The sequence below is a fragment of the Sphingopyxis sp. MC1 genome (assembly GCF_000371385.1).
GTDB classification, from domain to species: Bacteria; Pseudomonadota; Alphaproteobacteria; order Sphingomonadales; family Sphingomonadaceae; genus Sphingopyxis; species Sphingopyxis terrae.
Genome location: NZ_AOUN01000003.1, coordinates 219345 through 330284 on the forward strand (window position 1 = coordinate 219345; position 110940 = coordinate 330284).

Consider the following 110940-nt stretch of genomic DNA (forward strand, 5'->3'; position numbering starts at 1 on the left):
CGACGCGACATCGTCGACCGATTGCAGAAACTGCGCCCGCAACGTGGGGTTCGACGGATCGGCGGTGAGCAGATCGGCAGTGTTGAACAGCTTGCCCAGCCCGGTCGCGATCCCGTTCGAATCGTCGCTCATTGCGGCCTCGACCTTGTTCATCCAGTCGAGTTTGGTCGCCGAGCGCTCGGCGTCGCCCGACGAAATGCGCGAATCCTGAATGAGCCACTGGTCGACCGAACGCGTCACGCCCTGGATCGCCACGCCGCCCGGTTTGATCGAGCTGCGATAGAGCGGCATGTTGCTCGCCGCCTGATTCTCGACCAGTTCGAGCGTACGCCGCGCATAGCCGGGCGTCTGCGCGTTGGCGATATTGTCGCCGATCGTCGACAGCGCGCGCGAATAGGCGCGCAGGCCGCTGGCGCCGATGTTGAGAAGGTCGCTCACTGCGCGCCTCCGACCCGGGCGCGGAACTGCGCCTCGACCATGTCGGCGATACCGAACTGGCGCATCGAGGCGATGCTGTCCGCGGTCTTGGCGTCGGCCATTTCGCGGAAATTGTCGGTCGCGCTCGATCCGAAGATGTCGTCGCCCAGCTTGGCCTGCCGCATCGACGAGAGGAGCTGACGCAGGATGACCGCCTCGAAGGATTCGGCCGCTTTGCGCAATCCGCCGTCGCCGCTGCCGGCCCCGGCGGGGGCGGCACTGGCGGCGGGGGCGCCGATCGAAGAAAGAGGTGTCGTCATATGATCACCAGTTCCGCAGTGAGCGCGCCGGCTTGGCTCAGCGCCTCGAGGATGGCGACAAGGTCGCCGGGAGGAACGCCCATGCGATTGATCGCATCGACGAGCTCGGAAAGCGATGCGGTGGGCTTCACCATCATCACCGGACGATATTCCTGGTCGACGCCGATCTCGCTCGACTGTTCGACCGTCGTTTCCCCGCGGCTGAACGGTGCGGGCTGCACCACCGTGGGCGATTCCTTGACCGAGACGGAGAGCTTGCCCTGCGTCACCGCCGCGGTGCCGACCCGGACCGCGCCGTTGATAACGACCGTTCCGGTGCGCGCATTAACAATGACTTTGGCGGGCGGTTCGGCGCGGATAACCTCGAGATTCTCGATTCGGGACATCAGGCGCATGCGATCGTCGCCGCTGCCGCCGGCGCGAATCGAGATGCTCGCACCGTCGAGCATCGTCGCCGCACCCGGCCCGACCGCACGGTTGATCGCATCGGTGACGCGCTGGGCGTTAGTCGCATCGAACTGGTGGAGGTTGAAGGTCAGCTGGTCGCCATAGGCAAATCCCGTATCGACCGCGCGCTCGACTGTCGCGCCGCCGGCGATCCGTCCGCTCGACGGCACATTGACCGTCAGCTTGGAACCGTCGGCGGCGTCGACCCCCAGACCGCCGATGACGAGGTTACCCTGCGCCATCGCGTAAATCTGTCCGTCCGCGCCATAGAGCGGCGCGAGCACCAGCGTGCCGCCGCGCAGACTCTTGGCCTTGCCGATCGCCGACACGGTGATGTCGAGCCGCTGGCCAGGCTTGGAAAAGGGCGGAAGTTCGGCGGTGACCATCACCGCAGCCGCATTTTTGAGCGCCGGGTTAACCCCGGCAGGAAGCGTCATGCCAAAGCGCGACATCGCGCCCTTCATTCCCAGCGTCGAATAATCGAGGCTGTCGTCGCCCGTTCCGGCGAGGCCCACGACGATGCCATAGCCGGTAAGCTGGTTGGCGCGCAGGCCCTGGAACTGGCCCATGTCCTTGATCCGCTCGGCCGACGCCGGCGCCGCGAAGCCGAAGCCCGCGATCAGCAGGAGGAAGAGGGCGAGAAGGGTGGGACGCTTGGTCACGGCACTATCCTTTAAAAAGGCGTTCAGAAGGGGCTGATGATCGAGAAGAAACGCTGCAGCCAACCCTGCTTGCTGGCGCGGGCGATCTCGCCCTTGCCGACGTAGCGGATCGTCGCGTTGGCGACGCGGGTCGACAGGACTCGGTTGTCGGGGCCGATGTCGATCGGCCGCACGAGGCCCGAGATCTGGACGCGCTCGTCGCCGCGATTGAGCGTCAGCAGCTTTTCGCCGCGCACCAGCATCATCCCGTTGGGATAGACTTCGGCGACGGTGACGCTGATCTCGCCCGACAGCGCGTTGGACTGGGCGGCATCGCCCTTGCCCTTGAACTGCTGGTCGCCGCCCGCGCCAATGTCGCTGGGCGAAAAGAGCGACAGCGGACCGGTCGATGGCGGGGTCAGGCCGATGCTGCCGCCGCGCTGCGTCGTCGCGCTGTTGCTCTTGGTCGCCGCAGTGCGTTCGACGAGCTGGATCGTGACGATGTCGCCGACCCGGCCGGCGCGGCCGCCCGAGGTGAGCGGGGTATAGCCGCCCTGGAAGATGGCACCGTTGGGCGTCGGCGGCGGCGCGGGATCGACCGGCATCGCGACGGCAAAGGCGTCGGGTGCAACCTTGTCCTTCGCCAGCGCGGCGACCGGTGCCAGCATGCCGAAGGGCAGCAGCAGCGCCGATGCGAGGAGCAGGGCCTTAGAGCGTTTGCGTGGCATTTTTCATCATCTCGTCGGTGGCCTGGATCATCTTCGAATTGACTTCGTAGGCGCGCTGCGTCTCGATCATGTCGACCAGTTCCTCGACGACATTGACGTTCGATCCTTCGAGCATGCCCGACCGCAGGATGCCGCGGCCTTCCTCGCCTGCGGCGCCGACCTGCGGTGCGCCCGAAGCGGCGGTTTCGACGAGCATATTGTCGCCGATCGCCTGCAGGCCCGACGGATTGACGAAGCGTGCGATTTCGATGCGGCCGAGCTCGGTCGCCTCGGCCTGGCCGGGAACGGTCGCCGAAACGGTGCCGTCGGCGCCTACCGACACGCCGGTCGCGCCTTCGGGAACCTGGATATTCGGCTGCAGCGGCTTGCCGTCGGGCGTGACGATCGTGCCGTCGGCCGACATGGTGAAATTGCCGGCGCGGGTATATCCGGTGCGGCCGTCGGGCAGCAGCACCTGAAAGAAGCCGGCGCCTTCGATCGCCATGTCGAGCGCATTGCCCGTGGCGTTGAGCGAACCCTGCGTATCGATGCGCGCGGTGCCACCCAGTTCGACGCCGGTGCCGAGGTTGAGGCCGGTCGCGTAGCGGTTTTCCGACGACGAGGGCGCACCCGGCTGGGTCATCATCTGATAGCCCAGCGTTTCGAAATTGGCGCGGTCGCGCTTGAAGCCCGTGGTGTTCACATTGGCGAGGTTGTTCGCGATCACCTGCATCCGGAAGCCTTGGGCATCCAGACCGGTCCGCGCGACGTGCAAGGCACCGAAGCTCATTGTCTATTCTCCTTAACGGGGGAGCTGCATCAGGTTCGCGGTCGCGCTGTCCATGTCGCGCGCGTCGCTGATGAGCTTGAGTTGCGAATCCCAGCTGCGGCTCGCCTCGATCATCTCGACGAGAGCGCTGGTAGCGGCGACGTTCGATCCCTCGAGCGACCGCGTGACGACGCGCGCTTCGGGATCGTCGGGCAGGATGCCGCCGCCCTTGACGCGGAAAAGATTGTCGAGCCCCTTGACGATGTCCGATCCCGTGGGGGTCGTCAGGCGCAGCCGGTCGACTTCCTGCGGGTTCTGCGGATCGCCGCCGGTGGGCACGACCCAGATGCGCCCTTCGCTGTCGATGCTGACCTTGTCGGCGGGCGGAATGGTAACCGGGCCCTGCGCCCCCTGGACGGGATGACCGTCGCCGGTGGTGAGCAACCCGCTCGCCGAAACCTGCAGATCGCCACGGCGCGTATAGGCTTCTTCACCATTTTCGGCCTGCACAACGAGCAGCGCGTCGCCGGTCATCGCGACGTCAAGGTCGCGGCCGGTGGCGAACACCGCACCGGCGCGCATGTCGGCGCCGATCACTTCCTCCGACGACATGGCACGGGCATTGACGCCGCTGCCCTGCAGCCAGAGCGACTGCGCCTCTGCCATGTCGCCGCGAAAGCCGGGCGTCTGGGCATTGGCAAGATTGTTGGCGATCGCCGTCTGCCGGGCCTGGCTGCCCCGCATCGCGGTGAGGCTGGTGTAGATGAGACGGTCCATCTTCTGGCTCCCGGCAGACGGCTAATCGACGATTACGAACGCATGTTGATCAGGGTCTGCGTCAGCGTCGACGCGCCCTCGATCGCCTTCGCGTTCGCCTGGAAGTTGCGCTGGGCGGCGATCAGCAGCACCAGCTCTTCAGTGATGTCGACGTTCGAGCGTTCGAGCGCGCCCGAGCGGATCGTACCCATGGGGCCGTTGGTCGCGGCGTCGATCGTCGGCTGGCCGCTTTCGCCCGTCGACTGGTAATGCGCGTCGCCGACGGGGCGCAGCCCTTCCATCGAGGGGAAGCTCGCCATCGCGACCTTGCCGAGCACCTGGCCCTCGCCATTGGCGAAGGTCGCGGTAACGAGCCCGTCGAGGCCGACCGACACATTGACCAGCGCCGAGGTCGGATCCGACGGCGCGCCCGCGGGGAGCACGAAGTCGGTCATGCCGGCAAGCGTGCGGTCAGTGACATTGCCCGACGCATCGACCGGGAGCAGCTGCAGCTTCTGGCCGGTGGTGTCGACGATATGGCCGTCATCGGTCGGGGTGAAGGCGCCGTTGCGGGTGTAGGTCACCTGCTCGCGCGGCGGCTCGCCCTTGACGACGAACATGCCTTCGCCCGCGATCGCGAGGTCGAGCGTCTTTTCGCTCGCCTCGAGCGTACCCTGCGTGAACTGCTGGATGATGCCGTTAAGGCGCTGGCCCTGACCCGCGACCATGCGCGTCGACTGGGTCGGCGACGAAGCGAACAGATCGCCGAACTGGGCGCGGCTGCGCTTGAAGCCCGTCGAGCTGGCGTTGGCGATATTGTTCGAGATGACCGACATGTCGGTCTGGGCACCCTTGAGGCCCGAAAGCGAAGTATAGAATGACATGGACTTATCCTTCCTGCGTGGTCGATTGGGTGGCTGCGGCGGCCGCCGCGGCGGCGTCCTGGGCGGTCTTGATGTCCTGAAGCAGCGCGGTCTGCGCCGTGAGCTGGTCCGATATCGTCTTCAGCGTCGTGTTGGTTTCGGTGACGCCGGCCAGGCTGGAGAATTGCGCCATCTGCGCAACCATCTGCTGGTTGTCGACGGGGTTGAACGGATCCTGCTGCGACAGCTGGGCGGTCATCAGTCGCAGGAAATCCTGCTGGCCGAGCTGGGTGCCGCTGTTCTTCGGCACCACCGTGATATTGCTTCCGTTAACGGCAGAGGTGGTCGTCATGGCTTATTGTCCCAACCGCAGCGTTTCGTTGATCAGGCCCTTTGCGGTTTCGAGGACCTGGACATTGTTCTGATACTGGCGGGCGGTCTCGACCATCTCGACCAGTTCGGCGGCGCTATCGACCGCGGCTTCCCAGACGTTGCCGTCCTTGTCGGCGAGCGGGTTCGACGGGTCGTGCCGTTTCGACGGGGCCATCTTGCTGACCGTCACCTGGTCGACCGCGACGGTCGCGCGCCCCGCGCCGTCCATGACGGTGCGGAACACGGGCTTCAGCGAACGGAAGGCTTCCTTTTCGCTGCCCGCGACGGTGCCGGCGTTGGCCAGGTTCGATGCCGTTGTGTTGAGGCGGACGAGCTGCGCCGACATGGCGCGGCCGCTGATGTCGAAGATCGAGAGCGCGCTCATCGTCATTCGCCCTTCAGCGCGCGCGTCAGCGTGCCGATCCGGCCCTGCAGAAAGGACAGGCTCGAGCGGTAGGCGAGCGCGTTTTCGGCAAAGGCGGTCTGTTCGGTCGCCATTTCGACGGTGTTGCCGTCGAGCGAAGCCTGCACGGGCACGCGGTAAGCGATGGCGCCTTCGATCGCGCCGTCGGTCGATGCGCCCTGCTGGGCCAAGTCGAGCGCCTTGGTAAAATCAAGGTCGCGCGCCTTGTAATTGGGGGTCGCGGCGTTGGCGATGTTCGACGCGAGCATCATCATGCGCTGGCTGCGCAGCTGGAGCGCTGTCGCATGCAGGCCAAAGAGCTTCTCGGATGCCATCATCACTTTCCTTCGCAAGCCACCTTTCGGTAGCGGGCCTTCGCTTGCCGCCAGCAAGTGGCGGCTTTCGATCCGTCGCCCCGCCTCGCTGCCGGCGGTCCGGCGCAGGGGCGCGATGAATCACCAAGGCATGATGCAATCGCCGTGCCAAATTGCATTATCGCTTGTTTTTCAGTGCCCTGGGGCAATGCCGCGACGGGAGCCGACCCGGCCCGCGAAGCGCTCGTCAAAAGATTGACGGCGACGGGCGCGCAGGCCGCAAATTCGGCGGTTGCCCGCGATTGGCACGCATCCTGCACCGTAACCGGCGACAAAGGACCAGCAAAGGAGATTGGGTCATGTATCGCAGGATGATAGCCGCCCTCGCCGCCGGCATCGCGATGGCGCCCGCCGCAACCGCGCAGCAGGCGACCGAGGATTGGCAGACCATCGACACGCTGACCGCGATGGTCGCAAATGCGATGGGACGCACCGCGACGCCGATCGACCGGCGCATCAAGCTGGCGCGCTGCCCCGAACAGGCATCGATCACCGCGATCGACAGCCAGACGCTCGCGGTGCGCTGCGAATCGCTTGGCTGGCGCTTGCGCGTGCCGATGGCGGCGCAGGCGGGCGCGGCGACCTCCGCCGTTTTCGCCCGCTCCGCCCCGGCTGCCGCGCCGGTCATCCGCCGCGGCGACAATGTCCGCGTCTCGATCGACACCGACAGCTTTTCGGTAAGCTACAACGCCATCGCGACCGAAGACGGTCGCGTCGGCGAAACGATTGCGCTGCGCGGCAATGACGCGAAAAACATGATCAGCGCCACCGTCACCGGACCGGGCCGCGCGAGCCTTCAGGACTAGTTTTCAGGTAGTTAAGCCCCACTGGCCCGGTGGCTGTCGATTTTTCGACGCCGCCGGGCCTCTTTTTTTTTAATTTTTTGGCAACCCGCCCCTTAAAGCGCCGCCCCACCCGCCGTTAATGGCTCTGAAGCAGTGCCGTCGAGTTTCCGACGGTGCATGATGGAGGCTAAGATGGCAGGTGACGACAAACTCGTCCTGCAGGTCGGCGGTGTCACGCGAGCGACACCCGTGCGCAGGACGGCAAGCGGTTCGACCGCTTCGGCGAACCAGCGCGCGACGGCCCAGCCCGCTCCGACGGCGATGCCCGTCGCGCGGCTGATCAGCCTTGCCAACGAAATGGCCGCGCAGGAGCCGCCGGTGGATTATGCCCGTATCGCATCGCTGCGCGCCGCGATTGCCAGCGGCGAATATAGCGTCGATCCCGTGGCAATCGCCAAATCGATGGCACTTTTCCACAGCACGGGCGGCAATTCGTGATGATCGAACAGATGCATGAGGTGCAGGCCAAGCTCGACCTGCTTGTCGGCGCGCTCGACGGCCATGATGCCGGGGCGATCGTGTCGGCGACCGAGGATCTGGCAACGGCGGTCATCCTGTTTCGCGGCGCCGGCGTTCCGGCGGGCAGCGAAATGCAGGCCCGGGCGCTGATCGGCAAGACGCTGGGCAAGCTCGAAGCGGCTGCAATCCGTATCAATGTCCTGAAGAACTGGACGCGTCAGAGGATTGACATGAACCATGCAATCCGCGGCACGCAACCCCGAGGCCCCGCTTTAACCTATTGATAAGCAAGATTTTCGGGGGCTTTCCCGGAAATGGCACGATGATTGCTTCTCTTCTGCTGAAACAGCGGAACAGAGGCAATGAACGCAATCAACAACCCCCAGGCAGCGAACCGGATCGCCGCACCCGTCATGGATGCCGTGCAGACGGCGTCGGCGCGCACGGGGGTCGATTTCGACTATCTGGTCGATGTCGCCCGCGTCGAAAGCCGCTTCAATCCCGGCGCCAAGGCCGCAACATCGTCGGCGCGCGGCCTCTATCAGTTCACCAATCAGACCTGGCTCGCGACGCTCGAGCGCCACGGCGCCAATCACGGGCTTGCCTGGGCCGCCGACGCGATCCGCCGCGATGGCGCGGGCCGCCTGTCGGTCAGCGATCCGGCACTGCGCGACCAGATCATGGCGCTGCGCGACGATCCCTTTGCCGCATCGAACATGGCGGCGGCGCTGACCGCCGATAATCGCGAATTCCTCGAAAGCCGGATGGGCCGCACCGCCGAACCGGTCGATCTCTACCTCGCGCATTTCCTCGGCAGCGCCGGGGCCGCGCGCTTTCTGACCGCGCTCGACGCGAACCCCGACCAGCCGGGCGCCACGCTGCTGCCCGAAGCCGCGGCGGCGAACCGTCCGATCTTTTACACCCCCGACGGCAGCATGCGCAGCGTCGGCGAGATCCGCGATCTGTTCCGCGCCAAACTCGACGCCGGCGGCGGCGCACCGTTGCCCGCCGCGGCAGCGCCCGTTTCGACATGGCGCAGCGCCGCAACCAGTTTTTCGGGCGAAGCCGCCGGACGGCCGCCGCTACCGATGATGGATATTCAACCCATGCCCAGGAAATTGTCGATGGATTTTGCCGCCAGTGCCTATCAGCGGCTCGCTTCGCTGTCGGGAGGCACCGCATGACCGGGCTCGACGTCCGCAATGCGGCGCGCTTCGCGACTGCCGCGGCACTGCCCGCGGCGATGCTGATTCTCGTCGCGTTGATGGTGATCCCGGTCACGCCGATCATCCTCGACATCAGCTTCATCGGCAATATCATGATCAGCCTCGCGATCCTGATGGTCGCGCTGTCAGCGTCGAAGCCACTCGACTTCTCGGCTTTCCCGACCGTCTTGCTGCTCGCGACGCTGTTCCGTCTCGCCCTCAACGTCGCCTCGACGCGCGTCGTGCTGGTCCACGGCCACGAAGGCACGTCGGCGGCGGGCCATGTGATCGAAGCGTTCGGCCAGGTGCTGATCGGGGGCGATTATGTCGTCGGCCTGTTCGTCTTCGGCGTGCTGATGATCATCAACCTTGTCGTCATCACCAAGGGCGCGGGACGCGTGTCCGAAGTGTCGGCGCGCTTCACCCTCGACGCCCTGCCCGGCAAGCAGATGGCGATCGACGCCGATCTCAACGCCGGCCTGCTGACCCCCGACGAAGCCAAGGCGCGGCGTCAGGAAGTCGCGACCGAGGCCGATTTCTACGGCTCGATGGACGGTGCGTCGAAATTCGTGAAGGGCGACGCGGTCGCCGGCCTGCTCATCCTGTTCGTCAATATCGTCGGCGGCCTGATCCTGGGCATGTTCAGCCACGGCCTGTCCTTCTCGCAGGCGGGCAGCACCTATGTCACGCTGGCGATCGGCGACGCGCTCGTCGCCCAGATTCCGGCGTTGCTGCTCTCGATCGCGGCCGCCGCCATCGTCACGCGCGTGTCGTCGCCCCACAACCTGTCGGGCCAGATCGGCAGCCAGTTCGCTTCCCCCCATGTATGGATGGCGGTCGGCGGTATCCTGTTCATCCTCGGCCTTGTCCCCGCAATGCCGCAGATGCTGATCCTGCCTGCTGCGGCGCTGGCCTTCACCATCGGCTGGCAACTCCGGCGCGCAGCGGCCGAAGTCGCTGCCCAGCCCGAACCCGCGGCCCCGGCGCCCGACCCGCATCATATCGAGTGGGCGGATGTCAGCGACATCGGCCCGTGCCAGCTCGAAATCGGCTATGCACTCGTCAGCCTGGTCGACGAACGCAAGGGCGCGCCGCTGATGACGCGGATCACCGGTATCCGGCGCCAGTTGTCGAAGGAACTCGGCTTCGTCGTGCCGCCGGTTAAGGTCGCCGACGACCTGTCGCTGCCCGGCAACGTCTATCGCATCTCGATCGCCGGGGTGATCGTCGGCGAGGACGAGGTCTTCCCGAACGAAATGCTCGCGCTCGATTCGGGCGAACTGGTGACCAAGGTGACGGGCCGCCCCTGCAAGGATCCGACCTTCGGCCTCGACGCGCTGTGGATTTCCAAAAGCGCGCAGAATGACGCGATCGCGGCGGGCTATACCGTCGTCGATCCCGCCACGGTCGTCGCGACGCACCTCAACAACAGCATCATCGCTTCGGCCGCCGAACTGTTCGGCATCGACGATGCCCAGTCGCTGATCGACAATCTCAAGACCCATTATCCGCAGCTTGCGGCGAACCTCAGCCCGCAGGGCTATGCGCTGCCGCGCGTCGCCGCGCTGTGCAAGGCGCTGCTCATCGAGCGCGTGCCGCTGCGCGACTTCCGCAAGATTGCGGAGGCTATGGTCGCGCTCGTCGGCCAGCAGCTCGGCGATGGCGACCTGATCGAAGCGGTGCGCCAGCGCATCGGCGCGCTGATCGTCCAGACGATCGTGCCGAGCCGCATGCCGCTGCCTGTCGTGACCTTCACCCCCGATATCGAAGTGCTGCTCAATCAGGCGGTGCGCGCAAATCCGGGCGCCGAATGGCCGTTCGAACATGGCATGGCGATGAAGATCGTCGAACAGATCGGCCAGGCGGTCGAGCCGCTGCTGCTCCAGACGCGTAGCTTCGCGCTCGTCGCCTCCCCCATCTGTCGCCCGGCGCTGTCGCGGCTGGTGCGCGCGACATTCCCCGATGTTGCGGTGATCTCCTACCTCGAAATCCCGGCGACCAAGGCAACCGAAATCGTCGCGACGATCGGTGCCGATCAACCGCGGCTGACCAGCGGCGAAGAAGCCTATCAGAAGGACGAGCCCCATGAAAATTGAGCCCGCCGAGCAATTTGCGGGAAAGACCGCGCACGCCCTGCGGCCGCAAGGCTATGGCGAGAATGTCGAGGCGCTGATCGCCGAACATGCGCCGCTCGTGCGCAAGATCGCCTGGCAGGTTCATTCGCGCGTGTCGCGGACGAGCGATCTTGAGGATCTGATCCAAGTCGGGCTGATCGCGCTGATCGAAGCGAGCCGTACCTATGAAGAGCGCGGCTTCGCCTTTACCACCTATGCATCCACGCGGATTCGCGGCGCAATGATCGACCAGCAGCGGCGCGAGGCCGATGTCGGGCGCGCCGCGATGGCGGCCGCCAAGCGGCTCGCGGCGACGCGCGACGCGCTCGAACAACAACTGATGCGGGCGCCGGGCGCCGCCGAAATGGCCAAAGCGATGGGGATGGGTGCCGAGGAATATTTCGAGTTCGAACGCAGCGCGACGCACGGCCGCTCGACCTCGCTCGACGAAATGATGAACGAAGGCGATTTCCTGTTCGCCGACGACCGGCTCGGCGCCGGCGAGCTGCTCGAACAGGAAGGAATGCTAGACGCGCTGCGCGCCTGCATCGGGCGCCTGTCGGACCGCGAACAGATGGTCCTGCAGCTCTATTTCTTCGAAGAGCTCAATCTGCAGGAAATCGGGCTGACGCTCGACGTCAGCGCGGCGCGGGTCTGCCAGATCAAGCGCGACGCGATGGCCAGGATCGACCGCATGATGCGCGAAATGACCGAATGACGCGAACGGCCGGATGCGGCGGCGACCAGCAGAAGCCGCATCCGGCCGCGCCGGTCAACCTGCGCGATTGCTCCGCAACGCCAGGCCGACTTTCTCGAAATAGCTGGCCATCCGCTCGGTCCCCGCATCGGTCAGGCGGACGATGGTCCGGCGGCGGTCGCGTTCGTCGATCGACCGTTTGACGAGCCCCATCGCCTCGAGCGAGGCGATCATCCGCAGCCCCGACGACAACGGCACGCCGGCCCCCGTCGCGAGGTCACTCGCGCTCAGGATACGGCCATTGGCATTGGCCAGCATCAGGTCGAGCATCATGTCCCACGTCGGGCCCGACATCTGCGCGCTGCCGAAATGATGGCGCCGCATACGGCGGGCCTGGATACTGAACGACAATTGGTCGACCAGCCGCGGCGCCGCCACGTCGCTGCGCGGTTCGAGCTCGACGCGGACCGGCGCCGCCGACTCGTCGCCGCCGCGCGCGGCGAGCAGCTCGTGAATTTCGTCGATACGCGATTTCAGATCGGCAATTTCTTGGTTGGAAAATTGCTGCATGTGATGGGACCCCTGGTGCGCCTTCAGGCGCTACACTCCGACACCACCCCTCCGCCTGGTCGAACCCGATGCGTACAGAATGACGAACAAGATCGGGTAAGAGATATACATTGAAAGCAGCGCGTACGGACGCGCCAATATCTCCGAAAACATCAGCTTCTGGACATGGCCGAAAATGGCGATCAACTGCCATCCGGTGATCCAATAGGGCCAGAAACGCTGCGTTTTCAATGCGATGAACCAAAAGCTCGCGAGCGCGACCAAGTCTATCGCAAAGATATTATATTCAATATGCGACCAATCCGGATTGGGTGCGAGGAGGGTGGTGCACACCGACGCGAGCAGGGCCGTATAGGCGGCCCAGCGCTCGAGGGGACCGCCGCGCCACATCGCGACGGCCACCGTGGTCAGCAGAACCGCATAATAGCCCGCTACGGTCCACATGTGGTTCGTCCACCCCCGCTCTTGAACTTACGACGCTTTGGCGAGCGGCAGATGCGCCACCGCGGCATCGCCGTGATCGTTGCTGCCGTCCTCGACCAGCGTTGCCGCCGGCGGCTTGACGCCTGCACCGAACATGCGCGTGCCGAGACCGACCTGCTTTTGCGTGACGCTGAGCGCGAGATGCGCGTCGGTCAGCAGCTGACGGACTTCGCCGGCCGCGGCAAGCGCCTGCGCAACCTTGGCCATCGCTTCCTGACCGACGATCGCCGACATATTGGTATCGCGCCGTGCGGTGGGCAGCGTCGCGGCGAGACGCGCGATGCTGATCATCGTATCGTCGATCGCATCTTCGGCCTGATGGAGGTCCGAGGCGATCTTCTTGGCGGCAGACATGCGTTCATTCAGCATAATCCTGGTCCTTGTATACGAATGCCGACGGAATCCCCCCCGCAGCATTCAGGTCAACACACGACCAAGACCGACAAGGATCGAATAGAGGGCGGAAAAAGCCAAAATGGTCGCAAATGCGATCAGGATTGGCCAGATAATCCTTTCCATCAACCCGTGCCGGTTGGCCGGCTGGGACGCGGTAGGAAATGGCGAACCGATATCGAAAAGCCGCCGGATCGAACTGCGCCCCACACCGGCTTCATCGGCGGGCGCCTCGTCGCCTAGGCTGATCAATTGATATCTCAATGGCTGATAGGGAGTAACTTGGTCGAATACACCGTTACGTGCCAAAATCGTCGCAGCCTCTATCCTGTTGGATGCATTGAGTTTTTTCAAAGCGCGCCGCACACGCTCATCAACCGTGTGCGGGGATACATCCATAATGCGAGCAATCTCTTTGGAATTTTTGTGCTCAAAAACCAGCCGCAGCGTTTCGATTTGCGCGGCCGAAAGGAGACTGATGTAATTGTCTGGGTCACCCTGCACACAAAAGGGCATAGAGGATCATGATTCGAAATCAAGTTACGAGGGGCGCGATAGGCGTATCATCCTGCGTCACCGGCACGCCCGAGGCTCGAATTTCCGGGATTCCGCGGCGCCGCTTCATCCAGCCAGACCGGAAGCTCTCGCTATTTCCAAATGCCGCGCATTCGGCTAGGCGAACGGCGTGACCGACTGTGCATCCTGCGTCGTGCGAAACCGCGCGATCTGTGCGAGCCTCAATCCCGAGGAGCTGTTGCTGCTCGGCAAGATGGGGCGCAAGCAGCGCGTCAAGGCGGGCCAGACGCTGCTCTGGGAAGGCGACGACGCACCGGTGGTCGCCAATGTCCTCGAAGGCGTACTTAAACTGGTCGTCGCGACCGCCGACGGGCGCGAGCAGATCGTCGGCATCGTTTTTCCGTCGGATTTCATCGGCCGCCCGTTCGGCAAGGAAAGCCCGTACAGCGTCACCGCGATGACCGATGCCGAAGTCTGCATTTTCAACCGCAACGCCTTCGACGAATTTGCAGGCAACCATCCCGACCTGCAACAGAAGCTCTTGCGCCGCACGCTCGACGAACTCGACCGGGCGCGGCACTGGATGATGCTGCTCGGTCGCAAATCGGCGTCGGAAAAGGTCGCCTCCTTCCTCCTCGAAATGTCCGAACGGCTTTCGGGGCAGGGATGCCAGGTCGGCGGCACGCGTAACGGTTTCGAGTTACCCTTCGGACGCCAGCAAATCGCCGACATATTGGGGCTGACGATCGAAACGACGAGCCGTCAGCTCACCCGGATGCGCTCCGACGGTCTTCTGGACCTCCCCTCGCGCCGCGAGATCGTGATTACCGATCGCGACGCGATGGAAGCGATGGCGGGATAGCCGGCGGCGTCGGCGACACACCCCCACCACCCGGCGGGGACATGTCGCCGATCAGCGCCGCGCGCCGCTTCAGAAGCGGAACGCCACCCCCGCGCTGATCACCCACGGGTCGAGCTTGTGCTTGGTTTGCAGCACTTCGGTCGTACCCGCATACCAGGTCGCGGTCGGACGCAGGAAATAGCGCTTCGCATCGAACGAGACCGCCAGCCCCTTGTCATTCACGGGAATATCGATCCCGGCCTGCACCGCGGCGCCGAACTTGTCGTTGATCTTCTGCCGCGTCGCGCCCAGTCCGCGCGTCGTCACGCCCGGCTTTTCGTCGATGAAGAAGAAATAGCTCGGGCCGGCGCCGACATAGGGCTGAATCCCGCCGTCGCGGCCGAAATGATATTTCAGCGTCAGCGTCGCCGGGATGATCTTGACGTCGGACACCAGCTCGGCACCCGCCAGCGCCCCGGCGCCATCGACGTCGTGCTGGGTCACGCCGGCAATGGTTTCGAGCGAGACATTGTCGGTGACGAAATATTCGACCGCGATCGTCGGCGTGACATTGTCGTTCGCCTTGCTCTGCGTCCCGGCGGGCAGGCTGAGGCCGTCATATTTCACGTCGGTGATCTTGCCGTCGGGCGCGACGAGGGTCGCGAGCAGCTTCACCTGAACGTCCCCGGCCTTGGCCTGGGCCTGGCCCGGAACCACCATCGCAGCGGCCAGAGCGGCGAGGGAGAGATAATGCGTCTTCATGTCGTGACTCCTTGCGTTGACGAGCGCCTCCCTGCGCTTGCCCGCCGCACCGCGCATTGATGGAACGCAAAAAATTGCTTGATCCTGGTCAATGTTTTGGCCACCGTCCCCGTCCATGAGCGGTTCCCAGCCGTGCGGTCGAAGGGACCGCGCCAAGCAGGGACAAGCATTATGGACGGTGTGGTATTGAAAGCGGGCGGCTGGCTGGGCCTCGCCCTTCTCGCGCTCGTGATGGCGGCGCTCGCGGTCGATGCGCCCTTTGCGGTGCATATGGGGATCGTCGCGGTCGCCTGCCTCGCCGTCCTGTGGGCCACCGTCTCGCGCGCCGATTTCGACGGCATCGCGCGCGGCATATTGAAAATGCCCGCGGACGAAGGCGTCTATGACGACGACCCGATCCGCTGGGGGGTGATCGCGACGATCTTCTGGGGCGCCGCGGGTCTTATCGCGGGCCTTTATATCGCGCTCCAGCTTGCCTATCCCGCGCTTAACCTGGGGTTTGAATATACGACCTTCGGACGGCTGCGCCCGCTGCACACCTCGGGCGTGGTTTTTGCTTTCGGCGGCAATGCGCTGATCGCGACCAGCTTCTATGTCGTCCAGCGCACCTGCCGCGCGCGGCTCGCCTTTCCGGGCGCCGCCCGCTTCGTCTTCTGGGGCTATCAGCTTTTTCTGGTGCTCGCAGCCACCGGCTATCTGATGGGCGTCACCGAAGCGCGCGAATATGCCGAACCCGAATGGTATGTCGATCTGTGGCTGACCATCGTATGGGTCGTCTATTTTGTCGTGTTCGTCGGCACGATCGTCAAACGCCGCGAGCCGCATATCTATGTCGCCAACTGGTTTTACCTCAGCTTCATCATCACCATCGCGATGCTCCACATCGTCAACAATCTGTCGGTGCCGGCAACGATCTTCGGGTCAAAAAGCTATTCGGCTTTCGCGGGGGTGCAGGATGCGCTGACGCAATGGTGGTACGGGCACAATGCGGTCGCCTTCTTCCTGACCGTACCCTTCCTTGCGATGATGTATTATTTCGTCCCCAAGCAGGCCGAACGGCCGATCTACAGCTATCGCCTGTCGATCATCCACTTCTGGTCGCTGATCTTCCTCTATATCTGGGCGGGTCCGCACCATCTGCACTATACCGCGCTGCCCGATTGGGCGCAGACGCTGGGCATGGTCTTTTCGGTTGTGCTGTGGATGCCGAGTTGGGGCGGCATGATCAACGGGCTGATGACGCTGAACGGCGCATGGGACAAGATCCGCACCGATCCGATCATCCGCATGATGGTGATCGCCCTCGCCTTCTATGGCATGGCGACCTTCGAGGGGCCGATGCTCTCGATCAAGGCGGTCAACTCGCTCAGCCATTATACAGAATGGACGATCGCGCACGTCCATGCCGGCGCGCTGGGCTGGAACGGCATGATCACCTTTGCCGCAGTCTATTATCTGGTGCCGCGCCTGTGGGGACGGCCGCGCCTCTATTCGCTGCGCATGGTCAACTGGCACTTCTGGCTCGCGACACTGGGGATCGTCTTCTACGCCGCCTCGATGTGGGTCGCCGGGATCATGCAGGGTCTGATGTGGCGCGAATATGGCGCCGACGGCTACCTCGTCTACAGCTTTGCCGAAACCGTCGCGGCGATGCACCCGATGTATCTGATCCGCGCTGCCGGCGGGGCGATGTATCTCGCCGGCTTTGTCCTGCTGATCGTCAACGTCTGGGCGACGATTGCTGGCAAGGTCCGCGAAGAGAAGCCGATGACCGAGACCCCCTATAACGCCGCCGCGGACCGCCCGCTGGCGCCCGTTCCCGCCGAATAAGGAGCCTCCAGGCCATGGCCACCCAATCCACCGAAAAGCGCTTCAGCCACAAGAAGCTCGAACGCAATATCACCCTGCTTGGCTTTTTTTCGCTCGTCGCCGTGGCGATCGGCGGCATCGTCGAGATCGCGCCGCTGTTCTGGATCGACAATACCGTCGAAAAGGTCGACGGCATGCGGCCCTATACTCCGCTCGAACTCGCCGGCCGCAACATCTATATCCGCGAGGGCTGCTACCTTTGTCACAGCCAGATGATCCGACCCTTCCGCGACGAGGTCGAACGCTATGGCCACTACAGCCTGGCGGCGGAAAGCATGTACGACCATCCCTTCCAATGGGGGTCGAAACGCACCGGCCCCGACCTGGCGCGCGTCGGCGGCCGCTATTCGGACGAATGGCATCGCGCGCACTTGATCGATCCGCGCAGCGTCGTGCCCGAATCGATCATGCCGCCCTATGCCTTCCTTGCCGAAAACGACCTTCGGACCGACGATCTGCGCAACGACCTGACCGCGCTCTATCGCGTCGGCGTTCCCTATACCAAGGAGGATATCGCCAAGGCCAACGAGGATTTGAAGGCACAGGTCGATCCCGCGTCGGCCGCCGATCTCCAGAAACGCTATCCCAAGGCACAGGTCCGCGATTTCGACGGCGATCCCGCGCGTCTTACCGAAATGGACGCGCTGATCGCCTACCTCCAGATGCTCGGAACGCTCGTCGACGTCGACAAGGCGGCGCCGCAGGAACAGGCGCACGCCGCCGACATCGCGCAGGAGAAAGCGCGATGACCTATGACGAGATACGGCATTTCGCCGATAGCTGGGGCTTGATCGTCATGGTGGCGATGTTCCTCCTCTTCATCGCCTGGCCGTTCCGCAAGGGAGCCGCCCGCCACCATGACGAAGCAGCGAACATGATCTTCAAGGAAGACGACAATGGCCGAAGATAAGCGCATCGACGAAGTGACGGGCACAGCCACCTCCGGTCACGAATGGGATGGCATCGAGGAACTCGATACGCCGATGCCGCGGTGGTGGCTGTGGTCACTCTATGCGACGATCATCTGGGGGATCGTCTATGTGATCCTCTATCCCGCCTGGCCGATGATCCGCAGCGCGACCGAGGGCACACTCGGCTGGAGCAGCCGCGGCCAGCTCGAAAAGGAACTCGCCGCCGAGGCGCAGCGGCGGGCGCCGATCGTCAATGCGATCGCCGCCACCCCGATCGCCGAACTACCCGCCCGACCGCAACTGATGCAGGCGGCGATCCAGGGCGGGGGCGCGGCGTTCCGCGTCCATTGCGTCCAATGCCATGGCGCCGGCGGTGCCGGTGTAAAGAAGCTCTATCCCAATCTGACCGACGACGACTGGCTGTGGGGCGGCGACCTCGCCGCGATCCACTATACGATCACCAACGGCATCCGGAATCCCGACGTGAAGACGACGCGGATCAGCCAGATGCCCGCTTTCGGCCGCGACGGCATCCTCGACGCCAGGCAGATCGACGATCTGGTCAGCCATGTGCGCGTCATCAGCCGTCAGGAAAAGCCCAGCGCCTCGTCGGCGCGCGGCGCGGCGCTCTTCTCGGCCAATTGCGCGGTCTGTCACGGCGCGGGCGGGGAAGGCGGCCGCAGCGTCGGCGCGCCCAAGCTGACCGACGCCATCTGGCTCTATGGCGGCGATCGCGCCAGCCTGACCGCGACGATCAACCAGCCGCGCAACGGCGTGATGCCGCACTGGGGCGAACGGCTCGACCCGGTGACGATCAAGATGCTCGCCGCCTATGTCTATTCGCTGGGCGGCGGCGAAAAGGCACCGGCGCCCGCGGCGGTCGCCGCAGCCGCCCCGGAAGGACAGGGAGCCGATGGCCAGCCCTGACGATCTGACCGGCGGCAAGACGTCGCTCTACGCCGCCCGGAAGGCCGTCTATCCCAAGCGGGTGGACGGCCGCTTCCGCCGGCTGAAATGGGCGATCATGGCGGTGACGCTGGCGATCTATTACGGGACGCCGTGGATCCGCTGGGACCGCGGCCCCTATGCACCCGACCAGGCGGTGCTCGTCGATCTTGCGCACCGGCGCTTCTACATGTTCCAGATCGAAATCTGGCCGCACGAATTCTATTATGTCGCCGGGCTGCTCATCATGGCGGGGATCGGCCTGTTTCTGGTGACGAGCGCGGTCGGCCGCGCCTGGTGCGGCTATGCCTGTCCGCAGACCGTATGGACCGACCTGTTCCAGCATGTCGACCGGCTGGTCGATGGCGATCGCAACGCGCAGATCCGTCTCGCGCAGGGGCCGTGGACCGCCGAGAAGATCGGCAAGCGCGCACTCAAATATGCGATTTACCTGACCATCGCCTTCTGGACCGGCGGCGCATGGATCATGTATTTCGCCGATGCGCCGACGCTGACGCATGACTTCTGGACCGGCCAGGCAGCGCCAGTCGCCTATGGCACCGTTGCGGTGCTGACCGCGACGACCTTCGTCCTCGGCGGCTTCATGCGCGAACAGGTGTGCATCTACATGTGCCCCTGGCCGCGTATCCAGACCGCGATGATGGACGAAAAGTCGCTGCTCGTGACCTATCGCGAGTGGCGCGGCGAACCGCGCGGCAGCACCAAGAAGGCGATGGCGCACCCCGGCGCCTTCGGCGACTGCATCGATTGCAACCAATGCGTTGCGGTCTGCCCCACCGGCATCGACATCCGCGAAGGGCCGCAGATCGGCTGCATCACCTGCGCGCTGTGCATCGACGCCTGCGACGGGGTGATGGCGCAGGTCGGCCGTCCGCGCGGCCTGATCGACTATTGCACGCTCGAGGATGTCGCGGCGGAAAAGGCCGGCGGCACGGCGCGCCCCGTGCGCAAGACGCTGTTTCGCCCGCGTACGATCATCTATTTTTCGATCTGGTGCGCGATCGGCGCCGCCATGCTGTTCACGCTGGGCCAGCGCACGCGGCTCGACCTCGCCGTCCAGCATGAACGCAGCCCGCTCTACGTCCAGCTTTCGGACGGCCATATCCGCAACAATTACACGCTCAAGCTGCGCAACATGGAAACGCGCCCGCGCGCGGTCGAAGTGACGGTCAGCGGACTCGAGGATGCCGCGCTGTGGACCGAGGAGGGCTCGCGCGTCACGGCGGCGCAGCGGATTACGCTGACTCTCGCGCCCGACAGCGTCACCCGCGTCAAGCTGTTCGTCGCCGCCCCCGCCGCGGGCGCGGCGCGGCAGGATTTCACGATCGCGACGCGCGGCCTCGACGGCGATCCGCGCGGCGACAGCGAAACCATCCAGTTCGACCGGCCGCCGGCCGACAATCAGGAGCCCGGACAATGAGCAAGGCGCGCCGCTTTACCGGTTGGCACATGACGACGATCCTCGTCGCCTTCTTCGCGGTCGTCATCACCGTGAACATCGTCATGGCGCGCTTTGCCCTCTCGACCTTCGGCGGCACGGTGGTCGAAAACAGCTATGTCGCGAGCCAGCATTACAATGAATGGCTCGCCCGCGCCGCCGCGCAGGACCGGCTGGGCTGGGACAAGAGCGCCACGCTCGATGCCGACCGCCACATCGAACTCGCCGTCCGCAGTCAGGGCAAGCCGCTCGACGGGCTGGCGACGACCGCGACGCTCAGCCACCCGCTCGGCCAGTTGCCGGCGCGCGCGGTGCATTTCGCGCCGGCAGCGGACGGCCGCCTGATCTCGCGCGAAACGGTGCCGGCAGGCCGCTGGCGGCTCGACCTTTCGGTCCGGCACGGCGCAGACGAGGCCCGCTACCAGATCGATCTGCAATGAGCGTTGCCACCGCCTCGCCACTGGTCGAGCGCGACTTCGCGGTTCCCGATATCCGCTGCGCGGGCTGCATCTCGAAGCTTGAACAAGGGCTGGTCCGCGACCGGCGCATCGCTTCGGCGCGCGTGAACTTCACCGAAAAGCGCGTCCATATCGCCTGCACCCCCGACGCCGAGACGCCCGATCTGGTTGGCGCCTTCGCGCTGCTTGGGTTCGAGGCGCATCCGATCGGCGACGCCCCCGGCGAAGGCGATCCCGAAGCGGCGAGCAGCCGCGAATTGCTGCGTGCGGTGGCCGTCGCGGGCTTCGCGATGATGAACGTCATGCTGCTGTCGGTATCGGTCTGGTCGGGCGCCGAGGGCGCGACACGCGACCTGTTCCACTGGCTGTCGGCGGCGATCGCGCTGCCGACCGTCGTCTATTCGGGGCGCCCCTTCTTCCGCTCGGCATGGCGCGCGCTGCGCCACGGCGGGACCAATATGGACGTCCCGATCAGCATCGGCGTCATCATCACCAGCGCGCTCAGCGTCTACGAAACCGCGACGCACGGCCAGCACGCCTATTTCGACGGCGTCGTCATGCTCCTCTTCTTCCTGCTCTGCGGACGTTGGCTCGACAGCGTGATGCGCGACCGCGCCCGCGGCGGCGTTACCGCGCTGCTCCGCAACATGGGCACCGGCGCGACAGTGCTGCGCGGCGAAGGCAGCGGCCACTGGGTCGATGCGACCGCGCTTCAGCCCGGCATGGTGATGCTGGTCGCCGCCGGCGAGCGGCTTGCCGCCGACGGGGTGATCGTCGCGGGGTCGACCCAGATCGACCTGTCGCTGCTCACCGGCGAAAGCGCGCCGCAGGCGGTGCATGTCGACGACCATGTCCACGCGGGCACGCTCAATCTCGGCGCGCCGATCCGCGTCCGCATCACCGCCGCGGGCGCCGACACCGCCATCGCGGATATCGCACGACTGATGGGCGAGGCGGCGCAGGGCAAGTCGCGCTATGTCCGCATCGCCGATCGCGCCGCACGCTTCTATGCGCCCGCGGTCCACACGCTCGCGCTGCTCGCATTCACGGGCTGGATGATCGCGGGCGCAGGCTGGCATCATAGCCTCCTGATCGCGGTCGCGGTGCTCATCATCACCTGCCCCTGCGCACTCGGCCTTGCGGTTCCCGCGGCGCAGATCGTCGCAGCGGGGGCGCTGATGCGCGTCGGTGTGCTGATCAAGGACGGCTCGGCGCTCGAACGCATGGCCGAGGTCGACCGGGCGCTGATCGACAAGACGGGGACGCTGACGCTCGGCCGGCCGGTCGCCACCGATCTCGACGCCGTCGATCCCGCCCATCGCCCGCTGCTCCTCGCGCTGGCGCAGGCCAGTCGCCACCCGCTCAGCGAAGCGCTGACGCGCGGCTTGTCGGCGCTCGGCGTGGTGCCCGAAACCGTCCAGAATATCCGCGAAACGCCGGGCTTCGGTATCGAGGCGGACTGGCATGGGCACAAGGTCACGCTCGGCCGCCCGCAAAGCCCCGCGGCGGGCACCGCGCTGGCCACCGAACTCGCCATCGACGGCGATCCGCTCGCGACGATCCGCTTCGCCGACCAGCTTCGCCCCGACGCACGCGCCGCAATCGACGCGCTGGCGGCCGAGGGAATCGATGCGACGATCCTGTCGGGCGACCGGGCCGAGGCGGTGGCACCCGTCGCCCGCGAACTCGGCATCACCGCCCAGACCGGCATGACGCCGCAGGACAAGCTCGCCGCGATCGCCCGCCATGCGGGCGCCGGACACCGGGTGCTGATGATCGGCGACGGCCTCAACGACGGCCCGGCGCTGGCCGCCGGTCATGCCTCTATGGCGCCGGGATCGGCAAGCGACGCGGGCAAGAATGCCGCCGACTGCATCTTCCTCGGCGACCGGCTGACGCCGGTGGTGCAGACGGTGCGCATGGCGCGCCGGACGCAGCGGATCGTGAAGCAGAATTTCGCCCTCGCCATCGGCTATAATATCATCGCGGTGCCGCTCGCCATCTTCGGCCACGTAACCCCGTTGATCGCGGCCATCGCGATGTCGGGTTCGTCGCTGATCGTGGTGGGCAACGCGCTGCGCCTGAAGGCGGCGATCCGGTGAACGGCCTGCTTTTCCTGATCCCGATCGCGCTCGGGCTGGGACTGCTCGGTCTTTCGGCTTTCTTCTGGTCGCTGCGCCACGGCCAGTTCGACGATCTCGACGGCGCCGCATTGCGCATCTTCGTCGAGGATGAAGAGGATGCCGCGCCATGATCCTGCGCCCGCTCGCCTCGCTCGCCGCCGCCACCGGACTCGCCTTCGCGCCGCTTGCCAGCGATGCGCAGATCTTGCTGCTTCCCGCATGCGGCGGCGGGACGCATCTGCTCGTCATTCCCGGCGCCCCGGACAAGCCCGGCGACCACCCCTGTTCGAAGCCCTGCCATGCCGTGACCGAGCGGCGCAGCAAGCCGACCGACGACAAAAAGGGTTGTTGCTGACATGGCCGCCGCCGCTTTGACCTTGGTCAATGCGGCAAAGACCGCCCGCCCGTAGGACCATGGCCATGTGGACCTATTATCCCGAGCTGCTCGCAAAGCCCGTGCCGCGCTACACCAGCTATCCCACCGCGGTGGAATTCGGCGACGCGGTGGGCGAAGCCGATTATGCGCGGGCGCTCGATGCGATCGAGCCGGCCACGCCGCTTTCGCTCTATGCCCATATCCCCTTTTGCGAACAGATTTGCTGGTATTGCGGATGCAATACCGGGGCCGCAGGCCGCAAGCAGCGGCTCGCCGACTATCTCGTCGCGCTACGCGCCGAAATCGCGATGGTGGCGAAACGGATCGGCGGCCGCGCGCGCGTCCAGCATATCGCTTTTGGCGGCGGCAGCCCCAATGCGGTCGCGCCCGTTGAATTCGTCCGCATCCTCGACCGCCTGCTGACCGTCTTCGACGTCAGCCGGCCCGAAATATCGATCGAGATCGATCCGCGCGGCTTCACGACCGAATGGGCGCTTGTCCTCGCCGCGTCGAACGTCACGCGTGTCAGCCTGGGCGTTCAGACCTTCGCGCCGCACATCCAGCAGGCGATCGGCCGCGTCCAACCGCTCCGCGATATCGAGGCGACGGTCGCGGCGCTGCGCCTGCGCGGGATCGACGCGATCAATTTCGATCTGATGTACGGGCTGCCGGGGCAGAGCATCGCCGATCTCGACGCGACGCTCGACGAAACGATCCGCCTCGCTCCCAGCCGGATCGCGCTGTTCGGCTATGCCCATCTGCCCGCGATGTTGCCGCGGCAACGGCGCATCGACGCGACCGACCTGCCCGACGACCGGTTGCGCTTCGAACAAGCGGCGCACGGTTTCGAACGGCTGACCGCGGCGGGCTATATTCCCGTCGGCTTCGATCATTTCGTGCTGCCGGGCGATCCGCTTGCCGCGGCGGCCAAGGCGGGGCGCGTCAACCGCAATTTCCAGGGCTTTACCGAAGACGACGCGCCGGTCCTCCTCGGCTTCGGGGCAAGCGCGATCAGTCGGTTTCCGGGGTTGATCGTCCAGAATGAAAAGCGCGCCGGTCCCTATCGCGACCTGATTGGCGAAGGACGACTGGCCGCGGTGCGCGGCGTTGCGGTGGGCGAAGACGACCGCCTGCGCGGCGCGATCATCAAGGCCATCCTCTGTCAGGGGCGCGCCGCGATGCCCGCTGCATGGGCCGATGCCGCGCGCCCGGCGCTCACCGACGTCGCGCAGCGCGGACTGATCCGCTGGGTTGGCGACGAACTGGTGCTGGATGAGGGGTCGCAGCCTTATGCCCGCACCATTGCGGCGCGCTTCGACCGCTTCCGCGGCACCATCGCCCCTGCCGATACCGCCGCCATCGCGCGCTGATCGCGCGCCGCGCTTCGCCGGAACAAGAAAGGCCAGCTCTCGGGGCGCGAGAGCTGGCCAGCAGCAGGTTGTTCGGGGCTTCGGGTGCCGGGGTCAGCCCTTGCAAGCCTGCTTGTTCTTGTTGCCGGGAAGGCTGCAATTATAGGTCACGGTCTTGCCGTTCGCCTGCTTCGCCTTGACCATATGGCCGGTGGGGCGGGCTGCGGCGACGCGCTGCGATGCGGCCTTCGGCTTGGCGGCAGCCTGCTTGACGGGCTTTGCGGCGGGCTTGACCGCGGTCGTCGCGGGCTTCGCCGGGGTGGTTGCCGCAAAGCTCGGGGCGGCGATCATCATCGTCGCGGCCAGGCCGACGCCGATCAGGGAACCAAAACGTGCCATCTCTATCACTCCGAATGGTCCCGCCGCACGGTCCCGGTCAACGCGACGGGGCCGGCGGGGAAACAGGACGTCCAGGGCGGGGTCTGGGTGGACAGGGGGTGATCCCGCCTTGGACGAACCCCTATTAGGCGGCCGCGACCGACGGGGTGATGGCCGCGACATGACAATATGGTAATTTGCGCGCCAGCATCCGGACGGCCGGTCGGGTGCATAACGCGATCCTGCTCAATGGAAGTACCCCCGTGACCGCGCACGCCGACCTGGCATCGATCGCCGAACCCGCTTCGCCCGCCGCTCGCCGCGGCGGCGTGGGGCGCGGCGTCAGGCTGGCCCTTGCCGGCCTGCTGCTGGCGCTGCTCGCGCTCGGCGATTTTTATGTCTGGGCGGGCTATTATCACGGACCCCTCTACCGCGATCTCGCGTCGGACGCCGCCGGACCCGACCGGCCTGCGATCGTGATGCTGTCGGGCGACATGGGGAACAAGGTCGGCATGACCCCGCCGGTGTCGCGGCGGATCAATCGCCGCGGCTACGCGGTAGTGACAGTCAATTCGCTCGCCTATTTCTCGCCGCGCCGGACGCCGCAGGAAGCGGCAACGCTGATCGAGAATGCGATGGCGCTGGCGATGCGGCTCGGCCGCACGCGCCGCGTCGTCCTGATCGGGCAATCCTTTGGCGCCGACATGTTGCACGCCGGCCTCGCCGCGATGCCCGCGGCCGACCGGACGCCGATCAGCGCCGTCATCCTGATCGTCCCCGGCCACGATATCATCTTCCGCGCCTCGCCGATCGAACTCGCCGGTCTCGAAATCCCCGACCAACTCGCCCTGCCGACCGCATCGCAGCTCGACTGGGCGCCGCTCACCTGCATCTGGGGCATCAAGGAAAGTGACAGCCTGTGCCCCGAACTGACCTTGCCCGGCCTACGCAAAATCGCTTTGCCGGGCGGCCACAAGCTGCAATCCGACGACGCGGCGCTCGAGGCCGCGATTTTCCCTGCCATTGCGCATGCGACCGACCGGATGCACGCACCGCCCCAACGGAGAAACTGATATGAAGGCTCTGGCGATCGCCCTGCTGCTCGGCGCCGCGACCGGCATTCCTGCCGCGCAGCCCGTGGCCAGCCCCGTCGGCGTCTGGCAAAATCCCAAAGGCACCATCCTGGTGCGCACACGCAATTGCGGCGCGATGCTGTGCGGCAATATCGTCTGGGCCAGCCCCACCGCCCTCTCCGATGCGCGCGACGCCGGGGTCAATGCCTTGATCGGCACCGAATTGCTCAGCGACTATCGCGCGACGGGTGCGGGGCGCTGGACCGGGCAGGTCTATGTGCCCGACCAGGGTCGTCGCTTTTATTCGACGATCGAGGTAAGGAACCCGAACAGCTTGCGAATTTCGGGTTGCATCCTGGGCGGGCTGATCTGCAAACATCAGGAGTGGACGCGTCGATGACGGTTTTCGGGGGCGTGCGATCCTGGGCCTCGCGGCATCGCCGGACGTTGTCGATCGCAGCCGCGCTGGTCGTCGCGGCGCTCGGCTTCACCGCGCTCTATCATTTGCTGCATTCGGTGCGCCCGCACGCGATTCGAGAGGCTTTTCGCGCGGTTTCGAACGTGCAGATCGGATTCGCGCTGCTGCTCACCGCGGCCAGCTATCTGCTGCTCACCCTCTACGACACGGGGGCATTGCGCGTCATCGGCCGCAAACTGCCTTGGCGCACCGCGGCCCTTGCCTCCTTCACAAGCTACACGCTCAGCCACAATCTGGGCCTGGCCCTGCTGACCGGCGGCTCGGCGCGCTACCGCGTCTATCGCGCCGCCGGGCTCAGCGGCGGAGAGGTCGGCAGCGTGATCGCGCTCGCCAGCCTGAGCTTCTGGAACGGCGTCGTTCTGCTCGCGGGTCTGGCGGCCATGGCGAGTACGCAGTTGCTGCCGATTTTCGACATCGGCCTGTCGCTGCACTGGTTGCATCTCGGCGGGATGGTCGTCGCGACCCTGTGCCTCATCCCGCTGCTGCTCCGCCATTTCGGGCTGACCGCGCTCGACATCGGCGGGTGGCGCACTCCGATCCCGGACCTGAAGACAAGTGCGTCGATGACGCTCGTCGCCGCGCTCGATCTGGCTGCGGCCAGCGCGGCGCTGTTCGTGCTGCTGCCGGCGCCCGACCCAGCCGCCTACCCCGCCTTTTTCCTTGGCTATGCCTTTGCAATCATTGCCGCGCTGATCAGCCATGTGCCCGGCGGGCTCGGCGTGTTCGAGGCGGTGGTGATCGCGATGGTCCCCGGCGACAAGGCGCAGCTCCTCGCCGCGCTGCTCGCCTATCGCGTCATTTATTATCTGCTGCCGCTGCTGCTCGCGGCGCTGCTGCTTGCCTGGCACGAAAGCAAGGCGTGGCACGCCCCGGCGCGCCAGTTCGCCGCGGCGAGCGAATCGCTGCTCCGCGAACTGGCACCGCCGCTGCTCGCCGCACTCGTCTTCGCCGGCGGCCTGATCCTGCTCCTGTCGGGATCGACCCCCGCCGAAGCGGGACGGATGCACGATTTGCGGCATATCCTGCCGCTGCCCTTCGTCGAAGCATCGCATATCGCCGCCAGCCTGTCGGGCACGCTGCTGCTCTTCCTGGCGCCCGGCCTGCTGCGCCGCCTCAACGGCGCCTTCGTCGCGACGCGCGCACTGCTGCTCGCCGCAGCGATCTTTTCGCTGACCAAGGGGTTCGACTATGAGGAGGCGGCCATCCTCCTCGCCATCTGCGCCGCGCTGCAATGGAGCCGCCCCGCCTTTTACCGCAAGACTTCGCTGATTGACGCACCGCTGTCGACCGGCTGGATCGTCGCCGCGCTGATCGCCATCCTCGGCTCAGCCTTCGTCGGCCTCTTTGCCTATAAGCATATCGATTATACCAGCAGCCTGTGGTGGCAATTCAGCTTGCGCGGCGACGCGCCGCGTTTTCTGCGCGCGAGTTTCGGGATCGCGGTGCTGATCACCGGCCTCGCGCTGTGGCGGCTATTCGCGCCGTCGGCCCGCACGGTGCGCGATACGCCGGTGGGGTTCGATGCCCTCGAACCGGCGCTGGCGCTCAGCGACAGCACCGATGCCTTTCTGGCCTACACCGGCGACAAGCGCTTCCTGCTCGCCGACGAGGGCGACGCCTTCCTGATGTACCGGGTGCAGGGCGGCAACTGGATCGTGATGGGCGATCCGGTCGGCAACGAGGATCGCTGGGCCGATCTCTTGTGGAAGCTGCGAGAAATGGCCGACGCGGCGCAGGGGCGTATCCTGCTCTATCAGATCAGCGCGGCCTGCCTGCCGCAAGCGATCGACCTTGGGCTGTCGATCGTCAAATATGGCGAAGAGGCGCGCGTCGAGCTTGCCCGCTTCACCCTTGCCGGGCCGCAGGCAAAGACGCTGCGCCACGCCGAGCGCCGCGCGGTGCAGAATGGCGCCGAATTCGCCGTAATCGCCGCCGCCGAGGTTCCCGCGCATCTTGCCGAACTCAAGGCCGTGTCGGACGACTGGCTGCACGCGAAAAAGCAGCGCGAAAAAGCGTTCAGCCTCGGCCGCTTCGATCCCGCCTATATGGCGCGCTTTCCCTGCGCGGTGGTACGGATAGACGGGCGGATCATCGCTTTCGCCAATATATTGGCGACCCCCAATGGCGCCGAAATGTCGGTAGACTTGATGCGCCATGTGAACGACGTCCCCTATGGCGTCATGGACTTCCTGTTCATTCGCCTGATGCAGCATGCGCAGCAAGCGGGCTATCGCTGGTTCACGCTCGGCATCGCGCCCTTGTCGGGCATCGAGGGGCGCAAGCTTGCACCCGCATGGGCGAAGGGCGCCGCCTTCGTCTTTCGCCATGGCGAGATGCTCTATGGTTTCGAAGGCTTGCGCAGCTACAAGGCGAAATTCGCGACCGATTGGCAGCCGCGCTACATCGCCGGACCCCGCGGCATGGCCTTTGCACAGGCGATGGCGGCGGTGCACCAGATCGTCTCGCGTGCGCCGGTGCGCAATGACACGCGCGCACCCATCGCCGCCACGGCCTGATCGCCGGCAAGATTACCGCAGTTTCATCTTCGCGCCATCGGGCGGTGGGACGCGACCTGCTACGCCGGTCCAATGGACCCGCCGCGCATCCGATCCATGCCGCCGACGGCCGCGCTGATCCTGCTGCTGGCGGGGGTCGTTTTCCTGTCTGCGCGGCTCTATGCCTCGCCGCATTCGCGTGGCGGGGGACAGGTGGGGGGATTGACCTTCGAAGCGGAGCCTGTCCGGCGCCACCAACCGATCGCGCTGGTCGTCACCAGCGTCGAGGACGGCGGCCCGGCGGCAAAAGCCGACATTGCGGCGGGCGACCGGATCGACCGGATCGATGGCCGCCCCATTGCGTCGGCGGCCGATGCCGCGGCGCGGCTACGCCGCGACGCGCGCAAGGGGGTGACGCTGCGAATTCGCCGTGGCATCCGGACAAGCTATAAGCATCTTCCCGCGACGCGCGGGCCACAGCCGGGGACAGTGCATGTCGCAGAAAATATTGCTCGTCGAAGATGACCGGACGACCGCCGACTTCATCGGCAAGAGCCTGACCGGCGAAGGCTTCGTCGTCGATCATGCCGCCGACGGCCGCGACGGCCTGTTTCATGCGACCGACGGCAGTTACGACGCGATCATCCTCGACCGCATGCTGCCCGGCATGGACGGCATGGCGCTGCTCGCGGCGATGCGCGCCGCGCAGATCGCGACGCCGGTTATCATCCTGTCATCGCTGGGCGCGGTCGATGCGCGGGTCGAAGGGCTGACGTCGGGCGCCAATGATTATCTGGTCAAGCCCTTCGCCTTCTCCGAGCTGCTGGCCCGGCTCAAGCTGCTCCTTGCCAAGCCCGGCAACGGCCCTCAGGTCGAAACGGCGCTGCACTGCGAGGATCTGGAAATGAACCTGCTCAATCGCCGCGTGACGCGCGCCGGCAAGCGGATCGAACTGCAGCCGCGCGAGTTTCGCCTGCTCGAATATCTGCTCCGCCACAAGGAACAGGTGGTGACGCGCACGATGATGCTGGAGGGGGTCTGGGAATATCATTTCGACCCCGGCACCAACGTCGTCGATGTCCATGTCAGCCGCCTGCGCCGCAAGATCGACGACGGGTTCGCGACGCCGCTGGTCCATACGATCCGCGGCGCGGGCTATATGCTCGGCGCCGCGAGCTGACCGGCGCATGCGCGCGCGCTTCTTTCAATCGACGATCGTCCGCCTGACGCTGGCGCTGGTGATCGCGCAGGTCGCGGCGCTGGCGCTCGGCCTGACGATCATCCATCGCTTCACCCAGGCGACGATCATCGACGACGCGCGCATCGCCGCCGAAGTCGCGCGCGACGATTTTGCCGAAACCCAGCGCCAACAAGGGCCCGAAGCGCTGGTGCAGGCGATCCGCGACCGGCTGACCCGGCGCGACGACCGCAATTTCGTAGTGCTGTTGAAGGCGCCCGATGGCACGCGCGTCGTCGGCAATCTCAGCCAATGGCCGGCGACGGTGTCCGACCATGAGGCGTGGCGCGAAATCCGCCTGTTCCGCCAGGATGCGGCCGAGGCCGAACCGATCGGGTTGATTACCACGCCGCTTCCCGGCGGCTATGCCCTGCTGACGGGCGAAGTGCTCGAGGCGCAGGTTCAGCTCGCGCGCGCCAGTCAGGCCGCCTTTCTGTTCGCGCTCGCGGTCGGCATCACGATCGCCGGAATCGTCGCCGCGTTCGTCGCCTGGCTGCTCGGGCGGCGCATCGACGTCTTTTCGCGCGCCGCCTCCGCAATTGTCAGCGGCCGGCTCGACGCGCGGGTGGAGCGCGACCGGACCGGTGACGCCTTCGACCGGCTCGGCGTATCGATCAACGCGATGCTCGACCGGATCGAAACGCTGGTCGGCGAGCTGCGCATGCTCACCGATTCGATGGCGCACGATCTGCGTTCGCCGGTCGCGCGGATGAAGGCGAAGCTGGAACAGGCGCTGAGCCGCGCGCGCGACCCCGAAACAACAGCGGCGCTTGCCGGTGCGATCGACGAGGCCGACAGCCTGCATCGCCTGCTCGACACCGCGCTGGAGATCAGCCGCGCCGAGGCAGGCATCGGCCGCGACCAGTTCACGCGGTTCGCACTCGCGCCGCTGCTCGAAGACATGGCCGAAGTCTATGGTCCGCTCGCCGAGGATGAGGGCTTTGCCATTGCGGTCGCGGCACCCGCGGACCTTGAGGTCGTCGCACACCGCGAGATGCTGGTGCGCGCGCTGTCGAACCTGATCGACAATGCCCTGAAATATGCGGCCGGCGGCACGCAGATCCGGTTGACCGCGGCCCGGGAAGCCGGCGATGCGATCAACCTCGCGGTAATCGACGACGGTCCCGGCATCCCCGCCGACCGCATCGCCGAAGCGGCGCGGCGCTTCGTCCGGCTCGATCCCGCGCGCGGCGGATCGGGTGCGGGGCTGGGATTGTCGCTGGTCGAGACGATCGCGCATATGCACGGCGGCCGGATGACGATTACCCCGGCCGAGCCCCACGGCACCGTCGTCACGCTTCGTCTGCCGGTCGTCGCGCCGGCCGCCTGATCGCCACGGCTCCGAAGACTTCGAATTGACGCCGAAGCCGAGGCGACCCTGCTCGGCGGCGGCGGGCACCGCTGGCACCATGGCGTCATGCAAATGTCCGGTGCGCATATCCATCTGGTGCTTCCCGACGCCACCGAGCGCGCCGCCTGCTTCCGCGCGCTTGCCGATGGTCGTCATATCGTCCGCAGCTTTGCGAGCGGCGCCGACTGGCTCGATGCGGGGGCGGCGGACGATTGCGCCGTCCTGCTTTTCCACTGGGACCAGCCCGGCGCGGTCGATGGCGGCGCGATGCTCGCGGCGATCGCACAGTCGCCCGATATCGCCTGCTTCGTCGCCGCGAGTCGGCTGAGCGTCGACGAAAGCCGCGCCATCCTGCGCGGCGGCGCGACCGATCTGCTGCCTGCCCCGCTCGATCCGTGGCTCGTCCGGTCGGTGATCGGCGATGCGTTGACGGCTTGGGAGCGGCAGCGTGCAATACACGCGGACCGGCGCGCCGCCGAGGCGCGCCTCGCCGCGCTGACCCCGCGCGAACGCGATATATTGGATGCCATAGCGGCGGGGCTCGGCAACAAGGCAATCGCGCGGCGGCTCGACGTCAGCCCGCGCACCGTCGAGGTGCACCGCGCCAATATCATGCGCCGGTCGGGCGCGGCGAGCGTCGCCGAGCTGCTGCGGCTGCGCTTCACCGTCGAATTCGCGCGGGGCCCGAGCGCCAATCCCGTCCATTTCGGAGCTTGATGTCTGCCCGCCTCCGGCCAGCGCGATAGATTGGCCCCTATAAGAGAATCGAACGGTCCGTCGCCCCTGTGTTGGTCCCCAAGGGCGATCCGTTCGACCGCGCGTGCCATCCCCACCTGGCCGCGCATCCCAGCCGGGCCGGCGGAGGATGTTCCACTTCCGTCGGCCCCTTTGGCGCTGGCCCCTTCGCGGGACCTCGACAGACAGACGGGCTAGCCCGTGACGAGCGCGCGCTGTTCCGGGCGGCCCATCGACAGCAGGATCGGGTCCGCCGCCTGACGCGCCATGAAGTCGGCCTTGCCCGCGATTCCCTGCCATTCGATGCCGATCAGCGCCTGCGCGATCGCGCCGCCCAGCGTATCACCGGGGCCGGGCAGGATGATCACGTCGGGCGCATATTCCTTGACCGCAACCTGCACCGACAGCGCGAAATCATAGGGCGCAAGGATCTGATGCCCGAAGGTATAGTCCCAGATGCCCCAGGGATTGCTGGAAAAGCGCCGCCAGATATGACCGCGACCGTCGACCATCGGCAGGTTGGGCATGCCGAACAGCGCCGGGGGCAATTCGATCTTCGCCTTGTCCGAACTGCCGACCATCAGCGGCGTATGAAAGGGGCCATGTCCCGCCAGCCGCAGCGGATCGCGGCCCGGCGTCGGCGCCGCCTCGGCAAGCAAGGCGGCCAGCCCCTCTTCATTGCCCGCGAGGACAAGCATGCCGGCAAGGTCGATCGAAAGCGCGAGCGCATGACCCGGGCGCGCGGCGATGTCGGCGACGAGCCCCAGCAGGCTGGCGCGCAGCCCCGGCACCGGGCGCCAGTCTTCATCGACGATCTGCACCAATATCTGCCCGCCCGGCCCGTGCGTCTGGCTGTTGAGACCCATCGCATTGGCGATACGAAAGCCGTCCTCGACCGACACCGCGCCGCCAAGCGCGAGCGCGCTGTACCAGCCCATCGAATTGCCCGCGACGGCGACGATGTCATATCGGGCGCGGTCGATGCTGAGCCAGTCGAGCAGGGTCGCGGTGTAGATCAGCGGGGCCGCGACATCGCCGCGCATGTGCGTCGCGACGCTGAAGCGATCGGCGCCGTCGAGTTCGCTGACCGTCGGCTGGTCCCGCTCGCGGCGCTGGGCGTCGAACCCGGCGATGATATCGCCGAAGCGCGCGCCGTGCAGCCGCGCGATGCTGCCAAGCTCGCCCTTGCCATAGGTGCCGCGGCCGGGGGCGACGACAAGCGCGGTCTTCTTCGCCGCCGTCATGCCAGCAGCTCCTTCGCGGCGGCATAGATCGAATCGCGGCTCGGCAGCGTCACCGTCGCCGCCTTGCCCAGCGGGATGAAGCTGTCCTCGGCGGCGATGCGCGCCAGCTTCTTCTCCGGCGTGCGTTCAGTAAACAGCGCCATCAGCGCCTCGCTTTGCGAACCGGTGATGCGGCATTCGTCGACGATCAGGACGCGTTTCGCCTCGCCGACCGCGGCAACGAGCTTGTCGGCATCGACGGGACCGAGCCAGCGCAGGTCGATTACGCGCGCCTTGACGCCGTCGGCGGCGAGCAGCTTTTCGGCCTGCCGCGAGAGATAAGTGCCGTTACCATAGGTCACGATCGCCAGATCGGTTCCGTCGCCATGCACGCCGACATCGCCCAGCCGGATCGGCGTCCCTTCGCCGGGCGCTTCATAGGCGCTCGTCCACAGGCCATCGCCCTCTTCGTGCAGGTCGCGCGTCATATAGAGCGCGATCGGTTCGACGAAGACCACGACGCGCTGCTCCTCGCGCGCCAGCCGCACGCATTCGCGCAGCATCTGCACGGCGTCGCGCCCGTTCGACGGCACCGCCAAGATTACCCCGGGAATGTCGCGGAACACCGCCAGGCTGTTGTCGTTGTGGAAGTGTCCGCCGAACCCCTTCTGATAGCCGAGCCCGGCGATCCGGATCACCATCGGGTTGGTATACTGGCCGTTCGAAAAGAAGCTCAGGGTAGCCGCCTCGCCGCGGATCTGATCCTCGGCATTGTGGACATAGGCGAGGAACTGGATTTCGGGCATCGGCACGAAGCCGTTGTGCGCCATGCCGATCGCGAGGCCGAGGATCGCCTGTTCGTCGAGCAGCGTGTTGATAACGCGCGCCGAACCGAAGCGCTGATGCAGCTTGGCGGTTACATTGTAGACGCCGCCCTTCGGCCCGACATCCTCACCCGCGACGACGATTTCGGGATAGGCGAGCATCAGGTCGGCGAGCGCCCAGGAGAGCAGCCGCGCCATATGCATCGGCTTGTCCATCTGGTTCGCGTCGCCGGCGAACAGCGCCGCGCGCTCGTCGGTCGAGGGGCGATTGGCCGGCGGGCGGTCGATCTTCGGCGGAACCAGGCTCTCCATTACCGCCGCGGCGGTGGTCAGCTTGGGGCGGCGTATCGCAGCTTCGGCCTGCCGCGCCAGCGTTGCGCCGATCTCTTCATAGGCATCGGCGACTTCGGCGGCCGACATCCATCCCTGTTCCACCATCAGCGCCGCACCGGCGAGCAGCGGATCGCGCGCCTCGTCGGCTTCGATCAGCGCCTTGGGCAGATAGGCGCCCTGCACGTCCGACCCGGCATGTCCGTAGAGCCGCACCGTTCCCATATGGAGAAACACCGGCTTGCGCGTGCGGCGCGCGAAGTCGGCGGCCTCTTTTGCGCCCGCGTAGGCCGCGACAAGGTCGGTGCCGTCGCACTGGATATAATGCAGCCCGGCGCGGTGGCGGAACTGCGCCTCGATCCACCCCGTCGGAGTGCGCGTCGAGATGCCGATGCCGTTGTCTTCGCACAGGAAGATCAGCGGCAACGGCGTGCCCTGAAAGGCCGACCAGCCCGCGGTGTTGAACGCGCCCTGCGCGGTCGAATGATTGGCCGACGCATCGCCGAAACTCGCCAGAACCACCGCGTCTTCGGGCAGCGGGAGGCCGCACATGCCCAGTCGCCGCGCGATACCGATCGAAAAGGCGGCACCCACGGCCTTGGGCAGATGCGACGCGATCGTCGATGTCTGCGGCGGGATCGCGAGCGGCTTCGACCCGATGACCTTGTGCCGCCCGCCCGAAATCGGATCCTCGGCCGAAGCGGCGAAGCTCAGCAGCATGTCCCAGTCGGGGGTCTGCCCGGGGAGCTGGCGCGCGCGGTGAAGCTGAAAGGCGTTCGAGCGATAGTGGAGGAACGCCATGTCGGTGACGCGCAACGCCGCCGCGACCGCGGCATTGCCCTCGTGCCCCGACGATCCGATGGTATAAAAGCCCTCGCCGCGTGCCTGCAGCGTCCGCGACAACCGGTCCATCTGGCGACTGGTGAGCTGCGACAGGAAAATGTCGGTGGCATCCGACCGCGTCAGCCCGGCACGTGCGGGATCGGGCGCATCGGCGCGGCGCGCGAGCGTTCCGCTAGCCAGCGCGCCGAGAAATTTTTCATGTACCGCCTGTGCCGCGTCCACGCTGTCCTCCTGCTGGTCTTCCGGTTGCCGGTGCAACCATTTGCCGCCGTCTCGCGCAGCTAGAACGGGGGCTGCGGGCGTGCAAGCATCCTCTTGCGTCGGTGCTGCGCCTCGCGCTACCACCGCAGGGCGATGGTGCAGCGGGGCGAGGCCATAATTTCAATATGATGTCGATCTGGATCGCCCAGGCGTCGGCCGCCGCCGCCGCACCCGATCAGGGCTGGCTGCTCGATCCCGAACTCGTCGATCCGGCTTATGGTCAGACGGTTGCCCGCGGCGATATCCAGACGGCCTTTCCCGCGCCGCCGCCGCCGCCCGACGTTCCCGACTGGCTGAAATCGCTGTTCGAAGCGATCGGCCGCTTCTTCGAATGGAGCGCGCCGGCGCTGAAGCCGATGCTGTGGGGCGGCGCAATCTTGCTCGTCCTGCTGATCCTCTATTTCACCGTCCCCGCCTTTGCGCGCTGGGTCAACGCGTTGCCCTTCCTGCGCAAGACCGGAGCGGGCGCCGAGACGGAGGAGGCGGGCGCGGTCGAAGCGGGTGCGGCGCGCGCGCTGCTGGCCGAAGCCGACGCGCTCGCCGCCGAGGGGCGCTTTGCCGAGGCGGTTCATCTGCTGCTCTATCGCAGCGTCGAGGATATCAGCGCGCGGCGGCCGGGGCTGGTGCGGCCGGCGATGACCTCGCGCGAGCTGGCGGAGGCGCAGGATTTGCCGGGGGTCGCGCGCAACGCATTCAGCCGCATCGCGCGCTCGGTCGAAATCAGCCTGTTCGGCGGCCGCTCCATCGACGCGGCGGCGTGGGACGCGTGCCGCGGCGCCTATTCGGAGCTGACGGTGCCGAAGAATTGGGCGCGGGCATGACGGGGCGCAGCGATCGCGACAATCCCTTCGACCCGCGACTGATCGCGGCGGTGGTCGCCGTGGGTGTCGTCGCCTTCATCGCGCTGTGGGCGCTGGTTGCGCTTGGCCCGCAGCTGTCGAGCGGCAATGACGGCGGCGGTCACGCGCTGTCGAAGGCGGCGCCGGGCTTTGCGGGGATCGTCGACCTCGCCGAACGCGCCCGCGCCGATGTCGAGCTGCGCCGCAGCGTCGAGACGGCGACCTATGAGGACGACAAGCCGTTGCTCGTCCTGACCCCCGCAGCCGACACCAATGCCGAAGATGTCGCCGATATGCTGGCGAGACAGGGCAATGGTCCGGTTCTGCTCGTTCTGCCCAAGTGGCGGACGATGCCCGGCACCGGCGAGGGCCATAAGCCCGGCTGGGTCGGCTTCGGCGTGCCGCTGCCCGCCCCCACCCGCCTGTTACCGCAAAACTATTTCGGGACGGTCGAGATCGCGATGCCGCAGGCGAAGGCGCAGACCGTCACTGCCGATGTCGCGCGGCGCCGCTTTGCCGTGCCGCTGCCGGCCGGTGCCCAGACGATCAGCGGCGCCGGTCTGGAGACGCTGATCCCCGGCGCGAACGGCGGCGCGGTGCTGGCGCGGACGACAAATCGCGAATTCTATGTTCTCGCCGAGCCCGACCTCCTCAACAATCTGGCCTTTGCGTCGCGCGACAAGGCGCATGCAGCGGCCATGCTGATCGACGCGGTCGGCGAGGATGCGGAAGCGGCGGGGCTCGCCTTCGACCTGACGCTCAACGGTTTCGGCGGCGGTCGGTCGCTGCTGCGCTTCGCCTTCGTGCCGCCCTTCATCGGGATCACATTGTGCTTGATCGCCGCGGGCCTGCTGGCGTTGTGGCAGACATGGGCGCGCTTCGGCCCCGCGCTGCGTCCGGCGCGCGCGATTCCGATTTCCAAACAGGCGCTGATCGCCAACAGCGCCGACCTGATCCGGCAGGCGCGCCGCGAACTCGACGGTGCCGATGCCTATGTGCGCAGCCAACGCGGCGCGATCGCACGCCGGTTGCACGCCCCCGGCGGTCTGAGCGCCGAGGAAACCGACGCATGGATCGACCGCCATCTGAAGGCGGATAGCGCCTCCTTCGCCACTCTCGCGCGCCGCCTCCCGCTGGCGCGCAACACCCATGAATTTCTGGCAGACGCGCAGGCGCTGCACGACATCAGGAAGGAATTATTGCGTGACGGCTGACACTATCGAGGGCGTTCAGGCGCTCGGCGCCGCGATCGAGGGCGAAGTCGCCAAGGTCGTGTTCGGGCAGCAGGATCTGACCCGCATGGTCACGATCGCGTTGCTCGCAGGTGGTCATGTGCTGCTCGAAGGCCCGCCGGGAACCGCCAAGACGCTGCTCGCGCAGGCTTTCGCCCGCGCCGTCGGGCTCGATTTCGGGCGCATCCAGTTCACCCCCGACCTGATGCCCGGCGACATATTGGGATCGAACCTGTTCAACTTCCAGACGTCGAGCTTCACCCTGACCAAGGGGCCGATCTTCACCGAGCTGCTGCTTGCCGACGAAATCAACCGCACCCCGCCCAAGACGCAGGCGGCACTGCTCGAGGCGATGCAGGAACGGCGCGTGACGATCAACGGCGAGCCGCACCCGATGAGCCCGCGCTTCACCGTACTGGCGACGCAAAATCCGATCGAGCAGCAGGGCGTATATCCGCTGCCCGAAGCGCAGCTCGACCGCTTCCTGTTCAAGCTGGTCGTCGATTATCCCGACGCCGACGAGGAGCGGCGCATCGTGGCCGAACATGGCGGGCGCTTCAAAAGCCCCGTGGTCGCCGATTTCGGCGTCGGGCAGGTTGCCGACGCCGCGACGATCGGCACCGCGATCGACACGATCGCGACCGTCCGCCTGGCCGACGAGATCGTCGACTATATCGTCCGGCTGGTGCGCGCGACCCGCGAAAGTGCCGACCTCGAATGCGGCGCGAGTCCGCGCGCGGCGAGCCTGCTCGCCCGCGCCGCCTGCGCCGCCGCCGCGCTCGACGGCCGCGACTATGTGATCCCCGACGACGTGCAGCGGCTCGCCGGCGGCGTATTGCGCCACCGCGTGATCCTGTCGGCCGCGGCGGAGATCGAGGGGCGCGGCGTCGAACAGGTTGTCGCCGCGCTGCTCGACCGGGTGGACGTGCCGCGGTGATCTACCCGACGCGGCGCGCGATCTATTTGCTGCTGCTCGGCGCCCCCGTGGCGCTGGCGCTCGGCCTGCTGCGCCCCGACCTGTGGCTCGTCGCGCTCGGCTGGATTGCGCTCGTCGCCGTGGGGCTGCTCCTCGATACGCTGACCGGCGCGGCGCCGCGCAAGCTCGCGCTCGACGCCCAGTTCCCGCTGCAGATCGGGGTCGGCGAACCGTTCGAAATGATGCTTGCGGCGCGCGCGCCGGCCCTTCCGCGCCGCGCCGAGTTCGCGCTGTCGCTCGACGAGCGGCTGGCGCCGGGCGGCCGCATCGCGGCGGCTTTCGAAACGGTGGGCGACGGCGAAGACGCCCAGCTCACCCATCGGCTTCCGCTGACCGCGTCGCGACGCGGGCAGGCAGCCGTGGATGCGCTGTGGGTGCGCTGGGCGGGGCCGCTCGGCCTGGTCTGGAAACAGCGCCGCTTCGCGATCGACCGCGCGATCAGCGTCGTGCCCAATATGCGCCTCGTCACCGATGAAGGCCGCCGCCTGTTCCAGCGCAACAGCTGGTTCGGGCTCCGCCAGCAGAAGCTGCGCGGCGAAGGCCATGAATATGAGGCGCTGGCAGAGTATCAGCCGGGCATGGATCGGCGCGCGATCGACTGGAATGCATCGGCGCGGCACGTCAAGCTGCTTGCCAAGGAATATCGGGTCGAGCGCGACAACCGCGTCGTGCTGGCAATCGACGCCGGTCGCACGATGGCCGAGCCCGTCGGCGCGATGCCGCGCGTCGACCGCGCGGTATCGGCGGCGCTGCTGCTGACCTATGCAGGGCTGAAGCTCGGCGACCGGATCAGCCTGTTTTCCTTTGCCGCCAAGCCGATCGGCATGACCCCCGCCTATATGCACACGCAGGATTTTCCCGCGCTGCAACGCGCAGCGAGCCGCATCGATTATGCGCCGGTCGAGAGCAATTTTACCCTCGCGCTGTCGACGCTCGGCGCCGAGCTCAACCGCCGGTCGCTGATTATCCTCTTCACCGAATTCACCGATGCGACGAGCGCCGACCTGATGATCCGTGCGGCGGGCCGGCTGGTCAAGAAGCACCGGCTGCTGCTCGTCGTCATCAAGGATGAAGAGCTGGAGGACGAGGAACGCCGCCGTCCCGAAAGCGGATCGGACGTGACGCGCGCCAATGTCGCCGCGGCGATGCTGCGCGATCGTCAGCTGGTCATCGCGCGGCTCCAGCGGCTGGGCGCCGACGTCATCGAAGTCCCCGCCGATGCGATGGGCGCGCATGTCGTCGAAGCCTATCTGGGCATCAAACGGCAGGGGAGCCTGTGATGGAAACCGCGCGCCCGGCCGACGCCCCCGGCTTTTCGACCAGCCGTTTTCGCGCCGAGCGCGAGGCCGACTGGATCGCCTTCGACACGCTGCTCGGCCGTCTCGAGACGCGCGGCGCCAAGGCGCTGTCGAGCGACGAATTGCTGCAGCTCCCGATCCTCTATCGCGCGACGCTCTCGTCGTTATCGATCGCGCGCGCGACGATGCTCGACAAGGCCCTGCTCGACCACCTCGAAGGGTTGGCGATGCGCGGCTATTTCCTGATTTACGGCGTCCGCGAAACGCGGCTCAGCCGCCTGCGCCGCTTCTTCCTTTACGACTGGCCGGCGGCGGTGCGCGCAGTGTGGAAGGAAACGCTGATCATCGCGCTGATCATTACGCTCGGCGCGCTGACAAGCTGGTCGCTCGTCGCGCATAATCCCGAATGGTATTATAATTTCGTCCCCGAAGAGATGGCCGGCGGGCGCGACCCGCGCGCGACAGTGGAGTTTCTGCGCTCGACGCTGGGTCACGGCAAGGCGGGGGGCGAGGATCAGGGCGCGCTGCACGTCTTTGCGACCTTCCTGTTTACCCACAACAGCCGCGTTTCGATCATGTCCTTCGCGCTCGGCTTTGCCTTCGGCGTTCCGACGATGATGCTGGAATATTATCAGGGGATCGGGCTGGGCGCGATGCTCGCGGTCTTTTCCGCCAAGGGGCTGGGCGTCGATTTCGGCGGCTGGCTGTTCATCCACGGCACGACCGAATTGTTCGCCGCCGCCCTGTCCGGAGCGGCGGGGCTGCGGATCGGCAGTGCGGTCGTCTTTCCCGGCGCCCGCTCGCGTCTGCAGGCTGCCGCCGAGGCAGGCCGCACCGCGGGCAAGGTGATGGTCGGCGTCATCCTGATGCTGCTCGCCGCCGGCCTGCTCGAAGGGTTCGGGCGCCAGCTCATCACCGATACCGTGATGCGCTATGCGATCGGATCGCTGATGCTCGCCTTCTGGCTTGCCTATTTCTACATTCCGCGCCGCGAGAATGTCGCTTGAGCGCGGCGGGCAACCTGCGGATGCGCGCGGCGCAGGAAAAGAAGCTGCGCGAATTCGTGACGCCCGAAGGGGTCGACCTGCAATTGCGCATTGCAAGCGCGGCGCTCCGGCTCGGCGCGCTGCTGATCGACCTGATCCTCATCGTCCTGACGCTCGTCCTGTTCACCCTGCTGATCCTCTGGGCCGGGCTTGCGTCCAATTCGTCGATCGCGGTGACGGTCTGGCTGCTCGGCGCCTTTGTTCTGCGCACCTTCTGGTTCATCGGCTTCGAACTTGGCGCGCGTGCGGCGACCCCCGGCAAGCGGCTGATGGGCATCCGCGTCGTCGCGCGCGACGGCGGCCGGCTCACCGCCGATGCGGTGGTCGCGCGCAACCTGATCCGCGAGCTTGAGCTCTTCCTTCCCCTCACCATGATGGGCGTCGGCGCGGCCGAGGATATGGTATCGGGCTGGACTGCGCTCGCGGGGGTCGCCTGGTCGCTGACGCTCAGCCTGTTCCTGCTCTTCAACCGCGACCGGATGCGGATGGGCGACCTGATCGCCGGCACCTGGGTCGTGATGGCGAAGCGCGCGAAGCTTGACCGCGACATCACCGCCGATGGCGGCGGGGTCGACGCGATCCGCTTCACCGACGCCGAACTCGCCGTCTATGGCATCTATGAATTGCAGGAACTGGAGCGCGTGCTGCGCGGCGCCGATCCGCGCGCGATGCGCGATGTCGCTGACACGATCCGCGGCAAAATCGGCCGCCCCGTCGCCGAAGAGGATGACGTGTTCCTGACGAGCTATTATCGGCAGCTCAAGGCCCGGCTCGAACGCGGCTTGCTGTTCGGAAAACGCCGAGAGGATAAATATGCCAGCGAATGACGCCCTGTCCGTTGCCGAAGAGTTGCACCGCCGCCGTTCGGTGCGCGCCTTTTCGGACCGCCCGATCGACCGGGCGGTACTGGCGCAGATTTTTGCCGACGCGCAGCGCGCGCCATCGGGCGGCAATCTGCAGCCGTGGCAGGTGACGGTCGTTACTGGCGCGCGCTGGGAGCGGGTGAAGGCGGCGGTGGCGGCGCGGATCGCGATGGGACGCGACGGCCAGCAACCCGAATATGACATCTACCCGCGTGGACTGACCGACCCGTGGGAAAGCCGGCGTTTCGGTGTCGGCGAGGCGCTCTACGCCTCGCTCGGCATCCCGCGCGAGGACAAGCCTGGCCGGCTCGCTCGGTTCATGGAGAATTACCGGGGTTTCGGCGCACCGGTGATGCTTTTCCTTCATTGTTCACGCATCATGGGACCGCCGCAATGGGCCGACATGGGCATGTGGCTCCAGTCGGTGATGCTGTTGCTCGTCGAACATGGCCTTGCAAGCTGTCCGCAGGAATGCTGGGCGATGTATGGCGCGACGATCCGGCACGAGCTGGAACTGGGCGACGACCAGATCTTGTTCACCGGGCTGGCGATCGGCCATGCCGATGCGGCGGCGCCGGTGAATCAATGGCCGGTTCCGCGCGCCGAACTGGATGAGGTGATCGATTGGCAGGGGTTTTGAGGATGGTTTGGCGCGGCAAGACGGCGGGACTGACGGCCATGGCGGCTACGGCGCTGCTGCTCGCCGGCTGCGCCGCGATTCCGAAAGCGGCGGCACCACCGCCCGCCCCCGCGCCGCAACCGCCCGCCGCGACACCGCCGCCGCCGGCCCCGGCGCCGACGCAAGGGTGGGACGACCGTGCGCTCGATCGCGGCGCCTGGCGCTATGATGCCGGCAGCCGCAGTGCGATCTTCGCACCGTCCGCTGGCGCGGCGCCGCTGTTGACCATGGCGTGCAGCGGCGGCGCTATCCGGCTTACTGCCGCGCTCGACGGCACCGTCGCACTGCGCACCAGCGCGGCCACCGACCAGGTACGCTTCGACGGCGGTACGGCGATCGTACCGAGCCGCGATATCCGGCTGGACCGCATCGCCTTCAGTCGCGGCCGCTTCGCACTCGAAGCCGCGAACGGCCGGGCGCTGACGCTGCCCGTCCAGTCCGAAATCGGCCGCGTGATCGAGGATTGCCGTTAGGCAGGCGCGCTAGGCGCCAAGCCGGACCGTTCCGCCGCGGATCCAGCCCCAGCGGCACGGTCCCTGATATTCGCGCGCGCTGCTGACCGAGCGGCCGACGCCGCACATATCCTCGTCGGTGCCGGGGGCCGCGAAGACGATGCCGAACCAGGCGTCGTCATCGGTTGCCTCGCACACCGACACCTTCATCGCGCCGGGCAGTTTGGCCTTCACGGCGCGCGTTTCGCCCGGCGCCCAATAGACATCGGTGCCGCCGTCCTTGACGCGGCTGATGCTGGAGCAGGCGGGAAGCGTCGGGCCTTCGGTGCCGGTCATGACCGCGCGCGTCGCGAGCGGCGGGCCGGCAACCGCAGGGGCATTGTCGGCAGGCGGTGCAGGCTGCGAGCAGCCGGCGAGCGGCAGCGCGGCAAGCGCGAGGGCGGCAAGTATCGAACGGGGGGTCACAGGGCTTTTCATCCTTCGAAACTAGCCGCCGCCGCCGCCGTGCGCAACGCCCGTCGGCAGCGCGCCGAGGGGCGCATTTTTGCTTGGGTTTTGCGGCCGCCGACCCTATATAATCGGTATGACAGACACCCCCGTGAGCGGCGCGAGCGAAAGCGCCCCCAAACAGCCCAATCAGAACAGCTACGGCGCCGATTCGATCAAGGTGCTGAAAGGCCTCGACGCGGTGCGCAAGCGGCCTGGCATGTATATTGGCGACACCGACGACGGGTCGGGTCTGCATCACATGGTGTTCGAAGTCAGCGACAATGCGATCGACGAGGCGCTCGCCGGCCATTGTGATCTGGTACTCATCACGCTCAACAGCGACGGATCGGTCAGCGTCGAGGACAATGGGCGCGGCATCCCGACCGGCATCCATGCCGAGGAAGGCATTTCGGCGGCCGAGGTGATCATGACCCAGCTTCACGCGGGCGGCAAGTTCGAGAACACGAGCGACGACAATGCCTATAAGGTGTCGGGCGGTCTGCACGGCGTCGGCGTATCGGTCGTCAACGCGCTCAGCGAATGGCTCGAACTGACGATCTGGCGCGATGGCGAAGAGCATTGGATGCGCTTCGAGCATGGCGATTCGGTTGCGCCGCTCAAGGTCAACGGGCCGGCGCCTGCGGGCAAGAAGGGCACCCGTGTCACCTTCATGGCATCGACCGATACCTTCAAAAATGTCACCGAGTTCGATTTCGAAAAGCTGGAACATCGCTATCGCGAGCTCGCCTTTCTCAATTCCGGCGTGAGGATCAAGCTGGTCGACGCCCGCCACGCCGAACATGTCGTCCACGACCTGTTCTACGAGGGTGGGATTGCGGCCTTCGTCAAATATCTCGACCGCAACAAGAATCCGCTGCTGCCCGATCCGATCGCGATCAGCAGCGAGCGCGACGGCATCGGCATCGACGTCGCGCTCGAGTGGAACGACAGCTATTATGAAAATGTCCTCTGCTTCACCAACAATATCCCGCAGCGCGACGGCGGCACCCACCTCGCCGCTTTCCGCGCGGCGCTGACGCGCACGCTCAACGGCTATGGTGAAAAATCGGGCCTGCTGAAGAAGGAGAAGGTCAGCCTGACCGGCGAGGATATGCGCGAAGGCTTGACCGCGATCGTCTCGGTCAAGCTGCCCGATCCGAAATTCTCCTCGCAGACCAAGGACAAGCTTGTCTCGTCGGAAGTGCGCCAGCCGCTCGAAAGCCTGATGGCCGACCGGATGACTGAATGGCTCGAGGAAAATCCCGCCTATGCCAAGGCGGTGATCCAGAAGGTGATCGACGCCGCCGCGGCGCGCGAGGCCGCGAAGAAGGCGCGCGAATTGACCCGTCGCAAGGGCGCGATGGATATCGCGAGCCTGCCCGGCAAGCTTGCCGATTGCCAGGAACGCGACCCCAGCAAATGCGAACTCTTTCTGGTCGAAGGGGATTCGGCAGGCGGCAGCGCAAAGCAGGGCCGCGACCGGCATGTGCAGGCGATCCTGCCGCTGAAGGGCAAGATTTTGAACGTCGAGCGGGCGCGCTTCGACCGCATCATTTCGTCGAAGGAAGTCGGCACACTGATTCAGGCGCTCGGCACCGGGATCCGCGACGAATTCAACATCGAAAAGCTGCGCTATCACAAGATCGTGATCATGACCGACGCCGACGTCGACGGCGCGCATATCCGCACGCTGCTGCTCACCTTCTTCTACCGCCAGATGCCCGAGATCATCGAGAACGGCCATCTCTACATCGCCCAGCCGCCGCTCTACAAAGTCGCAAAGGGGCGCAGCGAGGTGTATCTGAAGGATGACACCGCGCTCGAAAATTACCTCGTCGATGCCGGGATCGACGCGCTGATGCTCGAAACGCCGGGAGGCGCACGGTCGGGTAACGATCTGCGCGGCCTGATCGAGCATGGCCGACGACTCCGCGCGCTGATGCGTTACGTCCCCCGCACGCTCGATCATGGGCTGGTCGAGGCACTGGCGCTGGTCGGCGCCCTCGATCCGGCGCTCGATACGGCCGGACGCCACAGCGCTGCGGCAACTGCCGCGAACTGGCTCAATGCCGCCGAGCGCGCGCTGACCGGCGGCGCCGAAGCGGTGTGGACCGTCGAGGCGGTCGAAGGCGGCGGCTATACGCTCGAGCGCCGCTGGCGCGGAGTGAGCGACCATCACGCGATCGATTCCGGTTTCCTCGCGAGCCAGGAGGCGCGCCGCCTTCACAAACTCGCCGCCGAACAGGCCGAAACCTATGGTGGCCCCGGACGGCTGGTGAAAGCCAGCGCTGCTACGGTCGTCGAGGCCGACAGCGATGCCGAGGGCGAGGATGGCGAGGCACCGACCGCCGCGAGCGCCGCAAAGGCCGCGCCGGTGACGCGCCCGTCCGAATTGCTCGATGCCATCTTCACGCACAGCCGCCGCGGCCTGTCGATCAGCCGATACAAGGGACTGGGCGAGATGAATGCCGAGCAATTGTGGGAAACCACCCTCGATCCCGCCAACCGCTCGCTGCTGCGCGTCGAGGCCGAACAGGCCGATGTCGCGCATGAAATCTTCGAGCGGCTGATGGGCGACGAGGTCGAGCCGCGGCGCGATTTCATCCAGACCAACGCGCTGTCGGTTGCCAATCTGGACGTCTGAGGCACCAAACCACTAGGCGCAGAATCAAACCGGCACGGCGCGGGCGGCTTGCAAGCCGCTCGCGCCGCTGCTTTGAGCGCTCCACCTGAAACGGGGGAGGCTGCGCATGCGGCGCGTGATGGCGATGAGTTTGGCGTTGATGCTGGCGATGCCGGCGGTGGCGCAGGATCAGATCGGCGGCGGCGAGACCGAAATCGGCAACGGCACGGCAAGCTATTACGGCCGCGAACTCGCGGGCAATCGCACCGCGAGCGGCGAGCGCTTCGACCCCGATCAGATGACCGCCGCGCACCCCACGCTCGCCTTCGGCAGTAAGGTTCGCGTTACCAACCTGTCCAACGGCCAGAGCGTGATCGTCCGCGTCAACGACCGCGGCCCCTTCGGCGGCCGCCGCGTCATCGATATTTCGCAGGCCGCGGCAAAGGAAATCGGCATGCACCGCAGCGGTACCGCCAAGGTCAGCCTGACGCTCGTCGCCGACTAGAATTAATCGAACACCGACCAACCCGCCGCATAGGCGAAATGTTCGAGCGCGAGCGCGCCGACGAGCGATGTTCCGGCTTCGTTGAGGCCCGGCGACCAGACCGCGATCGACCCCTGCCCCGGTGCGATGCACAGGATGCCCCCGCCCACCCCGCTCTTGCCGGGCAGGCCGACGCGAAAGGCGAATTCGCCTGAATTGTCGTAATGGCCGCACAGCATCATGATCGCGTTGATGCGCCGCGCGCGGTGCGGGTCGAGAAGCTGTTCGCCGGTGCGCGGGTCGCGGCCCTCGAAGGCCAGGAACAGGCCGGCCTGCGCCAGCTGGCGACAGCTCATCGACAGCGCGCATTGGCGGAAATAGACCGACAGCACCGTCTCCACCGGGTGGCGCAGCGTCCCGAAGGCGTCCATGAAATAGGACAGGCTGCGGTTGCGCGCGCCGGTGTCATTTTCCGATCCCGCAACCCCGGTGTCGATCGCCACGCTAGCGTCGCCCGCTCGCGCTCGCATGAAGGCGACGATCTCATCGACCGCCTCGTCAGCCGAGCGACCGTCGATCAGCCGGTCGGTGGTCGCGATCGCCCCGGCGTTGATGAACGGATTGCGCGGCACCCCCTGCTCGCTTTCGAGCTGGACGATCGAGTTGAAGGCGCTGCCCGACGGTTCGCGGCCGACGCTGTCCCATAGCGAGCTGCCGACCCGGCGCAGCGCGAGGGCGAGCGTGAACACCTTTGACACCGACTGGATCGAAAAGGCTTCGTCGGCGTCGCCCGCGGTGTGGACTGTTCCGTCTGGGAGCGCGAGGGCAAAGCCGAAGCGATCGGGATCGACCCCGGCAAGGGCGGGAATATAATCGGCGACCTTGCCCTGGCCGCGGTGCGGCAGCGCGGTCTGATAGGCTTCGGCGACGCAGCGGGCGAGATCGGGCATGCCATTTTCCTAGCAACTTCACACGGAATTGCATTTAGTTTCGTTTTTTGATAAATATTCTCCATCGATGAAATAATGAGTCGGGAAGGAAAGAGGCATGGCCGAAACGCACCGCCCCAAGGGGCTGTCGAGCGCGATCAGCTATCGCGACAGCAAGGCGGCATTCCGCTGGCTGGAAGAGGCGTTCGGATTCGAACCGCTGTTCGTGCTGCTCGATGCCGACGGCAATCTCGCGCACAGCGAAATGGGCTATGGCGCCTCGGTGGTGATGATCGGCAACGAATGGTCCGACGATCACAAGAGCCCGCAGTCGATCGGCGGCAAGAACACCCAGAGCGTCCATGTCCAGCTCGCCCCCGGCGACGATATCGATGCGCATTGCGCGGCGGCGCGCGCGGCGGGCGCCGCGATCATCGCCGAACCCGAGACGCAATTTTATGGCGACCGCACCTATCGCGCCAAGGATCCCGAGGGGCATATCTGGACCTTCGGCGTCACGGTCGCGGCCAAGACCGCCGCCGAATGGGACACCGAGGGCGGCTTCACCACCCAGACGCGGCTCGACGATTGAGCGCGGCTGCGGTCGATGCCGTGTTTGCGGCGCTTGCCGACCCGCGGCGGCGGCGCGCGGTCGAACTGCTCGGGCGGCGCCCCTATAGCGCCGGCGAGCTGGCCGACACGCTGGGCCTCGCGCCGCCCACGATGAGCCGGCACCTCAAGGCGCTGAAAGATGGCGGGCTGGTCGAGGATCATTATCTGCCCTTCGATGCCCGCGTCCGCATCTATCGCCTGAAGGACGGCGCGACCGACGCGCTCAAGGGCTGGCTTGCCGAAACCGAAAGCCTGTGGAGCGAGCAGCTCGCCGCCTTCAAGGCGCATGTCGAGCTCGGCGCGCCATGAGCCGCGCGCCATGAGCGGCGCCGCGGTGATCGTCGCCCTGCGCGTCGCGGCCACCCCGGCGCGCGCCTTCGAGGTGTTCACCCGCGACATCGGCAGCTGGTGGCAAAGCCATCCGCTGTTCGAGCTGGCGCGCGGCGACGACGGCGTGCCGCGCTTCGACCCCGCGGGGCCGGGCGGACGGCTGGTGACGCGCTTCACCGACGGCCGCGAATGGGAGATCGGCCGTGTCCACGCGTGGGAGCCCGGCAAGCGGCTTGCCTTCGGCTGGCGCGTTCCAAGCTTTGCCGCCGACCAGACCACCGAAGTCGAGGTGCGCTTCGACGCCGTCGGCGCCGAAACGCGCGTCACCGTCGAGCATCGCGGCTGGGATCAAATCCCGCAAAGCCATGCCGCGCGCCACGGATTCGACCTGATACTGTTCCAGCGCCGCCTCGGCGAACATTGGCGCGGGCTATTAGCAGCGATGGGCCGCCGTTTGTAAGGCGATCCGCAGGCTCCTGGGGATTTGGGCCCTAGTCGCGCGCGCCGAACAGGGCGGTGCCGACGCGGACGTGGGTCGCGCCGAGCATGACCGCTTTTTCATAATCGCCGCTCATTCCCATCGAGCGCAGCGGCAGGCCGTGGCGCTCGGCCAGTTCGTCGAGCAGTGCGAAATAGGGCGCCGGTTCGACATCGGCGGGCGGGATCGCCATCAGGCCGTCGATCGCCAGCCCCGCCGCCTTCGCCTCGGCGAGCAGCGCCGCGAGATCGGCGACGGCGCAGCCGCCCTTCTGCTCCTCGTCGCCGATATTGACCTGAACGAAAAGCTGCGGCCGCTTGCCGAGCTTGTCGCACGCCCTGGCGAGCGCCTGGACGAGCGAGCTGCGGTCGACCGAGTGAATGGCGTCGAACAGCGCGACCGCCTCTTCGGCCTTGTTCGACTGGAGCTGACCGATCAGGTGCAGCGTCACATCGGGGGCTTCACCGCGCAGGGCGGGCCATTTGGCCGCCGCCTCCTGCACGCGGTTCTCGCCGAAATGACGCTGGCCGGCGGCGATCAGCGGGCGGATCGCATCGGCATCGTGCGTTTTCGACACCGCGATCAGGCAGACGTCGCCCGCCTTGCGTCCGGCGCGGCGCGCCGCCTGTGCAATGTTCGTCCCCACCTCGGCCAGCCGGCTTGCCGCATCGCTCATATCGTCATCCTCGAAGGGCGCGTTGCGTGCGCCCGCGACGCGCCTATAGGAAGGGCGATGGTCCGACGCCACCCCCTGCCCGCATGCTGGCTGATGAGCGACACACGCAGCGCGGCCGGGACGGTGGCGCTCGCCGCGCTGTTGCCGCCGGGAAGCGGCATCGTCCTGCGGCACGACGCGCTGCCGCAGGGCGCGCGCTGGCGCCTCGCGCGCCGCCTTGCGCGCCTCGCAAAAGCGCGCGGGCTGATGCTGCTGATCGCGGGATTGCCCGCCGAGGCGCGGCGCTGGGGGGCCGATGGCGTCCATCTGCGGCAGCATGCCGCGCGCCGGGCGGCGCAGGCACGCGCGATCAGCCTGATCGTCACCATGCCGGTCCATGACCATCGCGAGGCGCACCGCGCCCGGCGGGCGGGCGCCGACGCGGCGCTCGTCTCGCCGCTTCACCCGACGCGGTCGCATCCCGGCGCAGCACCGCTCGGCCGTGCCCAGTGGCTGCGGCTCGCGCGTGCGGCCGGAGGCCGAGCCATCGCGCTGGGCGGTATGACCCCGGCGCGCGCGCGCGCTCTCACCCGCGCCAGCGCCGCAAGCCGCCTCGCGCCCGGCTGGGCCGCCATCGACGCATGGGAAGAAAAGGCGGCGACGCGAAAGGCGCGGCGCGCGTTGGCGCGTTAGCACCTGAAGCCTTGGGCATTATCGTCCGCAGGCCGAACTGGCCCGACGATCGATACAGCTTTTAGAAGCGGAAAGCGGTTCCGACATAGACCGCCTGACTGTCGCGGCGCGCGTCGGTCAGCGGCTGGAAGCGGTCGTCGGCCTTGTAGCGGACGCCCGCGGTCACATCGAGGTTCTTGGTCAGGCGATAACTGCTGACGACATCGACGGTCTGCTCTTCGCCCGGCGCGGTGATGCGGTCGGTTGCGCCGGCCGGATCGGTCGGACGGCTGACCATCTTGGTCGCGAAGCGCGATTTCTTGTTGTCGGCCTGTTCGGGCGCGCGCGCGACCGGCAGGTTGCGCAGGTCGGTGCCGCTGGGCAGCGCCGGGGTCACGAATTTTTCGAACCCGACCGACGCGCCCAGATTATAGGTCACAGGGGCGATCGAGATCGGCGATTTGGTACGACCTGCGGCAAGCGCGGCGGTGCGTGCGCTCGACGAATCGTCGCGGGCGCGAATCACGACGGTGATCGCGCGATTCTTGTGCCCGTCATCGGGCAGCGCGGGCGTGAAGCTGAAGCCGCGGCGCGCCTCTTCCGAGATTTTGATATAGCGGGCGATCAGGCGCGGGTCGCCCGACGCCGGGGTGAATTGGCCAAGCACCGAATTCGAAAGCTGGGTGTCGCGAATCCGGTCGGCGCGTGTCATCGACGCGAGCGCAGGCGGAAGCGCAACGGTAACCGCTGCTACCGCGAACAGTCCTGCTTTCCAAAAATGTCGCGAATTCCGCGCCATTGCTCTGCGACTCCAACCCCAATCGACTCCTGAGATAGGACGACGGGGGCGACAATTCCAGTGATTCCCGACCGATTGATCGCGCGCCGCCGGCTTTTCGCCGAACATGTTGCGCGAACAGCACAGTGGCGGGCGGAGATGAGCCGGGGATGAACGGTCGAAACACCGGAAATGGCGCGCTTGCCGGACGGCGGCAAGGGCGATAGAGACGCTTGCAAATTTCCGCATGCGCGCCCGCAATTCGCTGCCCGCGCGCCCAGAATAAGGTGTTACGGCATGTCCAAGCTTACCCTTCTTGCCTCGCTCGGTCGTCGTCCGGCCGCGCTCGCCCTGATCGGGGTCGCGGCGCTCGGCCTGTCGGCCTGCGGCGGGAAGGACCGGCCGCGCGCCGACCTGGCGGCGAGCCAAGTGACGACGATCGGCGTCAATTCCTATCTGTGGCGCGCGTCGCTCGACGCCTTGTCGTTCATGCCGCTGCTGCAGGCCGACAGCTCGGGCGGGGTGATCATCACCGACTGGTATGCGAACCCCGGCAATCCGAATGAGCGCATGAAGGTGACCGTGTCGATCCTCGACCGCGACCTGCGCGCCGATGCGCTGCGCGTCGCCGCGCTGCGCCAGGTCGCCCAGAACGGCACCTGGGTCGACGCGCCGGTTCAGGCTGCAACGGTGCAGAAGCTGGAAGAAATCATCCTCACCCGCGCCCGCGACCTGCGCCGCAGCGCGATCAAGGGCTGAGCTTCGGATTTCGGTGTTTCCCCGCGAAGGCGGGGATCCATCTCCGGTTGTTCCGGATTTGAACGGCAGGTGATGGGCCCCCGCCTCCAGCCTTTGGCTGAAGTTTATCCTGAGCGCCCGTCCTGCGGGCAGTCGAAGGACGGGGGCACATTATTTTGATCGATGGTATTTTGACAAACGGGGTAACCGACAAATGACCCGCGAAACGCGCTTTGGCGCCCTCGCCGCCGACGCCCGCTGGCAGGCGGCATGGGACGCCGCGAACAGCTTTGCGACGACCGACAGTTCGGATAAGCCAAAGGCCTATATCCTCGAGATGTTCCCCTATCCGTCGGGACGCATCCACATGGGGCATGTCCGCAACTATGCGATGGGCGACGTGCTCGCGCGCTTCAAGCGGATGACCGGGCATGACGTGCTGCATCCGATGGGCTGGGACGCCTTTGGCATGCCGGCCGAAAATGCCGCGATGGAAAAGGGCGTCCACCCCGGCGGCTGGACGCGCGACAATATCGCGGCGATGCGCGCGCAATTGAAGCGCCTCGGCCTCGCGATCGACTGGAGCCGCGAACTCGCGACGTGCGAGCCCGATTATTACGGGCAGGAACAGGCGCTGTTCCTCGACCTGTTCGCGCACGGACTGGTCACGCGCAAGGAAAGCTACGTCAACTGGGACCCCGTCGACATGACCGTGCTCGCCAACGAGCAGGTGATCGACGGGCGCGGCTGGCGTTCGGGCGCGCTGGTCGAGAAGAAGAAGCTCTCGCAGTGGTTCCTGAAGATCACCGACTTCGCCGACGAACTGCTCGACGGCCTCAAGAGCCTCGACCATTGGCCCGACAAGGTGCGGCTGATGCAGGAAAACTGGATCGGCAAGTCGCAGGGCCTGGAATTCAGTTTCAAGCTGGCGGGCGGCGCGCCGGGCTTCGACGTCTTCACGACGCGCCCCGACACGCTGTACGGCGCCAGCTTTGCGGCGATTTCGCCCGACCATCCGCTGGCCGAGTCGCTCGCCAAGGATGCGCCGCGCCTTGCCGCGTTCATCGAGGAGTGCCGCCGTCAAGGAACGTCGGCCGAACAGCTCGAAACCGCGGAGAAGATGGGCTTCGACACCGGCCTGTCGGTGCAGCATCCGCTCGACCCCGACTGGCATCTGCCGGTCTGGGTCGTGAATTATGTGCTGATGGATTATGGCACGGGCGCGATCTTCGGCTGTCCCGCGCACGATCAGCGCGACCTCGACTTTGCGCGCAAATATGATCTGCCCGTCCACCGCGTGATTGCCGACGGCGAGCATGTCGGCCAGCATTTCACGGGCGACGAAGCCTATACCGGCCCCGGCCGCCTCGTGAACAGCCACTTCCTCGACGGCATGAGCATCGACGAGGCGAAGGCCGCGATCATCGCGCGCGCCGAACATGAAGGCTGGGGCAAGGGCACGACCGTCTGGCGCCTGCGCGACTGGGGCGTCTCGCGCCAGCGTTACTGGGGGACGCCGATCCCCTTCATCCATTGCCCGGCCTGCGGCCTCGTGCCGGTGCCGAAGGATCAGTTGCCGGTCGTACTGCCCGAGGATGCCGATTTCTCGGTGCCCGGCAATCCGCTCGACCGCCATCCGACGTGGAAGCATGTCGCTTGCCCGACATGCGGCGGCGCGGCGGTGCGCGAGACCGACACGCTCGACACCTTCGTCGATTCGTCGTGGTATTTCCTGCGCTTCGCCTCGGCACCGGCGGACAAGCCGTTCGATCCCGATGTCATCCGCCGCTGGCTGCCCGTCGATCAATATATCGGCGGCATCGAGCATGCGATCCTCCATCTGCTCTACGCGCGCTTCTGGACGCGCGCGCTCAACAAGCTTGGTATGATCGACATCAAGGAGCCCTTCGCCAGCCTGTTCACGCAGGGGATGGTGACGCACGAAACCTACAGCCGTGCGCAGGGCGAGGGTCTGCCCCCCCTCTTCTTCACCCCCGACGAGGTGGTGCGCACCGCCGACGGCGCGACGCTGGAGGCCGATGGCGCGCCGGTCAAGGTCGGCCGGGTCATCAAGATGTCGAAGTCGAAGAAGAATGTCGTCGATCCCGACGCCATCCTCGACCAATATGGCGCCGACGCCGCGCGCTGGTTCATGCTGTCCGACAGCCCGCCCGAGCGCGATCTGCCGTGGAGCGAGGCCGGGATCGAGGGTGCGTGGCGTTTCGTCCAGCGCTTGTGGCGCCTGTTCGGCGACACCGACAATGTCGGCGACGGCGGCGAGGACAAGGTGCTGGCGCGCAAGCTGCACCAGGCGATCGCGGGGGTTGCCGCCGACATCGAATCGCTCGGCTTCAACAAGGCGGTGGCCAAGATCCACGCGCTCGCCAACGATATCGAAAAGGCAAAGCCCTCGGCAACCCGCGCCGAAGCGTGCCGGACGCTGATCCTGCTCGTCGCACCGATGATGCCGCATCTGGCCGAAGAGGCCTGGGCGGCGCTGCCCGCGGCGCAGCGGACGACCACGATGATCGCCGACGCCGCCTGGCCCGCCGCCGACCCGGCGCTGCTCGTCGATGACGAGGTGACGATCGCGATCCAGATCGCCGGCAAGCTGCGCGACACGATGCCCGCCGCGAAGGGCGCCGACAAGGCCGCGCTCGAGGCCGCGGCGCTCGCCCGCCCGCGCATCGCCGAGCTGCTCGGCGGCGCCGCACCCAAAAAGGTGATTGTCGTTCCCGACCGTCTGGTGAATATCGTTCCCTGACATGAAACGCCTGCTCACCTCCTCGCTCGTCGCCGCTTCGCTGCTTCTTGGCGGCTGCGGGCTCCGGCCGCTCTATGCGAACGGCAGCAAGGGCGCGGTGGCGCAGGTGCTGGCCGACGTCGATGTCGCGCCGATCGAGGGGCATAATGGCTGGCTCGTCCGCAACGCGCTGCGCGACCGGTTGCAGGCGACGCAGGGCGGACATGGTGCGGGCCAGCGGCTGCGCCTCGACGTGCGGCTCGAGGATTCGATCACAGGCCTCGGCGTCCGCTCCGACGATGCCGTGACGCGCGAGCGGCGGACGCTGCGCGCCCGCTATCAGCTCGTCGATGCGGCCAGCGGCGAAGTGCTGCTCGACGCGACCGCGGCGCAGGACGGCGGGATCGACGTCGTCGGCAGCGAATATTCGACGATCGCCGCCGAATCGACGACGCTCGAGCGGCTCGCGTCGGGAATCGCCGACCAGATCGTCGCACGGCTTGCGGTCTTCGCCGACCGCGGCGGCGGCCAGCCGGCGCCGTCCGCCCCGGCGCCCTGACCGGCATGAAGTCGGTCAAGCCCGGCGAACTCGAACGCCTCAGCCGCCTCGATCCCGCGGTCCGTTTCATCCTGCTGACCGGCCCCGATGACGCGACGATGGAAAGCGTCGCGGCGCATCTGATCGCGCTGGCCGGCAAGGAGGCCGAGCGGGTCGATCTGACATCGGGTCAGATGGCGCAGGACGGCGCGCTGCTCGCCGCCGAAGCGGCGTCGATGTCGCTCTTTTCGCCGGCGCGCGTGATCCGGCTCGAGATTTCGGGCGGCGGCGACGATTGCCTCGCCGCCGTCGAGGCGCTGCTCGGCGCCGACAGCGTGCTCAACCCGGTGATCGCGACCGGCGCCTCGGTCACCGCGCGATCGAAGCTCGTCAAGCTGGTCGAGGGCGCCGATCATGCCGTCGCCGCCATCTGCTACCAGCCCGACCGCCGCGCGCTCGTCGGCATCGCGATGGAAGCCGCGGCGGCGCAAGGATTGCGGGTTGCCAATGCCGAGGCGCAATTGCTCGTCGATCTCGTCTCGGGCGATCAGGCGCTGATGCGCCGCGAGATCGAGAAGATCGCGCTCTACCTCGACGCCGGCGCCGATCGGCAGCGGCAGGTCACGCCCGCCGACATCGCCGCGCTGGGCGCCGCGACGCATGAAGAGGATGTCAGCGCGTGCATCAACGTCGCGCTCGGCGGCAAGCTGCGCGACCTGCCCGACATGCTGGCACAGGCGGCGGCGGTCGGCGTTGCCGAGATCCGCATCATCCGCGCACTGGCGATCCGCGCGATGCAGCTCGCCAAGCTGCGCGCCGAGGTCGACGCGGGCGCGCACCCGGCGACCGTCGTCGCGGCGAAAAGCAGCGGCGTATTCTGGAAAGAACGCGATGCGGTGACGGCGCAGCTGCACATCTGGGATTCGGTGCGCGTCGCGCGGCTGATGACGCGGCTGCTGGAATGCGAGCGCGCACTGAAGGCATCGGGCACCGCGGGCGCGGTGCTGTTCCGCAAGCTGATGACCGACATCGCGCATCAGGCCGCGCGCGCGCGCTGACGCAAAAGCCTCAGACCGCGGCGGACGCTTCCTTCGCCTCGCGGCGCGCCTTCGGGTCGTCGGGCGGAACGAAGGTCCACACCGTATCGCCGGCCTCTACCGTCGGGCGGTGGCGGGTCGAGAAAATTGCGAGGTCGCCCGACGCCTTGACCACCATCAGGCTGTCGCCCCCCGACGCCTTCATCCGCGCGACAAAGTCGGCATAGGGGAATTTTTCGGTGATCCGGGTGCGGCCGAAGGTCCATCCGGCGTGGAGCCGGTCGAGCTGCGTGTCGATCGTGGTGCCGCCGATGGTGAACACGCGACCGAGCCGCTGGCTCGCGCCGGTCGCCTCGCCCGCGACGCGGCTGACGCGGTCATGGCCGATCTCGGGCGCCAGCTCGCCGCAGATCAGCGCGTTGTAGCTGTCATTGTCGGTCGCAGCGATGAGCTGCTGATACTGGCCCATGTCGATCGCATCCTCGTGCACCTCGTCCAATATGTCGCCGTGATAGACGCGAATGTCGGCGCGTCGCGCGCGGCGTAGTGCGAACTTGCTGGCGTCGGCGATCATCACGCCGCGATCCTGTTCCTTGACGAACTGCGCGAAGGCGATCGTCCAGCTGTTCGCCCCGACGAGCAGGACGCCGTCGCCCTTGCCCTGATCGAGGCCGAGCCAGCGCGCGAAGGTTCCGGCGGTAAAGCCGTGCGCAAAGATCGTCGCGATAACGACGCCGAAGCCCAAGGGCACCAGCGCCTCCGCCCCCGGCACGCCATAGTCGGTGAGGCGCAGCGCGAAGAGGCCCGTTACCGCAACCGCGACGATCCCGCGCGGGGCGATCCAGGCGACGAACAGCCGCTCCTTGAGCGGGATGCGCGTGAAGAGCAGCGCGGTCATGATCGTCAGCGGGCGCACGACGAAGAGCAGCAGAAGGAGGAAGATCAGGAAGCGGAACTGGAAATTCTTCACCACGTCCCAGTTGAGCGTCGCCGACAGGATGATGAAGACGCCCGACACCAGAACGACGGTCAGATCCTCCTTGAAGCGTTGCAGCGAGCGGGTCGAATAGGTTTCGCGGTTCGCCATCACGACGCCCATCACGGTGACAGTGATCAGCCCGGTTTCGTGCATGATGAGGTCCGAAAGCACGAAGACCGCGATCACGGTCGTCAGCAGCACCGGCGCCTTCAGATATTCGGGCACCCAGCCGCGCGGAAAGGCCCAGGTCAGCAGGAATCCCGCCGCGCCGCCGATCAGGATCGCCAGCACGCTCGCCGCGACGACGTCGGTGACGATGCTCACGCTATTCGCATCGGCACCGCCGTGGGTGATGTAGCTGTAGATACCGACCGCGAGCAGCGCGCCGATCGGATCGTTCACAATCCCTTCCCACTTGAGCATATTCTTGACGCGCGGCGCGATGTTGAGCGAGCGGAGCATCGGCGCGATCACGGTCGGTCCCGTCACCACCATCACCCCGCCGAACAGCGCCGCGAGCTCGAACGGCAGGCCCGCGCCATAATAGGCCGCGGCAGTGCCGAGCGCCCAGCCGACCGGCACGCCGATGAAGACGAGCATGAAGACCGCGGTGCCCGCCTGGCGCAGCTCGCGAAACTTGAGGCTCAAGCCGCCTTCGAACAGGATCACCGCGACGGCGAGCTTGATCATCGGTTCGCGCAGCGCGCCGAAATCGCGCACCGGATCGATCAGCCCGAGCACCGGCCCCGCCAATATGCCGGCGACGAGCATCAGCGCGATCGCGGGTTTGTTGGTCCGCCACGCCACCCATTGGGCGCCGATGCCGATCACGCCGATCAGCGCGATTTTTACGAGCAGGGAGTCGATTGCGAACATGCCCCCAGCCTATGCAGGGTCGGCGCAAAGGTTCCACAAAAAAGAACCGCCCGCCTGCCATTCGGCAAGCGGGCGGTCCCTTATCCGGCCGGACAAGCCGACCGCATGTTACGCGATCAGAACTTGCCGCGAAGCGTCACGCCATAGGTGCGCGGTTCGGCAAGGAACTGCGAGAACAGCTGACGGCCGCCCGGATATTGCGGATCGGCGAACGCGGTTCCGGTCGACGTGCCACCTTCCTGGAAGGGCGAGTTGAACGCGACCTGCGCATATTGCTTGTTGAACAGGTTCTGCGCCCAGAATTCGATGCCCCACTTTTCGTCGGGACCGCGAACGCCAACGCGCGCGTTGAAGATCGCATAGCCGTCCTGCGCCTTCTGCGGGAAGAGGTCCGAACCCGTGTTATAATCGCTGGTCATGCGACCATCGATATAGACGAGGCCGGTCAGGCCGCTGCTGCCGATTTCAGGCGTCCAGGTCACGCTGCCGGTCGCGACCAGTTCAGGCGCGTTCGACAGATTGCTGCCCGGCAGCAGACGCAGCGCCTGATCGAGCGGAGCGCCCGACGCAGTGCCCACCAAGTTCGCACGATATTTGGTCTTCGCGTAGGTGAGGCCCGCGGTCATGCGGAAGTTGCGCGCCGGAACCAGCGAGGCTTCGAGTTCGAAGCCTTCTGCCCGCACGCCCCAGCTTACATCGTCGGTCGGGCAGACGCCCGTCGCCGCGGCACCCGCATTATAGTTGGGCGCACCGGTGAACTTGCTCTGGTCGCGGTCGCCGCCAGCAAGGTCGCTCGAGCAGCCATTGATATTCTGCACGAGGAAGACGGTGCCGTTGAACGTATTGAGCTGGAAGTTCTTGAAGTCCGACCGGAAGAAGGTCAGCCCCGCGCTGAACGGGCCCGTCGAATATTTGGCACCCAATTCGTAGCTGGTGACCAGTTCGGGATCGAACTGGAGGTTGCCGGCAAGCGCTTGCGCCCCCGCCTGCCCGCCGAACGGCAGGATCGGCGACTTGAGCGCCGAGCGGTCGAGGTTGAACCCGCCCGCCTTGTAACCGCGCGCATAGCTTGCATAGAGCAGCAGATCATCGACCGGCTTGTACGACAGAATCGCGGTCCCGGTGAACTTGTCCTCGCCGCGCTTGCTATTGATCGAGACGCCATTCAACTCGGCGGTCGAATTGCCCTGACACGACAGTCCGATCAGCGCGCCCGCAAGCGCCTTTGCGGTCGAGTTCGATGTGGTGCTGGTCAGATCGTCCAGAACCAGACCCTGCACCGTGGTGCAGACCGTGTTGTCGTTGGTGAAGCTGGCGTTGAAGCGCTTCTTGTCATTGGTGTAGCGCAGACCCAGCGTCAGATCGAGCTTGTCGGTGATGTGGAAGATATTGTGGGTGAACAGCGCCCAGTTGCGATCGTTCTGATAGTAGCGATCGTTGATCGTCCCGAGGTCGTTGAGACCGTCGAGCGCGGTGAACGCCGAAACGATATCCGCACCCGAAGCGCCCGATGCCGCGAGGATCGTATTGCGGCCAACCCCGGCAAGATTGCCGATGCCGCCCGCCACGCATCCTGCCTGAGTCGGCGAATAGAGGCCGGCAAGACCGCCGCCCGAGATGATACGGCAATTGGCAAAACGGCCATAATCGTCCCCGAAGCGCAGATTGTCGCGAACCGTCAGCTTTTCATTGGCGTAGAAACCGCCGACGAGCCAGTCGAGCTTGCCGTCGAATGCTTCACCCTGCAGACGCACTTCCTGCGTGAAGGTGTGGAACTGGCGATAGGCGTCGTCGGTCGGCGCGAGATAGAGGATATCGACCGCGCCATAATCGAGGTCGCCGGCCTGGCCCGAACGATATTCGCGATAGGCGGTGATCGAGGTCAGCGTCGCGCCGCCGAGATCCCAGTCGATCTGGCCCGAAAAGCCATAATCCTTGGTCTTGCCGGCGAAGCTGCGGCCCGCGCTGACCGAAAGGTCACGACCATAGCCCTGGTTGAACGCGCTGAGCGGCTGGCCCAGATCATTCAGCACCTTGACGATATTGTTGGTCGTCGCGGTCGCGGGAACGCCTGGATTGTTGAGATTGCCGATGTACGGGTTGACGCTGTTGTCGACATAGATCGCGCCGCAGCATTTTTCGTTGCGATAGGTGTAGTCGGCGATCAACCGGATCGACAGCGCGTCGGTCGGTTCGAACAACAGCTGGCCGCGCAGGAAATAGCGGTCGCGGTTGTTGACGTCGGTATTGTTCGTCGTGTCGCGCAGGAAGCCGTCGCGCTTGACCCAGACGCCGTCGAGGCGCGCGGCGACCTTGTCGGTGATCGGACCGGTGACGCTGCCGGTCAGGCGCCAATAGTCATAATTGCCATAGGTGATTTCGCCGCTGGCGCCGAAGTTGAAGTCGGGCTTTTTCGAATAGATGCTGATCAGGCCCGCCGACGAATTGCGGCCGCCGAGCGTGCCCTGCGGGCCGCGCTGGACTTCGACACGGTCGATCTCACCCAGTTCGTTGAGGCCGATGCCCGAACGCGAGCGATAGACGCCGTCGATGAAGACCGGAACCGAGCTTTCGAGACCCGGGTTGTCGCCGACGGTGCCGATGCCGCGGATACGCGCCGAACCATTGGCTTCCGAGCCCGTCGACGAGACGAGCAGCGACGGCGCCACCTGGTTGAGCTGGCGAATGTCGTTGGCACCGCTGTTCTGCAGCGTTTCGGCGCTGACCGCCGAAATGGCGACCGGCACGTCCGACAGCAGCTGCGAACGGCCCTGCGCGGTCACGACGATCGCATTGGCGGTGTCTTCGGCATTATCGGTGGTGGCATCCTGCGCAAAGGCAGGCGCCGAGACGGCCGCGACGGCAATCGACACGCCGAGCGCGGTCGTGCGAAGCAGACGGGCATTCAGTAGGGAAGATGATGTCACTTTGGGCACTCCTCTCAGATAATTTCTTTTTTCGTTGCCCTTATGTCATACCGCAAATGGCGGCCCGATCCAGCGAGACCCCTGCTTTTTCGACGTTTTTGGACGGGTGATGCTTTTTGGCCACAGCCCGGCCAAGGCGCTACACGCCGCCGCGGGCCGCTATCGCGCCGCCGCCCTTTTGCTTGCCGTAGCGTCATCGCGGGTCGCCGCGGTCGAGGGAAAGGCGAGCAGCCGCCCCTGCGCATTCAGCGCCGCATGATAGCAACCGGCGAAATTGGCAGCGATCGCCGGGTCGAATACGTCGAGGCCACCGGTCAGGCTACCAAAGGCGGGCAGGATCAAGCGCTTGGCGTCATGCGCGAAGCAGGGGCGCGAGACGGGGCGGCCGCGAAGCTGCAGCCGCAGCTTGGGGTGGAAGTGCCCCGATATCTCGGGCCGCACCTCGTCCGGACAGCATTGGTGGCGCAGAACGATGCCGTCGACGCAAAGCGCGTCGGCGATCGTCCCGCCCCATGCCCCGCCGGTCAGCCCGTCGTGATTGCCGGCGACCCAGACGAGTTCGGTCATCGCCGCCAGCGCGCGTAGCCGGTCCGCCGCCGCCGGCGCGATGCGCTCGTCCGCGGTTCGATCATGAAAACTGTCGCCGAGACACCATATCGCGCGGGCGCCCGTCCGCCGCGCAAGATCGGTCAGCCGGTCGAGCGTATCCTGACTGTCGTAGGGCGGCAGCGGCTGGCCGCGCGCGGCATACCAGCTCGCCTTTTCGAGATGCAGGTCGGCGACGATCAGCGCCCCGTGCCGCGGCCAGAACAGCGCCCGTTCGGCAAGCAGGTGAAAGGTCTGGCCGGCAAAGTCGAAGGCGGGCGCGGGCGGCATCGCGCCGCTATGGCGCGCTATCCCGCCGCGGGCAAGCGCCGCGGACCGATCGCTTTGTTAGCTCCCGCGCGCCGCATTGTTGAGCGCGAAACGCTGACCGGTCTCGCGGTTCGCCCCGCTCGGCAAATCGAAGACGACGCGGCGGTTGGGGAAATCGATCTCGATCCGGTCAAACAGTGACATGCTGTCCATCCCCAGCAGCAACGCCGGCCGATCATCAAGACCCAGCGCCCGAAAGGCTTGGCTGTCAGCGAAGCTAACGGGCAAGTCGTTGATGTCCAGACCCTTGACCGTAATGCGCTTGATCGCCGTCCGCGTCGCAGGGACCGCCTCGCCAGTCACGGCGCTCAGCGTAGTCTCGACAAAGGGCACGCGGTTGGCACGCCTCGCCGCAACCAGCCGCTGCAACGCCAGATTTCCGACGCTCGTCTGCGCGCCCGTATCGACGATGAGGTCAATGCGCTTTCCATCGAGCCGGGCGTCGGACAGGATAAGGCGGCCCGCGGCATTGCGCGCGGTAACGACAATGGCGTCGTCGTCGCGGATAATCGGTGCAGCACGCTTGCGCGTTGCCAGTATCTCCATGTGCTGCTTGCGAAAGTCGATCAGGACGCGCCGGTCTTCGAGCATGTCGACGCCGATCAGGCCGGCGGCGCCGATATGGCGACCGTAGAAGGCGGGCGCGACCAAGCCGGTCATCTCAAGGTCGGTCATTTGCAGGGCGGCGACCCGAAAGCTGGGGACGGTCGCAGAGCCGCCGATGGTAGCCAGCCGGAGCTGTTCGCCCGGCGCCAGCTTGAGTCGGGCGGCCAGTTCGCGGGCGATCACGGTCCGTTCGGCGCCGGTATCGACTAAGAACGAAAAAGGCCCCTGCCCGCCGATCGTGACCTCGACTGCCATGCGCCGCGTCGCATCAAGATCGAAAGGCTGAATGAAGGGAATGAGCGTGCCGGTTGCGGGGTCGACGACCATATCGGGAGTTGGATCCGCGGCGGCCGGTGGAACAGCAGGAGCTTCGGGCGCCGCTGGCGCGCCGGCAGGCTGGGCCGATCCCATCAACAGCGGTGCGGCGAGCAACAACGCCATCAGCGCGGGGCGATGCACATTATGCTTCATGGCGGCATCCTCTCTTTATTGTTATACGCTCATAATACGCCTCTTCGCGATTTTCAGCAATCGTGCGACCAACCCCGTCATTCGCGCCCCATCGCGGTTGCCGCGAGCGTATCGGCGAGCTCGCCGAGCAGCGCGTCGTCGAGGTCCGAGGCCGCTACATTTTCGCGCCCGATCAGCACCAGCACCGGGATCGCGAGCGGGCTGATCCGATCGAGCCTTTGGTGCACCATCGTCCCCGCAGCGCGGTCGAGCAGGTCGCCGAGCCGGGCGACATCGGTGAGCCGCTCGCGCGCGTCGGCCCAGGCGGCTTCGATCAGCAGATGATCGGGTTCATATTTGCGCAGGACGTCGAAAATGAGGTCGGTCGAAAAAGTCACCTGCTTGCCCGTCTTGCGCTTGCCCGGATGCTGACGTTCGATCAGCCCCCCGATCACCGCAACCTCGCGGAAGGCGCGCTTCAGGAGGTGCGAATTTTCGACCCATTCGACGAATTCGCCTTCCAATATGGTCGCGTCGAACAGCGCCTCGGGATGCGCGACCGGCTTCAGCGACCAGAGCGCGAGCGCATAGTCGGAAGCGACGAAGCCGAGCGGCTGGAGCCCCGCGCGCTCCATCCGTTTCGACAGCAGCATGCCGAGCGACTGATGCGCGTTCCACCCCTCGAACGGATAGCAGACAAGATAATGCGCGCCCTCGTGCGGGAAGGTTTCGACGAGCAGCTCGCCGGGGCGCGGCAGCACCGAGCGCAGCGCCTGCATCTCGAGCCAGAAGCGCACATCCTCTGGAAAGCGCCGCCAGCTCGCCGGATCGGCCAGGAAGGCGCGCACCCGGTCGGCGAGCCGCGTCGACAGCGCCATCCGCGCCCCGACATAGGAGGGAATGCGCGCCGGACGCGTCGTTGCGCGCACGATGAGGTCGGTATCGCGGATCGTCTCGACCTCGAGGCTGAGGCCGGCGAAGGCGAAGGTGTCGCCCGCGGTCAGCGTGCTCGCGAAATATTCCTCGACGCTGCCGAGGCGCCGCCCGTTCTTGAAGCGCACGTCGAGCGTCGGGGCATCGACGATGATCCCGGCGTTGAGCCGGTGCTGCGCCGCGAGCCGGGGGTGCGCGATGCGCCAGCCGCCCTGCCCGTCGGGTGCCAGGCGGCGGAAGCGGTCATAGCTTTTGAGCGCATATCCGCCGTCGCGAACGAAGCCGAGCAGGCGCGCAAAGAGCGCCGCGTCGATCCAGCGATACGGCTGCGCACCGCGGATTTCGACAAGCAGATCCTCTTCGCGGAAGGGTGCGGCGCACGCGAGCGCCATGACATGCTGGGCCAGCACGTCGAGCGCGCCGGGACGGAAGCGATCGGCATCGCGCTCGCCCGCCTCGACCGCGTCGAGTGCGGCGCGCGCCTCGAGATATTCGAAGCGATTGCCCGGCACGATCAGCGCCCGGCTCGGTTCGTCGAGCCGGTGGTTGGCGCGACCGATACGCTGGAGCAGCCGCGACGAACCCTTGGGCGCCCCCATCTGGATCACGCAGTCGACGTCGCCCCAGTCGAGCCCGAGATCGAGGCTGGAGGTCGCGACGAGCGCCCGCAATCGCCCCTCGGCCATGGCGTTTTCGGCGCGCTGGCGCGCCTCGCGGTCGAGGCTGCCGTGATGGATCGCGATCGGCAACGACAGATCGTTGACCTTCCACAATTCCTGGAAAATCAGCTCGGCCAGCCCGCGCGTGTTGCAGAAGATGATCGTCGTGCGGTTCTTCGCGATTTCGGCCATCACCTGATGCACCGCATAGCGTCCCGAATGCCCCGCCCACGGCACCGCGCCTTCGGGCAACAGGATCGAAATGTCGGGATCGGCGCCGCGCTCGCCCTCGACCAGCGTCACGCGCGTCGCATCGCCCTCGGGCGCGAGCCAGGCGCGATAGGCGTCCGCATCGGCAATCGTCGCCGACAGGCCGACGCGCCGCAGCCCCGGCGCGATGCGTTCGAGGCGCGCGAGCGCGAGGCTGAGCAGATCGCCGCGCTTGCCGGTCGCGAAGGCGTGGATTTCGTCGATGACCACCGTCTTCAGATCGGCGAACATCGCGAAGCTGTCGGGATAGGACAGCAGCAGCGACAGCGATTCGGGGGTGGTCAGCAGGATATTGGGCGGCCGACTGCGCTGGCGCGCCTTTTTGTCCGAACTGGTATCGCCGCTCCGGCTTTCGACGCTGATGTCGAGGTCCATGTCGGCGATCGGGCCGAGCAGGTTGCGCTCGACATCGGCGGCCAGCGCCTTGAGCGGCGAGACATAGAGGGTGTGCAACCGGTCGGACGAGTTGGCCGCAAGGTCGATCAGACTGGGGAGAAAGCCGGCCAATGTCTTGCCGGCGCCGGTCGCCGCCACGAGCAGCGCGCTTTCGCCGCGCTGCGCCGCCGCGAGCATGTCGGCCTGGTGCCGCCGCAGCCGCCACCCGCGGTGCGCGAACCAGCCGGCGAAGGGAGCGGGAAGCGACATGCGCGAGATGTGGCGCCGACGCTGCGCCGCGGCAACCCCTTCGCGCCCGCCGATGAGGCGGGGCGGGCGCGAACCCGCCCCGCTCGCGTCTGGCTTAGAGGCCGTCGAGCCCCTTGCTGACGAGGATATTCACGGCCACGCGGCGATTCTGCGCCTTGCCTTCGACCGTGTCGTTGCTCGCTGCCGGATCGGCTTCGGCCATTCCGGTCGGCGTGAGCATGCGATAGGGCTTCCAGCCGCACGCCTGCTGCAGATAATTCACCACGCGCCCGGCGCGCTTTTCGCTGAGCTGCTGATTGAGTTCCTCGCTGCCGGTCGAATCGGTGTAGCCGACGACGAGCAGCAGGGCATTGTCCATGCTTTCCGCCTGCTGCGCGACGGCGCACAGGTCGGATTTCGCCTGCGGCGACAGGACCGACTGGCCGGTGTCGAAATTCACCGTCGTCGTGGCTTTGACATTATACTGGTCGATGTCGCCCATCCGGCCGCGCAGCGCTTCGGTGGCCGCGGTCTGTTCGGCGAACCGCTGATCGGTCCCGTTGCGAATCATCGAGGCGGTGCGCAGATCCTTGCTCTTGAGATCGATCTGGCTGGCGACCAGCCCGCCGTCCCACTGGCGCGTCTCGACCGACACGGGAAGGCCGTTGAGCAGCGCTTCGGCACCAAGCTTGTCGCGGTTCAGGCCCAGAAAGCCGCCGCTCGACTTGATCGTCGTGGCATCGGCGATGGTGATCACGGTGTTGCTGCCGTCGGCGGTCGTCACCTGCATCCGGTCGCCGCTGCGCGCCGAGATGATGCCTTCGACCTTCGGGCCTTCGGCCATCTGCGCCATATCGGGCGGCGCGGCACCGGTTACGAGCAAGGATCCGTCGCTTTCGGGCGCATCCTGCGCCTGCACCGCCACCGCGGTGCTGACCGAGCCGGCAAGCATCGCCAGCAACAACAATCGCTTCGATTTCATGGAAACTGCACGCATTACGCTACTCCTTCATTCCGAGCCGCCCCCGCGAGTTCCCGCCGCCCTTTTCTGCACCTGAAATCGTCCGGCAAGGCCGTTGAGCGATCGCGCCGTCCATATGAGCAGATTGTGCGGCGAACCGTTGGCGAGGGCGCACTTTCGGCGCAATTCGGGCGGTCAGCGGCCTGCGGTAAGCGCAAACCATATCGCCACCCCGACGATCGCGAGCGCGAGGATACGGCGAACGGTGCGGGTGCGCGCCGGGTCGGAAATCCAACCGCCGACCCGGCTCCCCGCCACGACAATGGTCAGATGCACTGCGGTCGCGATCGCGATGCTGACGAGCGCGAGCGCGAAGGCGAGGCCGAAGCCCGGCACCTGCCCGCCATTGAAGCGCGGGATGACGACGACGTAAAAGAGCATCGCCTTGGGATTGAGCAGATTGACCACCAGCCCGGAGAGGAAATGATGCCGCGACCGGCCCGGCGCGGCGATCAGCGCCGGTGAATTTTCGCCCGCGTCGCGCCAGCTTTCCCAGGCAAGCCAAAGCAGAAAGGCAGCGCCGCCCCAGCGCAAGACCTGCCACAGCAGCGGACTGGCCGACACGATGAAGGCGATACCGAGCGCCGCGGCGAGCGCGTTGACGAACAGGCCGATCGCCACCCCGGCGGTCGCGGCGAGCCCGGCGCGGCGCCCCTCGCCCATCGCGAGCGCGGCGAGCCACGCCATGTTCGGGCCCGGCGTCAGTTCGATCAGCAGCACCGCCAGGCCAAAGCCGATCCAGTCGGCGTCGGTCACGGCAGGCGTTTCGTCGGATAGGGCGTGCCGTCCTTGTGGAAATAGCCGTCGGGCGTGAACAGCATGTCGATGTCCGAATAGCCGCCGCCAGTATCGTGCAGCTTGCCGCCGCCCAAGGCGACGAAGACACAGTCGGCGCCCGATTCATTGATCAGATGATGACCGTTGGTGCTGCCCTTCGGCCATACCGCAATGTCGCCCGCGCGCATCGGCCAGCGCCCCGCATCCTCGACGAGCGTGGCTTCGCCCGAAATCATCACCAGCATCTCGTCCTCCCCGTCGTGCCAGTGGCGCTGCGACGACCAGGCGCCGGGTTTCAGCACGACATGGCTCGCGGCGAAATCGGCAAGCCCCGTCGCGGGCGCGAGACGGCGGTACCAGCGCCCCTGCACCGGCGCGTCATAGGGGGCGGGATAGCCGGTGGCGTTCGTCTGGGGGATGGTGTCGAGATCGAGCTTGGGCATGGCGGTCCTCCGATCTCCCTTTTGCCGTTCGCATCGAGCGAAGTCGAGATGCCCCTCGGCGCAGCGCACGGACGAATGGTGTCTCGACTTCGCTCGACACGAACGGATAAAGGACGCTCATGACCATGACCATCGACCCCGTCGACCTTGCCCGGGCGCTGATCGCCGCGCCGAGCGTCACGCCCGCGACCGGCGCCGTTTTCGACGTGCTGGAGGCGGCGCTCGCCCCGCTCGGTTTCACGGTCGAGCGCTTCATCGACGGGATCGAACCCGACGGGCCGGTCGAAAATCTGCTCGCGGTACGGGCGGGCAGCGGCCCGGTGCATTTCGGCTTTGCCGGGCATCTCGACGTCGTACCCCCGGGCGTCGGCTGGACCGGCGATGCTTTCGCACCGGAAATTCGCGGCGATCTGCTCTACGGCCGCGGCGCGGTCGACATGAAGGGCTCGATCGCCGCCTTCGTCGCCGCGGCGGCGGCAACCCCCGCCGACGCGGGGACCGTCAGCCTGATCATCACCGGCGACGAGGAAGGCCCGGCGATCTTCGGCACCCGCGCGCTGATGGAGCATATGGATGCGCGCGGCGTGAAGCCCGACATGATCGTCGTCGGCGAACCGACATCGGTGCACCGGCTCGGCGACATGGTGAAGATCGGCCGGCGCGGATCTGTCAATATCTGGATCGACGTGCCGGGGACGCAGGGCCATGTCGCCTATCCGCACCTGGCCGACAATCCGATTCCCAAGCTGGTGCGCATCCTGGCGGCGATCGACACGGTGACGCTCGACGAGGGGACCGCCTGGTTCCAGCCGTCGAACATCGAGTTCACCGACCTCGAGGTCGGCAATGGCGCGACCAACGTGATTCCGGCATCGGCGCGCGCGCGGCTGTCGATCCGCTTCAACGACCAGCAGAAGGGCGCCGATCTGGTCGCGATGGTCGAGCGCATCGCGCAGGATGTCGAGCCCGCGGCCAAGGTGATCGGCAAGATTTCGGGCGAGGCCTTTCTGACCCCGCCGGGCGCGTTGTCGTCGCTCGTCGCCGAAGCGATCCGGGCCGAGACGGGCATCGAGGCCGACATGTCGACGACCGGCGGCACCTCTGACGCGCGCTTCCTCCACGCGCTGTGCCCGGTGGTCGAATTCGGGCTGACCAATGCGACGATGCACAAGCTCGACGAGGCGGTCGCGGTCGAAGACCTGCACAATCTGACGGCCATCTATCGCGGCATATTGGACCGCGCCTTTCGCTGACGCCTAATCCTCGCGGCTGCGCCGCAGGATGACATAGACCGCGCCCGCACCGCCATGGCTGATGTGCGCGGGGCGCAGCGCGACGATGCGGTCGGCATGGGGCGACACCGCCAGCCAGTCGGCAAGCGAGGCGCGGATTGCGCCGCGCGGGCGCGGTTCGTGCGGCTGCGGCAAGCGGTCGGCGCCCGGCCGCAGGCGCCCCGCGACGACGAGCAGCACGCGCGCGCCGCGCAGCAGCGCCCGCCCGATCGCGTCGTCGAGCAGCGCCTGCGCCGAGGCAAGGCTGTGGCCGTGGAGATCGATGCTGAGGTCGGGGCGGACGTGCCCCTTGCGCAGCCGCCGGTCCCAATGGCTGTCGAGCGTCGCCTGCCCATGGGTACGGCGCGGCGGGGGGAGCGCGGCGGGCCGGGCCCGCGCCGCGGCGGCGATGCCGAGCGGCTCCGGCTTGGGTGGCCGCACCGTCGGCGGCGCCGCCGGTTCGAGCGGCGACGGTGCGCGGTGGAGCGGCTTCACCGTGGCCGCGACCCGTTTCCACAGCGCATTTTCTTCAGGAGCGAGGCGCCGCGCCATCGCCGGTCAGCGCGCGGCGGCGGTGAGCCGCGCGACCGCGGCGCGCGGCAGCAGGATCAGCGCCGAACCGCGCGCCGCCATGCCACCCGCGATCGCACGCGCCTTGTCGCCGGCGCCCCAAAAGCTGTCGAACCGGTTCGCGCCCTTGATCGCGCCGCCGGTGTCCTGCGCCACCCACAGCCCATTGGGCTCGGCGCGGTCGAGCGAGAGGAAGACCGGGGCGCCGAGCGGCACATATTTGGGATCGGCGGCGACGCTCGCGCGGCCCGTGACCGGCACGCCGAGCGCGCCGAGCGGCCCTGGCCCGGTCAGCTCGCGGAAGAAGACCCAACTCGGATTTTCGTTCATAACGGCGGCGCCGCGAACCGGGTCGGCGCGCAAATAATCGAGGATGCCCTGCATCGAGGCCTGCCCCGGCTGGAGCGCGCCGCGGTCGAGCAGCAGCTTGCCGATGCCGACATAATCGCGGCCGTTCTGGCTGTCGTAACCGATCCGCATGACGCCGCCGTCAGGCAGGCGCAGCCGCCCCGACCCCTGCACCTGCAGGAAAAAGAATTCGGCCGCATCGGCCGCCCAGGCGATTTCGAGGCCGCGCCCGGCGAGCGCGCCGCGTTCGATCGCGAGGCGATCATAATAGGGGACAAAATTGCTGCCGTCGACGCGGCCCCGGATCTTCTTGCCCTGCAAATCTTTCGAAAACAGGCCGAGGTCGACGTCAACCAGATCAGCGGGGCGGCGGTAGATCGGCACGTCATAGCCCGGCCGCCGCGTCCGCGAGGCGGCGATTTCGGGTTCGTAATAGCCGGTGACGAAGGCGGTGCCTGCACCGACCTGCACCGTGCCGAAATAGCGGCTGAAGAAATTGCCGGCATCGCGGTCGGCCCAGCCGCTTGCGGCGCTGCACGCCTCGGCCCATTCGCCGGGCTGCGTGAGCCCGCTCGCATCGGTACGGCGCTGCACCGAAGGGCAGCTCAGCCGGAAGGCGATCAGCGCGGCGGTCGCCTGTTCGGGTGCAACGCCCAGCGCATTATATTCGGGACCGGCAACGACGCCGCTTTCGACCGCGCTGGTCGCGGTCGCAGGAACCGGCGGCGCGGCGAGCGGCGGATTGGGGGTTGCGGGAATCGGCTTCGCGGCGGCGCCCGGCGGCACCGAGGGGCGCGGCTGATAAGGGCGCGGGGTGGCGGTCGTGGGGGCCGGAGTCGGTGTCGGTGCCGGGTTTGTCGCCGGGGCGGGGCGCGGTCCGGGGGCCGCCGGGATCACGGAGGCACAGCCCGACAGCAGCGGAACGGTCAAGAGAAGCGCGAGGCCGACGCAGCGAAGGCGCGGCCTGCGATCCGGCACGGCGTCCCCCCGGAACATCCTGCTGCCGCTCAGGCGACGTCGGCTTCGTCGAGCAGCCAGTTGGGATCGCTGCTGCCGACCTTGCGGCGGAAGGTCCACAGATCGTCGGTCTGCACCCCGTCGGTCATCGATCCGGCGATCAGCTTGCCGTCGGCATCGCGCGTCACCGCGCTGATATCCGCCTGATAGCGCACGGTGATGCGCGCTTCATTGCGGCCGAGTTCCACCGCCGTAATCTTGGCCGAATCGATCCCGATCAGGCGGTTTTCCAGCTTTTCGCCGCGCTCTTCGCGATCCTCGATCGCCGCGATGAAGCCTTCGTAGCTGTCGTCATCGCACAGGTCGCGCAGCGTGTCGCGGTCGCCTTTCCAGAAGGCCTCGAGGATCATGCGATAGGCCGCCTGCGCACCGTCCATGAAGCGGCCGGCATCGAAGTGGCGGTCGCTCGCGAGCAACTGGCGCAGACCGGCTTCGGCAGAGGGTTCATAGACCAGTCCGCTGTTCACCGGCGCCTGATCGCGCGACGAGCCCGCGGCGTCGGCTTCGTCGAGCCGCACCGGCGCCGGCGCGGCGCGGTCGTCGCGGCGCGGCATCACGGGTTCCTGCTCATGCCCCGTCCGCTTGCCGAGCACCGAATAGAGCCGCATGCCGAGGAAGGCGGCAATCATGGCGAGCAGGATGATCGAGAAAGCGGTCACAAGCAAATCCGATACGGACAAAGGGTAAAGACGTCGCCTTTACATAGGCGATGCCGGCACATGTTTCAAATCTCCATGACCGCACCATCGCGGCGGGTCAACGATTCGTCCCTTCGCCAGGCGCCGGGCCGCGGCTCTTGCAGCCATTGTGCTGGCGCGCCGCCGCTGCTAAGCGCCGCCGCAACCATTTGACGCGGGCCTTGCACGGCCTGCGGACGGTGACCCACATTTCATCCATCGTTTCAACGAAAGCGCATCTGACATGGCCGACGAGACCAGCATCGACATCAATCCCGCACCGCAGGCGAATGGCGAAGACACCAGCCCCGCGATCGGCCTGATCTCGCAATATGTGAAGGATCTGTCGTTCGAAAACCCCAATGCTCCGGCGGTTTTCCAGTGGCAGTCGGCGCCGCAGATGGATGTCCAGTTCAACATCGCCGCCGATGGCGTCGGCGACAATCTGTTCGAAGTGACGCTGAAGATCGACGTCACCGCCAAGCATGACGAAGGCACGGCCTTCGTCATCGAGCTCAAATATGCGGGCCTGTTCGGCGTGCGCAACGTCCCCGACGATCAGCTTCAGCCCTTCTTCCTCGCCGAAGCGCCGCGCATCCTGTTCCCCTTCGCACGCCGCGTCGTTGCCGACGTCGTGCGCGACGGCGGTTTCCAGCCGCTGCTGCTCGACCCGATCGATTTCCACGGCCTGTTCATGCAGCAGGTGCAGGCGCAGGCCGAACAGGCGGGCGACGCCGCGCCGGTCGGCCAGGCCTGATCCGACTTGCAAACCCCGGTGGTTGACGGCGGGGCGGCATGAGCAGCCTGGTCAAGAGCGTCGGGACGATCGGCGGGCTGACCCTGCTCAGCCGGATCTTCGGCTTCGCGCGCGACATGCTGCTCGCGCGCGTGCTCGGAGCCGGGCTGGCGGCCGACGCCTTTCAGCTCGCCTTCACCCTGCCCAACACCTTTCGGCGCCTGTTTGCCGAGGGCGCCTTCTCGGTCGCCTTCGTGCCGATGTACAGCCGCGCGCTGCACGGCAGCGAAGGCGACGGCGAAGCGGCGGCGGCGCGCTTCGCCGACGATGTTCTGTCGGTCTTCCTGTGGACGCTGCTCGTCTTTTCGGGCGTCATGATGGCAGCGATGCCGGGAATCGTTTGGGTCCTCGCGCGCGATTTCGGCAGCGTTCCGGGCAAATTCGAGCTGGCGGTCTTCCTCAGCCGCGTCACCTTTCCCTATCTGGCGCTGATCAGCCTCGTCGCGATGCTGTCGGGCCTGCTGAACGCGCGGTCGCGCTTTGCGCCCGGCGCCTTTGCGCCGGTCCTCCTCAACATCGTGCTGATCGGCGGGATCATCACCGGCTGGTGGCTGCGCGGCGACAGCCACGACGACCGGATCGTCGCGATCGCACTCGCGGTTTCGGTCAGCCTCGCCGGGGTCGCCCAGCTTGCCTATCTTTGGTGGGCGGTGCGCCGCGCCGGACTGCGCCTGCATCTGCGGCTACCGCGGCTGACGCCCGAGGTCCGGCGGCTGGGCATGCTGATCCTGCCCGCGACGTTCGGCGCGGGCATCTATCAGATCAGCCAGTTCGTCGACACCTTCTTCGCCACTTCGCTGCCGCAGGGGTCGCTGACATTGCTCAAGCTCGCCGACCGGCTCAACCAGTTGCCGCTCGGCATCGTCGGCATCGCGCTCGGCACCGCGATCCTGCCGATGCTGTCGCGCCATATTCACAGCGGCGACGCCGCTGAGGCGCAGCGGTTGCAGAGCAATGCCTTTGAAATGGCGACGCTGCTCACCCTGCCCGCCGCCGCAGCGCTTGCCATTTGCGCGCCCGCCTTCGTCACCGCCTTTTTCGTCGGCGGCAAATTCACCGCGGCCGACGGCGCAATCATGGCCCATATCGTCGTGGCACTGGTCGCGGGGCTGCCGGCCTATGTGATCGTCAAGATATTGAACCCCGGCTTCTTCGCGCGCGAAGACACGCGGACGCCGGTGTGGACCGCGCTCGCCGCGCTCACCCTCAATATTGCGATCAACCTCTATGTCGTCGAACGCTATGGCATCGTCGGGCTCGCCGGGGCGACCGCAGCGTCGGCAAGCTTCAACTGCCTGCTGCTCTATGCCGTGCTCCACCGCCGCGGCTGGTTCCATTTTACCGCCCGGCTGGCGAGCCGGATCGCGCGGCAGATCGTCGCGGTCGCAGCGATGTCGGCGCTGCTCGTCTGGCTGATGCCCGTCGTCGCCCCCTATTATGGCGGCAATGTCGCTGAACGGGTCGGCGCGCTCGCCGTGCTCGTGCTGGCGGGCGGCGCGACCTTTTTCGCCGTGGCTTTCCTTGTCGGTGCGCTTGACAAGGATCTGGTCGCCATGCTGACGCGGCGCCGCGGCAAGCCCGCGCCAACACAGGAGTAAGACATGCGGATCGTTTCGGGCATTCAGCCCACCGGAAATTTGCACCTCGGCAATTATCTGGGCGCGATCCGCAATTGGGTGCGGATGCAGGATCAGGTGGCGAGCGAAGGCGGCGACTGTCTGTTCTTTCTGGCCGACCTGCACGCAATCTCGATGCCGCACATCCCGGCCGATCTGACCGCAAACACCCGTGCGATGACTGCGGCGCTCGTCGCCTGCGGCATCGACCCCGACCGTTCGACCCTGTTCAACCAGGCGCGCGTCCCCGCGCATGCCGAGCTGCAATGGCTGCTCAACGGCACCGCGCGGATCGGCTGGCTGAACCGGATGACGCAGTTCAAGGACAAGTCGGGCAAGAATCGCGAGGGCGCCTCGGCGGCACTCTACACCTATCCGGTGCTGCAGGCGGCCGACGTGCTGCTCTATCAGGCGACGCACGTTCCCGTCGGCGAGGACCAGAAGCAGCATCTGGAGCTGGCGCGCGACATCGCGCAGAAGTTCAACAATGACTATGCGAGCGTGGAAGACCCGGTCTTCACCCTGCCCGAACCGATCATCCCGCCCGACGCAGCACGGATCATGAGCCTGCGCGACGGGTCGGCCAAGATGTCCAAATCCGATCCGTCGGACATGAGCCGCATCAACCTGACCGACGACGCCGACACGATGATGCAGAAGGTGAAGAAGGCGAAGACCGATCCCGAACCGCTGCCGTCGGAGGCCGCAGGGCTGGAGGGGCGGCCCGAGGCGCGCAATCTGGTCGGGATTTACGCCACGCTTGCCGACTCGAGCACCGACGCGGTGCTGCAACAGTTCGGCGGGCAGGGCTTCGGCGCGTTCAAGCCGGCGCTCGGCGAGCTGCTGGTCGAGCGGCTGGCGCCGATCAACGCGCGCTTCGTCGCGCTCAAGGACGACCAGGCGGCGCTCGACGCGATCCTCGACAAGGGCGCCGACAAGGCGCGCGCGCTTGCAAAGCCGACGCTCGACACCACATATAAGGTCTTAGGGCTTTGCCGCTAAGTCATTGTCTGCGTGGAACGGAGCTGCGACGAAGCGGGTTAAACCAAGGTTCAGCCGCACCGGCGTAGTCATGCTATAAACGGTGTGTGCTGTGCGCGCACCGAATCACGGAGCATGATGATGAGCAAGACAATCTTTCGGCGTCTGGGACTCGCCGCCATGACCGGCGCGGCGCTGGTGATGGCCGGCTGTGCCGCCACGCCCTTCCGCGCCGATGTCGCGCGCTTCCAGACCCAGCTTCCCGCACCGCAAGGGCAGAGCTTCGCGATCGAGGCGAATGACCCGGGGCTGCAGGGCGGGATCGAGTTCGGTCAATATGCGACGCTCGTCGCGGGTGAACTGACGCGCTATGGCTATCGTCCCGCTGCCCCCGGCGAAAAGGCCGACATGGTCGTGCGCATGGATTATGGCATCGACAAGGGACGCGAACGCGTCGTTTCCTCGCCCGGTTTCGGCAATCCCTGGTACGGCGGCTATTACGGCCGCGGCTTCTATTCGCCGCCCGTGATCGTGCGCGGCCCGCGGGGACGCCGCTATATCTACGGCTGGCGCGACCCCTTCATGTGGGGCGGCTTCGGCCCGAGCTGGGGCTATAACGACGTCGAAAGCTTCACCGTCTACACCAGCGACCTCAACCTGCAGATCAGCCGCGCCGCCGACGGCTATCGGCTGTTCGAAGGCCATGCGCAGGCGCAGTCGCGCGACAATGACCTGACGCAGATCGTTCCCAACCTGGTCGAGGCGATGTTCACCAACTTCCCCGGCAATTCGGGCGAACGGGTGCGCATCACCGTGGCGCCGCCCGAAAAGAAGTAAGCGCCAAAGGCGTTTCTGCAAAAGCCCGCCTTCGCACCGAAGGCGGGCTTTTTCGTGCGCGGGCTATCGATCGAGCCCCGCCGCCGCGATCGCGGCGAGCGCGCTTTCGAGGCGAGCGTCGCCGTCGCCTTCGACCCAGGCCCAAGGCAGACGGCGGCGGTCGAGTTCGGCGATCGCAACGTCCATGAACTGCCGCCGCGCAAGGTCGCTGCCGAACAGCCGCGTGCCGTCCTCTCGCCACGGCAGGTCGAGCGCGGGGACGAGGTAGAAGTCGGCGACATCACTCCAGGTGTCGATTTCGGGCAAACGCCGACCGAGCAACATGATCGCCCACGCCTGGGTCATCAGCGGATCGGTGTCCGAAATCATCCACGCCGGAGCTTGCGCGAGGGCAAGCTTCGTCGCGGCGATGTGGCCGTGGAAGATGGCGAGCAGGTCGCCGGCTTCGAGATCGGTACCGTTCGCTTCGCAATAGGTGCGGCCATATTCGGGGACGACCACGCCGCCGAGACGCGCGGCAAGGCGCGGCGCCAGCTTCGACTTGCCGGTCGATTCGGCGCCGTGGAGGCAGATATGGCGCGTCATGCCGGCATCGCCGCGGGCGCGGCGGCGGCGCGGCGCCACTGGATCAGCCCGTCGATCGACAGTCCCAGCAGGACGATATAGACCGCGCTGGTCGCATAAAGACCGCGCCAGGCGAACAGCGGCACCGCGATCAGATCGACCAGAATCCACAGCCACCAGCTTTCGACGCGGCGCCGCGCGAGCAGCCATTGCGCCGCGATGCTGAGCATCGCGATGCCGCCGTCGATCCACGGCGCCGCGGCGTCGGTATAGCGGTGCATCGCCGAGCTCCACAGGACCCAGGCCGCCGCAACGGCGGCGCCCCACCGCCAGCGATCGCGGCTGGGCATCCACCCCACGGGCACGCCGCTGTCGTCGCGCGCGCGGACCCAGCTGAGCCAGCCGTAAAGATTGAGGACGAAGAAAAATCCCTGGAGCAGCATGTCGCTGTACAGCTTCGCTTCGTAGAAGACGAAGGCGTAAAGGGTGACGGCAGCGAGCGCGAAAGGATAGTTCCACACCTTGCGCATTGCGACCAGCGCGACGTTGATCAGGACGAGCGCGGCGGCCAGCCATTCGAGCTGGCTCATTGCGCCGCCTCCGCATCACCGGCGAACCGCGGGCGGGTCCACAGCCCGTCTCGGGCGATCCGCCGCAGCGGCGGGCGGCGCAGCACCGACCAGCCGGCGCGCGCCACCCAGCCGAATTTCGCGGCGCGCGTCGTCGCGGTGCGATGGTCCCACGCATGATCGCCGCGGCGCCGCACCGCGCGCGCGATGTCGCCATAGATGCCCGCGGCCGCAAGCACCGCCCAGCGGCTGCGCGGCGGCAGCTTGCGCGCGCCCCAGCGCGCTGACGCTTCATATTCCCCGGCCATTTCGGCGAGCCATTTCGCCATCACGGCAAGGCGCGGGCGAAAGGCCGGATGCATATGCTGACCCGGCGGAATATCCAGTTCGACCAGCCAGTCGACCGGAAGATAGCAGCGGTCGGCCGCCGCATCTTCGGCAATGTCGCGCGCGATATTGGCGAGCTGGAACGCTATGCCGAGGTCGGACGCGCGGTCGAGCGTCGTTTCGTCCGCCGGATCGACCCCCATGACGAGCGCCATCGCGACGCCCACTGCGCCCGCGACATGATAGCAATAGCGCAACAGATCGGCCTCGCTGCGCGGGCGCCAGTCGGCGGCGTCGAGTTCGAAGCCCGCGACGATGTCGTCGATCACCGCGCGCGGGATCGCGACCTCGGTCAGCAACAGGCCGAGCGCGTCGAAGGCGGGATCGCCGGTAGGATCCCCGGCAAAGGCGCGATCGGTCAGGTCGCGGATGCGCGCGACCGCCGCCACCGCGTCGTGCCCCGCGCGCATGGTGCCGCCATGATCCTGCCCGTCGGTCAGATCGTCGGCGGCGCGACACCAGGCATAGAGCAGCAGCACCCGTTCGCGTGTCCGCCGGTCGAACAGCCGGCTGGCGAGCGCAAAGCTTTTCGACCCGCGCGCGATGCTGTCGTGCGCAAAGCGGTGCAGGGCCGCCGCATCATAGCCCCCCGCCGCGGTCATTACAGATCGTCGGCCTTCATCGCGAAGATCGGCTCGTGCGGCTGGTAAGCCGCCATCTTGTCGAGCAGTTCGTCGATTCCCGCATCGACGATCATGATCCCGGCGTGCGCGGGGCGGATGAAGCCGACGTCGATCATCCGGCGATTGAAGGCGATCAGATCGTTATAGAAGCCCGCGGCGTTGAGCAGCCCGACGGGCTTGGCATGATAGCCGAGCTGCGCCCAGCTGATCGCTTCCCACAATTCATCCATCGTCCCGACGCCGCCGGGGATGGTCAGAAAGCCGTCTGACAGGTCGGTGAACATCTTCTTGCGTTCGTGCATCCCCGAAACGACGTGCAGTTCGGTGCAGCCGCGATGCGCGACCTCGGTCCCGACGAGCGCATCGGGGATCACCCCGATCACCTCGCCGCCCGCTTCCAGGGCGCTGTCGGCGACCGCACCCATCAGCCCGAGCCGGCCGCCGCCATAGACGACCCCGATGCCGCGGCTCGCCAGCGTCCGGCCGACGTGGCGCGCGGTTTCCATATAGATCGGATCTTCGGGGGTTGCGGACCCGCAATAGACGGCAATGCGTTTCATCATTCTTCCAACATCAATTGGGCGGTCGCCTTCGCGCTGCCGACGACACCCGGAATACCGGCGCCCGGATGCGTCCCGGCGCCGACGAAGTAAAGGTTCGAAATCATATCGTCGCGATTATGGGCGCGAAACCACGCGCTCTGCCATAGCACGGGTTCGAGGCTGAAGGCGCTGCCAAGATGCGCCGACAGATCGCGGCCGAAATCGGTGGGCGTATAGTGAAAACGCGTGACGAGATTGGCGCGGAGGCCGGGCGCGACGCGGCGTTCGACCTCGTCCAGGATCGCGTCGGCAAAACGCGCGCCGAAATCGCCGTCCCAGTCGGCCTTCGCCTTGCCGAGATGCGCGACGGGGGCAAGCGCGTAGAAAGTCGAATGGCCGGGGGGCGCCATGCCGGGATCGGTGATGCTGGGATGATGGAGGTAGAGCGAGAAATCGTCGGGGACCCTCCCGCCATAGATGTCATCGAGCAGCCCCTTGTAGCGCGGGCCGAAGAGGATGCTGTGGTGCGCGACGTCCGGATAGTCGCCCTTCGCCCCGAAATGGACGACGAAGAGCGATGGCGACCAGCGCTTGCGCGCCAGGCTTTTGGCGACCTTCGCCCCGCGCGAATGGTCGAGAAGATCCCTGTAGCTGTGCATCAGGTCGCCGTTGCACGCGACCATATCGGCCGCGCCCTGCCAGCCGCTGGCGGTCACCACCCCGGTCGCGCGATCGCTCTGCGTCTCGATCCGCGCCACCGGATCGCCCAGCCGCAGCACCCCGCCCAGCCGCTCGAACAATCGCACCATCGCCGCGACCAGCGCGTTGGTGCCGCCGCGCGCGAACCACACGCCGCCGTCCTTTTCGATCGTGTGGATCAGCGCATAGATGCTGCTGGTCGTCATCGGATTGCCGCCGACGAGCAGCGTGTGGAACGACAGCGCCTGCCGCAGCCTTTCGTCCTTCACATAAGAGGAGACGATCGAATAGACGCTGCGCCATGCCTGATATTTCGCGAGCGCAGGCGCCGCGCGCAGCATCGCGGCGAAATCGAGGAAAGCGACCGAACCGAGCTTCACATAGCCTTCTTCGTAAACGCCGCGCGAATAGTCGAGGAAGCGCTCGTACCCCGCGACATCGGCGGGATCGAGCCTTGCGATTTCGGCGCGCAGCGCCGCTTCGTCATTCGAATAATCGAAGTTGGTGCCGTCGGACCAGTTCAGCCGGTAAAAGGGCGTGACGGGCACAAGGTCGACGTCGGCCGCCATGTCCTGACCGCTGAGCGCCCAAAGTTCATTGAGGCACGGCGGGTCGGTGATGACGGTCGGCCCGGCGTCGAAGGTAAAGTCCTCGCGCCGCCAATGATAGGCGCGCCCGCCGGGCTTGTCGCGCGCTTCGACGACCGTGGTCGCGATCCCCGCCGACTGGAGCCGGATCGCGAGCGCAAGCCCGCCGAATCCGGCACCGATAACGATGGCTCTTCGCGTCATAGCCAGTCGAAACTCCCGATTGCCCTGATTGCGCGTCCGATAGGCACCGGCGGGCGGCCCGACAAGAGCCGCAGCCGGTCGGCACCGCTCGACGCGCTGGCATAGAAACGCGCGATCAGCGCGGGCGACAGGCGATAGAAGCGCTGAAAGATGCGATAGCGCTCGGCCGGTTCCGCCGCGCGGAACAGCATCGCGCCGAGCATGCGGTAAAAGCGCTGGCGCCGCCACGCGGCCGCCGCATCGGTGCGCAGCCGCGCGCAGAGATCGGCGCGATCGACGAGCGCGGGCAGCGCCGCCGCGGCGCGCACCGCGTCGGGCAGCGAATAGCCGGTCGTCGCATGAAAGCGCCCCGCGCGCACGCCGATACGCGCCACGGCGTCGTCCCGCGGCCAGATCGCGTCGAAATCGCCCGCCATGACGACGGGCAGCCAGCCGGTTTCCTCGCGCGCGACTGCACTGACCGTCCACCCGCGCGCCGCCGCATAATCGGCGATCCGCGCACGTACCGCGCCGACGTCAAGGTCGGCATCGTCGCCATAATAGGTGTCCTCGACGAAGACGGTCTCGGCATCGAAGGGCAGACAGTAGACGAAGCGATAGCCGCCGATCTGATCGACCGTCGCATCCATCACCACGGGCTGGGTGAGGCCGTGCCCGCCCGCGACGCGCAGCGCCTGTCCGACGAATTTCTGCCAGCCGCAATCGATTCCCGCGAGATCGCCGATCCCGCGCGCGTCGATGACGTGGCGCGCGGCGAGCCGGTCGCCCCCCTCCAGCAGCACCGATTGCGGCGCGAGCCGCGTCGCCGCCTTCGCGATCAGCCGTTCGGGCGGCAACAGCGCGGCGACCGCCTCCGCCAGTGTTTCGCTGTCGATGCTGTTGTAGGGCATGGCAATCGCGCGGCGATAGGCGGGAAAAGCAACGTCATAGCCGCTCCAGCGATGCGCGATCAGCGGCTCGATCAGCCAGCGGTCGCGCGCCGCGACGTCGCCGTCGAAAAAGGACCAGAGATGATTGCCGCCGACCGGCCCCGGCTCGATCAGCCGCACGTCGAGATCGGGGCGCCGCCGCGCCAGCGCGAGCGTTGCCAGCCCGCCGGCGAGCCCGCCGCCGACGATGGCGATGTCGCAAGAGTCGGAATCGGCGCCGTTCATCCAGCAGCCCTAGCGAGGCTGGCGGCGAGCGGCTATCGCTTTCGCATGGCAGCGCCCGATCCCGTCATCCGCTCCGCGACCCCCGACGATGCCAGGGCCATTGCCGCAATCTATGCGCACCATGTCGCGCACGGAACCGCCAGCTACGACACCGAACCGCGCAGCACGCTCGCCACCGCGGCGCTGATTTCGGAGCATCGCGGAAAGGGCTGGCCCTTTCTGGTCGCCGAGGCGGCGGGGGGCGGGATCGCGGGCTATGCCTATGCCAGCCAGTTCCGCCCGCGCGCCGCCTATGCCTGGGCGTGCGAGGACAGCATTTATGTCGCCCCGACGCAGCAGGGACGCGGCGTGGGCCGGGCCTTGCTCGCCGCGCTGCTCGACGCGGCCGAAGCATCGGGCTTCCGCACGATGGTCGCGGTGATCGGCGGTGCCGAGCCTGCCTCGGTCGCGCTCCACGCGGCGGCGGGTTTCGTCCACGCGGGGCGCCTCGTCGGCATGGGGTGGAAGCATGGGCGCTGGCTCGACACCGTCTATATGCAGCGCCCGCTCGGCGACGGCACCGCGAGCGCGCCCGCATGAGCGCCGCGCTCGCCATCGCGCTGTCGGCGCTAGCGATGACGCTGATCGTCGGTGGACGCTATCTGCTGAGCAGCGGAGGATTTGCGCTCGCGACGCGGCTCAAGCATCCCGGTCTCTATCGCGGGCTCGAAACGCAGATGCGGCGCGAAATCGGCTGGAGCCTTGCCAGCGCGGCGATTTACGGCATCCCGGCGGGCATCGTCGCCTGGGGATGGCAGGCGCACGACTGGACGCGCATCTACACCGACGTCCACGCCTTTCCGCTCTGGTATCTGCCGGTCAGCCTCTTCGCCTATCTGCTTCTTCACGACACATGGTTTTATTGGACGCATCGCTGGATGCACCAGCCGCGGCTGTTCCGCATCGCGCATGCCGTGCATCACCAGAGCCGGCCGCCGACCGCATGGGCGGCGATGAGCTTTCACCCGTGGGAAGCGATCACCGGCGCGATCGTCATTCCGGCGCTGGTCTTCATCGTTCCCATCCATGTCGCGGTGCTGGGTCTCGTGCTCGCGATCATGACGCTGATGGGGGTCGGCAATCATATGGGGTGGGAGATGTTCCCCCGCGCACTCGTTCATGGACCGGCAGGGCGCTGGCTGATAACGGCGACGCACCATGAGCAGCATCACGCCGCCTATCGGGGGAATTATGGTCTTTACTTCCGCTTCTGGGACAAGGCGTGCGGCACCGATATCGGGCTGGGCAGCTTTGGCGGGACTGCTGCCGCTGCCGGTCGCAGCGACCGCGCCACCGCCGCACGCTCCGGCGCCCGGCCCGACGGTTGAAGTCAGCATCACCGGGCTGCGCAACGTCAAGGGACAGATTCTCGTCTGCCTGACCGCCAACCCAAAGGCCTTTCCCGACTGCAGCAAGGACAAGGCGTCGGTGCGAATGGCGGTGAAGGCCGCCGACGCCGGCGATTTCAAAATTCGCGGGGTCGCCGCCGGAACCTATGCCATCGCGGTGGTGCATGACGAGAATGGCAACAACAAGATGGACATGGCGCTGTTCCTGCCGAAGGAAGGCTTCGGCTTTTCGCGCGACCCGGCGATCCGCATGGGGCCGCCGAAGTTCAAATCGGCGAGCTTTGCCGTCACCGGCGACATGCGCCAGTCGATCAAGATGAAATATATGCTGTAGAAAGCGGAGACCGGGACAGTTTCGGGGTAGAAAGCGGGCGTTGCTGCCAACCGCTTTGGTTTCCCTGACGATAGCCGAGCGCCAAGAGTATCGAACGCCGCCGCTGGTGCTGTGAAGCCCTGGACCCCGGCCTTCGCCGGGCGACACATCAATGCCGGACGACAGACGAATATCCTTCGCTGGCGCGGATCGTCACACCCATTGGGTGGGCAAGGGAATATGATGTGGCCCGACGACAAAAAGAAAAAGGGGCCGGTTTGCACCGACCCCTCCGAATTTCCCGTCGCGCCGGTAATCAGCTCGGGATGATCTGGAGGTCCAGATGGTCCGAATCGAAGCCGTTCTCGCCCGGAACCGCGGCGATCGGCCGTTCGCGGATGCGCGGGCCGGTTGCGCGGCTCAGCACTGCCTGGCCCGAACCGTTGAGCAGGATTTCATCGCTGCCGGCGATGATGCGCGTCCCGACGAGTGTGCCCGGTGCGTAGCTGACGACCAGCTCATAGCCCGTGGGCGCGTTGCAATATTCGCGGAACGAGCCGAGCGACACCGCGTCGCCCTCGATCGCGCCGAAGCCGGTCAGCTGATGATTGACGGTGCAGTTGACCGCGACCGTCGCAAACAGGTTGAAGCCGTACGAGGCGGCCAGCGCCGTCGTCGGTACTGCCACGAGCGCGGCGCCCGCGAGAGCAATCGAAAGTTTCCGTTTCATTCGCCACCCTTTCCGCCCGAAATGGCCGAAGTGTTGGATGGTGATTAGCCGCGCACATCTAATATTCAGTTAAGTGCCCACGCGAAAAAGCGCCGGAACCCGGCGCCTTCTGCCCATGAAGGTCGGAAATTTAAGCGCTTAGCGCGCGGTAACGGAGATCGAGATCACGTCGCTGTAGGTGCCGGCACGGCGATCGCTGACATCGCCGATGATGAACTGGATCGGCAGCGAGTCGCGGCGATAGCCATTGCCGGTCGGTCCAGACAGGCGGCTGGTGCCGGCCAGATTCACCGCGGTTCCGCCGACGGCGATCGAATAAGGCACCGTCCAGTCGCTGGCGCCGAGGCGCAGCTTGCCCGAATTGGCCGAGGTCACTTGCAGATCATATTGACCGGTGCTGCTGACGCGCAGCTGCAGCGGCACGGGCGCGACCCCGGTGCGCAGTTCGCCCAGGTCGACGACGGCGTGGCCGTCGCTCATCGAATAGGCGCCCGACAGGCCCATGCGCGCCGACGGCAGCACCTCGAGGCCGAGAACGACCTGCGTCCCGCCGAGCGAGCGGAAGCTGCGGTCCTGCGCCTCGATGCTGACGTCCTGGGTGAAGGTGCCCGAATCGCGGACGTCTTCGGGATTGGCGACGAGCTTGTAGAGCAGCGTCTTCGATTCATTGGGGGCGAGCACCAGCTCGCGCTGCGACGGCGTGCGCAGCGAACGGCCGGCGCGCGGTGTCACATCCTGCGAATCGGTGAGGTTGACGAGCGCATAGCCGATGCGCTTGCCCGTCCCCTTCGACAGACCAAACGGCGGCTGCGACAGGTCGAACAGCGGCGCAAAGCGGCATTCGGACCCGCCGTCATTGATATAGGTGACGCTGAACGTCCCTTCGGGCAGCGAGCCGCCATAGGGATCGTAGCCGGAGATCATCCAGCTCGTCGGCGCGGCGTTCATCCGCACCATGCAGTCGGTCGGGCGTGCCGAATTGGCCGACTGGGCAAAGGCGGGAGCGGCCATCAGCGTGGCGGCGAGCAAAAGCGATGCGCGAAGCATGGAAGCCTCCTATTTGAACGAGCCCGACTTCACGGTGCCGAGATCGACGAGACCGGTCGTATCGGCCGGAACGGTAAATTCGAATGCCCTGTCGACCGTGCCGTTGGGGCCATAGGTTTCGACAAGATAGCGGCGGCCGGGCAGCAGGTTGGATACCGCAAAGCGCCCGACCGAATTGGTGAAGAAGGGCGTCGGCTGCGGATTGTCGCCTTCCTTGACGTCGAGCAGCGTGACGCGCCCGCCGATCAGCGACACCGGCTTTTCGGCGGTGAGCATCAGCGTGCCGATCGCGCTCGCAAAGGCATCGGTGCCGACCCGCACGGCATAGCCGCTCTTGTACGGCGGGTGGACGCGGAACACGCCGGGCCCGGTGTCATATCCCGGCGGCGGATCCTGCACGTCATATTGCACCGACTGGGTGGTGTAGGAGCCGAGGAAATTATGCACCGCCGCACCGAGCGGACCGCTGCGCGCGATATAATCATTCTGCGCGAGCGACTGGCCGACGACCACGTCGCGCTTGCCGAGATTTTCGTGCGCCTTGAGCAGCATGAAGCTGTCATTGATGCGGCGACCCAGCCCGACCATGCCGCCGGTATAGGCGATTGTCGTGCCCACGCGCAGCGTCGTCGCGTTGATGTCCGCGATGCTTGAAAGGCTGGGGCCGAAGGTCGCATGGCTGAGCGTCGCGTCGAAGCGATTTGCCGAGTAGCTGACGTAGCCGACCGCCTGCGCGCTTTGATCCTGCCGTGTCAGGACGCCACCGAAGCCGACGCTATTGAGCTGGTTAAGGCCGCTCTGATTATAGGATAGCTCGGCCAGATTGTTGCGGCTTTCGTAACGCGCCTCGGCGCGGCGGCGATAGTCGGGCTGGAAGACCAGGCCGACAAGGACGCTAAACCCCGTAGAGTCCGAAAATGCAGCAGGAAATTTTGAATATTCCACGCCCGCGCGGAACGTCCATTCGCGGTCAAACCGGTAATAGCCGGTGGTGCCGACACGATAGCTGTCACCAAGATTTCCGCGGCCCTTGATGTAGGACGCGGTCGAGGTTGTCAGGAATTTCTGACTGAATTGATGCGTATATTGGGCCGACGCCGTGAAGGAGGTTGTGTTGATCCCCAGAATATTGCTCAGCGTCGAAAAATGCGGCGACGTGTAATCGGCGCGGATCGTCAGGCTGTCCGACAGGCCATTGCGATCGAAATAATGCTCGTAGCTGACCCCGCCGGCAAAGCCCGTGCCAGCCTCTTTGGAATGGCTGCCGGCCGCATCGAGCAATATCCTGCCGCCATTGCCTAGAACAAACTGCGTTTGCCCGGAGAGCGTCTGAACGTCCTTGCTGGCTTGCAGTCCGACGCCGATCGCCGGTGCGTTGAGAAAGGCCTTACGGAAGAAGCCCGTGAAGGCGACCGGCCCCTTATAGTCCGGCGCATAACCGAAACGTTGGCTCGTGGGCCCGATATAGGCACCATATTCATAATCGCCCGGATCAAGGTCGATCGGGTCGAGATATTGCTGATACGACAGATTCTGCACTGCGCCGCTGTTGTCGGTGACCTGAATCTGGATGTCATTGCTGCCTGCGACGAGCGGCAGCGAACTGAAGTCGTAGCGGCCGGGCTGCAAGCGCAATTCACGATAGAGCGAGCCGTTGCGCAGGAAGCGCACGGTCGATTCGCGCTGCAGAACCAGTTGGCGATCGGCTTGCAGGATCGCTGCGCGGAAGGTGTTGAATCGCCGCTGCTGGCGCAGCACACCAATGCCGCCCATCTGGACATATGCTTGTTGGCCACGGATCTCGACGTCAAGGTCACCGAGATACCAGCGGCGATAATCTTCGGGCTGATCGTAAACCAACCGCGCATAGTTTCGCCGGAATTTATAGCTGTCGCCGTCCAGCGTGAATTGCTGGCCGAGCTGGGCATCGCCTTCGAACACGATCGGACCCACCCGGATCGCGCCGTCGAAATTAATCGTCGGCGGATCGGCGTGGTTGCTGCCTTCCCAGATATAGGTCTGGATCACGCTGAGGTTCAAATAGGCCGAAAAATTTTCGGGCTGGAGCGTGATGTCATCCATATCGTCTTTGGGCGGCGCGAACAGATCGACCGTCGAGCGCTGATCGGCGGACACCTGGACAACGACGACCGCAAGCGTGCTGGGGTCATAAGTCAAGCCGACGCCGGTCTCGGAAAGGTCGTCGGGGCCGAATTGCGTTTTGCCGTCCAGATGCGCCGCCAGCTTGGCATGCGCCTCTTCGTTGAGGATCGGTTTCAGCAACTTGAGGAAGGTGGCCGTCTCCAGCAGGAAGCGGTCGTCCGCGGTCAACCGCATCGGAATATCGCCGAGGCTGCGGCTGAGGAAGGTCAGCGGCACCGTCATGTCGATGTCCCGGTCGTAGGGATTGATATCGGGCCGTCCGTATGGCCCCATCGGCACCTGCGGCAGGCCGAGATCGGGCTCGGTCGGCGTGGGGGCAGGCGTAGGCGTTGGTGTGCCGGGCAGCGGGATGCTGGTCGGCGGCGTGCTGGGCGCTGGAGTCGGCGCGGGCGCAGGCGCTGGCTGGGCCGTTCCCGGCCGCTGGGGCAGGGGAATCGAAACCTGCGCGGCGGCGGTGCTGGCCCAAAGGGCCGGCAAAGCGACCGAGCAGAGGGCCGCCCGCATCCTCATTTTGCGAAGGTCAGCTTGATCGGGCCGGGGCCGAAGCCCGGGACGGGCAGGTTGAAGGTGCGCTCACCCTGCGCCGGGACATAGCCGGTGCCGACGACGCGCGACAATTCTTCGGGCGAAACATCGACGCGCAGGAACTTGCCATCGCGGTCGGTGCCTTCGAGGTGCCAGCCGAAATTAGCCATCATCGCGTGGCGGCGACCGTCGTTGCGCAGTGTGACCGCAACGCCGTCCTGCAATGGCGGCTTTTCGGTCGCACCCGGCAGCGCCGGCGGCTGATATTCGGCCTGACGAACATCGGTCGGCTTGACGTCGGGCTTGGCGCCCGGCGGCGCGACAACGACGAGCGCGCGCATATTATAGAGAACCTGAACCTGTGCCGACGCCGAATCCTCGGTACCGGGCTCGAAGGCCACGGGAAGCTGTTCGACGGAGACATAATAAGCCTGCGACGTCGGAATTTCGGGGTCGCCCACCCATTGCAGGCGGATCACCTGGCGTCCGCCGGGCGGCAGCGCGCCTTGCGGCGGAAAAATCAGGAACTTGTCGTCGGCCGGTGTTTCGGTGATGTTGCCGTCCTTGTCGATTTCCATGCGATAGACGCGCGTCTGGAAAGCGAGCTTGCCGGGGTTGATATTCTGAACCTCGATACGTGCGACCGCGCTGGTGCCGCGCGTTTCCATTTCGACGACCATCGGCGAAACGCGCATCGCATAAGCTGCGGGAACAAGCAGGAATAGCGCGGCAATCGCCGCCAGCAGCGCCTTCGACTGGCGCTTCAGCACGGACAAGATAGCCATGATTCCCCTTCCCCCCTGAATTTCACAGAATAATTGCATTCATTCATAAAGAAAGGGGAAAGATTGCTCTTCCCCCTTTCCCTGATTGTACGCCGAGGCTTAGAGAGCCTTGAGCGTCAGCGTGGTCGTGCCGGTGTAGTTGCCAGCGACGAGGCCCTTGCTGGTGACAGCCGGAGCGTTGAAGTCGATGGTCATCGCCGAGCGCCATGCACCCTGCTGCAGCGTGCCGTCGAGCGAGTTTGCACCAACGGTCAGGCTCTGCGGAGTGCCAGCGGTGACAGCGTTGAACGCAACACCCGTCCAAGCCGCCGAAACGGTGTACGGAATGTTGTTCTGGAACTGGTTCGTGTCATAACCGCTCGCGGTCTGGTTCACGAGGCCAGCGGCATCGTTCTTGGCGATCTTGACTTCGTTGTTGAAGTTGCAGCCAGCGGTCAGCGTTTCGATGTTGGCGAACGCCGGGCCGACCATTTCGAAAGCGTTGTTGACGTTTTCGTTGTTGCCGGTGCGGACGCCGATCACGCCGAAGTCGATGTTCGTCGCGTTCGAGTTGTTGCCAGCATAGAACGAGCAGTCCTTGTTCACGGTGCCCGACAGGTTGAACGCAACGTTCACGGTCGGGGTCGCGGTTTCGCTGTCGCTCGGCGCATCGGCGACGGCGGTGTAGCGCGTGCCAACCTGGGCAAGGACGCCCGCTTCACCAGCGGCAAGGCCGATGACGTTGAACGGGAACGGAGCGTTCTGCGGGTTGGTGATCGTGTACGGAATCGGAGCCGTACCCGCATAGTGACGCTGGTTGGTCTGCGCAGCGGCCGGCGAAGCAATGCCGACAAGAGCGATGGCGGCAACGGCGCCGGTAAGAATCTTCTTCATAACCTTCTTCCCTCATTTTTGAACCGCGCCCCCGTCGCGGGGAGGCGGCTGTTCATATGCACCGGCTGGTCGGAGAACCCGGGGGGTCGGTGCCACCCCCAGGGCCTGATCCGTCCGCGAAGTCGCCCCTCGCGAAGGAATCTCGTCAGATCGGAGACACGGTGATCGTGATCGTCTCCGAATAATCGCCTGCCAGCAGCATCCCGGCCTCGCCCGTGGGCTGGCCCAGTTCGACCGCCAGCGTCATGCCGTCGGTGGCGATGCCGCCATTGCTGGAAATCACGCCGCCGGCCTGAAGCTGGGCGCTGTTGAAACTCTTGCTGATCGTCTGCGACGACGGGAAACGCACCGGCATCTGCACCGCCAGATTATAGGGCAGCTTGCCGCCATAGGGCCCCTGGCCGTTCGGCATGCTGGTGTGCGTCAGTGCGCCGCTGGCACCCTTGATCGTCATCGTAAAGGGGACGTTGCAATCGAAGGCGACGCGCGTCTGGATGCCCAGACCGCGGCGTTCGAGGTTGCCGAAGTCCATGTCGCCGATGCTGCCGATGCCGCAATGTTCGCGAATCGACCCGCTGACCGCGATGTCGATCGACCGGGCGTTTTCGATTTCGCCCGCGACGGCGGGCGAAGCGAATGCAAACGCAGCAAGCGCGATAAGCAGCGGACGCATGGCTCTCCCCTCAAAAAAACCTAGAACGGTTTCCGACCGGCTCATTGGCGGTCTCGGGCAACTGGATGCCCGGGGAAGTCGCGACCCGACTCACCCCCCCTTTCCGTTAAGAGGAATTTAATACGATGGTTCAGTTAGATGTGAACCCCCAAAATGGCAGTTTGGCAAGATTTGGCACCACCGATGCCATTAGAAGATTTGAAAATTACCGGAGTTGCGGGGGTTTCGAGGGTTAATCCGAAAAATGGCCCCGCGGGCCGCTTTTGCCGCCGTCCTGATATGGAACAGCGGCGGTTAACTTATTAACGGAAAAGCAGCCGATATTTGGCGCCGGATCGGCGCTTTTCTGCGCCGTGGCGGGGCGGGCATGCGGTGAGTCGCGGCAACAAAGCGTGGTTTTCGGGCGTTTCTGTCGGTCGCCTTCCCGGTTTGCGGGGTGCAAGAACAGAAAGTCGCCATGTCCAGCCTGCCCCGGCGCGCGTCCGCGCCCCGAAACCCCGCGGGACCGTCCGCCGGCCTCTTCGCCCATGTGCTCGGCTCGCCCCGGTTGCCGCACGAATCGGATGAGACGAGCGTGCGCATTAACCCCTCGCTTACCCTGCGCTGCGACAAGCAGCCGCCTATGGTCATTCACGGAACGATGGTTGAGCCCCCCGCGGGCGAAGGGCAGCAGCGGGCGGATCGCCTGCGTCTCAATCTTGCGGTGGCGGGCGCGGTGGCGCCCGGCCAAGGCACCGAGGTCATCGTCCACAATCTGTCGGTCAGCGGCGTGTTGATCGAAACCGCCGCCGATCTGATGATGGGGCAGGATATCGCAATCGCATTGCCCGAGGCGGGCGATGTCGTCGCCGCGGTCGTATGGCAGAGCGAGCGGCTTTATGGCTGTCGCTTCCGCCAGCCGTTGCCGCGCGCGGCGCTCAGCGCGGCGCGGCTGCGCAATCCGCTCCCCTCCGATTTCGATCCCGCCGACCGGGCCGATGGCGACACCGATGCCGATGCGGAGGAGACGCTCGGCGCGCGGCTGCGGCGGCTGCGGCAGGCGCGCGGGCTGAGCCTCGCGGGGCTCGCCCAGGCGGCGGGTCTCAGCAAACCGAGCATCTGGGCGTGGGAAAATGGTACCACCGCGCCGCGCCGCACGAGCCTGCTCGCGCTGGCGCGTGCGCTCGACGTTCCCGAACAGCAGCTGACCGGCGTCGCGGCGATGGTCGGCCTGCGCGCTTCGGCGCGTGCGGAGGCGGATGCCGAGAGCGACATGCTGAAAGTGGAAATTGCCGCGGCACGCCGACGCATCGCGCTCGCCGCGGGTGTCGATGCCGCCAGCGTGCGGATCATGATCGAACTGTAACGCCGCCGCGGGCGGTTCAGGCGGACGCTTCGGGCGCTCCGCCCTCTTCCTCGCGGCGCAACCGGCGCGCCAGCCGCTCGTTACGGATTGCCGCCTCGCGCAGCCGCCGCGCCAGAAACGGGTCGTCGCTCGCGTCGGCCTTCAGCCGCGCGACCCGGGCGAGTTGCTCGTAATAAATGGCGTCGCGAATCGGTTCCACCCCGCCTCGTTAGCATGATCGCCGCCCGCGCCAGCAGCGACGGGCCCAGAAACTGTCGCCTTTTGGGACAATGGCGGATCTAGCCCGCGGCGTCGGGGCGCCAGCCGCGATAGAAGGTTTCGACCGCGGCTTCGACGTCGGCCTGCAGCCGCTCGATATCGTCGGGGTCGGTCATGCCGAGGATCGCGAACTGATAGAGGCCCGATTGGCAGAGGCCCGAAAAATGCTGGACGGCGCGCATCGGATCGCCGGGGCGCAGCTCGCCGCGCGCCATCTTCGCCGCCACCCAGTCGGCGGCGCGCGCCTTGCCCCGGCGCGGCCCGCGATCATAGAATGTCTTCGACAGGTGCGGAAAACGCTCGGCCTCGCCCACGACCAGGCGAAACAGCGACAGCAAGGGCGTCGCGGTCAATTTGGTCATCAGCACATTGCCGAACCGGCGCAGCACGTCGGGCACCGGCTCGTCGAGCGGCAGGTCGATGGCCAGCGCGTCGCCATAGCGTTCGACAATATCGTCCACCACCGCTTCGAACAGATCCTCCTTCGACGGGAAATAGGTCCAGAGCGTGGTTTTCGAGCCGCCGACCTTGCTGGCGATCGACGACATGGTGGTGCCGGCATAGCCATTGGCAAAGAAGAGTTCGCGCGCGGCGTCGACGAACGCCTTGCGGCGCGCGGTCGCGGCATCATCCATCACAACCGTACTGTCTGGTATCATTTCCGTTGACAAGCCATCCTCCAAAGTCCAATGGCGCATGATACCAGCTAGTATCGTTGGAAGCCATGCCCCGATCATTTTTCCTCTCAACCGCGGTTTTCGGCCTGTTGGCGGGCTGTGCGAGCGTCCCCGATCTCGGGCAGAAGCCCGTGCCGGTCGCCGCCGCCGCGCTCGATTCGCAGACGACTCTGGCCGATCAGGCGGGCGCCTGGCCGGTCGAGGGGTGGTGGCGGGGCTTCGGTGACCCGCAACTCGATGCGCTGATCGACGAAGGGCTGGCGGGATCGCCCGACATTGCGGTGGCCGCAGCGCGTGTGCGCGCCGCGGAGGCGCTGGCGCAGCAGGCGGGGGCCGCGCTGCTCCCGCGTGTCGGCATCCAGGGCAGCGCCGGCGGCGTCCAGCAAAGCAAGAATATGGGAATCCCGCCGGCTTTCGTTCCCGACGGCATTCAGGATACCGGCAGCATCGCCGCAACCTTCGGCTTCGATCTCGACTTGTGGGGCAAGAACCGCGCAGCGCTGGCGGCGGCCACGTCCGAAGCCGAAGCGGCGCGCGTCGATGCTGCGCAGGCGCGGCTGATGCTGACGACCGGGATTGCCACCGCTTACGCCGATCTGGCGGGCTATTATGCCGATCTCGACGTTGCGCAGGACGCGATCCGTATCCGCGGCGCGAGCGCCGATCTGTCGGCGAAGCGCACCGCCGCCGGGCTCGACAATCAGGCGACGCAGCGGCAGGCCGAAAGCCGTGCCGCCTCGGCGCGCGGCGATGTCGCCGCGATCGAGGAGGCGATCGCGCTCACCCGCAACCGCCTTGCCGCCCTGCTCGGCGCCGGTCCCGATCGCGGCCGGACCATCGCGCGTCCGGCGCTTGCGGCGCCGTCGCTCGCGCTGCCGCCGCAGGCGGGGATCGACCTGGTCGGCCGGCGACCCGACATTGTCGCGGCCCGGCTGCGGGCCGAAGCGGCGGCGAAGCGCATCGACGTTGCACGTGCCGCCTTTTATCCGAACATCAACCTGTCGGCGCTCGTCGGGCTCCAGTCGCTCGGGCTGTCGAACCTGTTCAAGACCGGGTCCGAATATGGCAATGGCGGCGCGGCGATCAGCCTGCCGATCTTCGAGGGCGGGCGGCTGCAGGGCCAGTATCGCGGGGCGCGGGCCGATTATGACGGCGCCGTCGCCAATTACGACCGCACGCTCGTCGCCGCGCTGCGCGATGTCGCCGACATCGTCGCCAGCCGTGACGCCATAGCGCGCCAGCTTGCCGACCGGCGCGACGCGCTGAAGGCCGCGGCCGACGCCGCCAACCTTGCCGGGCTGCGCTACCGTGCCGGCCTTTCCAACCAGCTTGCGCAGCTCACCGCCGAGGATAGCCAGGTCGCGCTCGCGCGCGCGGTCGCCGACCTCGAAGCGCGCCGGCTTTCGCTCGACATTGCCCTGATCCGCGCCCTGGGCGGCGGATTTGCGGCCGCATCGCCAACAGGAGACAAGCAATGACCGATACTCCCGCGGTCGACAGCGAAACCCCCGCCGCCGCCGAGGGGCGCCCGGCGACGCGCCGCAAGGCGCTGCGCATCCTTGCGCTCGTCGTCGTGACGATCGCGGCGCTGTGGGGCATCTGGTATTTCCTGACGCAGGCCGGGCGCGTGTCGACCGACAATGCCTATGTCGGCGCCGATTCGGCCGCGGTTACCGCGCTCGTCTCCGGCCCCGTCAAAGAGGTGCGCGTCAGCGGCACCCAGGCGGTGAAAAAGGGCGATGTTCTCGTCATCCTCGACGATGCCGATCAGCGCATCGCGCTTGCCGATGCCGAAGCTGCGCTGCGACAGGCACGCCAGCGCTATGGCCAAGCGAGCGCCAATGCCGATGCCGCACGAGCGCGCGTTTCGGCGCGCGGCGCCGATATCGCGCAGGCCCGCGCGCGGCTGCGCGACGCCGATGCGGGGGTGGCGAAAGCGCGTGCCGAACTCGCGCGCCGCGAAGGCCTCGCCGGAACCGGCGCTGTGTCGGGCGAAGAATTGACCGCGGCGCGCACCGCCTTTGCATCCGCCAGCGCGGCGCGTGATCTTGCTGCGGCGGCGATCGCTTCGGCCGAAGCGACGCGCGGTTCGGCGAGCGGCGATCTGGGTGCCGCCGAAGCGGTGGTGCGCGGCACGACGATCGAGACCGCCCCCGATGTTGCCGCGGCGCAGGCGCGGCTCGAGAAGGCGCAACTCGATCTTGAGCGCACGATCATCCGCGCCCCCGTCGCCGGCATCGTCACCAATCGTCAGGTCCAGGTCGGCCAGCGGATCGCGGCCGGCGCACCGATCATGGTGATCGTTCCGATCGCCACCGCCTATGTCGACGCCAATTACAAGGAAAGCCAGTTCCGCAAGATCCGCATCGGCCAGCCGGTCGAGCTCACCTCCGACTATTATGGCGGCGATGTCGTCTATCACGGCAAGGTGATCGGGATCGCGGGTGGGACGGGCGCCGCCTTTTCGCTGATCCCGGCCCAGAATGCGACGGGCAATTGGGTAAAGGTGGTGCAGCGCCTGCCGGTGCGTATCGCGCTCGATCCCAAGGAATTGCAGGCGCATCCGCTTCGCGTCGGCCTGTCGATGGAAGCGACGATCGACACGCGCGGAAAGTGAGCTGAACGATGGCCAGCGCCGCCGCATCCGCCGTATCGACACCGGCCGGGCCGCAGCCGCTGAGCGGCGTCAAGCTGCTCGCCGCGGCCTTCGCGCTCGCGCTCGCCAATTTCGTCGTCGTGCTCGATTCGACGATCGCCAATGTCTCGGTCCCCCATATCGCCGGCGGCCTTGCCGTATCGCCGACGCAGGGAACCTGGGTGATCACCAGCTACGCCGTTGCCGACGCGATCAGCGTCCCGCTCACCGGCTGGCTCGCCGCGCGGTTCGGCACGGTGCGCTGGTTCATCGTGTCGATCGTGGGTTTCGGCATCTTCTCCTTCCTGTGCGGCATTTCGCGCACGCTCGACGCGCTGATCCTGTTCCGCGTCCTGCAGGGCCTCGCGGGCGGGCCGCTGATGCCGCTGTCGCAGATATTGCTGCTGCGCATCTTTCCGAAGGAAAAGGCCGGGGTCGGGCTCGCGATCTGGTCGATGACGACAACGACGGCGCCGATTCTGGGGCCAATTCTGGGCGGGCTGATCAGCGACAATTGGAGCTGGCCCTGGATTTTCTTCATCAACCTGCCCGTCGTCGCTGTCTGTGCCTTCGGCGTCGGCAGCATGCTTGGCGCGTTCGAGACGAAGAAGGCGAAGATGCGGATCGACATCGTCGGCCTCATCCTGCTCGTCCTGTCGGTCGGCTCTTTTCAGGTCATGCTCGACACCGGGCGCGAGCACGACTGGTTCGGATCGGCATGGATCGTCATGCTGGCGATCGTCGCCGCGATCAGCTTCGCTGCCTTTCTGATCTGGGAGCTGACGGACGCCAATCCGGTGGTCAATGTCCGGGTCTTCCGCTTTCGCGGCTTCAGTTTCGCGACCGTCGCCATCTCGCTCGGCTTCGGGGCCTTTTTCTCGCAGGTCGTGCTGACGCCGCTGTGGTTGCAGCAGGTGGCGGGCTACACCGCGACCGAAACCGGTTTCATCGTCGCGTGGATCGGCTGTTTCGCTGTGCTCTTCTCGCCATTGGCGGCGGGGCTGCTGACCAAGATCGATGTGCGGATCACCGTCTGCGCGGGCATCTTGTGGATGGCGCTGATGTCGATCCTGCGCGCGCGCTGGAATACCGACGTCGATTATTGGAGCCTCGCGCTGCCGCATCTGCTGCAGGGGATGGGCATGCCCTTCTTCTTCGTCGGGCTGACCGCGCTGGCGCTGAGTTCGGTACCGGCGAAGGATCAGACCTCGGCGGCCGGCCTGATGAGCTTCCTGCGCACCCTGAGCGGCGCGATCGGCACCGCCATCGCGACAACGGCGTGGGACGACGCAAGCCGCGTATCGCGCGCCGAACTGGTGCCCGCGCTCAACGGCGCGGCCGAGACGATGGACAAGATGCAGAATGCCGGGCTGACGACCGAACAGGCGCGCGCCGCGCTTGACCGGATCGTCGATGTCCAGGCCTCGACGCTCGGTGTGCTGCATATCTTCCTCGCCGCCGGGACGGTCTTCGTCATCGCGGCAGCGGCGGTGTGGCTGATCCCGCGGCCCAAGACGATCTCGATGGGCGCTTCGCACTAGCTCCGATCGGGCTTCGCACCGGCGGACAGCCGTGCTAGGCGCGCGCCCATGCTGACGATCAACAATCTGACCGTGCGACTGGGCGGCCGCACCATCCTCGACCGCGCGAGCGCTAGCCTGCCACCGAAAAGCCGCACCGGACTGATCGGCCGCAACGGTGCGGGCAAGTCGACGCTGATGAAGGCGATGATCGGCGAGCTGGAGGCCGACGACGGCGGGATTGAAATGCCGCGCAAGACGCGCCTCGGCTATATCGCGCAGGAAGCGCCGAGCGGCAGCGCGACGCCGTTCGAAACCGTGCTCGCCGCCGACGCCGAACGCGCCGACCTGCTCGAACGATCAGAGATCGAAACCGACCCCGACCGGCTCGCCGACATTCACGAGCGGCTGATCGCGATCGACGCCTATACCGCGCCGGCGCGTGCCGCGCGCATCCTGATCGGGCTCGGCTTCGACGAGGATATGCAGGGGCGCCCGCTCGACAGCTTTTCGGGCGGGTGGAAAATGCGCGTTGCGCTCGCCGCGCTGCTCTTTTCGAACCCCGACCTGCTGCTGCTCGACGAACCGTCGAACCACCTCGACCTCGAAGCGACGATGTGGCTTGAAAGCTTCCTGCGCTCCTATCCGGGGCAGCTTGTCGTGATCAGCCATGAACGCGACCTGCTCAACAATGTGGTCGACCATATTCTGCATCTCGAAGGCGGGAAGGTGACGCTCTACGCCGGCGGCTATGACGCGTTCGAGCGCCAGCGCGCCGAACGCGCGGCGCAGCTTGCGGCGGCGAAGGCGGCGCAGGACGCGCAGCGCGCCAAATTGCAGGACTATATCGCCCGCAACAGCGCGCGCGCCTCGACCGCGAAGCAGGCGCAGTCGCGCGCCAAGCAACTCGCCCGGATGCAGCCGATTGCGGCGATCGCCGACGATCCGAGCCTGGTGTTCGATTTCCCGAGCCCCGGTGACGAACTCAAGCCGCCGCTGATCACGCTCGACCTTGCCAGCGTCGGCTATACGCCCGGCGCGCCGGTGTTGCGCCGCCTGAACCTGCGTATCGATCCCGACGACCGCATTGCGCTGCTCGGCCGCAACGGCAACGGCAAGACGACGCTCGCGCGCCTGCTCGCGGCGCAGTTGAAGCCCGAAGAGGGCGGCATGGCGGTCGCGGGCAAGATGCGCGTCGGTTATTTCACCCAATATCAGGTCGAGGAACTCGACGGCGCCGATACTCCGCTCGGCCATATGACGCGCGTGATGGCGGGCAAGACCCCTGGCGCGGTGCGCGCGCAACTGGGGCGCTTCGGCTTTTCGGGTAACAGGGCGACGACCGAGGTCGGCAAGCTGTCGGGCGGTGAACGGGCGCGGCTCGCTCTCGCGCTGATCACGCGCGAGGCGCCGCACCTCTTGATCCTCGACGAGCCGACCAACCACCTCGACGTCGATGCGCGCGAGGCGCTGGTGCAGGCGCTTAACGGTTTCGAAGGCGCGGTGCTGATCGTCAGCCACGACCGCCATATGCTCGAACTCTCGGCCGACCGGCTGGTCCTGGTCGACGATGGAACGGCGCGCGATTTCGACGGCAGCATGGACGATTATGTCGCGTTCATCCTCGGCAAGTCGCCCTCCGGCGATGATGCGAAGGCGACGCCCGCGAAGCCGAAGGATGCAAAGGCGGCGCGGCAGGAAGCGGCGAAGGCGCGCGAGGCCCAGGCGGCGTTGCGCAAGACCGCCAAGGATCATGAGGCGCGCGCGGCCAAGCTCGCGCAGCAGGTCAGCGCGATCGACCGCGCAATGTTCGACCCCGCGAGCGCCGACCCGGCGCTTGCCAAGCTGACGATGGGCGATCTCGCGCAGCGCCGCGGCAAGCTCGCATCCGAGCTGGAACGCGTCGAGGCGGCGTGGATGAGCGCGCTCGAGGCGATCGAGGAAGCGGCGTAGTCGCCAAGACAAGAAGCGCCGCCCCCCGCGCAGGCGACGGTCTATCTGAAGCGCCACGGCATTGACTCGCGGTCCGCGATCCATCATAATAGTTTCAATTGAAACCACATTAAGGGACTGACCATGGCCGACCTGTTCGACAATCCGCTGGGCCTCGACGGCTTCGAATTCGTCGAATTTTCGGCGCCTGAAAAGGGCATGCTCGAACCGGTGTTCGAACGGATGGGTTTCACGCGCATCGCGCGGCACCGCTCGAAGGATGTGGCGCTTTGGCGGCAGGGCGACATCAACCTGATCGCCAACTATGAACCCAAATCGCCCGCCGCCTATTTCGCCGCCGAACATGGCCCGTCGGCGTGCGGCATGGGCTGGCGTTGCCGCGACGCGGCGAAAGCCTATGCCGAGGCGATTGCGCGCGGGGCCGAGCCGGTAGAGGTCAAGACCGGCCCGATGGAACTGCGCCTGCCCGCGATCCGCGGCATCGGCGGCTCGATCATCTATCTGATCGACCGCTATGGCGACGGGCTGAACATCTATGACATCGACTTCGTCTATGAAGATGGCGTCGACCGCCATCCCGAAGGGGCGGGGCTGAAGGTGATCGATCACCTGACGCACAATGTCTATGGGGGGCGCATGGCGCATTGGGCGGCTTTTTACGAACGCATCGCGGGTTTCCGCGAAATCCGCTATTTCGACATCAAGGGCGAATATACCGGTCTGACCTCGAAGGCGATGACCGCCCCCGACGGCAAGATCCGCATTCCGCTGAACGAAGAAGGCGCGGGCGGCGGCGGCCAGATCGAGGAATATCTACGTGCCTATAATGGCGAGGGCATCCAGCATATCGCCTTCAGCTGCGACGATCTTTACGCGTCGTGGGACAAGCTCAAGGCGCTCGGCAATCCCTTCGCGCCGTCGCCGCCCGCAACCTATTACGAGATGCTCGCCGACCGCCTTCCGGGCCATGGTGAGCCGGTCGATGAACTGAAATCGCGCGGTATCCTGCTCGACGGATCGACGACCGAGGGCGACCCCCGCCTGCTGCTCCAGATTTTCGGACAGACCGTGATCGGCCCCGTTTTCTTCGAATTCATCCAGCGCAAGAAGGATGAAGGCTTCGGCGAGGGCAATTTCACCGCGCTGTTCAAGTCGATGGAACTCGACCAGATCCGCCGCGGCGCGCTCAATGTCGAGGAGCCCGCCGAATGACGAGTCCGATCAAATTGGGCGGCGTTCACCACGCCGCCTATCGCTGCAAGGACGCGAAGGAGACGGTCGAATGGTATGAGGCCATGCTCGGCATGACCTATACGACCGCCTTTGCCGAGGATCATGTGCCGTCGACGGGCGAATATGACCCGTACATGCACGTTTTTCTCGACGCGGGTAACGGCAATATCCTTGCCTTTTTCGAGCTGCCGAACCAGCCCGACATGGGCCGCGACGAAAATACGCCCAAGTGGGTCCAGCACCTCGCCTTCAAGGTCGGCAGCTATGACGAGCTGGTCGGCGCCAAGGCGCATCTAGAAGCGAATGGCGTCGATGTGCTTGGCCCGACGCATCACGGCATCTTCAAGTCGATCTATTTCTTCGACCCCAACGGCCACCGCGTCGAACTGGCGTGCGACATCGGCACCGACGAACAATATGCCGAACTCGCGCGCGTCGCCCCGCTGATGCTCGAAGAATGGAGCCGGACGAAAAAGGCCCCGCGCCACGCCGACTGGCTGCATCAGGCGGCAAACGAGTAATCCGCCACGAAAAATCGGGTGTTCCCCCGCGAAGGCGGGGGCCCCTCTCCTGCCGGTTCGAATAGCATTGTCCGGCGATGGACCCCCGCCTCCGCGGGGGAACACGTCCTTATTGCGGTTCGGTGGCTATTTCCGGTCCAGTCCGATGCTTTCCAGGGTCGCATGACTGCATTTGTCGGCGGTCTTGCTGCCGCCGCCCGACAGCGCACTCGCGGCGATGAAGCCCCCGACGACGAGGATGATGAAGCCGCCCGCGACCCAAGCGAGATATTTGTCGATGAACGCCTTGATCGGTGCCCCGAACAGGCGGAACAACAGGCCTACCAGCATGAAGGAAAAGGCCCGGCTCGCGAGGCTTGCCCACAGGAAGGTGACGAAGTTCATGTGGATGAAGCCGGCGGTGATCGTCAGCAGCTTGAAGGGAATCGGCGTCGCCCCCTTCACCAGGATGATCTCGGCGCCATAGTCGCGCAGATAGCAGGCAGCGGCAGGAAAGCTCTCGGTCAGATGGAGCACGCCGAGCAGCCACAGCCCGACGCTTTCGTACAAGAAGAAGCCAATCCCATAGCCGAGCATCCCGCCCGCGACCGACGCGAGCGTGCAGATCAGCGCATAGCGCACGGCCTTTTTCGGTTCGGCGAGGCACATCAGCCCCAGCATCGGATGCGGCGGGATCGGAAAGAAGCTCGCCTCGACGAACGACACCAGCGCCAGCCAATATTCGGCGTGAGGATGCGCCGATTTCTCCATAGTCCAACCATAAAGGCGCTGGATCATCGACTTGTTACGCGGGATGGCGGTCATGCTGGTCCTTGGTTGCGGGTCAGGATGTTCCCGGCTTCCCTATGCCGTTCGCGGTGCTCGAAGTCGAGACAGGAGCACGCTTCCTTCATCTCTCGTCATCCCGGGGCGAAGGCCGGGATCTCGCCCGTGCATCAGGCTGAGACGTTGAGATCCCGGCCTTCGCCCCGGGATGACGGTTCGAAAATCAGCGTCAGTGCCGGAAATGACGCATCCCCGTGAACACCATCGCCAGGCCGGCTTCGTTCGCCGCCGCGATCACCTCGTCGTCGCGGATCGAGCCGCCCGGCTGGATGACGCAGGTGGCGCCTGCTTCGACCGCGGCGAGCAGCCCGTCGGCGAAGGGGAAGAAGGCGTCGCTGGCGACCGCGCTGCCGACGGTGCGCGGGCTCGCCCAGCCGTGGCTCTCGGCCGCTTCTCGCGCCTTGATCGCGGCGATGCGCGCGCTGTCGCGGCGGTTCATCTGTCCCGCGCCGATGCCGGCGGTCGATCCACCCTTGGCATAGACGATGGCGTTCGACTTCACATGCTTGGCGACGGTCCAGGCGAAGAGCGCGTCGGCCAGTTCCTCGTCGGTCGGCGCGCGGTCGGTGACGACTTTCAGGTCATCGCGCGTGATGCGGCCATTGTCGCGCGTCTGCGCGAGCCAGCCGCCGGCGATCGCCTTCATCACCAGCCCGCCGCGCGCCGGATCGGGCAGGTCGCCGGTGAGCAGCAGGCGGAGGTTCTTCTTCTTCGCGAACACCGCGCGCGCGTCGGCGTCGGCATCGGGCGCGCAGACAACTTCGGTGAAGATGCTGCTGATCGCCTCGGCCGTCGCGCCGTCGAGCGGGCGGTTGACCGCGATGATGCCGCCAAAGGCCGAGACATCGTCGCATTTCAGCGCTGCGTCATAGGCTTCGGTCAGCGACGCCGCGGTGGCGACCCCGCACGGGTTGGCGTGCTTGACGATGACGCAGGTCGGATCGGCCTCACGGAATTCGGCGACGAGTTCGAGCGCCGCGTCGGCGTCATTGAGATTGTTGTAGCTAAGCTCCTTGCCCTGCACCTGCTCGGCCTGCGCGACGCCGCGCGCCGACGGGCCGACGGGGAGGTAGAGCGCCGCCTTCTGGTGCGGATTTTCGCCATAGCGCAGTTCGCCCGACAGCCTGGTCGTGAGCGGCAGCGTTTCGGGGAAGAGCTTGCCCTGATCGGCGAAGGCGAACCATTGCGCGATCATGCTGTCATAGGTCGCGGTATGCGCAAAGGCGGTCGCGGCGAGCCGCTTGCGCAAGCCGAGCGTGGTCGCGCCGCCATTGGCGTCCATCTCGGCGATCACCGCGGCATAATCCTCAGGCTCGGTGACGATGCCGACGAAGGCATGGTTCTTCGCCGACGAGCGCACCATTGCGGGGCCGCCGATGTCGATATTCTCGATGATCGTATCGCGGTCGGCGCCGCTCATCACCGTCTGAAGGAAGGGGTAGAGGTTGACGACGACCAGGTCGATGCCGCCGATGCCATGCGCCTCCATCGACGCGACATGCGCGGCATCGTCGCGCACCGCCAGGATGCCGCCGTGGACCGTCGGGTGCAGCGTCTTGACGCGGCCATCCATCATCTCGGGAAAGCCGGTGAGGTCGGAGACGTCGAGAACGTCATGCCCCGCATCGCGCAGCGCCTTGGCGGTGCCGCCGGTCGAAACCAGCTCGACGCCGTGGCGGACGAGCGCCGCGGCAAGATCGGCGAGGCCCGCCTTGTCGCTGACGGAAAGGAGCGCGCGGCGGACGGGAACGAGATCGGTCATGGGAGGGCGGCCTTTGCAAGACGGGAAAGACGCGGTCCCCCTAGGCGGGTGCGGGCATTTGGGCAAGGGTCGTCGCCCCCCGCCCTCGCAGGGGCGACGTTCTCGATTACAGGCCCAGCGCCGCCGCGATCCGGTCCCAGCGCACCAGCTTGAAATTCTGGGCCGCGGGCGCATTGTCGCCGTCCTGCGCCAGGAAAAGACCGCCCGGATAGGCCGCGCCGAAATTGCCCGCGACTGCTTCGATGCCGTCGGTTTCGCTCGTCGCGCCATAGCGTCCCGCCGCAATGGCGAAACGGCCGACATAGTCCATGCCGGGCAGGCGGAAGACCGCATAGGCGTTGTCGCCCTGGCTCGATGCGATCAGATAGCGCTGCCCCTTGTGGTCGATCGTCGCGAGCCCCTCGACGTCGGCGACGAGCCGCTGGTTGTCGACGGGCGCGACGAGCTTGGCATCGACGCCGCTCGCGTTCGGCGTCAGCCGCCAGATGCCGACATCCTCCTCACCGACATACAGCGTGTCGCCGTCGAAGACGCAGCCTTCGGACTGGGTCGGAATCTTTTGCTCCCACTGCACGGCGAAGGCGGGTTCGGTCCCCTCGGCGAGCGCCAGCGTGCCGACGCGCACCGTGCCGTCCTTGATAATCAGGGCTGCCGTCACCGGCTCGCCGGGCGCGCTGCGCTTGAGGCAGAGGCCATAGGCTTCGCCGGGGCCCGCCGAGGCGCGGCCGAGACTGGTCAGCGCGGGCTTGGCGCCGTCGAGCGCGAAGACCGCGAGATGCGCGTTCACACCGTCGTTACGGTCGCTCGCGACGACGATATTGCCGACGACATCGACATTGTTGACGCGCCCGCCTTCCAGAAAGGCGAGGTCGCGGCCGGCAAGGTCATAGACGTGCAGCCCCGCCTTCTTGTCGGTCGCGACAATCAGCGCGCGGCCGGGGTTGGCCGGATCGACCCAGATCGCCGGATCGTCGGCGGCGTCGGCCTTCGCTGTGCCGACGGGGGCGGTTTCGCCGTCGGCGGTGACGGCGACCGGTGGCAGGCCGTGGATCGCCGGACCCTGCTGCGCGGCGCATCCGCCGAGCAAGGCGGCAAAGCCGATCGAAGCGGCGAGCTGCCGCGAGCGCAAAGATATCATCGAAATTCCCCTGTCATGCCGATCATTTGGGCCGGTCATTTGCCGCGCGCGACGCAGGCGCCGCCGTCGGGTCCGACGGTGCCGCTGCACCGCCGCGCCGCGATCGTCGGTTCGTCGATCTCGCGCAGGATATTGGCGCCATCGGTGCGGCGTTCGAGTGTGAAGCCGTCATAGAGACGGCCCGACGCGGTGAAGGTCCGGAAGGCAAGCCGCCGCGGTTCGACATCGACGATCTGATAGAGCTCGGTCGCTTCGGCGACCTTGTCGGGTTGCCAGGGAGTGCGGTCGTTGAGCGCGTACATCTTCGATCCGGTGACCGAGACCAGATAGACCGGCCCCTGCACGCTGCCGTCGGCGCGCGCCCTGGCGCTGGCTTCGCGCCCGGCTTCGGAGGTCAGGCGGCTGTAGCAATGGTCGTGTCCCTGCAGCACGAGATCGACCTTGCGCGCGTCGAACACCGGCTTCCAGGCCGCCTTTATTTCCTTGGTGTCGTTGGGCCGGGCACAGGTGAAGACGGGCTGGTGGAACAGCACGACGTTCCAGTTTGCCTTGCTCGACGCCAGCGCGGCATCGAGCCAGCGTGTCTGCGCCGCCATCGTGCCGAGGTTGAGGGCCGAGGTGCCATCGAGGACGATGAAGCGCACGCCCTGATAATCGACATAATAGGTCGTCGCCTTGACCGGATCGGCGCCGTTCGACGGCAGAGCGAACTGCGCGGGCCAATAGGGACCGAGCCGCCGGCTTTCGCTGCCGTCGGGCGCGAGGTCGTCGACATATTCATGATTGCCCGTCGCGGGCAGCTGCGGGACGATTGCGTAATTATAGCCGCCCGCCTGGTTCCATTCGCCCCATTCGTCGTCATGGTCGAGGTCGTCGCGCTGGCCGACGAGGTCACCGGCGTGCAGAACCAGGCGAATGTCGCCATTGGCGTGGAACGCCTGCCGGATGACGCGACTGGCATAGGTCAGGATGCCGTTCTGGACATCGCCGAGATATAGGAAGCGGAAGGGTTTGGCTTCGGCCGCTGCGGTGCGGAACTGATACCATTCGCTCCATCCCGCCGCGCCCTTCACGCGGTAGGCATAGACGGTATCGGGCGTCAGCCCGGAAAAGCGCAGCTGGTGATACAGCGCCGGCCCATAGCTGCTGTCGATCCGCACCGCGGTCCCGGTCACGAGACGGGCCTTTTCCTCGAGCGTCGGCCCGTCGACCGACACCGCGATCTGGGCCTGGGACTCGGCCTGTGCGGTGTCGGTGCGATAGGCGACCGCCATCTCGCGCGCCGGATCGGAGCCGGGCGTGAGGACGATGCGGTCGGGCAGGTTGCGCGGCGCATAGGGCAGGCCGGGGGAACGGGGCAGGGTGCCGCCGCCGGCGGACGCCGCCGCCACGGCGGGGACGGCGCCGATCGCGGCGAGCGCGATCGGCAGGATCCAGCGATTGCGGCGGCGCCGCGCTCCCGTCGTCATGGCTTTGCCTTCCTCAGAAATTGGCCTTGACGCCGAATTTGAACGTCGAGCCATATTCTTCATATTGGAGCAGCCGCTGGCTGTTCGCATAATTCTGATAGGCGAAATATTTGGCGTTGTTGATGTTCACCCATTCGCCATAGAGGCGGACATTGTCGGTGACCTTGAACTTGACCGACAGGTCGAGCTGGAAGTGGTTGTCGACATAGCGGTCGGTTTCCGCATCGCCGCCGATTTCGTCGAGATATTTGTCGCGGTAGGTGCCCGCCAGCCGGATGTCGATCGGCCCCTTTTCATAGCCGAGCACGAGGTTGAAGGTGTTGCGCGAATTCGACGGCAGCGCGATGCTGCGGCCGTCGAACAGCTTCGCCTTCGACCAGGTATAGGTGTAGTTGGCCTGTGCCAGCAGCCCGTCGAACGGCGCGGGCAGCATGTCGAACACCTGGCTGTAGCTTGCTTCGAGCCCGGCGACTTCGGCCTTGTCGCCGTTCACCGGGATGATCGCCTCGCTGAAAGCGGTGCCGCGATAGAGGCCGTTATAGGGCGCGTCGCTGTCTTCGAAGAAGCCGTCGACGATGAAATTGTCGATCGACTTGTAAAAGCCCCCGATGCTCAGCGCGGCGTTGCGGCCGAAATAATATTCGGCGCCCGCGTCGAGATTCCACGCCTTGTAGGGCAGCAGGTCGGGATTGCCGAATTCGGCCTCGTCATCCTCGTTGATCGTGAAGCGCGGCGCGAGCTTCGACAGCTTCGGGCGCACGATGCTGCGCGATCCGGCGAGGCGCAGCACGAGATCCTGCTGCGGCTGGAAGCGGATCGTCATGCTGGGCAGCCAGTCGGTGTAGTTGCGGCGGTAGGACACCGGCGTGACGAACACGTCGGACCCGTCGTCGGCGACGAGGTTGCCGTTCAGCACATTCTTGGTGCGTTCGACGCGGACGCCGCCGATCACGCGCAGCGTGTCGCTGTCCCAGCGGCCGAGCAGATAGCCCGCCAGAATATCTTCGCTGACCGAATAGTCGCTGCTGTTCGACCCGAGGTCGGTCTCATATTGGTCGACCTCGAAATTGCCGAGATTGGCATTGTAGAAGGCGGCCGGTCCGGTCTTGCTCGCCACGGGACCGATATCGGTGAGGCGATAGGTCTGCTGTCCCAGCACGTCGGCAAGGGTGAAGTCGCCGTTATAGTCGCCATAATAGATCAGGTTGAAATTATAGCTCTTGTCGCGCCAGCGCGATTTGATGCCGCCCTGGATCGTGAAGTCGCCCTTGTCGCCGGCGAAGGTGCGGGCGAGGTCGGCCTTGACCGCATATTCCTCGTCCTGGCTGTCCGACAGGTCGGTGAGTTCGAGGCGGTTGAAGCCATATTCGGTGGGGTCGTTGAACAGCGCGGCGCCGGCGGTGACGCTGTAGAGCGGAACGCGCGGATCGCTGTAATCCATGTTTACATCGACGCCGTCGTCGTTGAAGCGGGCGCGGAAGCGCAACGGGTCGATCGAAAAATCCTCGCGCTCGCTCGACTTGGCCCAGCTTGCCGACCAGTTGAATTTCCACACACCGGTATCGGTGTCGCTGCCGACGACGATGGTACGGATGCGCTGGCGTTCGAAACGGTCCTTGAGGTCGCGGCGCACTTCGATGCGGCCGTCGGCGTCGGTGAAGAAGGCGCTGTTCGCGTCGCCCGAGGCGGGATCTTCGTCGAAGATGATCGTCGTGCGGCGGCGATATTCATGATCGTCGAACTGGCTGAAATTGCCGCGGATATAGGCTTTGGTGGTGTCCGACGCGCGCCAGTCGAACGACAGCGCGCCGCTGATCCGCTCGCGGGTGACGTCATAGTCGCGATATTCGATTTCGGGGGCGAAGGCGACGCCATTGGCTTCCTTCCAGAAGTCACCGGCTTCGACATTGTCGGTTTCGAACTTGCGCTTGTAATAGCTGACGCTGCCCGCGATGCCGAAATTGTCGCCGACCCGCGTCGCGAAATCGAGGCTGCCCTTCGGGGTCAGCTTGCCCGAATAATCATTGTAGCTGCCCTCGATACGCGCCGAATAGAGGTCGCGCTGGCGGTCGAAGGCGCTGGTCGTGTGAATCTCGATCGAGGCGCCGATCGTGTCGGCATCCATGTCGGCGGTCAGCGACTTCTTGATCTCGATCGATTCGATCGTGTCCGACGAAATGACGTCGAGCGCCACCGAACGGACATCGCTTTCGGGTGCCGGCAGGCGCACGCCGTTCAGCGACGAGGCGTTGAGTTCGGGATCGAGCCCGCGCACCGAGACGAAGCGGCCTTCGCCCTGGTCGTTCAGAATGTTGACGCCCGGCAGGCGGCGCAGCGATTCGGCGACATTCTGGTCGGGGAACTGACCGATCGCGTCGCGCGTCAGGACGCTTTCGACGCCGTCGGCGGCTTTCTGGCGCGACAGCGCGCTGGCCTGGTTCGCGGCCTGTCCGACGACGAGGATGTCGTTCGCACCGCCGAGGCTGAAATTGACCGTGACGCTGCCGGTTGCGGGCACGTCGATCGTGCTGCGCACGGGCTCGGCGCCGACGTAGCGCGCCTCGAGCGTGTAGGTACCGGCGGGCACGTCGCCGAAACGGAAGCTGCCGTCGCGGCCGGCTTCGGCAACGCGGCCCAGTTCGACGATGCGAACCTCGGCGCTCTGCAGCGCGCGCGTGTCGGTGGCGTCGGTGACGATGCCGACGATGTCGGAAGCGAAGGCGCTCGCCGGAGCGAGCATGGCCGCGGCGAGGCCGGTGCCAAGAAGGATGCGCGAACGGCAACTGCGAATCAGTGTCATGGAAAGAGCCCCTGTCCAGATGGCCGCCGGCTCCCTGTGCCGGCGGATCGAGGGGGCCTGTGACAATCGCCCATGACGGCTGTGTTACGTCGATGTCACACGAGTGAAACAAGGGGGGGGTGCGGCTATACTAAGCCGCTGGAAAATCCGTCTAAAATTCGGCCCAAGATTTTTTCGCCGCGCTGCTGCGCACACCACGGGCGGTCAGCCGATATGTTTGAAGATCCAGCCGATGCTGGCGCCGCCGGCGGGCGCGGCACCCGTTACGACGAGTTGCTCCGTCGGATGCGGCCGGCCGTCGCCGTCGACCCACAGGCTTTCCTCGATCGCGAGCTGGCCTTCGGAGGTGCGGAACTGCCACAGCGGCCCGCCCGCGATGCGCAGCAGCGCGCCGAGCTTGTCGGCGGTCAGGCTGGCCGAGATATTGCGGCCGAGGTGAAAACGCAGCGTGAAGGCCTTGTCGCCCTTGCGGCGGCTGCGCGGGGCGGGGAGCAGCATGTCCTCACCGCGCAACTCGCGCCCGTTTGGCGACAGGATCAGCAGGCGGCGGTGGATCAGCCCGTGACGGCGGACATAGCCGTCATGCCCCATCTCGACCCGGCTGCCCTGCGGCGTTTCGCGCCGGTCGAGCTCGACCTCGGTCACGCCGCGGCCAAGCGTCCCGTTGGGCAGGATCGCGGTCGAATTGCTGTCGGCGATGGTCAGCGTCGAATGGGCGGCGGTGGTGCGCAGCCCGCGCGCCAGGTCGGCGGGAATCGTCGCGCCGGTCAGCGCCGCACCGCCGCAATTGACGACGATGCGTTCGTCGCCATCCGAAAGCTCGAACGCCAGCGTCGAGGCGCAGCCCGCTTCGGTAACCCGCGCGATCGGGGGCGGCGCGGCGTCGGCCAGCACGACCACCTTGTTCGCCACCAGGCGCTGATAGCCCCAGTCGCGCGCCTGTTTGAGCGGCCGGGTGCGCACGCCGCTTGCCGCAACGACCGCCTCGATCACCGCCGCCGGCGTCGCGCCGCTGCCCTGCCAATTGCCCATGCCGCCGTCGCTGTGGACGAGCCCGAGCAGCGCGGGGACGGTACGCGCGAGCACTTCCTGCAGGAAGGGCGGCACTTCCATCCGGCGCATGTCGTAAACGCGCGCCAGCATCGACAGCGCCATGATCGCGTCGAGCTGTGCCTGCGGCGAACGCGCGATATTGCCGCCGTCGGCATAAAAGCTGGTCTCGAGAACCTTGCGCAGCCCCGCTTCGCCGAACACCTGGCGCGGCTCGCCGCCCGGCATCAGCAGCGATGCAGCGACGATGCCGATCCAGGCAACGAGCTGGCCGGTGCCGGGACGCGTCTTGTCGGCGACGCGATCGAGGTGGCGCGCCGCGCGCGCGAGATGGTTGAGTACGGCGGAGCGATAAACGAGATCGCTCGACGACAGGATCAGCGGCGCGTGTGCGGCCCAGAACAGGATGCGCCAGCCGGCATTGTCGGCGCGCCATGCGGGTTCGCTCACCGTTTCGCCATGCGCGGCGAGCCATTGGCGGACGAGCGCTTCGGCGATCGGGGCACCGTCGGCGCGCGTCCCGGTGGCGGCAAGATCGCGCAGCCAGGCGAAACTGTGCAGATAATCGGCGAAGGCAGGGGCGACCGAGAGCGCCGCGAAATCAATCTCCTTCACCGGCAGCTTGAGTCCGCGGTGGAGGAAATGGCCGGCGCGGATCGCCATGCCGGCGCGCGTGTCGCCGGGAACCGGATCGGCCGGCACGCCCAGCAGCTTGAGCGGGAAACGCCCCTTCAGCCGCAGCGCATGGAGCGGGGTGCGCCAGGTCAGGCGGGTGAAATGATTGGCGATGCGGTCGCCCAGCGACAGGCCCTTGTCGGCGGGCAGACGTATCAACCGTTTGCCCGGTTCGATGCTGTCGTCGAGCGGCGCGACGGGGTCGCCCGTTTCGGGCATCGGATCGACGGGAGCAGAGGTCAACGGTCTCCCTTCCATCGATCAGCCGCGCAGGCGCTTGATATTGTCGGCGTAGGCCGCAGGGCCGCCCTTGAAGGTTGCGGTGCCGGCGACCAGGACGTCGGCCCCGGCCGCGATGGCGAGCGGGGCGGTCGCGGCGTCGATGCCGCCATCGACTTCCAGCCGGATGTCGCGGCCCGATTTGTCGATCATCTTGCGCACCGCCTCGATTTTGCGAAGCTGGCTCGAAATGAAGCTCTGCCCGCCGAAACCCGGATTGACGCTCATCACGAGGACGAGGTCGATGTCGTCGATCAGATAGTCGAGCATCTTCGCCGGGGTCGCGGGATTGAGCGACACGCCCGCCTGCTTGCCCAGCGACTTGATGTGCTGGACGCTGCGATGGATGTGCGGGCCGGCTTCGGGATGGACGGTGATGATGTCGGCGCCCGCCGCGGCGAAGGCATCGAGGAAATTATCGACCGGCGAGATCATCAGATGAACGTCGAAGGGCAAGGTCGAATGGGGACGCAGCGCCTTTACCACCATCGGGCCGATGGTCAGATTGGGCACGAAATGCCCGTCCATCACGTCGATATGGACCCAGTCGGCGCCCGCCGTCTCGATGCGGCGCACCTCTTCACCCAGCTGCGCGAAGTCGGCGCTGAGGATCGAAGGGGCGATGCGGACGGAAGATGGAACGGCGGTCATGACGACCGCCCTTAACCATCAAGCGGTATGGGGGCAAGGCGCTGGACGTCGCCGCCCGGCGGAGACTGTCGATAATCGGTCCGGGCGGGCGCGGCGGCTATTTTTTCCGCCGCTTGTCGTCGCGCTTTTCGGCGGCGCGATTGCCCCAACGCCATTTCCAGCCGCCCTCGGTGCGCGCCTGATAGATCGGCATGGGCGCAAGCGCGGCGAGGACAACGACGATGGTCATCGCGACCGGCTGGTTGCGCAGCGCCATCGACAGTCCGGCGATCAGCGCGATGTGCAGCGCCATGAAGACCCACCCCTGCCACGCGATCGGCAGGCCGGTGCCATAGCCGCGGTTCTTGGCGCGGAACCAGGGCTTCTTGTCGAGGAAGAGGTGAAGCATGATCGGGCCTCCTTCAGTGGCTGTTCGCGCGCACGAAACGGACGATGTCGGCGACGAGCGAACGGTCGATCGCCAGACTGGGATCGGTGTAGGTCGCCATATTGGCGGCACGGTCGCGGGCGCTCGCCTGCTTCAGCACATGGGTCATCCCCTTGATCACCGCCAGCGTCGCGTCGGGG

At 66.4% G+C, this 110940-nt stretch carries 113 protein-coding genes (2 of these 113 running past the window's edge); 57 read left to right on the forward strand and 56 right to left on the reverse strand.

Annotation, left to right across the window (positions count from 1 at the left end; all coding sequences use genetic code 11):
- The 10 genes in view from flgK to flgB are tightly spaced (at most 32 nt apart) and all read right to left on the reverse strand, a layout consistent with a single transcriptional unit that may run on beyond the window.
- Positions 1–438, reverse strand: partial view of a flagellar hook-associated protein FlgK gene (flgK, locus tag EBMC1_RS04845; protein ID WP_003041473.1) — the 5' portion only. Its footprint begins 891 nt before the window's first position; the window shows 438 of its 1329 coding nt (coding positions 1–438); the start codon lies at positions 436–438; the stop codon falls past the left edge of the window.
- Positions 435–737 carry a rod-binding protein gene (locus EBMC1_RS04850; protein ID WP_003041475.1) on the reverse strand — a complete coding sequence of 101 codons (303 nt, stop codon included), beginning with the start codon at positions 735–737 and terminating at the stop codon, positions 435–437. Before EBMC1_RS04850 ends, flgK begins: the two co-directional genes overlap by 4 nt.
- Positions 734–1846, reverse strand: coding sequence for a flagellar basal body P-ring protein FlgI (locus EBMC1_RS04855; RefSeq protein WP_003041478.1), 1113 nt, complete (start codon positions 1844–1846; stop codon positions 734–736). The genes EBMC1_RS04850 and EBMC1_RS04855 overlap by 4 nt, the downstream gene beginning before the upstream one ends.
- 23 nt (positions 1847–1869) lie before the next feature.
- A complete protein-coding gene (locus EBMC1_RS04860; protein ID WP_003041480.1) occupies positions 1870–2553 on the reverse strand; it encodes a flagellar basal body L-ring protein FlgH in 684 nt (227 codons plus the stop codon).
- The gene (gene flgG / locus EBMC1_RS04865; protein WP_003041483.1) at positions 2534–3322 is read right to left on the reverse strand and encodes a flagellar basal-body rod protein FlgG; all 789 of its coding nucleotides are present in this window, start codon (positions 3320–3322) and stop codon (positions 2534–2536) included. Before flgG ends, EBMC1_RS04860 begins: the two co-directional genes overlap by 20 nt.
- A 12-nt stretch (positions 3323–3334) precedes the next feature.
- Positions 3335–4078 (reverse strand): flagellar basal-body rod protein FlgF, encoded by a 744-nt coding sequence (gene flgF, locus EBMC1_RS04870; RefSeq protein WP_003041486.1) that lies wholly within the window; start codon positions 4076–4078, stop codon positions 3335–3337.
- Between the two features lie 32 nt (positions 4079–4110).
- On the reverse strand, positions 4111–4941 hold the full coding sequence (locus EBMC1_RS04875; RefSeq protein WP_003041489.1) for a flagellar hook-basal body complex protein: 831 nt from the start codon (positions 4939–4941) through the stop codon (positions 4111–4113).
- Positions 4942–4945: 4 nt separating this feature from the next.
- Complete coding sequence (locus tag EBMC1_RS04880) at positions 4946–5272, reverse strand: flagellar hook assembly protein FlgD (protein WP_003041492.1); 327 nt, start codon at positions 5270–5272, stop codon at positions 4946–4948.
- A 3-nt stretch (positions 5273–5275) separates the two neighbouring features.
- On the reverse strand, positions 5276–5683 hold the full coding sequence (gene flgC / locus EBMC1_RS04885) for a flagellar basal body rod protein FlgC (protein ID WP_003041494.1): 408 nt from the start codon (positions 5681–5683) through the stop codon (positions 5276–5278).
- The gene (gene flgB, locus EBMC1_RS04890; protein WP_062766137.1) at positions 5680–6033 is read right to left on the reverse strand and encodes a flagellar basal body rod protein FlgB; all 354 of its coding nucleotides are present in this window, start codon (positions 6031–6033) and stop codon (positions 5680–5682) included. Before flgB ends, flgC begins: the two co-directional genes overlap by 4 nt.
- Positions 6034–6368: 335 nt before the next feature.
- On the opposite strand from flgB, the gene EBMC1_RS04895 reads away from it, so the two are divergent.
- The 6 genes from EBMC1_RS04895 to EBMC1_RS04920 all read left to right on the forward strand — a co-directional run bounded on the left by EBMC1_RS04895 (position 6369) and on the right by EBMC1_RS04920 (position 11410).
- The gene (locus tag EBMC1_RS04895) at positions 6369–6875 is read left to right on the forward strand and encodes a flagella basal body P-ring formation protein FlgA (protein WP_003041500.1); all 507 of its coding nucleotides are present in this window, start codon (positions 6369–6371) and stop codon (positions 6873–6875) included.
- A gap of 171 nt (positions 6876–7046) precedes the next feature.
- Positions 7047–7352 carry a flagellar biosynthesis anti-sigma factor FlgM gene (gene flgM, locus EBMC1_RS04900; protein WP_003041503.1) on the forward strand — a complete coding sequence of 102 codons (306 nt, stop codon included), beginning with the start codon at positions 7047–7049 and terminating at the stop codon, positions 7350–7352.
- Positions 7352–7657, forward strand: coding sequence for a hypothetical protein (locus EBMC1_RS04905; RefSeq protein WP_003041506.1), 306 nt, complete (start codon positions 7352–7354; stop codon positions 7655–7657). The genes flgM and EBMC1_RS04905 overlap by 1 nt, the downstream gene beginning before the upstream one ends.
- Positions 7658–7735: 78 nt before the next feature.
- A complete protein-coding gene (locus EBMC1_RS04910) occupies positions 7736–8557 on the forward strand; it encodes a transglycosylase SLT domain-containing protein (RefSeq protein ID WP_003041511.1) in 822 nt (273 codons plus the stop codon).
- Positions 8554–10674, forward strand: a complete 2121-nt coding sequence (flhA, locus tag EBMC1_RS04915; RefSeq protein WP_003041514.1) for a flagellar biosynthesis protein FlhA — start codon at positions 8554–8556, stop codon at positions 10672–10674. Before EBMC1_RS04910 ends, flhA begins: the two co-directional genes overlap by 4 nt.
- Positions 10664–11410, forward strand: a complete 747-nt coding sequence (locus EBMC1_RS04920) for a sigma-70 family RNA polymerase sigma factor (protein ID WP_003041517.1) — start codon at positions 10664–10666, stop codon at positions 11408–11410. Before flhA ends, EBMC1_RS04920 begins: the two co-directional genes overlap by 11 nt.
- 54 nt (positions 11411–11464) lie before the next feature.
- Here EBMC1_RS04920 and EBMC1_RS04925 read toward each other — a convergent pair whose 3' ends face one another.
- From EBMC1_RS04925 to EBMC1_RS17750, 4 genes are read right to left on the reverse strand one after another with little or no spacing between them, the layout of a single operon-like run.
- Entirely contained in the window at positions 11465–11959 is a 495-nt protein-coding gene (locus tag EBMC1_RS04925; RefSeq protein WP_003041520.1) for a MarR family winged helix-turn-helix transcriptional regulator, read from the reverse strand.
- Positions 11960–11989: 30 nt separating this feature from the next.
- The gene (locus EBMC1_RS04930; protein ID WP_003041525.1) at positions 11990–12403 is read right to left on the reverse strand and encodes a hypothetical protein; all 414 of its coding nucleotides are present in this window, start codon (positions 12401–12403) and stop codon (positions 11990–11992) included.
- 27 nt (positions 12404–12430) lie between these two features.
- Positions 12431–12811 carry a hypothetical protein gene (locus tag EBMC1_RS04935; RefSeq protein ID WP_003041528.1) on the reverse strand — a complete coding sequence of 127 codons (381 nt, stop codon included), beginning with the start codon at positions 12809–12811 and terminating at the stop codon, positions 12431–12433.
- 48 nt (positions 12812–12859) lie between these two features.
- A complete protein-coding gene (locus tag EBMC1_RS17750) occupies positions 12860–13339 on the reverse strand; it encodes a response regulator transcription factor (protein ID WP_231292865.1) in 480 nt (159 codons plus the stop codon).
- Positions 13340–13520: 181 nt separating this feature from the next.
- Here EBMC1_RS17750 and EBMC1_RS04945 point away from each other — a divergent pair, with 181 nt between their 5' ends.
- The gene (locus EBMC1_RS04945) at positions 13521–14213 is read left to right on the forward strand and encodes a Crp/Fnr family transcriptional regulator (RefSeq protein ID WP_003041534.1); all 693 of its coding nucleotides are present in this window, start codon (positions 13521–13523) and stop codon (positions 14211–14213) included.
- 69 nt (positions 14214–14282) lie between these two features.
- Here the strand turns inward: EBMC1_RS04945 and EBMC1_RS04950 are convergent, their stop codons facing one another.
- Positions 14283–14954, reverse strand: a complete 672-nt coding sequence (locus EBMC1_RS04950; RefSeq protein WP_003041537.1) for an OmpW/AlkL family protein — start codon at positions 14952–14954, stop codon at positions 14283–14285.
- Positions 14955–15125: 171 nt separating this feature from the next.
- Here EBMC1_RS04950 and ccoN point away from each other — a divergent pair, with 171 nt between their 5' ends.
- From ccoN to hemN, 10 genes are all read left to right on the forward strand, one after another.
- Positions 15126–16784: a cytochrome-c oxidase, cbb3-type subunit I gene (gene ccoN, locus EBMC1_RS04955; protein ID WP_003041542.1), complete on the forward strand. Its 1659-nt coding sequence runs from the start codon at positions 15126–15128 to the stop codon at positions 16782–16784.
- 14 nt (positions 16785–16798) lie between these two features.
- On the forward strand, positions 16799–17572 hold the full coding sequence (ccoO, locus tag EBMC1_RS04960) for a cytochrome-c oxidase, cbb3-type subunit II (RefSeq protein WP_003041545.1): 774 nt from the start codon (positions 16799–16801) through the stop codon (positions 17570–17572).
- Positions 17569–17733, forward strand: a complete 165-nt coding sequence (locus tag EBMC1_RS04965) for a cbb3-type cytochrome c oxidase subunit 3 (protein ID WP_003041548.1) — start codon at positions 17569–17571, stop codon at positions 17731–17733. The genes ccoO and EBMC1_RS04965 overlap by 4 nt, the downstream gene beginning before the upstream one ends.
- Positions 17720–18661, forward strand: a complete 942-nt coding sequence (ccoP, locus tag EBMC1_RS04970; protein WP_003041550.1) for a cytochrome-c oxidase, cbb3-type subunit III — start codon at positions 17720–17722, stop codon at positions 18659–18661. Before EBMC1_RS04965 ends, ccoP begins: the two co-directional genes overlap by 14 nt.
- On the forward strand, positions 18648–20120 hold the full coding sequence (gene ccoG, locus EBMC1_RS04975; protein WP_003041553.1) for a cytochrome c oxidase accessory protein CcoG: 1473 nt from the start codon (positions 18648–18650) through the stop codon (positions 20118–20120). The genes ccoP and ccoG overlap by 14 nt, the downstream gene beginning before the upstream one ends.
- Entirely contained in the window at positions 20117–20578 is a 462-nt protein-coding gene (locus EBMC1_RS04980; protein ID WP_003041556.1) for a FixH family protein, read from the forward strand. Before ccoG ends, EBMC1_RS04980 begins: the two co-directional genes overlap by 4 nt.
- Positions 20575–22698 carry a heavy metal translocating P-type ATPase gene (locus EBMC1_RS04985; protein WP_003041558.1) on the forward strand — a complete coding sequence of 708 codons (2124 nt, stop codon included), beginning with the start codon at positions 20575–20577 and terminating at the stop codon, positions 22696–22698. The genes EBMC1_RS04980 and EBMC1_RS04985 overlap by 4 nt, the downstream gene beginning before the upstream one ends.
- Positions 22695–22850 carry a cbb3-type cytochrome oxidase assembly protein CcoS gene (gene ccoS, locus EBMC1_RS04990; protein ID WP_003041561.1) on the forward strand — a complete coding sequence of 52 codons (156 nt, stop codon included), beginning with the start codon at positions 22695–22697 and terminating at the stop codon, positions 22848–22850. The genes EBMC1_RS04985 and ccoS overlap by 4 nt, the downstream gene beginning before the upstream one ends.
- Positions 22847–23074 carry a hypothetical protein gene (locus EBMC1_RS04995; protein WP_003041565.1) on the forward strand — a complete coding sequence of 76 codons (228 nt, stop codon included), beginning with the start codon at positions 22847–22849 and terminating at the stop codon, positions 23072–23074. The genes ccoS and EBMC1_RS04995 overlap by 4 nt, the downstream gene beginning before the upstream one ends.
- Before the next feature lie 65 nt (positions 23075–23139).
- Positions 23140–24465 carry an oxygen-independent coproporphyrinogen III oxidase gene (gene hemN / locus EBMC1_RS05000; protein ID WP_156001027.1) on the forward strand — a complete coding sequence of 442 codons (1326 nt, stop codon included), beginning with the start codon at positions 23140–23142 and terminating at the stop codon, positions 24463–24465.
- Positions 24466–24558: 93 nt separating this feature from the next.
- Here the strand turns inward: hemN and EBMC1_RS05005 are convergent, their stop codons facing one another.
- Entirely contained in the window at positions 24559–24843 is a 285-nt protein-coding gene (locus EBMC1_RS05005) for a hypothetical protein (protein WP_003041572.1), read from the reverse strand.
- Positions 24844–25085: 242 nt separating this feature from the next.
- On the opposite strand from EBMC1_RS05005, the gene EBMC1_RS05010 reads away from it, so the two are divergent.
- The 7 genes from EBMC1_RS05010 to EBMC1_RS05040 all read left to right on the forward strand — a co-directional run bounded on the left by EBMC1_RS05010 (position 25086) and on the right by EBMC1_RS05040 (position 32173).
- Complete coding sequence (locus EBMC1_RS05010; RefSeq protein ID WP_003041574.1) at positions 25086–25895, forward strand: AcvB/VirJ family lysyl-phosphatidylglycerol hydrolase; 810 nt, start codon at positions 25086–25088, stop codon at positions 25893–25895.
- Between the two features lies 1 nt (position 25896).
- Positions 25897–26295, forward strand: coding sequence for a DUF2147 domain-containing protein (locus EBMC1_RS05015; protein WP_003041576.1), 399 nt, complete (start codon positions 25897–25899; stop codon positions 26293–26295).
- On the forward strand, positions 26292–28889 hold the full coding sequence (gene mprF, locus EBMC1_RS05020) for a bifunctional lysylphosphatidylglycerol flippase/synthetase MprF (protein WP_003041578.1): 2598 nt from the start codon (positions 26292–26294) through the stop codon (positions 28887–28889). Before EBMC1_RS05015 ends, mprF begins: the two co-directional genes overlap by 4 nt.
- Before the next feature lie 96 nt (positions 28890–28985).
- Positions 28986–29393: a PDZ domain-containing protein gene (locus tag EBMC1_RS17755; protein WP_003041580.1), complete on the forward strand. Its 408-nt coding sequence runs from the start codon at positions 28986–28988 to the stop codon at positions 29391–29393.
- The gene (locus EBMC1_RS05030; protein WP_003041581.1) at positions 29362–30048 is read left to right on the forward strand and encodes a winged helix-turn-helix domain-containing protein; all 687 of its coding nucleotides are present in this window, start codon (positions 29362–29364) and stop codon (positions 30046–30048) included. The genes EBMC1_RS17755 and EBMC1_RS05030 overlap by 32 nt, the downstream gene beginning before the upstream one ends.
- A 7-nt stretch (positions 30049–30055) precedes the next feature.
- A complete protein-coding gene (locus EBMC1_RS05035) occupies positions 30056–31435 on the forward strand; it encodes a sensor histidine kinase (protein ID WP_003041583.1) in 1380 nt (459 codons plus the stop codon).
- Positions 31436–31528: 93 nt separating this feature from the next.
- Complete coding sequence (locus EBMC1_RS05040) at positions 31529–32173, forward strand: response regulator transcription factor (RefSeq protein WP_003041585.1); 645 nt, start codon at positions 31529–31531, stop codon at positions 32171–32173.
- Positions 32174–32385: 212 nt separating this feature from the next.
- Here the strand turns inward: EBMC1_RS05040 and EBMC1_RS05045 are convergent, their stop codons facing one another.
- Both EBMC1_RS05045 and EBMC1_RS05050 read right to left on the reverse strand, forming a co-directional pair.
- Entirely contained in the window at positions 32386–33435 is a 1050-nt protein-coding gene (locus EBMC1_RS05045) for a hypothetical protein (RefSeq protein WP_003041586.1), read from the reverse strand.
- Positions 33432–35633 (reverse strand): thiamine pyrophosphate-dependent enzyme, encoded by a 2202-nt coding sequence (locus EBMC1_RS05050; protein ID WP_003041588.1) that lies wholly within the window; start codon positions 35631–35633, stop codon positions 33432–33434. The genes EBMC1_RS05045 and EBMC1_RS05050 overlap by 4 nt, the downstream gene beginning before the upstream one ends.
- A 164-nt stretch (positions 35634–35797) precedes the next feature.
- Here EBMC1_RS05050 and EBMC1_RS05055 point away from each other — a divergent pair, with 164 nt between their 5' ends.
- Genes EBMC1_RS05055 through EBMC1_RS05090 form a run of 8 tightly spaced genes read left to right on the forward strand, consistent with a single transcriptional unit; the run spans position 35798 to position 43078 of the window.
- Positions 35798–36493 (forward strand): DUF4129 domain-containing protein, encoded by a 696-nt coding sequence (locus tag EBMC1_RS05055; RefSeq protein ID WP_003041591.1) that lies wholly within the window; start codon positions 35798–35800, stop codon positions 36491–36493.
- Positions 36490–37725 (forward strand): DUF4350 domain-containing protein, encoded by a 1236-nt coding sequence (locus tag EBMC1_RS05060; protein WP_003041593.1) that lies wholly within the window; start codon positions 36490–36492, stop codon positions 37723–37725. Before EBMC1_RS05055 ends, EBMC1_RS05060 begins: the two co-directional genes overlap by 4 nt.
- Positions 37715–38680 (forward strand): AAA family ATPase, encoded by a 966-nt coding sequence (locus EBMC1_RS05065; protein WP_003041595.1) that lies wholly within the window; start codon positions 37715–37717, stop codon positions 38678–38680. The genes EBMC1_RS05060 and EBMC1_RS05065 overlap by 11 nt, the downstream gene beginning before the upstream one ends.
- Positions 38677–39999, forward strand: coding sequence for a DUF58 domain-containing protein (locus tag EBMC1_RS05070; RefSeq protein WP_003041599.1), 1323 nt, complete (start codon positions 38677–38679; stop codon positions 39997–39999). The genes EBMC1_RS05065 and EBMC1_RS05070 overlap by 4 nt, the downstream gene beginning before the upstream one ends.
- The gene (locus EBMC1_RS05075) at positions 39999–41024 is read left to right on the forward strand and encodes a stage II sporulation protein M (RefSeq protein ID WP_003041601.1); all 1026 of its coding nucleotides are present in this window, start codon (positions 39999–40001) and stop codon (positions 41022–41024) included. Before EBMC1_RS05070 ends, EBMC1_RS05075 begins: the two co-directional genes overlap by 1 nt.
- The gene (locus EBMC1_RS05080) at positions 41021–41890 is read left to right on the forward strand and encodes an RDD family protein (protein ID WP_003041603.1); all 870 of its coding nucleotides are present in this window, start codon (positions 41021–41023) and stop codon (positions 41888–41890) included. The genes EBMC1_RS05075 and EBMC1_RS05080 overlap by 4 nt, the downstream gene beginning before the upstream one ends.
- Positions 41877–42566, forward strand: coding sequence for a nitroreductase (locus EBMC1_RS05085; RefSeq protein WP_003041605.1), 690 nt, complete (start codon positions 41877–41879; stop codon positions 42564–42566). Before EBMC1_RS05080 ends, EBMC1_RS05085 begins: the two co-directional genes overlap by 14 nt.
- Before the next feature lie 2 nt (positions 42567–42568).
- Positions 42569–43078 carry a hypothetical protein gene (locus EBMC1_RS05090; RefSeq protein WP_003041607.1) on the forward strand — a complete coding sequence of 170 codons (510 nt, stop codon included), beginning with the start codon at positions 42569–42571 and terminating at the stop codon, positions 43076–43078.
- Positions 43079–43087: 9 nt separating this feature from the next.
- On the opposite strand, the gene EBMC1_RS05095 is transcribed toward EBMC1_RS05090, so the two are convergent.
- Positions 43088–43534, reverse strand: a complete 447-nt coding sequence (locus EBMC1_RS05095) for a hypothetical protein (protein ID WP_040589462.1) — start codon at positions 43532–43534, stop codon at positions 43088–43090.
- Positions 43535–43640: 106 nt separating this feature from the next.
- Here EBMC1_RS05095 and gyrB point away from each other — a divergent pair, with 106 nt between their 5' ends.
- Positions 43641–46190, forward strand: a complete 2550-nt coding sequence (gene gyrB / locus EBMC1_RS05100; RefSeq protein ID WP_040589465.1) for a DNA topoisomerase (ATP-hydrolyzing) subunit B — start codon at positions 43641–43643, stop codon at positions 46188–46190.
- A gap of 106 nt (positions 46191–46296) precedes the next feature.
- Positions 46297–46674 carry a septal ring lytic transglycosylase RlpA family protein gene (locus EBMC1_RS05105; RefSeq protein ID WP_003041611.1) on the forward strand — a complete coding sequence of 126 codons (378 nt, stop codon included), beginning with the start codon at positions 46297–46299 and terminating at the stop codon, positions 46672–46674.
- Between the two features lie 2 nt (positions 46675–46676).
- Here the strand turns inward: EBMC1_RS05105 and EBMC1_RS05110 are convergent, their stop codons facing one another.
- Positions 46677–47603, reverse strand: a complete 927-nt coding sequence (locus EBMC1_RS05110; protein WP_003041614.1) for a glutaminase — start codon at positions 47601–47603, stop codon at positions 46677–46679.
- A gap of 97 nt (positions 47604–47700) precedes the next feature.
- Here EBMC1_RS05110 and EBMC1_RS05115 point away from each other — a divergent pair, with 97 nt between their 5' ends.
- From EBMC1_RS05115 to EBMC1_RS05125, 3 genes are read left to right on the forward strand one after another with little or no spacing between them, the layout of a single operon-like run.
- The gene (locus EBMC1_RS05115) at positions 47701–48174 is read left to right on the forward strand and encodes a VOC family protein (RefSeq protein ID WP_003041615.1); all 474 of its coding nucleotides are present in this window, start codon (positions 47701–47703) and stop codon (positions 48172–48174) included.
- Positions 48171–48503, forward strand: a complete 333-nt coding sequence (locus EBMC1_RS05120; RefSeq protein WP_003041617.1) for an ArsR/SmtB family transcription factor — start codon at positions 48171–48173, stop codon at positions 48501–48503. The genes EBMC1_RS05115 and EBMC1_RS05120 overlap by 4 nt, the downstream gene beginning before the upstream one ends.
- A gap of 10 nt (positions 48504–48513) precedes the next feature.
- Entirely contained in the window at positions 48514–48984 is a 471-nt protein-coding gene (locus EBMC1_RS05125) for an SRPBCC domain-containing protein (RefSeq protein ID WP_040589651.1), read from the forward strand.
- A gap of 31 nt (positions 48985–49015) precedes the next feature.
- On the opposite strand, the gene EBMC1_RS05130 is transcribed toward EBMC1_RS05125, so the two are convergent.
- On the reverse strand, positions 49016–49678 hold the full coding sequence (locus EBMC1_RS05130) for a YggS family pyridoxal phosphate-dependent enzyme (RefSeq protein ID WP_040589652.1): 663 nt from the start codon (positions 49676–49678) through the stop codon (positions 49016–49018).
- A gap of 93 nt (positions 49679–49771) precedes the next feature.
- Here EBMC1_RS05130 and EBMC1_RS05135 point away from each other — a divergent pair, with 93 nt between their 5' ends.
- Complete coding sequence (locus EBMC1_RS05135) at positions 49772–50350, forward strand: thiamine phosphate synthase (protein WP_231292867.1); 579 nt, start codon at positions 49772–49774, stop codon at positions 50348–50350.
- A gap of 61 nt (positions 50351–50411) precedes the next feature.
- On the opposite strand, the gene EBMC1_RS05140 is transcribed toward EBMC1_RS05135, so the two are convergent.
- Positions 50412–51041 (reverse strand): hypothetical protein, encoded by a 630-nt coding sequence (locus EBMC1_RS05140; protein ID WP_231292868.1) that lies wholly within the window; start codon positions 51039–51041, stop codon positions 50412–50414.
- A gap of 363 nt (positions 51042–51404) precedes the next feature.
- Between EBMC1_RS05140 and EBMC1_RS05145 the strand changes: the two genes are divergently transcribed.
- The 4 genes from EBMC1_RS05145 (at position 51405) to holA (ending at position 56184) form a co-directional block, all read left to right on the forward strand.
- The gene (locus tag EBMC1_RS05145; RefSeq protein ID WP_003041624.1) at positions 51405–51866 is read left to right on the forward strand and encodes a DUF3576 domain-containing protein; all 462 of its coding nucleotides are present in this window, start codon (positions 51405–51407) and stop codon (positions 51864–51866) included.
- 193 nt (positions 51867–52059) lie between these two features.
- The gene (gene leuS, locus EBMC1_RS05150) at positions 52060–54609 is read left to right on the forward strand and encodes a leucine--tRNA ligase (protein ID WP_003041625.1); all 2550 of its coding nucleotides are present in this window, start codon (positions 52060–52062) and stop codon (positions 54607–54609) included.
- A 1-nt stretch (position 54610) separates the two neighbouring features.
- Positions 54611–55147 (forward strand): LPS assembly lipoprotein LptE, encoded by a 537-nt coding sequence (gene lptE / locus EBMC1_RS05155; protein WP_003041627.1) that lies wholly within the window; start codon positions 54611–54613, stop codon positions 55145–55147.
- Between the two features lie 5 nt (positions 55148–55152).
- Complete coding sequence (holA, locus tag EBMC1_RS05160; RefSeq protein ID WP_003041629.1) at positions 55153–56184, forward strand: DNA polymerase III subunit delta; 1032 nt, start codon at positions 55153–55155, stop codon at positions 56182–56184.
- Positions 56185–56194: 10 nt separating this feature from the next.
- Here the strand turns inward: holA and EBMC1_RS05165 are convergent, their stop codons facing one another.
- The 8 genes from EBMC1_RS05165 to EBMC1_RS05200 all read right to left on the reverse strand — a co-directional run bounded on the left by EBMC1_RS05165 (position 56195) and on the right by EBMC1_RS05200 (position 67643).
- Positions 56195–58018, reverse strand: a complete 1824-nt coding sequence (locus tag EBMC1_RS05165; RefSeq protein WP_003041632.1) for a cation:proton antiporter — start codon at positions 58016–58018, stop codon at positions 56195–56197.
- 116 nt (positions 58019–58134) lie between these two features.
- Complete coding sequence (locus EBMC1_RS05170; RefSeq protein WP_003041634.1) at positions 58135–60945, reverse strand: TonB-dependent receptor; 2811 nt, start codon at positions 60943–60945, stop codon at positions 58135–58137.
- 159 nt (positions 60946–61104) lie between these two features.
- Positions 61105–61821 carry a ligase-associated DNA damage response endonuclease PdeM gene (pdeM, locus tag EBMC1_RS05175; protein ID WP_003041636.1) on the reverse strand — a complete coding sequence of 239 codons (717 nt, stop codon included), beginning with the start codon at positions 61819–61821 and terminating at the stop codon, positions 61105–61107.
- A gap of 57 nt (positions 61822–61878) precedes the next feature.
- On the reverse strand, positions 61879–62937 hold the full coding sequence (locus EBMC1_RS05180) for an aspartyl protease family protein (protein WP_003041640.1): 1059 nt from the start codon (positions 62935–62937) through the stop codon (positions 61879–61881).
- A 77-nt stretch (positions 62938–63014) separates the two neighbouring features.
- A complete protein-coding gene (locus EBMC1_RS05185; RefSeq protein ID WP_003041642.1) occupies positions 63015–65423 on the reverse strand; it encodes a ligase-associated DNA damage response DEXH box helicase in 2409 nt (802 codons plus the stop codon).
- Positions 65424–65517: 94 nt separating this feature from the next.
- Positions 65518–66399 (reverse strand): OmpA family protein, encoded by an 882-nt coding sequence (locus EBMC1_RS05190; protein WP_003041644.1) that lies wholly within the window; start codon positions 66397–66399, stop codon positions 65518–65520.
- Between the two features lie 159 nt (positions 66400–66558).
- Positions 66559–67179, reverse strand: coding sequence for a LysE family translocator (locus EBMC1_RS05195; protein ID WP_003041647.1), 621 nt, complete (start codon positions 67177–67179; stop codon positions 66559–66561).
- A complete protein-coding gene (locus EBMC1_RS05200; RefSeq protein WP_003041650.1) occupies positions 67176–67643 on the reverse strand; it encodes a cupin domain-containing protein in 468 nt (155 codons plus the stop codon). The genes EBMC1_RS05195 and EBMC1_RS05200 overlap by 4 nt, the downstream gene beginning before the upstream one ends.
- A gap of 119 nt (positions 67644–67762) precedes the next feature.
- On the opposite strand from EBMC1_RS05200, the gene dapE reads away from it, so the two are divergent.
- Entirely contained in the window at positions 67763–68896 is a 1134-nt protein-coding gene (gene dapE / locus EBMC1_RS05205; protein ID WP_003041652.1) for a succinyl-diaminopimelate desuccinylase, read from the forward strand.
- 3 nt (positions 68897–68899) lie between these two features.
- Here the strand turns inward: dapE and EBMC1_RS05210 are convergent, their stop codons facing one another.
- From EBMC1_RS05210 to EBMC1_RS05220, 3 genes are read right to left on the reverse strand one after another with little or no spacing between them, the layout of a single operon-like run.
- Positions 68900–69466, reverse strand: coding sequence for a Smr/MutS family protein (locus tag EBMC1_RS05210; RefSeq protein ID WP_003041655.1), 567 nt, complete (start codon positions 69464–69466; stop codon positions 68900–68902).
- A 6-nt stretch (positions 69467–69472) separates the two neighbouring features.
- Entirely contained in the window at positions 69473–70828 is a 1356-nt protein-coding gene (gene mltA / locus EBMC1_RS05215) for a murein transglycosylase A (RefSeq protein WP_081611139.1), read from the reverse strand.
- An 11-nt stretch (positions 70829–70839) separates the two neighbouring features.
- On the reverse strand, positions 70840–71508 hold the full coding sequence (locus EBMC1_RS05220; protein ID WP_156000979.1) for a Tim44/TimA family putative adaptor protein: 669 nt from the start codon (positions 71506–71508) through the stop codon (positions 70840–70842).
- A 262-nt stretch (positions 71509–71770) separates the two neighbouring features.
- On the opposite strand from EBMC1_RS05220, the gene secB reads away from it, so the two are divergent.
- From secB to EBMC1_RS05240, 4 genes are all read left to right on the forward strand, one after another.
- Entirely contained in the window at positions 71771–72283 is a 513-nt protein-coding gene (gene secB, locus EBMC1_RS05225) for a protein-export chaperone SecB (protein WP_003041665.1), read from the forward strand.
- Between the two features lie 38 nt (positions 72284–72321).
- On the forward strand, positions 72322–73920 hold the full coding sequence (murJ, locus tag EBMC1_RS05230; RefSeq protein WP_003041669.1) for a murein biosynthesis integral membrane protein MurJ: 1599 nt from the start codon (positions 72322–72324) through the stop codon (positions 73918–73920).
- Positions 73921–73923: 3 nt separating this feature from the next.
- On the forward strand, positions 73924–74940 hold the full coding sequence (trpS, locus tag EBMC1_RS05235) for a tryptophan--tRNA ligase (protein ID WP_003041672.1): 1017 nt from the start codon (positions 73924–73926) through the stop codon (positions 74938–74940).
- Between the two features lie 114 nt (positions 74941–75054).
- A complete protein-coding gene (locus EBMC1_RS05240; RefSeq protein WP_003041673.1) occupies positions 75055–75756 on the forward strand; it encodes a DUF4136 domain-containing protein in 702 nt (233 codons plus the stop codon).
- 63 nt (positions 75757–75819) lie between these two features.
- On the opposite strand, the gene EBMC1_RS05245 is transcribed toward EBMC1_RS05240, so the two are convergent.
- Genes EBMC1_RS05245 through crtY form a run of 6 tightly spaced genes read right to left on the reverse strand, consistent with a single transcriptional unit; the run spans position 75820 to position 81085 of the window.
- The gene (locus EBMC1_RS05245) at positions 75820–76341 is read right to left on the reverse strand and encodes an AAA family ATPase (RefSeq protein ID WP_040589656.1); all 522 of its coding nucleotides are present in this window, start codon (positions 76339–76341) and stop codon (positions 75820–75822) included.
- Positions 76338–76910: a nicotinamide riboside transporter PnuC gene (gene pnuC / locus EBMC1_RS05250; RefSeq protein WP_003041679.1), complete on the reverse strand. Its 573-nt coding sequence runs from the start codon at positions 76908–76910 to the stop codon at positions 76338–76340. Before pnuC ends, EBMC1_RS05245 begins: the two co-directional genes overlap by 4 nt.
- Positions 76907–77878 (reverse strand): phytoene/squalene synthase family protein, encoded by a 972-nt coding sequence (locus EBMC1_RS05255; protein WP_003041682.1) that lies wholly within the window; start codon positions 77876–77878, stop codon positions 76907–76909. Before EBMC1_RS05255 ends, pnuC begins: the two co-directional genes overlap by 4 nt.
- Positions 77878–78459, reverse strand: a complete 582-nt coding sequence (locus EBMC1_RS05260) for a TIGR00730 family Rossman fold protein (protein ID WP_003041684.1) — start codon at positions 78457–78459, stop codon at positions 77878–77880. Before EBMC1_RS05260 ends, EBMC1_RS05255 begins: the two co-directional genes overlap by 1 nt.
- On the reverse strand, positions 78459–79931 hold the full coding sequence (locus EBMC1_RS05265; protein WP_003041687.1) for a phytoene desaturase: 1473 nt from the start codon (positions 79929–79931) through the stop codon (positions 78459–78461). The genes EBMC1_RS05260 and EBMC1_RS05265 overlap by 1 nt, the downstream gene beginning before the upstream one ends.
- Positions 79928–81085: a lycopene beta-cyclase CrtY gene (gene crtY, locus EBMC1_RS05270; RefSeq protein ID WP_003041690.1), complete on the reverse strand. Its 1158-nt coding sequence runs from the start codon at positions 81083–81085 to the stop codon at positions 79928–79930. The genes EBMC1_RS05265 and crtY overlap by 4 nt, the downstream gene beginning before the upstream one ends.
- 45 nt (positions 81086–81130) lie before the next feature.
- Between crtY and EBMC1_RS05275 the strand changes: the two genes are divergently transcribed.
- From EBMC1_RS05275 to EBMC1_RS05285, 3 genes are read left to right on the forward strand one after another with little or no spacing between them, the layout of a single operon-like run.
- On the forward strand, positions 81131–81664 hold the full coding sequence (locus EBMC1_RS05275; protein WP_003041693.1) for a GNAT family N-acetyltransferase: 534 nt from the start codon (positions 81131–81133) through the stop codon (positions 81662–81664).
- Positions 81661–82452, forward strand: coding sequence for a sterol desaturase family protein (locus tag EBMC1_RS05280; RefSeq protein WP_003041697.1), 792 nt, complete (start codon positions 81661–81663; stop codon positions 82450–82452). Before EBMC1_RS05275 ends, EBMC1_RS05280 begins: the two co-directional genes overlap by 4 nt.
- Positions 82376–82807, forward strand: a complete 432-nt coding sequence (locus EBMC1_RS05285) for a DUF2141 domain-containing protein (protein WP_003041700.1) — start codon at positions 82376–82378, stop codon at positions 82805–82807. Before EBMC1_RS05280 ends, EBMC1_RS05285 begins: the two co-directional genes overlap by 77 nt.
- A 295-nt stretch (positions 82808–83102) precedes the next feature.
- Here EBMC1_RS05285 and EBMC1_RS05290 read toward each other — a convergent pair whose 3' ends face one another.
- The 6 genes from EBMC1_RS05290 to EBMC1_RS05315 form a co-directional block, all read right to left on the reverse strand.
- Complete coding sequence (locus EBMC1_RS05290; protein ID WP_003041703.1) at positions 83103–83516, reverse strand: hypothetical protein; 414 nt, start codon at positions 83514–83516, stop codon at positions 83103–83105.
- Between the two features lie 138 nt (positions 83517–83654).
- Positions 83655–84563, reverse strand: coding sequence for a hypothetical protein (locus tag EBMC1_RS18760; RefSeq protein WP_003041705.1), 909 nt, complete (start codon positions 84561–84563; stop codon positions 83655–83657).
- 9 nt (positions 84564–84572) lie between these two features.
- A complete protein-coding gene (locus tag EBMC1_RS05300) occupies positions 84573–87230 on the reverse strand; it encodes a fimbria/pilus outer membrane usher protein (RefSeq protein ID WP_231292869.1) in 2658 nt (885 codons plus the stop codon).
- A 2-nt stretch (positions 87231–87232) separates the two neighbouring features.
- Positions 87233–88036 (reverse strand): fimbrial biogenesis chaperone, encoded by an 804-nt coding sequence (locus tag EBMC1_RS05305; protein WP_003041709.1) that lies wholly within the window; start codon positions 88034–88036, stop codon positions 87233–87235.
- A gap of 99 nt (positions 88037–88135) precedes the next feature.
- A complete protein-coding gene (locus tag EBMC1_RS05310) occupies positions 88136–88909 on the reverse strand; it encodes a hypothetical protein (RefSeq protein ID WP_003041711.1) in 774 nt (257 codons plus the stop codon).
- A 145-nt stretch (positions 88910–89054) separates the two neighbouring features.
- Positions 89055–89582 (reverse strand): hypothetical protein, encoded by a 528-nt coding sequence (locus tag EBMC1_RS05315; RefSeq protein WP_003041713.1) that lies wholly within the window; start codon positions 89580–89582, stop codon positions 89055–89057.
- A 640-nt stretch (positions 89583–90222) separates the two neighbouring features.
- Between EBMC1_RS05315 and EBMC1_RS05320 the strand changes: the two genes are divergently transcribed.
- Complete coding sequence (locus EBMC1_RS05320; RefSeq protein ID WP_040589664.1) at positions 90223–90927, forward strand: helix-turn-helix domain-containing protein; 705 nt, start codon at positions 90223–90225, stop codon at positions 90925–90927.
- A 16-nt stretch (positions 90928–90943) separates the two neighbouring features.
- Here the strand turns inward: EBMC1_RS05320 and EBMC1_RS05325 are convergent, their stop codons facing one another.
- Both EBMC1_RS05325 and EBMC1_RS05330 read right to left on the reverse strand, forming a co-directional pair.
- Positions 90944–91126 (reverse strand): hypothetical protein, encoded by a 183-nt coding sequence (locus EBMC1_RS05325; RefSeq protein WP_003041716.1) that lies wholly within the window; start codon positions 91124–91126, stop codon positions 90944–90946.
- 79 nt (positions 91127–91205) lie between these two features.
- Entirely contained in the window at positions 91206–91820 is a 615-nt protein-coding gene (locus EBMC1_RS05330; RefSeq protein WP_003041719.1) for a TetR/AcrR family transcriptional regulator, read from the reverse strand.
- Positions 91821–91909: 89 nt separating this feature from the next.
- Here EBMC1_RS05330 and EBMC1_RS05335 point away from each other — a divergent pair, with 89 nt between their 5' ends.
- The 6 genes from EBMC1_RS05335 to EBMC1_RS05360 all read left to right on the forward strand — a co-directional run bounded on the left by EBMC1_RS05335 (position 91910) and on the right by EBMC1_RS05360 (position 99724).
- The gene (locus EBMC1_RS05335; RefSeq protein ID WP_040589468.1) at positions 91910–93340 is read left to right on the forward strand and encodes an efflux transporter outer membrane subunit; all 1431 of its coding nucleotides are present in this window, start codon (positions 91910–91912) and stop codon (positions 93338–93340) included.
- Complete coding sequence (locus EBMC1_RS05340; RefSeq protein WP_003041723.1) at positions 93337–94479, forward strand: efflux RND transporter periplasmic adaptor subunit; 1143 nt, start codon at positions 93337–93339, stop codon at positions 94477–94479. The genes EBMC1_RS05335 and EBMC1_RS05340 overlap by 4 nt, the downstream gene beginning before the upstream one ends.
- An 8-nt stretch (positions 94480–94487) precedes the next feature.
- Positions 94488–96038 carry a DHA2 family efflux MFS transporter permease subunit gene (locus EBMC1_RS05345; RefSeq protein ID WP_003041726.1) on the forward strand — a complete coding sequence of 517 codons (1551 nt, stop codon included), beginning with the start codon at positions 94488–94490 and terminating at the stop codon, positions 96036–96038.
- A gap of 48 nt (positions 96039–96086) precedes the next feature.
- Positions 96087–97970, forward strand: coding sequence for an ABC-F family ATP-binding cassette domain-containing protein (locus tag EBMC1_RS05350; RefSeq protein ID WP_003041729.1), 1884 nt, complete (start codon positions 96087–96089; stop codon positions 97968–97970).
- Positions 97971–98093: 123 nt separating this feature from the next.
- Entirely contained in the window at positions 98094–99182 is a 1089-nt protein-coding gene (gene hppD, locus EBMC1_RS05355; RefSeq protein ID WP_003041731.1) for a 4-hydroxyphenylpyruvate dioxygenase, read from the forward strand.
- On the forward strand, positions 99179–99724 hold the full coding sequence (locus tag EBMC1_RS05360; RefSeq protein ID WP_003041734.1) for a VOC family protein: 546 nt from the start codon (positions 99179–99181) through the stop codon (positions 99722–99724). The genes hppD and EBMC1_RS05360 overlap by 4 nt, the downstream gene beginning before the upstream one ends.
- Before the next feature lie 126 nt (positions 99725–99850).
- Here EBMC1_RS05360 and EBMC1_RS05365 read toward each other — a convergent pair whose 3' ends face one another.
- The 9 genes from EBMC1_RS05365 to EBMC1_RS05405 all read right to left on the reverse strand — a co-directional run.
- Complete coding sequence (locus EBMC1_RS05365) at positions 99851–100501, reverse strand: YqaA family protein (protein ID WP_040589665.1); 651 nt, start codon at positions 100499–100501, stop codon at positions 99851–99853.
- Between the two features lie 217 nt (positions 100502–100718).
- Positions 100719–102311 (reverse strand): bifunctional phosphoribosylaminoimidazolecarboxamide formyltransferase/IMP cyclohydrolase, encoded by a 1593-nt coding sequence (purH, locus tag EBMC1_RS05370; RefSeq protein WP_003041741.1) that lies wholly within the window; start codon positions 102309–102311, stop codon positions 100719–100721.
- A gap of 106 nt (positions 102312–102417) precedes the next feature.
- On the reverse strand, positions 102418–103449 hold the full coding sequence (locus EBMC1_RS05375; RefSeq protein WP_003041744.1) for a phytase: 1032 nt from the start codon (positions 103447–103449) through the stop codon (positions 102418–102420).
- Between the two features lie 35 nt (positions 103450–103484).
- On the reverse strand, positions 103485–104918 hold the full coding sequence (locus EBMC1_RS05380; RefSeq protein WP_003041746.1) for a purple acid phosphatase family protein: 1434 nt from the start codon (positions 104916–104918) through the stop codon (positions 103485–103487).
- A gap of 13 nt (positions 104919–104931) precedes the next feature.
- Positions 104932–107718 carry a TonB-dependent receptor gene (locus tag EBMC1_RS05385; protein ID WP_003041748.1) on the reverse strand — a complete coding sequence of 929 codons (2787 nt, stop codon included), beginning with the start codon at positions 107716–107718 and terminating at the stop codon, positions 104932–104934.
- 204 nt (positions 107719–107922) lie between these two features.
- The gene (locus EBMC1_RS05390; protein WP_231292874.1) at positions 107923–109662 is read right to left on the reverse strand and encodes a heparinase II/III family protein; all 1740 of its coding nucleotides are present in this window, start codon (positions 109660–109662) and stop codon (positions 107923–107925) included.
- Between the two features lie 42 nt (positions 109663–109704).
- Positions 109705–110373, reverse strand: coding sequence for a ribulose-phosphate 3-epimerase (rpe, locus tag EBMC1_RS05395; protein WP_003041754.1), 669 nt, complete (start codon positions 110371–110373; stop codon positions 109705–109707).
- A gap of 97 nt (positions 110374–110470) precedes the next feature.
- Positions 110471–110761 carry a hypothetical protein gene (locus EBMC1_RS05400; protein ID WP_003041756.1) on the reverse strand — a complete coding sequence of 97 codons (291 nt, stop codon included), beginning with the start codon at positions 110759–110761 and terminating at the stop codon, positions 110471–110473.
- Positions 110762–110774: 13 nt separating this feature from the next.
- Positions 110775–110940 carry the 3' portion of an alpha/beta hydrolase gene (locus EBMC1_RS05405; RefSeq protein WP_003041758.1) on the reverse strand. It continues 809 nt past the right edge of the window, so 166 of the gene's 975 nt are visible here — the last part of the coding sequence; its start codon lies beyond the right edge, outside the window; it ends in the stop codon at positions 110775–110777.

Excerpts from the sequence above, each read along its gene's own strand:
- EBMC1_RS04850 (WP_003041475.1), bottom strand. The coding sequence starts at position 737 with ATGACGACACCTCTTTCTTCGATCGGCGCCCCCGCCGCCAGTGCCGCC.
- EBMC1_RS04860 (WP_003041480.1), bottom strand. The coding sequence starts at position 2,553 with ATGCCACGCAAACGCTCTAAGGCCCTGCTCCTCGCATCGGCGCTGCTG.
- flgG (WP_003041483.1), bottom strand. The coding sequence starts at position 3,322 with ATGAGCTTCGGTGCCTTGCACGTCGCGCGGACCGGTCTGGATGCCCAA.
- flgF (WP_003041486.1), bottom strand. The coding sequence starts at position 4,078 with ATGGACCGTCTCATCTACACCAGCCTCACCGCGATGCGGGGCAGCCAG.
- EBMC1_RS04875 (WP_003041489.1), bottom strand. The coding sequence starts at position 4,941 with ATGTCATTCTATACTTCGCTTTCGGGCCTCAAGGGTGCCCAGACCGAC.
- EBMC1_RS04880 (WP_003041492.1), bottom strand. The coding sequence starts at position 5,272 with ATGACGACCACCTCTGCCGTTAACGGAAGCAATATCACGGTGGTGCCG.
- flgC (WP_003041494.1), bottom strand. The coding sequence starts at position 5,683 with ATGACGATGAGCGCGCTCTCGATCTTCGACATCAGCGGCCGCGCCATG.
- flgB (WP_062766137.1), bottom strand. The coding sequence starts at position 6,033 with ATGATGGCATCCGAGAAGCTCTTTGGCCTGCATGCGACAGCGCTCCAG.
- EBMC1_RS04895 (WP_003041500.1), top strand. The coding sequence starts at position 6,369 with ATGTATCGCAGGATGATAGCCGCCCTCGCCGCCGGCATCGCGATGGCG.
- flgM (WP_003041503.1), top strand. The coding sequence starts at position 7,047 with ATGGCAGGTGACGACAAACTCGTCCTGCAGGTCGGCGGTGTCACGCGA.
- EBMC1_RS04905 (WP_003041506.1), top strand. The coding sequence starts at position 7,352 with ATGATCGAACAGATGCATGAGGTGCAGGCCAAGCTCGACCTGCTTGTC.
- EBMC1_RS04910 (WP_003041511.1), top strand. The coding sequence starts at position 7,736 with ATGAACGCAATCAACAACCCCCAGGCAGCGAACCGGATCGCCGCACCC.
- flhA (WP_003041514.1), top strand. The coding sequence starts at position 8,554 with ATGACCGGGCTCGACGTCCGCAATGCGGCGCGCTTCGCGACTGCCGCG.
- EBMC1_RS04920 (WP_003041517.1), top strand. The coding sequence starts at position 10,664 with ATGAAAATTGAGCCCGCCGAGCAATTTGCGGGAAAGACCGCGCACGCC.
- EBMC1_RS04925 (WP_003041520.1), bottom strand. The coding sequence starts at position 11,959 with ATGCAGCAATTTTCCAACCAAGAAATTGCCGATCTGAAATCGCGTATC.
- EBMC1_RS04930 (WP_003041525.1), bottom strand. The coding sequence starts at position 12,403 with ATGTGGACCGTAGCGGGCTATTATGCGGTTCTGCTGACCACGGTGGCC.
- EBMC1_RS04935 (WP_003041528.1), bottom strand. The coding sequence starts at position 12,811 with ATGCTGAATGAACGCATGTCTGCCGCCAAGAAGATCGCCTCGGACCTC.
- EBMC1_RS04950 (WP_003041537.1), bottom strand. The coding sequence starts at position 14,954 with ATGAAGACGCATTATCTCTCCCTCGCCGCTCTGGCCGCTGCGATGGTG.
- ccoN (WP_003041542.1), top strand. The coding sequence starts at position 15,126 with ATGGACGGTGTGGTATTGAAAGCGGGCGGCTGGCTGGGCCTCGCCCTT.
- ccoO (WP_003041545.1), top strand. The coding sequence starts at position 16,799 with ATGGCCACCCAATCCACCGAAAAGCGCTTCAGCCACAAGAAGCTCGAA.
- EBMC1_RS04965 (WP_003041548.1), top strand. The coding sequence starts at position 17,569 with ATGACCTATGACGAGATACGGCATTTCGCCGATAGCTGGGGCTTGATC.
- ccoP (WP_003041550.1), top strand. The coding sequence starts at position 17,720 with ATGGCCGAAGATAAGCGCATCGACGAAGTGACGGGCACAGCCACCTCC.
- ccoG (WP_003041553.1), top strand. The coding sequence starts at position 18,648 with ATGGCCAGCCCTGACGATCTGACCGGCGGCAAGACGTCGCTCTACGCC.
- EBMC1_RS04980 (WP_003041556.1), top strand. The coding sequence starts at position 20,117 with ATGAGCAAGGCGCGCCGCTTTACCGGTTGGCACATGACGACGATCCTC.
- EBMC1_RS04985 (WP_003041558.1), top strand. The coding sequence starts at position 20,575 with ATGAGCGTTGCCACCGCCTCGCCACTGGTCGAGCGCGACTTCGCGGTT.
- EBMC1_RS04995 (WP_003041565.1), top strand. The coding sequence starts at position 22,847 with ATGATCCTGCGCCCGCTCGCCTCGCTCGCCGCCGCCACCGGACTCGCC.
- hemN (WP_156001027.1), top strand. The coding sequence starts at position 23,140 with ATGTGGACCTATTATCCCGAGCTGCTCGCAAAGCCCGTGCCGCGCTAC.
- EBMC1_RS05005 (WP_003041572.1), bottom strand. The coding sequence starts at position 24,843 with ATGGCACGTTTTGGTTCCCTGATCGGCGTCGGCCTGGCCGCGACGATG.
- EBMC1_RS05015 (WP_003041576.1), top strand. The coding sequence starts at position 25,897 with ATGAAGGCTCTGGCGATCGCCCTGCTGCTCGGCGCCGCGACCGGCATT.
- mprF (WP_003041578.1), top strand. The coding sequence starts at position 26,292 with ATGACGGTTTTCGGGGGCGTGCGATCCTGGGCCTCGCGGCATCGCCGG.
- EBMC1_RS17755 (WP_003041580.1), top strand. The coding sequence starts at position 28,986 with ATGCCGCCGACGGCCGCGCTGATCCTGCTGCTGGCGGGGGTCGTTTTC.
- EBMC1_RS05030 (WP_003041581.1), top strand. The coding sequence starts at position 29,362 with ATGTCGCAGAAAATATTGCTCGTCGAAGATGACCGGACGACCGCCGAC.
- EBMC1_RS05035 (WP_003041583.1), top strand. The coding sequence starts at position 30,056 with ATGCGCGCGCGCTTCTTTCAATCGACGATCGTCCGCCTGACGCTGGCG.
- EBMC1_RS05040 (WP_003041585.1), top strand. The coding sequence starts at position 31,529 with ATGTCCGGTGCGCATATCCATCTGGTGCTTCCCGACGCCACCGAGCGC.
- EBMC1_RS05045 (WP_003041586.1), bottom strand. The coding sequence starts at position 33,435 with ATGACGGCGGCGAAGAAGACCGCGCTTGTCGTCGCCCCCGGCCGCGGC.
- EBMC1_RS05055 (WP_003041591.1), top strand. The coding sequence starts at position 35,798 with ATGATGTCGATCTGGATCGCCCAGGCGTCGGCCGCCGCCGCCGCACCC.
- EBMC1_RS05060 (WP_003041593.1), top strand. The coding sequence starts at position 36,490 with ATGACGGGGCGCAGCGATCGCGACAATCCCTTCGACCCGCGACTGATC.
- EBMC1_RS05075 (WP_003041601.1), top strand. The coding sequence starts at position 39,999 with ATGGAAACCGCGCGCCCGGCCGACGCCCCCGGCTTTTCGACCAGCCGT.
- EBMC1_RS05085 (WP_003041605.1), top strand. The coding sequence starts at position 41,877 with ATGCCAGCGAATGACGCCCTGTCCGTTGCCGAAGAGTTGCACCGCCGC.
- EBMC1_RS05090 (WP_003041607.1), top strand. The coding sequence starts at position 42,569 with ATGGTTTGGCGCGGCAAGACGGCGGGACTGACGGCCATGGCGGCTACG.
- EBMC1_RS05095 (WP_040589462.1), bottom strand. The coding sequence starts at position 43,534 with ATGAAAAGCCCTGTGACCCCCCGTTCGATACTTGCCGCCCTCGCGCTT.
- gyrB (WP_040589465.1), top strand. The coding sequence starts at position 43,641 with ATGACAGACACCCCCGTGAGCGGCGCGAGCGAAAGCGCCCCCAAACAG.
- EBMC1_RS05105 (WP_003041611.1), top strand. The coding sequence starts at position 46,297 with ATGCGGCGCGTGATGGCGATGAGTTTGGCGTTGATGCTGGCGATGCCG.
- EBMC1_RS05110 (WP_003041614.1), bottom strand. The coding sequence starts at position 47,603 with ATGCCCGATCTCGCCCGCTGCGTCGCCGAAGCCTATCAGACCGCGCTG.
- EBMC1_RS05115 (WP_003041615.1), top strand. The coding sequence starts at position 47,701 with ATGGCCGAAACGCACCGCCCCAAGGGGCTGTCGAGCGCGATCAGCTAT.
- EBMC1_RS05125 (WP_040589651.1), top strand. The coding sequence starts at position 48,514 with ATGAGCGGCGCCGCGGTGATCGTCGCCCTGCGCGTCGCGGCCACCCCG.
- EBMC1_RS05130 (WP_040589652.1), bottom strand. The coding sequence starts at position 49,678 with ATGAGCGATGCGGCAAGCCGGCTGGCCGAGGTGGGGACGAACATTGCA.
- EBMC1_RS05135 (WP_231292867.1), top strand. The coding sequence starts at position 49,772 with ATGAGCGACACACGCAGCGCGGCCGGGACGGTGGCGCTCGCCGCGCTG.
- EBMC1_RS05140 (WP_231292868.1), bottom strand. The coding sequence starts at position 51,041 with ATGACACGCGCCGACCGGATTCGCGACACCCAGCTTTCGAATTCGGTG.
- EBMC1_RS05145 (WP_003041624.1), top strand. The coding sequence starts at position 51,405 with ATGTCCAAGCTTACCCTTCTTGCCTCGCTCGGTCGTCGTCCGGCCGCG.
- leuS (WP_003041625.1), top strand. The coding sequence starts at position 52,060 with ATGACCCGCGAAACGCGCTTTGGCGCCCTCGCCGCCGACGCCCGCTGG.
- lptE (WP_003041627.1), top strand. The coding sequence starts at position 54,611 with ATGAAACGCCTGCTCACCTCCTCGCTCGTCGCCGCTTCGCTGCTTCTT.
- holA (WP_003041629.1), top strand. The coding sequence starts at position 55,153 with ATGAAGTCGGTCAAGCCCGGCGAACTCGAACGCCTCAGCCGCCTCGAT.
- EBMC1_RS05165 (WP_003041632.1), bottom strand. The coding sequence starts at position 58,018 with ATGTTCGCAATCGACTCCCTGCTCGTAAAAATCGCGCTGATCGGCGTG.
- pdeM (WP_003041636.1), bottom strand. The coding sequence starts at position 61,821 with ATGCCGCCCGCGCCCGCCTTCGACTTTGCCGGCCAGACCTTTCACCTG.
- EBMC1_RS05180 (WP_003041640.1), bottom strand. The coding sequence starts at position 62,937 with ATGAAGCATAATGTGCATCGCCCCGCGCTGATGGCGTTGTTGCTCGCC.
- EBMC1_RS05185 (WP_003041642.1), bottom strand. The coding sequence starts at position 65,423 with ATGTCGCTTCCCGCTCCCTTCGCCGGCTGGTTCGCGCACCGCGGGTGG.
- EBMC1_RS05190 (WP_003041644.1), bottom strand. The coding sequence starts at position 66,399 with ATGCGTGCAGTTTCCATGAAATCGAAGCGATTGTTGTTGCTGGCGATG.
- EBMC1_RS05200 (WP_003041650.1), bottom strand. The coding sequence starts at position 67,643 with ATGCCCAAGCTCGATCTCGACACCATCCCCCAGACGAACGCCACCGGC.
- dapE (WP_003041652.1), top strand. The coding sequence starts at position 67,763 with ATGACCATGACCATCGACCCCGTCGACCTTGCCCGGGCGCTGATCGCC.
- EBMC1_RS05210 (WP_003041655.1), bottom strand. The coding sequence starts at position 69,466 with ATGGCGCGGCGCCTCGCTCCTGAAGAAAATGCGCTGTGGAAACGGGTC.
- mltA (WP_081611139.1), bottom strand. The coding sequence starts at position 70,828 with ATGTTCCGGGGGGACGCCGTGCCGGATCGCAGGCCGCGCCTTCGCTGC.
- secB (WP_003041665.1), top strand. The coding sequence starts at position 71,771 with ATGGCCGACGAGACCAGCATCGACATCAATCCCGCACCGCAGGCGAAT.
- murJ (WP_003041669.1), top strand. The coding sequence starts at position 72,322 with ATGAGCAGCCTGGTCAAGAGCGTCGGGACGATCGGCGGGCTGACCCTG.
- trpS (WP_003041672.1), top strand. The coding sequence starts at position 73,924 with ATGCGGATCGTTTCGGGCATTCAGCCCACCGGAAATTTGCACCTCGGC.
- EBMC1_RS05240 (WP_003041673.1), top strand. The coding sequence starts at position 75,055 with ATGATGATGAGCAAGACAATCTTTCGGCGTCTGGGACTCGCCGCCATG.
- EBMC1_RS05245 (WP_040589656.1), bottom strand. The coding sequence starts at position 76,341 with ATGACGCGCCATATCTGCCTCCACGGCGCCGAATCGACCGGCAAGTCG.
- pnuC (WP_003041679.1), bottom strand. The coding sequence starts at position 76,910 with ATGAGCCAGCTCGAATGGCTGGCCGCCGCGCTCGTCCTGATCAACGTC.
- EBMC1_RS05255 (WP_003041682.1), bottom strand. The coding sequence starts at position 77,878 with ATGACCGCGGCGGGGGGCTATGATGCGGCGGCCCTGCACCGCTTTGCG.
- EBMC1_RS05260 (WP_003041684.1), bottom strand. The coding sequence starts at position 78,459 with ATGAAACGCATTGCCGTCTATTGCGGGTCCGCAACCCCCGAAGATCCG.
- EBMC1_RS05265 (WP_003041687.1), bottom strand. The coding sequence starts at position 79,931 with ATGACGCGAAGAGCCATCGTTATCGGTGCCGGATTCGGCGGGCTTGCG.
- crtY (WP_003041690.1), bottom strand. The coding sequence starts at position 81,085 with ATGAACGGCGCCGATTCCGACTCTTGCGACATCGCCATCGTCGGCGGC.
- EBMC1_RS05275 (WP_003041693.1), top strand. The coding sequence starts at position 81,131 with ATGGCAGCGCCCGATCCCGTCATCCGCTCCGCGACCCCCGACGATGCC.
- EBMC1_RS05280 (WP_003041697.1), top strand. The coding sequence starts at position 81,661 with ATGAGCGCCGCGCTCGCCATCGCGCTGTCGGCGCTAGCGATGACGCTG.
- EBMC1_RS05290 (WP_003041703.1), bottom strand. The coding sequence starts at position 83,516 with ATGAAACGGAAACTTTCGATTGCTCTCGCGGGCGCCGCGCTCGTGGCA.
- EBMC1_RS18760 (WP_003041705.1), bottom strand. The coding sequence starts at position 84,563 with ATGCTTCGCGCATCGCTTTTGCTCGCCGCCACGCTGATGGCCGCTCCC.
- EBMC1_RS05300 (WP_231292869.1), bottom strand. The coding sequence starts at position 87,230 with ATGCGGGCGGCCCTCTGCTCGGTCGCTTTGCCGGCCCTTTGGGCCAGC.
- EBMC1_RS05305 (WP_003041709.1), bottom strand. The coding sequence starts at position 88,036 with ATGGCTATCTTGTCCGTGCTGAAGCGCCAGTCGAAGGCGCTGCTGGCG.
- EBMC1_RS05310 (WP_003041711.1), bottom strand. The coding sequence starts at position 88,909 with ATGAAGAAGATTCTTACCGGCGCCGTTGCCGCCATCGCTCTTGTCGGC.
- EBMC1_RS05315 (WP_003041713.1), bottom strand. The coding sequence starts at position 89,582 with ATGCGTCCGCTGCTTATCGCGCTTGCTGCGTTTGCATTCGCTTCGCCC.
- EBMC1_RS05320 (WP_040589664.1), top strand. The coding sequence starts at position 90,223 with ATGGTTGAGCCCCCCGCGGGCGAAGGGCAGCAGCGGGCGGATCGCCTG.
- EBMC1_RS05330 (WP_003041719.1), bottom strand. The coding sequence starts at position 91,820 with ATGGATGATGCCGCGACCGCGCGCCGCAAGGCGTTCGTCGACGCCGCG.
- EBMC1_RS05335 (WP_040589468.1), top strand. The coding sequence starts at position 91,910 with ATGCCCCGATCATTTTTCCTCTCAACCGCGGTTTTCGGCCTGTTGGCG.
- EBMC1_RS05340 (WP_003041723.1), top strand. The coding sequence starts at position 93,337 with ATGACCGATACTCCCGCGGTCGACAGCGAAACCCCCGCCGCCGCCGAG.
- EBMC1_RS05345 (WP_003041726.1), top strand. The coding sequence starts at position 94,488 with ATGGCCAGCGCCGCCGCATCCGCCGTATCGACACCGGCCGGGCCGCAG.
- EBMC1_RS05350 (WP_003041729.1), top strand. The coding sequence starts at position 96,087 with ATGCTGACGATCAACAATCTGACCGTGCGACTGGGCGGCCGCACCATC.
- hppD (WP_003041731.1), top strand. The coding sequence starts at position 98,094 with ATGGCCGACCTGTTCGACAATCCGCTGGGCCTCGACGGCTTCGAATTC.
- EBMC1_RS05360 (WP_003041734.1), top strand. The coding sequence starts at position 99,179 with ATGACGAGTCCGATCAAATTGGGCGGCGTTCACCACGCCGCCTATCGC.
- EBMC1_RS05365 (WP_040589665.1), bottom strand. The coding sequence starts at position 100,501 with ATGATCCAGCGCCTTTATGGTTGGACTATGGAGAAATCGGCGCATCCT.
- purH (WP_003041741.1), bottom strand. The coding sequence starts at position 102,311 with ATGACCGATCTCGTTCCCGTCCGCCGCGCGCTCCTTTCCGTCAGCGAC.
- EBMC1_RS05375 (WP_003041744.1), bottom strand. The coding sequence starts at position 103,449 with ATGATATCTTTGCGCTCGCGGCAGCTCGCCGCTTCGATCGGCTTTGCC.
- EBMC1_RS05380 (WP_003041746.1), bottom strand. The coding sequence starts at position 104,918 with ATGACGACGGGAGCGCGGCGCCGCCGCAATCGCTGGATCCTGCCGATC.
- EBMC1_RS05385 (WP_003041748.1), bottom strand. The coding sequence starts at position 107,718 with ATGACACTGATTCGCAGTTGCCGTTCGCGCATCCTTCTTGGCACCGGC.
- EBMC1_RS05390 (WP_231292874.1), bottom strand. The coding sequence starts at position 109,662 with ATGCCCGAAACGGGCGACCCCGTCGCGCCGCTCGACGACAGCATCGAA.
- rpe (WP_003041754.1), bottom strand. The coding sequence starts at position 110,373 with ATGACCGCCGTTCCATCTTCCGTCCGCATCGCCCCTTCGATCCTCAGC.
- EBMC1_RS05400 (WP_003041756.1), bottom strand. The coding sequence starts at position 110,761 with ATGCTTCACCTCTTCCTCGACAAGAAGCCCTGGTTCCGCGCCAAGAAC.